The organism is Riemerella columbina (genome assembly GCF_030517065.1).
In the GTDB taxonomy this organism is placed as follows: Bacteria; Bacteroidota; Bacteroidia; order Flavobacteriales; family Weeksellaceae; genus Riemerella; species Riemerella columbina_A.
The window spans coordinates 922,745-1,038,087 of record NZ_CP103950.1 but is presented as its reverse complement, the minus strand read 5'-3'; the positions used below and the strand labels follow the sequence as shown (position 1 = coordinate 1,038,087).

Here is a 115,343-nt window from a genome sequence, read left to right as displayed (position 1 = left end):
CACCGACATCTTCCCCCAAAGTCTTTGGATATCAGGCTTTAACCGCTCTATACAAGCAAGGGTTTTCTCCAACTCTTCCGCATTAAATAAATTCGCGATATGCATTTTCTCTATCTTTAAATGATGATTAAAGCACAAAGATACGATATTATCTTGTTTTTGGTGCGTAGGCTCAACAATCTATGGCAATCAACGATAATTTTTTTTTGATAAGTATAATTTTCAGAGTGAAAAACAGAGCTATTTTTCCATGTTTTTGTAAATTTATCAAAACCTATTTTAATTATAGCTCTTATTTAAAATTTAGCATTTTTCAACAAAATTAAATCCCCCCTAAAACCTACGCCTCTTTCCACCAAGGATTAAAAGTTTGAGGCTCATCATTTAACGGAACCAATTGCCCAATCATAGGCGTGATCAGCGGTATTTCCGCCGAAGTGGCTAAGGTGGAAAGGGCTTCCAAAGGCTCGTTCCAAGCGTGGCGAGCGAGAACAAATTTTGAGGAATGCACAGGGAATAATCGTTTGGTTTTTAAATCTTTAGCAGCTTGAAAAGTCTGTGGCGGCAGCATATGGATATAGGGCCAACTCTCGGAATATTGCCCGTTTTCCAAAATCGCCACATCAAAACCTTGAAATTTTTCGCCAATTTCGGCAAAATGTCGGTCGTAGCCGCTATCTCCACCGATAAAAATTCGCAAATGAGGCGTCTCCAATACATACGACAACCAAAGCGTATTATTGGAGCGAAAGCCTCTACCCGAGCCGTGCCTCGCTGTGGTGGTATGGAGCGTTATCTTCTCATTTACAACATATTGCTCATCCCAATCCATTTCGATAATTTGCCAAGGCTCAAAACCCCAAGCCTCCAAATGTGCCCCCACACCCAGACCGCAAATCACTTGTTTCACCTTGTTTTTCAGGGCTTTCACAGTGCGATAATCCAAGTGGTCATAATGGTCGTGGCTCAGGAGCAAGACATCAATTTCGGGAATATCGGCAGGTGTATAAACATCGGTGCCACTGAACGCCCGCACGCTCCACGGCATAGGACTGGCAGCGCCGCTCATCACAGGATCCACCAAAAATCGCTGACCTGCCACTTGCAAAAAATAGGACGAATGTCCAAACCAGATCAAAAAATCGCCCTCCGTGGGCAACTGGTGAAGGTCGGTTTTGGTGGTTGGCAATGCGTGCAACGGCGATTTATTGGGAATTCTTTTGAGGAAAGTCTTGTAAACCTCCGCGAGCATATTGGTATTTTCCGCCAAAGTCGGCGTGAGCGTTCGGTTTTGGAATTTTCCGTTTTTATAATTGGGGGATTGCTGTATACGTTTTAGGCGTTCGCCTTGGGGTGCTTTTCCAAAAATCGGGCGACGAAGATACCATAAAATCAGCACTATCAGCACTATTATAATGAGTACAATTATTTTCATTGGTTTGTTTTTTAGGCGAACAAAGGTAGGGAAAATTGCCCAAAGAGCATTTATACTCTATATTTAAAGATTCAAAAATTAAAATATTGGTGAAATTGTAAAAATATAAAGCTGTGAAATATGCATCATAAAAACTGCGAGAGCTACAAACTCCCGCAGTCATATCATGCTATTGAGACGCGATTATTTTTTGGTATAAGTACCCGCTAAGCTACCGCCGCCACCGCAGAAATACATCAAATCATAGTTGTTTTCAGCATCTGTGAAGATTTTGGCTTCGTTGCCAGAGAAGGTCACATAAAGGTTGCTCTTCATATCTTTTTGCACCTCAGCAAGGTTGATTTTGATTTTGTTGCCATCCAAAGTTCCAGTGGCTTCAAAGTGGCATCCTTTCGGACTTCCGCCCGTTTCTACCGATACTTTATACTGGTTGTCCGCTACAGCTTCTACCGTCAGTTCATCGTACGAACCTTTGCCTTTTTCGCCGTTGAAATAGTGCCCTGACACATCGCCAACGGTCAATTTAGAAAGGATATAATTAGGGGCTAACTCGCCTTCAATTCTTTTTCCATCGGCATCCAACTGCACCAATTGGTTGTTTTCTACAAGGTATTGCGTGGTGGTGTTATCGCCTAAATCCAGTGTTATCACCTTTTTATCGGCATCCCAAGTATAAGACCCTTCATCCACAAAATTACCTATTTCGCCTTTTTTCTCATAAGTAGACACCTGCGAGAAAGTTTTGTCGCTTCTCAACACCAATTCGGTCTGGATGCCTGAGCAATCGGCACACGGCAAAGTCCCAGTGTACACCCCTGCAAAATCTACCGCCGACTGTTCTGCCACTTGTTCGGTAGTGGTTTCGTTGGTATTAATGGTTTCTTTTTTGTCTTTACAAGCCACTGTGAACGCAAGAATAGCGGCTAATGCGATGCATTTACTTTTTTTCATAAGAGTTTTATTTTTAAATTATTTTTCTTGATAACTTACAATTATCAAGCCAAAAGTAATGATTTCCGAAGGTTTTTGTGTGATTTTCCTCGTGTTTTATCCATTTTTTAACGCTCGGGACAGAGGCTAATTTTCTGGCGATGATAGAAATTGAAAGTTTTTACCGCACTTTTATATTTTTTCTTAATGCAAGGGTACTTCTACCCTATCTTACATAAACTTCACCTTAGTTGAAAGTCATCTTGAGTAGCATTTACATATTTAATATTTATCCTTCTTCAAATTTTATCGTACGCTTTCCAAGCCGTGTAGGTTTTTTCTATGGGCAACGTTTTGAGGGTTTTCCAAGCGGACATGGCTTGCTGACGCGTGCTGTTTGGCTCGTTTTTGAGGTAATCGGAAATAAAATTATTCATCAGCGTGGAGGGAATTTGAGCAAAGGGTTCGCCGCTTTGATTGAGGGAAACCAGTTGTGCCACCAAATCGCCATAGGTGATGCGACGCTCTTGGCACGCCTGTTCACGCCAGCGGTTGAGGCGATACCATACGCCAGACCTCACTTTAAAATCTGGCACTTGCGTTTGAGCTTGGGCGATGAGAAAGTTTTTGGTTGCCGCATAACTGGTGTAGCGCTCGATTGGTAGGCTTGGGGTTAAGCCTTTTTCGCTGTCTTTTGGATGAAATTGAGGCAAGTTTTTAGCTTTGGGAAGGGAGACCTCACGCACTTTTCCTGTTTTGAGTATCCAGTGGATTTCTTGTTCCAACTGGTCTTTGCGTAGGGTGTTGGCGTGCGGTATACCCAGCTGTTTTGCCAATGCTTTGAGTTCGGAGGCGTACCAATAGCGGGTTAAAAATTCTTGTTCGGTCATGATTTAATTTAAGAAATTCGTAATTGTATGTATTGTAAACGCTATTCATAATCATCAACTTCTTTTTTCTCTTTCTCATACTGACGCGAACTGCATAAGTCATCATATTTATGCTTTTGTCTCCCACATTTAGGACATTTTAATTTCCGTTCGCAAGAACTGCAATATTCATCATATGGTAATTTAGTAAAACCACATTCAGGACAGGTTTCATCTTTAGTGTCGTTTTCAATTGTATTTCTGAAATTATAAGAATCAGAATAGCAATTTCCTCCATAATCCCCTAAAGTAACAGTATATCTATAGCCTCTATCATTTATACAACCTCCATTATTCCAATGAATTACAGTCAAATCACCATCCTCTACTTCAACCTCTAATTCGTAAGAACTTCTTGTCCCTGTATTAGGATTATAATACGCTATGGTAGCACAATAATTACCATCAGGATATTCTCCTTTTATCTTCTTATAAATCCCCTTATCCGAAGTTTACCGAGCATTTTGCCGATGGCACGACCAAAGAAATCACCCAAGAAATCCCTTTTGAAATCCCTAAAAACTGGGCGTGGTGCAGGTTGGGGGAGATTGGTCATTGGGCAGCAGGGTCTACTCCGAGTAGAAAAAAAACAGAGTACTATAATAAAGGAAGTATTCCTTGGTTGAAAACAGGAGATCTAAATGATGGTTATATCAATAATACAGCAGAATTTATTACAGATTTTGCACTTCAAAAATGTTCCTTACGATTAAATCCTATAGGTAGTGTGCTAATAGCAATGTATGGTGCTACAATAGGAAAATTAGGTATTTTAAATATTGAGGCTACGACTAATCAAGCCTGTTGTGCATGCGTACCTTATTTAGGAGTTAATAATAAATTTTTGTTTTTTTATTTATATACTCAAAAACGAATACTTCAAGAAAAAGCAGAAGGAGGAGCTCAGCCTAATATATCAAAAGAAAAATTATGTAATTTTCTTTTCCCCCTCCCACCCCTCGCAGAACAGCAGCGTATTGTAGAGAAAATAGAAGAACTTTTGGTTTGGGTAGAGCAGTTGGAGCAAAACAAAACCGAGCTAAAAACCTACCTTCAACAAACCAAAGCCAAGGTATTAGACGAAGCCATACACGGCAAGTTGGTCCCTCAAAACCCTGATGATGAGCCTGCGTCGGTGCTATTGGAAAAAATCCGAAACGAGCAAAAAGCCATTGCACCTAAAAATAAAAAAACACTACATAATGAACATTATGGGGAGGAATCTTTCCCTATCCCTAAAAACTGGGCGTGGTGCCGGTTGGGGGAAGTTTGTAAATTTTTAAATGGCTATGCTTTTAATAGTAAGGATTATAATACACACGGCATTCCCTTAGTTAGAATTTCAAATATTCAAAATAATAAAATAGAACTAAAAGATGCTGTTTTTATAAATAGACCTATTGATGAAAAATTCACAATTAAAAAAGGAGATTTACTTATTGCTATGTCAGGTGCAACAACAGGAAAAATGGGGAATTATACCCTCGATGAAAATGCCTATTTAAATCAGCGAATTGGAAACATTCGGGTAAGGAATGAAAATGTATTATACCCAATATATCGCGATTATTTTATGCAGACCAAAAGCAATGAAATATTAAAAATGGCATATGGAGGTGCACAACCTAATATTAGTGGAGAAATAATCAATTCTATTTATTTCCCCCTCCCACCTCTCGAAGAACAAAAACGAATCGTTCAAAAAATTGAAAAAATATTTGCAGAATTAGAAATCATTGAAGAGCTCCTCGATGAAAATATGAATTGATGATTTTTCAGGGATCATCAATTCATATTAAAAAAATGTTACCAAGTAACCATCTCATCTACAATCTGTTGCTGTTCGCTGGCAGTTCTGCGGAGATAAATACGCGTGGTTTCTATGCTCTCGTGCCCCATAAGATCGGCAAGAAATGCAATATCATTACATTTTTCTAAGAAATTTTTAGCAAAACGATGCCGAAACGAATGCGGATAAACCACCTTGGGATTAAGTCCGTATTTATATGCAAAATGCTTGAGTTGCTGGGCAATGCCCCGCGTTGTGATGGTATTTCCAAATTTATTCAGAAAAATATATCCTGAGAAAATTCCCTTTTCTTTTAGCCATTTTTGAGCCTCATTTCGGAGTATTTTAGGAATGTATAACCTCCTAATTTTGCCTCCTTTGGTGTATAAATCCAAGTATCCTAAGGCGATATGCTCGGCTTTGATTTGGATAAGTTCGCTGATTCTCGCTCCTGTTGCCCCAAGAAACCACACGAGGAAATACCAGTCCTGATAGCCCTCTTTTTTAAGTTGTTCTTTTAGAAAAAGATAATCGGCGTGACTGATGACATTTTCTAAAAAATTCTTCTGCTGTACCTTTACGAATTTTAGTTTTAAATGGTCTTTTCGTTGAAAATCTAAAAATTTATTCAAAGCCTGTAACCGTAAATTAACAGTTTGTGGCTTAAAATGTTCCACCAAATAGCCTTTGTAGGCTTGCAGATTTTCTTTGTTGAGTTTTTGATAATTTTTTTGAAAATAATCAACGGTCCATAGATAAGAACTAATCGTGTTTTTTGAGAGTTCTTGTTTTTCCAAAAAGGTTCTAAACTGCTTGTACATATTCTATTATTTTTAAAAATGAATAGAAATATAATTAAGAACCGTCGCATTATTTTACTCTATTCCAAAATTTCTTCTATCAGCTCCAACTCCGAAAAAATACGCTCTATTTTTTCTACAATACGCCGCTGTTCTGCGAGGGGCGGCAAGAAAACAGGCAATTCTTTAAATAATTTCTTGTTTAAATGTGGAATGGCAGAGCCTGTTTTAGATTCTTTGAATAATTGTTGTTCTTTTTTTAGTATATAGAAAACATATTCTTGATTCATTTCCTTAGAAATATTTAATATTTTCAATGTACTCCCTTGATAACCATCTACTTCTGATTTAAAAATCTCTCCTGAATTTTCTCCGTCAACTAAGATAAGATGCGTATTTTTAGCAATAAATTTCCCTGAATTTTTAATTTTTCCAGCATCTTTTCCTCTTAAAAATTTCACATCCAAATAAGGCAATTCTGTATTTGATTTTTTATCACCATCGGATAACTGACAAATATTTTCCATCTGAATTTTTATCCATCCTTTTGGCAGTTCCTCCCCATAATGTTCATTATGTAGTGTTTTTTTATTTTTAGGTGCAATGGCTTTTTGCTCGTTTCGGATTTTTTCCAATAGCACCGACGCAGGCTCATCATCAGGGTTTTGAGGGACCAACTTGCCGTGTATGGCTTCGTCTAATACCTTGGCTTTGGTTTGTTGAAGGTAGGTTTTTAGCTCGGTTTTGTTTTGCTCCAACTGCTCTACCCAAACCAAAAGTTCTTCTATTTTCTCTACAATACGCTGCTGTTCTGCGAGGGGTGGGAGGGGGAAAAGAAAATTACATAATTTTTCTTTTGATATATTAGGCTGAGCTCCTCCTTCTGCTTTTTCTTGAAGTATTCGTTTTTGAGTATATAAATAAAAAAACAAAAATTTATTATTAACTCCTAAATAAGGTACGCATGCACAACAGGCTTGATTAGTCGTAGCCTCAATATTTAAAATACCTAATTTTCCTATTGTAGCACCATACATTGCTATTAGCACACTACCTATAGGATTTAATCGTAAGGAACATTTTTGAAGTGCAAAATCTGTAATAAATTCTGCTGTATTATTGATATAACCATCATTTAGATCTCCTGTTTTCAACCAAGGAATACTTCCTTTATTATAGTACTCTGTTTTTTTTCTACTCGGAGTAGACCCTGCTGCCCAATGACCAATCTCCCCCAACCTGCACCACGCCCAGTTTTTAGGGATTTCAAAAGGGATTTCTTGGGTGATTTCTTTGGTCGTGCCATCGGCAAAATGCTCGGTAAACTTCGGATAAGGGGATTTATCCGTACCCTCCTCTCGGGTAATATACGATGTTTTCTTGTCTTTCTTTATCTTTTTCTCCTTGATGAGAGTTTCCTTCTCGGCACGGATTTTTTCCAATAGCACCGATGCGGGCTCTTCATCTGGATTTTGGGGAACTAATTGCCCTCGTATGGCAAGATCTAATATCTTTTGTCTCAGTTGTTTGGTATTCATTCTACTTGGTCAATTTATCAAAATCGGCAGTGTTTTTTATGCCAAAAAAGGTGTTTTTTTACGATTTCAGGTAGGTTGTTTAGCTTTGAGGTGCCTCAAAAATGGCTTTTAACTTCTCTACCGCCTCCATAATGTTGGTGGCTTTTTCTTCTATGTTTTCCAACAACTCATCGAGGGGAATATCTTCGGTTTCTTCGCCTTGCTTTATCCAAGTAATATCAAGGCTGGTTTTGTCTCTCGCCATAATTTCGTCGATGGTGTATTTTCGCCAACGCCCTTTCGGATTTTCTTCGGAATAGGTTTCTTTCCGCTGGCTTCTATCATCCCCGCAATAGTTTTGGATAAATTCTTCAAAATGCTCGTATTTCAGCGGATTGGTTTTGCCAAAATTGGGCATATTGCTTCGCAAATCATAAAACCAAACCTCTTGGGTATTATTTTTTTCGGTTTTTCCTTTGGTGAAGAATAAAACATTGGTTTTCACACCCTGAGCATAAAAAATTCCTGTCGGCAGCCGCAAAATAGTATGCAGATTGCATTTGTTCATCAGGTCTTTGCGGATATTTTCGCCCTCGCCATCTACAAAGAGAACATTATCGGGCAATACCACGCCAGCACGCCCATTGGTGTTGAGGCTTCGGTAGATATGTTGCAAAAAATTGAGCTGCTTATTAGAGGTTGAGAAAGTCAAATCATCACGCGTTGCCCGCTCGCCGCCTTTCTTGGTACCAAAGGGTGGATTGGTTAGCACCACATCAAAGCCCATCATATTTTTTCCTTCCGAAGAGAGGGTATCGCCTAATTTTATATGACCTTTAATATCGTGGAGCATCGCATTCATCAGTGCCAAGCGGTGGGTTTCGTGCACGAGCTCTCCGCCTGTAAAGGCTTCATTGATTTGGAATTCTTGTTCTTTTTCCGAGAGGTCAAACAGGTCATCGGTTTGGTTTTTAATGTGTCGATCGGCAGCAATCATAAAGCCAAAAGTACCGCAAGCAGGGTCGTTACAGCGTTCGCCAGCCTGAGGATTGATCAGCTCCGTCATCACATCAATCAGCACCCGAGGGGTAAAATATTGCCCTGCCCCTGATTTTTTCTCACTGGCATTCTTCTCCAAAAGCCCTTCGTACAAATTGCCCAAACCTTCTTCTTTGGCAGAATACCAATCCAACTCATCGATAGTTTTGATGATTCTTTCTAAATTCCGAGGCTCCTCGATATTGGTTTGTGCCCCAGCGTAAATCTCTCGCACCCGCCCAGTACAGCGTTCGCCCAAATGCTCCAAAAGTTCTTTATAAAACTTTTTGAGGGCAATGCCGTCTTTGGTAACCAACTGATCCCAACGGTATTCTTCTGGAATTTCGGCTTCGGTGGTGGTTTCTTTTGCCATTTTTAAGAACAAAATATAGGTCAGTTCCGTTACATATTGATGGTAGGTGATGCCGTCATCTCTCAATACATTACACAATTGCCACAATTTTGATACTATTTCTTGGTTATTCATTTCCTATTTTTTTGGATATTTTATTATATATAATTGATTTTTTTATGCGGTTTCGAATAGATAAGTTTTCAACTCATCAATAATGCTATTTAACTGATTTTTAAATGCTTTATTGATTTTTTCAAAACCTCCTTTGTTTTTAAAAGCGCCTACCTCAAAACTCTCACGGTCGATAAATTGTTCTTTTCTCAAATGCTTCTCAATCAGGTCTAACCAGCGTTCTTCTATTTTGCTAAACTGATGATTTTCTTTGAGTTTGGCAAATGCATTTTCCAGCCGTGTGCTATAATCCACCAAAGTGCTGCCCAAAGCCATCGTGCGAACCAATCCAATAATATCCGTGATAATCTCCACATTTTTAACCTGATTCCACGCTTTATTGACCTCATTGATGCGATACCCTGCGTTGTCCAATTCCATATGTAGTTTTTTCAATTCGGTGCGGGTCAGGTCTTTGGGGCGCGTGCAAAGCACGGTGAGTGCCGCTATTTTATTTTGATTTTCGGTGATAAAGGTTTTAAATTCTTCGATATAATCCGCTGGGCGTTCTGCCATTTTTCCATAGCCTTCAAAGCGTTCTGACACTCGGTCGGGCTTATCGCTAATCACTTTATAATGAGAAATTCTACGCTTGGGTGAGGAATGAAATAGATGCTGAATCGGCTCGCTATGTTCTTGCACAAAGGTTTTGATATGCTCCGCTGGCAAGCTTTTCAATTCTTTGATAAACTCCTGTACATCAACTCCTTGCGTGATATTTAGAAAATATTCTTTATCTTCATCAATGATATTTTTGGCACGCCTTTGCAGCCTTCCTACCAACTGATTGACATATTTTTTGAGCGTATCCTCATCTTTGGCACGCTGTATTCCTGTTTGAAGATCTTCCAAACTCATGGTAGGATTGACCACCACAGGTTTCATATCCGTTACATCAATAATGCTTTCAAAAACGCCGACAGGGTCATAAATATCAAAGCTTTCCTTGCCTATTCTTGGGCATAAACGCGTGGCTCTCCCCAGCATTTGCATAAACAAAATCCTTGATTTTACCCGTCGTAAAAATACCAAAGTGGTGATGGTTTCTACATCAATTCCTGTGGTTAATAAATCTACGGTTACCACAATATTAGGGTATTTTTCGTTTTTAAACTCCTTGATGGCTTGTGCCACTCGGTTTTTATCGCCAATGCTACCCGTGATTTTCTTAATCGCCTCGTGGTCTACGCCTTGCTCGGCATAAATTTCTTTGAGGATTTTTACAATCAAATCAGCGTGGTTATCATCAACCGCAAAAATCAGCGTTTTACCATCTCCCTCAGGGTCAATATGTTGCGCAATATCCTCAAGCACCACTCGATTAAAACTCTCTACGATGACTTTTTTGTTAAATTGGTCTATATCAAAATCCAGTTCATCTTCAAGCTCAGAAAAATCAATAATTTCATTTTTTTCGGCATCAAAAACCTGAATGGTTTCGCCTTTTTTATAATGAATGCCCTCTTCGCTCAATTCCGTCCGGATTTGTTTAGGGATATTATAATCCACCAAATAACCGTCTAACACCGCCTCTCTGTAAGAATATTCAAACACGGCTTTCCCAAAAATTTCGGAAGTATGCAGGGCAGGCGTTGCCGTTACGGCTATTTTTACAGCGTCAAAATACTCTATCACCATTCGGTATTTACTGATGAAATCTTCTTGATTGCGAAACTCCAGCTCATCGTCATCCACCTCTCTATCAAGGGTATAGCCTCTGTGTGCTTCATCTATAATCACCAAATCATAATCCGAAACCAGCGGAGGATTGCCGTCCTCATTATACAACAAACGCTTGACCATCGCCTGCACAGTGCTCATATGGATTTTGGTTTCTCTATCGATGGTTTTGTCTTCTAACTTCTTGATATTGTAAATGTTATTAAGCGTTTGCAGCTCTTCTATTTTTACTTCTTTAAAAACATCGTGGGCTTGTGTTCCCAGTGAATTTCGATCAACCAAAAAGAGAATTCTTTTGAAGCGTTTAGTTTTCAAAAAACGATAAATCATCGCTAAAATAGTGCGGGTTTTCCCTGTTCCCGTTGCCATTGATACCAAAATGGATTGCTTGCCCTTAAAAAGGCTTTGCTCCACCGCTTCCACCGCTTTTATTTGGTACTCACGGAGGTTCAATCCGTCCTTATCTCGCAGCAAATCATAGGAAGTTTCCGAGAGTTCTCGGTTGGCTTTTTCAATGTCTTTTTCCAAATCTTCTAACAACCCTTGCGGACTTTTCCAATGCTGCAACGCCTTCGGAATATTATCGCTCTGGCGGGTATCCAAAAACCAAATGCCAGACTTGGTTTCCAATTGTTTGAGGTATTTTCGTCCATTGGTAGCAAAAACAAAAGGCACCTGATAGGCTCCCCAATTTTGGATCACATAGTCGGAATGCTCTGGTTTTATGCTGGTTGCATAGTCTTTACACTGATTTACGATAATGCCAGAAACATCTTTGCTCTCGGATTTGGCTTCCACAATGCCCACCAATTTTAACCCTGCAAAAAGGGCATAATCGGCTCTTCCCTTCTCGGTAGGAAACTCTGCAATGGCTAAATTTCTTCCTTTCTGTGGGCGAGTGCCTTTGGAATATTTCAAAAGTTCGGAGTCGGCTTCCCAACCTGCTTCCTGCAACTGACTATCAATAATTTTTCGGGTTTCGGCTTCGGAGAGGGTTAGTTCCCCAGCATAGCGCCGAGATTGGCTCACGCGTTCTTTCTGCTTGGAAATAAATGCTTTAGACTGACTTTCCTCTATATAATCTTTCTGTTTTTGAAGCTGAAGTACGGCTTTTTGCAAGGCTTTAATTTCCTGCTCTTGGGCTTCCTTTTCCTGCTTCAGCACATCGATAGAAAGGGTATTTTTCTCAGGCAACACAAATGCCGAATGCCCCTGCGTGCCCTCTCCATACGACAGTGCAAACCAGCGTGCCAACTTATAAGCCATTCGGAGCAGTGTTTCTGCCGTTTCCGCCGAAGCATACACCGAATGCACAGCATCATTCCCTTTGAGGCGTAACTGATGCAACATATCAGCAATGATGGGCTCTATCATCCCTTCCCTTCTCAGCGTATTGATTTTATTGGCTTGGTGCGACTCCATAGGCAACGGAATATGTTCTATTTGGTAAATCTCATTGACCATCATCTCACTGAACTGTCGCAATTTGAACATACAAGTATTCGGATCTGAATACAAATATTTCTCCGATAAATTTGCTATTTGATAAAGAAGAGCATAGTCTTTTTCCAAAAAGATAAAATTAGAAGCCATAATCGTCATTTTTTATTTCTTCATCTTCTATATTATGAGAAGTATATGCGAAAATACTGTTTTTTTTAATTTCTATAGCAGGAATTTTGGAGTTTTTTTGAGTGAGCAGCGATATTTTAGATCGTTTATTTCTAATTTTTTTATTCCTCATAACCTCCCCTCAAAAAAATCACTTCCCGATGCAGAAATTCGAAAAGATATTGCCCAAAAGTTCGTCGTTGGTGATTTCGCCAGTGATTTCGCCGAAATGGTAGAGAGCTTCGCGAATGTCTATCGCCAGTAAATCGCCAGTGATGCCCAAGTTAAGCCCCTCTTGAACTTGCTGCATCGCTTGTTGGGCTTTCAGGAGAGCGTCGTAGTGGCGGGCGTTGGTTACGATGGCATCATTGCTTTTGAGAACACCCGTGTTGACGAACTTTAAGAGCTGATTTTTAAGCACTTCCACGCCTTGTTTTTCTTTGGCTGAGAGCAAAATCAAGTCTGAAATGTGGCTTTGAAGTTCGTGCTGTTCTTCCGTCGAAAGCAAATCCATTTTGTTGGCGATGACCACCAGAGGTTTATGCGGAAACTGCTCTCGGATTTTAGCGATTTCCAACTGTATTCCCGCTACCGAAAGTTGCTGATTTTGAACCCGTTTCACATCAAAAAGATAGACCACAATCTGTGCCTGCTGCATCTTCTCAAAGGTCTTTTTGATGCCCAGTTCCTCGATGGTGTCGGTGGTCTCACGAATGCCCGCCGTATCGATAAAACGGAAGCCCACGCCGCCGATGGCAATCTCGTCCTCGATGGTGTCTCGCGTGGTGCCCGCAATGTCGCTCACAATGGCTCGCTCCTCGTTCAGCAGGGCGTTCAGAAGGGTCGATTTGCCCACATTGGGCTCGCCGACAATAGCCACGGGAATGCCGTTTTTCAGCACATTGCCCACCGCAAAAGAGTCGATGAGGCGGTTGAGCGCCTTCTGAATCCGTGCCACCAATGCCAAAAACTGCGAGCGGTCGGCAAACTCCACATCTTCCTCCGCAAAATCCAGTTCCAGCTCGATGAGGGAGGCAAAATTGAGCAATTCCGTCCGCAGCTCCTGAATTTCGTTGGTAAAACCGCCTCGCATCTGTTGCATCGCCAGTTGGTGGCTCGCTTCGTTGTCGCTGGCAATGAGGTCGGCAACGGCTTCGGCTTGGCTCAAATCCATTTTTCCGTTGATGAACGCCCGCAGCGTAAACTCCCCAGCCTGTGCCATTCGGCAGCCTTGGCGAAGCAATAAATTGATGATTTCCTGCTGAATATACGGGCTTCCGTGGCACGAAATTTCCACCGTAGGTTCGCCCGTGTACGAACGATTGCCGTGGAACACACTCACCAAAGCCTCATCAATCAGGCGATTTTGGTCTTTGATCCACCCCAACTGCACCGAATGCGATGCCTGCCGACTGAGTTTCACTCGGTTTTTTGCCTCAAAAATAGGTTCCACAAGGGCAACCGCCTCCTTCCCCGAAACGCGAATAACGGCAATCGCCCCCGCTCCTGGCGCCGTAGCAAGGGCTACTATGGTGTCGTGAGTTTTCATTTTAATCTCGTTATAAAGTGTAGCCAAAGCCAAGGCGACAGAAGTCATCTTGGCTTTGATAAAATATTAAAAATCAGTTATTTAAATTGGTTTCACGATTTGTAAAAACCATTCTTTTACCTCGCCTGATAGATGTGGCGCTAATGAAGTTTCGCACCAACGGTGGTAATCATTTAGCCACTCGCGCTCTACATCGGTCAGTAAATTCGGGTTGAGGGCTGCCGTATCAAATGGGCATATGGTCAAGGTTTCAAAATCGTAAAAAGTTCCGAATGGCGTTCGCTCTACTTCCTTCACGGCAATAAGATTTTCGTGGCGGATACCATACGCATTTTCAAGGTAAAACCCTGGTTCATTGGAACATACCATCCCTGGCAATAATTCCTGAGGGTTCATATCTTTGCGGATATTCTGAGGACCTTCGTGAACATTCATAAAACTACCCACGCCGTGTCCCGTACCATGGGCATAATCTTTACCTTTTTGCCAAAGTGGAAGCCGTGCGATGGCATCTAAATGAACCCCGCGCGTTCCCTTCGGAAATTTAACCATAGAAAGTTGTATCATCCCCTTTAAAACCAGCGTACAATCATCTTTAAACTCCTGAGAAACCTCGCCCAGCGCCACAGTACGCGTGATGTCCGTGGTTCCTTCCAAATATTGACCTCCTGAATCGATGAGGATGCTGCCTTCCGCCAAAACCTCTTTGCAAGTGTCTGCCTTAGCGGAATAATGGACAATAGCACCATTGCCTAAATAACCGATGATGCTTCCAAAGCTTTCTCCGACAAAATTTTCGCCCTCAGCACGGAAAGATTTTAATTTTTTGCCAATAGAATATTCCGTCATTGGCTCTCGCCCTACATTGTGTTTCAGCCAGTGGAGAAATTTAACCATCGCTACGCCATCTCTCACCATCACCGTGCGGAATCCTTCTAATTCTGTAGCGTTCTTTTGGGCTTTCATCAGGTTGCCAGGTGCGGCAGAAAGCTGAATTGCATTGCCTTCTAAAGCCTTGAAAATAGACTGATTAGACTGTGGCGAGATGAGGATATTTTCGTTTTTAAAATGCTGAAGATAGTGGAAAAATTCTTCGTAAGGCATCATTTTCACATTCGCTTCATCCAGTTGTTTTCTGGCTTCTACGCTGAGTTTTTCTAAGTCTACAAAGAGGACATTTTCATTTTTAGTGAGGACAATATAGCCCACAAATACAGGGTTACAATTGACATCGCTTCCTCTTAAATTGAGAGTCCACGCCACATCATCTAAACTGCTGATGATATGTACAGAGGCGCCTTTTTCCTCCATTTTTTGATGAATGGCAGCCAATTTATCCTCCACCGACTGCCCTGCCCATTTTAATGGATGGACAAAAATCTCGTTTTTAGATGGCGCTGGTCTGTCCGTCCAAATTTCTTTGAGAAGCGGTGCATCTACCAGCTGAATCTGCTTGCTCGCTAAGGCTTGTTCTAAAGCTTCCCATTGGGCGTGCGCCGTTGCCAGAGCATTAACAGCCACTTTACCTCCGTTTGGCACCTCAGATTTTATCCAATCAATATAATGAGGCGTGCCCTCTACGCCGTCTTTCATCAGCACGATGCCTGAGCCTTCCAACTCCTGTGGTGCCTGCACAAAATAACGCCCATCTGTCCACAAAGCGGCTTTATTTTCAGTAATTACCACAAAGCCCGCAGAGCCCGTAAACCCTGATAACCAAGCTCTTTCCTCCCATTCTTTGGGTAAATATTCACTCATATGAGGGTCTGCAGAAAAGACGATAAATGTAGAGATATTTTGCTCTTTCATCTTGCCACGCAATGCGGCTATTTTCTCTAAAACTGTCATTTTTTAAAATTTTAAGATGGTAAATTTAAGAAAATTTAAAATAAGGTTCAAATAATTTGAGGCAAAATTTACCTTGATTTTCTAAAAGTAGCGAACTTCATTTTTTAGAAAGGTAGTCGCTCCCAAGCCATTGTTGCCGCCCATAAGAACACAATAAGCGAAGTAGCTTTAACCCACCACGAACGCGGGATTTTCAGCCCTTTAATCATTACCACATCTATGAGAATAATGATGGCTACGGCTGCCAGCTGCCCCAATTCTAACCCAATATTAAAGCCTAAAAGTGGAATTCCTATGCTCTGTTCTTGTGCCAGCATCATCCGCACTGTGTTGGCAAAACCCATTCCGTGGATAAAGCCAAAACTTAGCGCTAATAAATAGTTGAACCACATCCGCCGTCCACCTTGATTTTTAAAAATAATATTGTCTAAAGCAGTCAGCATAATGGTGCAGGGAATCAGAAATTCCACCCACGCACTTGACAACCTCACCACATCTAAAACACTCAAAACCAGTGTTAAAGAATGTCCTATGGTAAAAGCGGTCACCAAAATCAAAAGCGACTTAAAATCCTTAATGGTATAAACGATGACCAGCGCCCAGATAAACAATTGATGGTCCAGAGCATCGGTGCTGATAATGTGCTCCCAACCTAATTGAAGGTAAAATAGAAAATCTGACATTCTTTGAATTTTTACTCTGCGATTATACAAAATTATTTTTACATTTGTATCATCGGTAAGATGGAATTTCAGTGCATTTTATTACCTTTCAAATAAAATTACAATATGTTAAAAAATCAGCTTCAATATTGCATTATTCTTATTTTTATTCTAATTCATCAATTGGCATTCGGTGCTGATAAACATCCGTACCATGTAGGGTCTATGGATATAAAATATAATGCTAAAACCGAACGATTTGAGATGATTGGTAAGTTTTTCATCGATGATTTAGAGGCAGCAGTCAATGCAGAATCTGCAAAGAGTATTCACTTTTTAGAACCTCAACAACAATCTAAAACTAAGGAGATTTTAGAGCAATATTTTAGAAATCATTTCAAAATAAAAGTCAATCAAAAGGTGATTTCGTACAGTTTTCTCGGCTATGAGGAGAAAAGCGAAGCCGTGCTCATTTATATGGAAACCGAGCCTATAAAAACGCCCCAGAAAGTGGAAATTGCTCTAAGTGCTATCTACAACCTCTACGATGACCAAAGCCATATTGTCCATATTACGGTCAACGGAAAAAGGCAGAGCAAAAAAATAGATTATCCGCAACGGTATCTTTATCAAATATTTTAAATAAAAAAGCATTCTCATTCAATTTTTGAGAATGCTTTTTTTGTATTTTATTTTTTCTGTCTTAGGTGACTCCAAGTGTTCATCACAAAAGTGAACAAAATCCCTAATATAGCGGCGGAAATAGAGAATATAAATTTGGTATTTTCATCATCCATAATACCTAAACTCCAATCTATAGCATAGAGATTAAGCCCTATAAACAAGATGAAAAGAATTAAAAATATTTTATATATTGTCTTCATTTTTTATTAAATATTAAAGTTAATATAACTGGTTATCAATTGCGCAAAATTAGCGGTAAATAGTTTAATAGAAATAGCCAATAGAATAATTCCGAAGACTTTTTGAAAAATCATCAATGTAGCATCTCCTAATTTTCGTTCTAACCAATTTGCCGATTTTAGCACGACATAAATCACCAAAATATTAAATAAAATCCCCACTATAATATTGATTGGGTGGTACTCTGCACGCAAAGACAGCGTAGTGGTCAGCGTTCCTGCTCCTGCCACCAAAGGAAAGGCAATCGGTACGATGGAAGCGGCATTAACCTCTCCAGATTTGTGAATTTCTATGCCTAAAATCATCTCCAAAGCAATCACAAAAATCACCAATGCCCCTGCAATAGCAAAGGAATTGACATCCACTCCAATGAATTGCAACAACTTATCCCCAATAAAAAGAAACGAGATCATCAAAACGCCAGAAACAATAGCAGCTTTTTCTGATTCTATATGCCCAAAACGCTTTCTCAGCGAGACAATAATAGGGATAGAACCGATAATATCAATCACGGCAAATAGCACCATAAAACTGGTCATAGACTCCTTTAGAGAAAAATCTTCGATAAAATTCATTTTAATTTTTTTGCAAAAATAAGAATAAAAAATGATTATTCTATAATACGATTATGCAAGTTTATAATTTCGTAATACAACTGGTTTAGGCGCTCTTCATCTTTTACAGGTGCATATTTTTCCATTTCTATTTTAGACCACAGCGTGCGGTATTCATCTGCCAAAATATAGCCATAGCGCTTTTCTATCTCCGAAGCCAAATTAAAAGCCGTAGTATTCAGATAAGCTCTGGTTTTGGCTTGAATTTGATCAACTCCATCAAAAAATGCTGTATAATTTTGAGTCTCAAGCACTTCTTTTAATTGATGGTATTCCACTTCTAAATTTAAAGATGATGATGCCTCTGAAACTGGTGTCAAATTGGTTTTTAAGGCTTTCTTATTTTTTGATTTTCGCCACAAGATATAAGCCACAATGCACACCATCATTGATAAAAACAAGGCACCGAGCCAATAAGGCAGCCGACTTTTGACGGGTTGTTTTGGCGCTTTTGTGGTTGGTGTTTGCACCATATCCAACATTCTACTTGCGGTATTGTCAATCATTTTATCTATCGTATTATCAGGCTCATTTCCATTACTTTGAGGTTCGTTAGACACCTGAAAACTCAACGATTTTGTTGGCAATTCTTCATAAATTTCTTTCTTAGGATTGAAGAACGAAAAAGGCTCTAAATCCACTTGAATATCGCCTGTTTTTTTCGGAATGATGATATAATCTGCGGTTACCTCTCCCCTTAACCCATCGTGAGAAGGTCTAAAATCCTTGGTAATTTTAGGCGGAAACACCTTATAATTCGGGGTTTCTTTAATCTGCGGAAGTTGGATTTCACTCAAATTCCCTACGCCACGCAAGCGAACCGAAATATGCACAGGCTGGTTGAGCTGAAACAATCGATGCTCATCTAAAACTTTGGTTCTGAGCTTAAAATCGCCCACCGCATTTTTAAAGGATGACGGAGCTGGCGGTAGATTTTCTATCTTTAAATTGAGTTTTTTTGTGTTGAGGGTTTCCGTTTTTCCTGCATTAGAGACCTTTGCCGAGATTTCTGGAATTTCCACATTGCCTCCTTTTGAAGAAAACACCAAATAAACGCCCAAAACCTGAGATAGCGTCAGTTTGCCATCGTTTTGTTCTATCTCGTTTGAGGTTTTAGAAATTGGATAAAACTTAACGCCTTCCTCTTGCGGCAGCTTAACATCGGTCAATTTTTGAAAGTAATCTATATTTTTAGCATACGCCCGAAGCACCACCACCGTCGGTTGATTTTGGTAGACTTTTTTGAGTTTAGGCTGCAGCCGAAGCTGCACCTCATCTGTGATTTTGGCTTGCGCCTGCGGTTCTTTTCTCCCTTCTACAAAAATATCAAAAGGCTCGGTTTTATAGATTTTGCCATTGATGGTCACCAAGGCGCTCCCCATTTTGATTTTGCCCGCTTTTTTAGGGTAAAGCAAAACTTGGTACATCACTTGAGTCACGGCAATGTTTTTTGCAGGATCTATGAAAGTATTCCGTGTAGAACCATCATCAATAATATCAAATTTAGAAAAATCTGGCAGCTGCAATAAAGATTCTTGCACATATTCATTCCCGTTGATTTGGAGAAAAATGGTGAATTTAACCGCTTCGTTGGGCTTTATTTCTTTCGCATCGGTATCTGCATAAAAGGAGATTTGCCCATAAATGTTCATCGAGCAAAACCATAATAATATATGCCACCAATGTTTAATCATTACCAATCTTTGTCATTACTTTTGGGGCTAATATAACCATTTTTATTGAGAATGCGACGGGCAGTTTCTCGCTCCTTACTCTCCAAGCGTTGCAAAATGCGCTGTTCCTGCTCTTTGGAAATGCCTCTGTTGGGTGTAGGTTGCTTAGGGTCGTTATTTTGCGTGTCCTCACCCTCGCCTTTGCCTTGTTTTTGTTGATTTTCGCCTTGTGCCTGTTGGCTTTGCTTTTCGTTAGGCTCAGACTGATTTTGAGGATTGCCTTGTTGTGGTTGCTCCTTCTGATTTTGAGGATCTTGGCTCTGTTCTGAGTCTTGTTTTTGGTTTTTATTTTGAGAATTCTTCTCTTTTTGCTTCATTTTAGAAAGGGCATAATTCTTCCTAATATCCTCATTATAAGCATCTTGCTTAAGGGCTTTTTTGTAGAATTCTGCGGCTTGCTCGTAGTTTTTATTTTGCATTGCCACATTTCCTAAATTATAATACGCTGCCGCTTGATCTTGTGGATTTTTGCTTTTTGTTAAGGCTTTTTCATATTCCGCTTTGGCTTCGGGGTACATTTTTTTCTTATAAAAAGAATTGCCTAAATTATAATGTCCACCAAAATCATCTTTATTTTTTAAGGATTCTAAAAAATAATTGGCAGATTGGTCATAATCTTTTTTATCAAAAGACTGATTGCCCTTGTACATAAGCGTATTATAGTTGCTCTGCGCCGATGCAACAAAACACCCCAATACCAAATAAACACTAATGATAAGACTTCTAAACATTTACAGCTGCAAAAATAAAGATTTTAAATGTTAAAATCACGCTTAGGATTTGTTAAATAAATGATAAAAAATAAAACGAACGCCACCATTAAAAAATATTGATAATAATGCACCGCCGTTTGGGATTGTACCAGCGTGGTGCTCCCTTTCGCATTCTGATTAAGGGCTTTAATAATTTGATCTACAGCCTTTTCTGGTTCATTACCATCAATATAAATGCCGCCAGTACTGTTAGAAAGTTGGAGCAAAGCTTGGGTCTCTCGCTTAGAAATTACCGTTTCGCCCATTAAATCCATTTTGTAGCCCATCAACTGCCCATATACATATTCTGGAATGGGCGCTCCTTGTGCCGTGCCCACCCCTACGCTAATAATCTGAACGCCTTTCTTTTCGGCTTCTTTAATGGCGGAACCTTCGTTGCCCTCGTGGTCTTCCCCATCGCTGATGAGGACGATTTTCCCTGAGCTTGGCGCAAGGTTTTTAAACTTTTCCACCGCAACCTGCACACCCTTCTGAAAATCAGTACCTTGGTGTAGCATCACCGAAGTTTCTAAACCTGCCACAAAGCCCTCTGCTGCCGTATAATCTGTAGTTAGCGGCATTACCGATTGTGCATCTCCAGCAAAAACCACCAAGCCTACCCTATCATTTTTCATTCTTTGCATCGTAGAAATAACGATGTTTTTAGCTACCGAAAGCCTGTCGTTCCCCACATCTTGCGCATTCATAGAAGTGGATAAATCCACTAAAAACACCACATTGTTCATTTTTTGCTGAACTTTAACTTCTTCCTTGCCTCCCAGCACATCTACCATAGCTAAAATCAGAAATAATACCGCCAACAGATACATCACCGAAAATAGTTGGGTGTATCTTGGTTTGAGCGGGCTCAACAGCATTTCTTGAAACCTTTCCTCTGCGAAACGGCGGCGTGCTCGTATTTTCCACCGCACATAGCTAAACAGCCCATACCCCAGCGGCAACAAGAGTAACAGCAACAACAAATACCAGTAATTATCTAAATACCAACCCATTACTTCTTTTTAATTTTTAATTTAGAATCCTAAATAGCCGCCAACGTAACAGGGCATCAATTAAAATGAATACCAATGCCACCCAAAGCCATGGGCGAAAATGCTCTTCATAATTATAAATTTTGGATACCTTAATATTTGATTTTTCCAATTGATCTATTTCCTTATACACCGCCTCTAAACTTTGGTTAGAAGTTGCACGGAAGTACTTGCCACCCGTAATTTGCGCTATATCTTGCAGGGTGTATTCATCAATTTTGACAGGCTCTTCCGTGAAGACCAAATCGCCGAAAATATCTTGCCGTGTAGGCATCAGCGCAAACCCATTGCTCCCAATGCCAATGGTGTAGACTTTAATGCCATTATTTTTGGCTAATTCTGCGGCAACCTGCGGTGGCATCGCGTTTTCTATGGTATTCACGCCATCGGTCATCAAGATGATAATTTTACTTTTGGCTTTAGAATTTTTAAGGTGATTGACCGCCACAGCTAAGCCCTCGCCGATGTTGGTTCCGCCCTCTAAATCCATAGGGCTAAAATTTGCCAACTCCTCCACCGCTACGCGATGGTCGGAAGTTAAAGGCACCTTCATAAACGCCTCGCCAGAATACTCCACCAACCCTATTCTATCATTTTCTCTTTGCTCTATAAAAGTTTTGGCGATTTTCTTGAGCGCCGTCAATCGGTCGGGGCCCAAATCCTTCGCTAACATACTGAGCGACACATCAATAGATAGCACAATATCCACTCCCTTGGTTTCATCTCTATCCTGAGAAACGCTGTAAGTGCGTGGGCGTGCCATCGCGATAATCAGCGCCGAAAGGATGATATATTTAGAAATCTTCAGAAAAACCAACGCCATATTAAGGCGATTATTGGGTTTCATATGCTCGGTTGTGGGCACCAGCACAGTGTTTTTATTCTTTGCGCCTTTTTCCCTCAACAACAATGGAATAAAGCCCAAGAACAACAGAAAAAACCACGGGTTATGAAACTCAAAATTAAACATCTTTCCTTAGGTTTTCAAATTCTAAATCTTGATAAGAGCGCTTCACAAAATCGACAATGTCTTGGTAATCGGTTTCCATTAAATCTTGGTCTGGAATGGTTTTCGCAAACTTCACCAAATCACCGCGCAGAAACACCGCTTCCACGATTTGTTCATTTTCTTTTGCTATTTTGTTGTCTTTTTTCATTAGTGCAATTAAATCATCTGTGAGCAAAACTTCCGCAGGAATATGGTACTGCGCCTCTAAAAACGCTCTGGTAATGTCAATCAGCTCCACATAGAAGCTTCTATAATTGCCGTTTTGGATGTATTTTTTCTTTTTCAGTTGCTCCAAAGCCTTCAAGGTTTGGTTGGTTGGCGTTTTGGACTCCGCTATTTTTTTTCTTCCATATTTAATGAAAAAGTAAATCAGATAAGCCAATGCCAACGCTGCCAACACGCCTAAAACATAGATTTTATACAAATCCCAATAGTCTCGCCAGCCTAAATCTACCCTTTTATTATCCATAATATCAAGGAGTTGGTCATCTTTTTGAGCGGTATTAACCACCTCCACTTCATAAGGAATCGTAGTGTGGATTTTTCCGCCAATCTTAAACTCCAACGGCGGAATTTTAAAGTGTCCTTCTTCAAAAATGGCAAATTCTATCACCCGAGAATATTCATCAGAGTCTTGGCTGATTTCATCTTTAATCTCCTCAAAATGAAATGGTAACAACTCGTTTTTGGGTGCCGCTATCACATCTTTCCCTTCTAAATTACTGATTTTAATTTTGAGAACGGCGGGCTCTCCCAACGCTACTTTGGTTTTATTTAGCATAGAAGCCAAGGTCTGAGCTTGTCCCCAAATGCCAATCATCATCAAAAAGAAACTAATATAAATTTTTAACTTCATCTTACTTTTTCTGAAAATAATGGTACAGCACCGTGGCATAATCTGCCCCTGTAGGCAATGCAATAAAATGAGCCGAATTCCGCTGAAAACGCTCCTTTACGCTCTGTTGATGTTGCTTTTGTTCCTCCGTATATTGGTATCTAAAACGGGCATTAGAGGTATTGACCCAAATGGTTTGCCCAGTTTCCGCATCTTTAAAGTGTACATAGCCCACTTCTGGAATTTGCATATCTTTCTCATCAGCGATGCTAATACCCAACAATTGATGCTTTCTCGCCACTATGCTTAGCGTTTTCTCATTGATTTTATCATTAAAATCAGATAATAGAAATAAAAACGATTTCTTTTTAAAAACATTCATCACATATTCTAATGCAGCGCCCACATTGGTTTTGGCAGGTACATCGTCTGCGGACAAAATATGGCTGAGCAAAGTTAAAATATGCTTGCGCCCCTTTTGTGGCGGTATGGCGTGGTAAACCTGATCAGCAAATAAAATCAAACCGACTTTATCGTTATTTCCTGCCGCTGAAAACCCCAAACTTGCGCATATTTCTGCGGCGTATTCCTTTTTTAATGCGGTGTGTGTGCCATAATTCATCGAGGCGGAAATATCCACCAACAGAAGAATGGTCAGCTCCCGCTCCTCCTCCATTACCTTGATAAAAGGCTCTCGGAAACGCGCGGTTTTATTCCAATCTATACGCCGCACATCATCTCCAAACTGATACTGCCGCACCTCCGAAAATGCCATACCTTGCCCTTTTAAGGAACTATGATATTGCCCCATCAGAGCGGCTTCCGTCCTTTTCTTAGTGCGGATTTCTATCTGCCTTACTTTTTTGATAATGTCTTTAACTTCCATTGTTATTGAAAAACGAATTGAGTTTTAAGGCGCCTGCACACGCGCTAAAATGCGGTCTATCAGCTGGTCGGAAGTTACATTTTCTGCCTCTGCCTCAAAGCTTAAGCCTATTCTATGGCGGAGCACATCTGGCGCAATTTCCTTAACATCTTCAGGAATCACAAATGCCCTACCTTTAATAAACGCCAACGCCCGCGAGGCAATCGCCATACTGATAGAAGCCCGCGGCGATGCCCCAAAGCTGATATAATTTTTCAGTTCTGATAGCCCATACCGCTCTGGATAACGCGTAGCAAAAACCATATCCAAAATATATTTTTCTATTTTTTCATCAAGATAAATTTGATGGATCAGTGCCTTGCCCTCCATTACTTGCGCTAAGGAAACCACAGGCTTAACCTTCGGAATTTCGGAAGTGGAAACCATCCGCATCACCTTTCTTTCTTCCTCAAAATCAGGGTAATCAATGGTACATTTGAGCATAAAACGGTCGGTCTGTGCCTCTGGGAGTAGATAAGTCCCCTCTTGGTCTATGGGGTTTTGCGTTGCCATAACCAAAAAAGGACGCGGCATCTGCATGGTTTCATCACCTATGGTGACTTGCTTTTCTTGCATCACCTCTAACAATGCCGACTGCACTTTGGCTGGCGCACGGTTGATCTCATCTGCCAAGACAAAATTTGCAAATACAGGACCTTTTTTAATGCTAAAATCGTTGTCTTTAACATTATAAATCATCGTCCCAACCACATCGGCAGGTAGTAAATCAGGCGTAAACTGGATTCTGGAAAACTGCCCTTGTAGCGCTTCTGACAAGGTTTTTATCGCTAAAGTTTTTGCCAATCCTGGTACGCCTTCTAAAAGGATATGCCCATTCCCTAAAAGCCCGATGAGTAGGCGATCTATCATATAAGATTGCCCAATAATCACTTGGTTAATTTCCTCTTTTAAAAGTTTAAAATAGTGATTTTGAACTTGTACTTTTTCGTTTAGAATTCTTATTTCTTCCGCTTGATGTAATTCTGCCATTGTTCCTAAAAATATGGGGTAAAATTGCAATAAATCTCTGGGATTTTCAAAATAATTTTCGCTAAAATTCTGTTAAAGTTTGTTAAAGACATCTCCGATTAAAACATTCATTAGAGAATAAAGCTCTTTTTATGATAATCTGAAATTTTTTACACCATTATCCCCTTCACTTCGCTACTATATTTTCCATTCGGTATTCCTACGATAAAAAATTATAATTTATTTCAGATAAAATTGTCCGAAATAAAATTATGTTGTACCTTTGCCGTATCAATTCAGTGGATTTATGTTCTCCAAGGCGTGTAAATATGGGATTAAGGCAGCGGTGTTCATCGCAATAGAGTCGATGCAAAATCGGCGGGTAAAACTCCCTGATGTGGTAGAAAATATCGGTAGCCCCGAGGCATTTACCGCTAAAATTTTGAGCCAACTGACCAAAGCCAACATCATCCGCTCTGTCAAGGGGCCATATGGCGGTTTTGAGATTGAAAAAGAACGCCTTAACCAAATCAAAGTGAAAGCCATTGTAGAAGCCATTGATGGCAATATGCTGTTTTCGGCGTGCGGTATGGGCTTCCTCTCTTGCGGCGATGAGAACCCTTGTCCACTCCATTTTAAATATACCCAAGTGCGAAACGAAATCAATAAAATGCTGGATTCCACCACGCTTTTGGAAATGGCAACCGATGTTAAAAACCAGAAAACCAAACTCTTAATCTCATAGTTTTTTTTATTTTAATTTAAGATAAAATTATCCGAAATAAAATTTAAATCATTATCAAAAAAATAACTAATACAATGGACTTACAAAATCAACTCATTGGAGAGATTGTAGCAGAGGATTTCAGAACTGCTGCGGTCTTCAAAAAACACAAAATAGACTTCTGCTGTCGTGGTAGACGCACCATAGAAGCCGCTTGCAAAGACAAAAATATCTCGCCACAGCAGATTTATCACGAGCTGGAAAACCTCCCCTCTACCTCGGGTGGAGAGATCGATTTTAAGCATTTTCCGCTGGATTTATTGGTGGATTATATTGAAAAAATGCACCACCGCTATGTGGAAGAAAAAACGCCCATCATCCAAGCTTTTTTGGATAAACTTTGTAAAGTGCACGGCGAACGCCACCCTGAACTTTTTGAAGTCAAAGCTCAATTTGACCAATCGGCAAAGGATCTGGCAGCCCATCTGAAAAAAGAAGAATTGATCCTCTTCCCTTTCATTAAAAATTTGGTAAAAGCCAAATATATACATCAACCCGTGCCTACTGCCCAATTTGGAACGGTAGAAAATCCTGTTGATATGATGAAAGAAGAACACGATGTGGAGGGCGAACGCTTCCGAACCATTGCCCAACTCACCCACGATTATACTCCGCCAGCAGATGCGTGCAACACCTACCAAGTTACTTATGCAATGTTGCAAGAGTTTGAAAATGACCTACATAAGCATATCCACATCGAGAATAATATTTTGTTCCCGCAAGCCATCGCATTGGAAAAAGAACTCCGTCAATCCAGTTAAAAAGTTTAAAATTTTAATGACTTAAAAAAATACTTTATATGCAGAATTGGCTTTTTCATCTAAAATAACAGTGACAATTCCTATTATTAAAAAAAATTAAAAAACACTTAAAAATCAGATCATTATGACACCACGAAAACTTTGGCAATGGCTCGCCGCCGTGATTATCGGCTCCTTTGCCGTACTTATTTTCTTCGGAATAGAAATTTATAGAAATGTACCACCCATCCCAGACAAAATCATCTCTGAAGATGGCACTGTATTGGCGACTGGACAAGATATTAAAGACGGACAGAATGTTTGGCAATCCATTGGTGGTCAGACTGTTGGGAGTATTTGGGGACATGGTGCTTACATCGCTCCCGACTGGACGGCGGACTATCTCCACAGAGAAGCCACTTTGCTACTGAACGCTTTGGCGAAAAAAGATGGCAAGACCTATGCTCAACTCCCTGATGATGAGCAAGCCAGATACCAAGCTCTTCTGAAAAAAGAGATCAGAAAAAATACTTTTGATGAGGCTAAAAACGAAATTGTACTCAGCAAAGAACGAGCAATGGTACAGGAGGAATTGGCTCAATATTATCAAAAATTATTTATGAATGATGCCTCTCTGAACAAGCTTCGGGACAGCTATGCCATTCCTAAAAATACGATAAAAGACCCTGAGCGAATGCGGAAAATGAACGCTTTCTTTGCGTGGAGCACTTGGGTATGCAGCACCAATAGACCCAACGACGAGGTAACTTATACCAACAACTGGCCTCACGAACCGCTGATTGGCAACACACCACCGACTTCGTTGCACTTGTGGTCAGGATTTAGTGTGCTGTTGTTATTGGTCGGTGTGGCATTATTGGTTTTCTACCACGCCAAAAATAAAGAAGAAGAGCTGAACGAAAAATTACCGCTGGAAGATCCGCTTAGAAATATGAAACCAACGCCCTCTATGCGTGCCACCCTCAAATATGTGTGGGTCGTAGCATTACTGATTTTGGTGCAAATGTTGGCAGGCGTAATTACCGCTCACTATGGCGTGGAAGGTAGCGCGTTCTATGGCTTCCCGTTAGATGAATACTTGCCTCAATCGGTATCGAGAAGTTGGCATGTGCAGTTGGCTATTTTCTGGATTGCTACCTCTTGGCTCGCCACAGGACTGTATATCGCTCCTGCTGTTTCTGGACACGAACCTAAATATCAAGTTCTCGGTGTAAATGTGCTGTTTGGTGCTTTACTCATCGTAGTTTTGGGCTCCTTGGCAGGACAATGGTTTGGGGTGATGCAAAAATTAGGTTTGGTGGATAATTTCCTCTGGGGGCACCAAGGTTATGAATATGTGGAACTCGGTAGAATCTGGCAAATCTTACTCCTCGTGGGGCTTTTCTTATGGTTATTCCTAATGGTAAGAGCCTTGCTCCCAGCCCTTAAGAAAAAAGATGGCGATAGACATTTGTTGATTTTATTCACCCTTTCTGCAGTAGCCATCGCAATGTTTTATGGCGCTGGATTGATGTACGGCAGACAAACCCATATGGCTATCGCCGAATATTGGAGATGGTGGGTGGTACACCTTTGGGTAGAAGGCTTCTTTGAAGTATTTGCAACAGTCGTGGCAGCCTTTTTATTTACTCGATTGGGATTACTTCGCTTAAAATCAGCAACTACCGCCGTGCTTTTCTCCACAATAGTCTTCTTGGCAGGTGGTATTTTAGGAACTTTCCACCACTTGTATTTCAGTGCTACGCCTACTTCGGTATTGGCATTAGGTGCGACATTTAGTGCCTTGGAAATTGTTCCTTTGGTGCTCATCGGTATAGAGGCATATCAAAACTATCAAGTGAGCAAATCTACCCGATGGATACAAGCTTATAAATGGCCAATCTACTGTTTTATTGCGATGTGTTTTTGGAATTTCTTAGGTGCGGGTATCTTTGGGTTCGCCATCAATCCTCCTATTGCATTGTATTACCTCCAAGGGCTTAATACCACGGCGGTTCACGGTCACGCGGCTTTATTTGGGGTGTACGGAATTTTAGGTATCGGGCTGATGCTCTTTGTGTTGCGCGGGCTCTACCCTGACAGAAACTGGAACGATAAATTGATAGGCTGGGCTTTCTGGCTGACCAACATCGGTTTATTTGTGATGGTTACCGTGAGCATCTTACCTATCGGCATTATGCAATCTGCCGCCTCGATAAAAGAAGGCTATTGGTATGCCCGTTCGGCTGAGTTTATGCAAACCGATATTATGAATTTCTTACGCTGGATGCGTGTGCCTGGCGATATTTTATTGGCCTTAGGCGAAGTGCTTTTGGTAGCCTTCATCATCGGATTAAAAACCGGTTGGTCACTCAAAGACAAACGATAATCTGAATTTAAACAGATACAAAACAGCTTTATACTTTATTGTATAGGGCTGTTTTTTTTTGAAATAAAAGAGAAAATTAGAAAAAATATTAAGTACGAGAAATCAATTGAAGTAATTTCCTCCATCAACCCACTCTTTTTTCATAAAAAATCATTAAATTTGTGCCTATTTTTTCAGATGGAAAATTATATTTCTTATTTGCCGTATGCCTTTGTGCTGATTGTAGCGCTGCCTTTTTTAGTTTTATTGAGGCAGTGGGTGTATTTTTATATGCAGAGTAAGAATAAAGAGCTGAAACTCCTAAGTTTACAGAAAACACCAACCATTCCCACCCAAGCGTATGAGCGGATGGCCATCTTTTTGGAGCGTATAAAGCCAGCGTATTTAATTCAAAATTTTAATGATCATTTAGCGCCACACGAGTTTTTATACCTCACAGAAAAGAGCATCAACCAAGAGTTTGAATACAATATCTCTCAACAAATTTACATCAAAAAAGACCTCTGGGAAGCAATTGTAGAAGCTAAAAATAGCATTTTAAGTCAATTGAAAACCAGCTATGAACAGCTTCAAGACAAAGCGACATTAGAAGAATATAAAACGGTATTTCTGCTACAATATATAGAAAAACAAGACCTTATCACAGAAACTATTGATTTATTAAGAAAAGAAGTAACAAAAAATTAAAAATATAAAAACAATGATTCCAAAATTCAAAGCACACCCTTGGCACGGCATCTCGGCAGGCGAAAAAGCACCAGATGTGGTGACCGTTTATGTGGAAATTGTTCCATCTGACACCATTAAATACGAAGTGGACAAAGAAAGTGGTTACCTAAAAGTAGATAGACCGCAGAAGTTTTCTAACATTATCCCTGCGCTTTATGGCTTTGTGCCGCAAACTTATTGCGATGAAGAAGTGAAAAAACTCGCGATAGAAAGCGGCGCTACCGATGTTACTATGGGCGATCACGACCCGTTGGACATCTGCGTGCTCAGCTCTCACAACATCCACGCGGGTAATCTTTTGATGGATGCCATCCCTATCGGTGGGTTTAAAATGATTGACAAAGGCGAAGCTGATGATAAAATTATTGCAGTGATGGTGGGCGACCAAGCTTATGGGCATATGAAAGACATCTCTGACCTTCCAGAAGCTGAAGTACAAAGGCTAAAACACTACTTCCTCACTTATAAAAATCTACCTTACGAGCAAGCCTCTTGCAGAATTGATGAAACTTATGGTGCAGAACACGCCAAACAAGTGATTGAAGCTTCTCTAAAAGATTATAAAACCAACTACGGAGAAGAAAAATAAAAAAGAAACTGCCCAAAGAGGCAGTTTTTTTATGGATATTTTATAGCTATTAAAGAATTAATGCTGTTCGCTCAAGCGCTGCCTAACCGCTTCATAAAGGATAGCACCACACGCCACGGAAACATTGAGCGATTGCGTTTTTCCCAAAATAGGCAACTTAATTTTCTCATCCGAATGATGAAGCACTTCCTTAGAAATCCCTTTTTCCTCATTACCCATCACCAATGCCATTGGCACTTTAAAATCAACATCATAAATAAGTTTTTCGGCTTTCTCTGTAGCGCTAAATACCAGAACTCCAGACTGTTGTAAAAAACCTACGGTATGTGCCAAATTTTTCTCCTTACAGATTTTAACATTATATAATGCCCCTGCCGAAGTCTTAATAGCATCAGAATTGATAGGCGCCGCACCTTTTTCAGGGATGATAATCGCATCAACGCCAATGCACTCCGCCGTTCTCGCAATAGCACCGAAATTCCGCACATCGGTCAGTCTATCCAAAATGATTAAAAACGGAATCCTGCCCGCCTCAAAGACTTCTGGCAACACTGTTTCTATCTGATAAAACGGAATATCCGAGATAAAAGCCACCACACCTTGGTGATTTTTTCGGGTAAAGCGGTTGAGCTTTTCAATCGGTACATAATTAGGGCGAAGCTGATGTTTAGCAATCAGCACCTTTAATTCTGCATAGATAGGACCTTGCAAGCCATTTTGAAGGAAAATTTTATCGATGGTTTTTCCAGCCTCTAAGGCTTCTATCACTGGACGAAGTCCAAAAATAAAGTCTTCTTTTTTATCTTTTTTCTCGTAGCGAGGTTTTTGGGAATATGGTTTCATTCTGAGGTTTTAATCAATCATTAACGCGCGTTTTTGGGCTAAAATATAGCCATAATGCATACTTTCGTGGGCATTATTAAAGATAATGGCTTCTTTAATATTTTTTAAATCTAAACCAAAACTGGTGCTGTATGGCGTATAGTCTGAGAATAGCCCATCATCATAATCCTTCATCAGCACTTTGGAAGTTTCTGTCAGTAGAAAACTCAAATCTTCAATTTCGGACTCGGCAATATCAAAATTAGGCAGCGTTCCTTTCTTGTATTTTTCAATCCAGTAAGTATCTATTCTAAATGAATTTTTGCTAAGATAATAATGCAAAAGTTGCTGAGTAGCCACACAATGGGCTATATTCCAATAAATATTATTATTAAAACCATCTGGTATGGTCAGTAGATTTTCATAAGAGACTTCTCTTAGGACTTCTTGCAAATTTTTTCTAATCTGCAGATGTGCCACAAAATGATAATTCATATCCGAAAGGTCGTTTGGTTCAAAAAATCAAAATTAGTCTAATTCAGTGAGACTACCAAAGGTTTTAGCCTAAACTTCCCAAATTTCCCTTGCTCAATCCAGTAACAGCGCAGTCAACGCATCGCTGAGGAACGCGCCATCTTTGTGTTAAGATTTATATGCATACGGCGGTCATTTATATTTTTCTATTAACCTAAATTTCATTAAATTTGTACCTTAATTTTAAATAAAGCAATATCAATGGATATATTTGATAGAATAAAGCAAAATCCTGGGCCATTAGGGCAGTTTGCAGACTATGGCGAGGGCTATTTTGTATTTCCTAAATTGGAAGGTCCCATCGGTCCGAGAATGAAATTCCAAGGTAAAGAAGTGATTTTCTGGAGTGCCAATGATTATCTGGGGCTCTGCAACCACCCAGAAGTTAAAGAAACCGATGCCAAAGCTGCCGCAGAGTACGGAATGTTCTACCCTATGGGCGCTCGCGCGATGTCTGGAGAAACACCTTACCACCAACAATTAGAGCAAGAATTAGCCGATTTCGTTAGTAAAGAAGCCGCTTATTTGCTCAACTTTGGTTACCAAGGTATGGTGTCTATTATCGACGCTTTGGTTTCTAAAAATGATGTTATCGTTTATGATGTAGATTCTCACGCTTGTATTGTAGATGGTGTTCGCCTGCATATGGGCAAGAGATTTACTTTCCGCCATAACGATTTAGAAAGCGTGGAGAAAAACCTCCAAAGAGCCACCAAAGTTGCAGAAGAAACTGGTGGCGGTATCCTCCTCATTACAGAGGGCGTTTTCGGGATGCGTGGGCAACAAGGAAAACTCAAAGAAATTGCTGCGCTCAAGAAAAAATACAACTTCCGAATGCTTGTAGATGATGCCCACGGCTTCGGTACACTGGGAGCTACTGGCGCGGGTGCTGGCGAGGAACAAGGTTGCCAAGATGATATTGATGTTTATTTTTCTACCTTTGCGAAATCTATGGCAGGCTTTGGGGCTTTTGTGGCTGGGAACAAGGACATCATCCGTTATCTTAAATACAATATGCGTTCTCAAATCTTCGCTAAATCTCTCACAATGCCGATGGTTATTGGTGGTTTAAAGCGTTTAGAATTATTGAGAACCCGCCCTGAGATTAAAGCCAAGCTTTGGGAAAATGTCAATAAACTCCAAGGCGGACTTAAAGCCAAAGGCTTCAATTTAGGCGATACGAACACTTGTGTAACGCCAGTTTTCATTGAAGGAACGCCTGTGGAAGCCACATTATTAGTAAAAGACCTTCGTGAAAATTATGGTATCTTCACTTCGGTGGTGGTTTATCCTGTTATTCCTAAGGGAATGATTTTGTTGAGGCTTATCCCAACCGCTTCTCATACCGATGCTGAAATCAACGAGACCATTGCCGCATTTGAGGCGATTCACGATAAATTAGTGAAAGGTTATTACAAAGAACAAGAGCAAAAACTCTTAGCCGAGCAAGGTCTCTCTTTCAAACCGATTTAAAGTATCCTTCACTTTTAATATTATAAAAGACTATCCTAGAGCGTGGATGGTCTTTTTTTGTTTAAATTATTGATAACAAAGTCTCTCAATAAAAAAGCAATCCTAACCGAAAAGATTAGGATTGCTGGATATGATGATAAAAATAACTCTAAAAATATAGGTTTTATTCGCAGAGAATAATTCCTTTATCGTTATTGAATTCTATAACACCGCTTTTGATAGGCAATGCAAAAACAGAGCTTTTTTGTTCTGTCTCCTTAGAGAAATGCTTAGTGTACGGCTCTCCTATTTGGTTGGTGTATAGTTTCACCTTTCCGCCAGAGAGAGAAGATACAATAGCCGCGTGGTTTTTCATAATATGAAACTCCCCATTTTTCCCTGGTAGAAGCACAGACTCTACTTCTCCATCAAAAGCGACATATTCAGGTGTTAATATTTTTATTTTCATTTGGTTAGCTTTAGAAACTTAGACAAGCTAAGCGTTGATTATTTTATTTATTATCCGCAAGCATTTTTTCTCCAGCTTCTATGGCTTCCTCAATGGTACCTTTCAAGTTGAAAGCGGCTTCTGGCAAGTGGTCTAACTCACCATCAATAATCATATTAAATCCTTTTATGGTATCTTTAATATCTACTAAAGCCCCTGGAATACCTGTAAACTGTTCTGCCACATGGAACGGCTGAGACAAGAATCTCTGTACCTTTCTGGCACGGTAAACCACCAATTTATCTTCTTCAGAAAGTTCTTCCATACCAAGAATAGCGATGATGTCTTGGAGCGCTTTATATCTTTGTAAGATTTCCTTAACGCGCTGCGCACAGTTATAGTGCTCTTCGCCAATGATTTCTGGAGCCAAAATTCTCGATGTAGAATCTAATGGGTCTACCGCTGGATAAATCCCCAAAGAAGCAATTTTACGAGACAATACCGTTGTAGCATCTAAGTGGGCAAATGTTGTCGCTGGCGCTGGGTCGGTCAAGTCATCGGCAGGTACATATACCGCTTGTACAGAGGTAATGGAACCGTTTTTAGTAGAGGTAATACGCTCTTGCATCGCTCCCATCTCTGATGCCAAAGTAGGCTGATAACCTACCGCAGATGGCATACGCCCAAGAAGTGCAGACACCTCTGAACCCGCCTGTGTAAAACGGAAAATGTTATCTACGAAGAAAAGTACATCTCTACCTTGTCCGCTCTCACCACCATCACGGTAATATTCCGCTAAAGTTAATCCAGAAAGGGCAACTCTTGCTCTTGCACCTGGTGGCTCATTCATCTGTCCGAAAACGAAAGCCGCTTTAGACTCTTTCATCAGCTCTGTATCTACTTTAGAAAGATCCCAACCGCCTTCTTCCATAGAGTGCATAAACTCATCACCATATTTGATAATGCCAGACTCTAACATCTCTCTTAGAAGGTCGTTCCCCTCACGGGTTCTCTCTCCTACTCCTGCGAATACCGAAAGACCACCGTGGCCTTTGGCGATGTTGTTAATCAATTCCTGAATCAATACTGTTTTTCCTACACCAGCACCACCGAAGAGACCGATTTTCCCCCCTTTTGCATAAGGCTCAATGAGGTCAATTACTTTAATCCCTGTGTAGAGTACTTCTGCAGAGGTAGAAAGTTGGTCAAATTTAGGCGCTTCTCTGTGGATTGGCAAACCGCCTTCCTTAGATAATTCTGCAAGTCCATCAATAGCATCTCCTACCACATTGAAAAGTCTGCCATTAACCCCATCACCGATAGGCATTGTAATCTGGCGACCTTGACCTACTACTTCCTGCCCTCTCTGAAGCCCATCTGTAGCATCCATAGCGATACATCTTACCATATCTTCGCCAATATGCTGCTCTACCTCTAATACGAGTTTTTCACCGTTTTGTTTTGTAATTTCCAGTGCATCATAGATTTTTGGAAGGTCTTCCACTTCGCTGAAAACCACATCTATTACTGGACCAATAATCTGAGAAATTTTTCCTTTAATTTGGTTTGCCATTTCTATTTTTTTTCTTGTGTGCAAATATAATCATTATAAATTAAATTGCAATTGGTAAAGAAAAAGATTTTTATCATATTTGCAATATTATTAAAAACCGCAGGCGGCTACCCAGAAAAAAGCCTTATGTAGCACGACTTTTACGATAGATTATGAAGACAATAAATCCGCTTTCTGAATACCAACCCAGCACCCCTTTAGCCCTCTCCATCGGAATGTTTGATGGCGTGCACTTAGGACACCAAAGCCTTATTAAACGACTGAATACCATTGCTAAAGAAAAAAATCTAAAGTCTGCTATTCTCTCTTTTTGGCCACATCCTAAGTTGGTTTTTCAGCCTCAATCTGACCTACAACTGCTCAATACTTTAGATGAAAAAAAGGCGCTTTTGGAAAGTTTTGGTATGGATTATTTTCTGCTTCAAGATTTTACCGAAGCGTTTAGAAATCTATCTGCGGAAGATTTTATTGAGCAAATTTTGGTACGCCAACTGCAAGTTAAACACCTTATTGTAGGGTACGACCACCGTTTTGGGAAAAATCAAACTGGAAATTTTGAGCTATTGAAGGCTCTGGCGCCTCGGTTAGGTTTTGAAGTGGAGCAACAGGAAGCCATTGCTTTAGAAAATCAGAATATCAGCTCCACAAAAATCCGAAATGCGCTACTGGCAGGCGATATCCTGCAAGCCAATGCGATGTTGGGCTATCCTTATTCCATCAGCGGTGCTGTGATCCACGGGAAGAAAATCGGGCGCACCATAGGCTATCCTACTGCTAATATTGAGGTGCCTCCACATCAATTATTGCCTAAAAAAGGGGCTTATATTGTGGAAGTTCTGGTGCAGGGACAACTTTATAAAGGAATGCTCAGCGTGGGTACCAATCCTACTGTCAATGGTACTCAAATGAGTGTAGAGGTTTATATTTTAGATTTTGATGCTTCTATTTATGGCGAAACCATCACGGTGAAATTTAGAGATTTCCTACACGAAGAGATTAAATTTGACGGTCTGGAAAACCTCATCAAAAAATTAGATGATGATAAAATCCGAACGCAAAATTTTAAATTCTAAATAGATTTCAGCCTCTAAAAAACTTTCTTCTCATCAAAAATAAAGGCGATTTCTTTATTCTCCATTCTGAGAATGCAAATGTTGCTGTTGCTTTTTCGTGAGTTTTTTAACCACCTCTTGATAAGAATGATCTATCAATTCTCGGACTAAGGCGTTCGGAAGATCCTCTGCCTCCACAGTGTTCCAATGTTTTTTATTCATATGGTAGGCTGGATAAATTGCGGAATACTCAGCTCTTAATTCCTCACTCCATTCGGGGTTTGTTTTCAGGTTAATTTTCAGTGGATAAGTAGAGAGAAATGCCAATAGGAATACTTTCCCTTGTACCTTAAACACCAAAATATCATCACCGAAAGGGAAGCCTTCCGTTACGCCAGCTTTGGCAAGAGCATAGGTTCTGATGTCTTCTATATTCATCGTTTTTTTATTAAAACAATCCCGAAAAGTGGTAGCACATTTCAGGATTGTGGGTGTGGTTTATCCTTGGCTTTGATGATAATAAGCCAACATTTTATAATAGAGTTTTGCGGCTAAAAAGGCGGTTGGTTTTGCCATTGGAGAGTCCATCAGCTCCACGATATCAAACGCCACCACATTGCATTTTTCAAATACCCTTTTTAGAAGTTCCAAAGTAGGATACCACTGCAATCCGCCTGGCTCTGGCGTACCCGTAGAAGGCGCTATGGCAGGGTCAAACGCATCTAAATCTATGGTGATGTACACATTGCCCGAAACTTTTTCTAAAACATCATCTATCCAGTCTTCTTTCTTCGCGATTTGGTGTGCCCAAAAGCATTGCCCTTCGGGTACATACTGCATTTCTTCAATATCACAAGAGCGGATGCCCACTTGCACCAAATTGTGCTTCTGGCGGGCTTCAAAAACGGCGCACGCGTGGTTAGAGGTAGAGCCGTGGAACTCTGGTCTTAGGTCTGTATGGGCGTCTAACTGGAGTACCGTTAGGTTTTCAAACTTCTCGCCCACCGCACGGATAGAGCCGATAGAAACGGAATGCTCGCCACCGAAAAGCGTGAATAATTTACCCTCGTTGTTTAGGAGTTCTTTGGTTTTTTGATACACGGCTTCCGTCATCGCCTCTGGGGAAGCATCTTCCGTAACTGCACCAGCGAGGTAAACGCCTTGTTTATAAGGCTCCGAAGCGGTTTCTATATCATAAAGTTCCATATTTTCTGAGGCATCTAAAAAAAGTTCAGGACCTTTGTCCGCGCCTTTGCCCCAAGTGGAAGTGCCATCATAAGGCACCGTTAAAAGCATCACCTTAGAATGGTCTAATGTGGCATTTTCTTCTGGAATTCCTGCGTATGTTTTCATTATTTTAATTGATTTATATTGTTATATTTTATTTCTACCGACTACAATTAGGTTTTTACCCATTACAATTGGATTTTCACCCGTTACAATTGGATTTTCACCCGTTACAATTGGATTTTCACCCGTTACAATTGGGTTTTTACCCATTACAATTGGATTTTCACCCGTTACAATTGAGTTTTCACCCATTACAGTTGTTTTTTTACCGACTACATTTGAATTTATTTTAAACAAAATTTAATTTTAAGGCAAAAATATAATATATTAATTTAAAATTTATCATTTTAAACGCCAAATACTGACCATTCCATTATCAGCAATTTTGGTATGATGGGCTTTAAACTTCTGAACCTCATCAGGGCTACTTTCTTTAAAACAAAAACGATGCACCACTAACACCTTCGGCTGATGGTAAGCCACTTCCTTTGGAATGGTGTAATTGAGGTTGTCATGTTGGAGCCTATAAGCATACTGTTTAGTCCCTATCAATGGGGTGTTGTAGCCATAATGAGAGAGCACCATATAGCGCTGCCCCGCATATTGGTCAATCATTTTTTTACTCTTACGGAAGTCGGAAATGACCCAATCCGTTTCTCGCATTTGGCTATAATTAGAATACTGCAAATAGCCCGTATATGCCATCGCCCCCAACATCAGCGCCAATAGCGTTCTTTTATGGTTTTGCTTTTTAAAAACGAAATCTGGGAGGGAAAAGACCATCAGCACCACGACCATCGTCAGGAACGGTAGCCAAGTGTCCAAAGCATAATAATTGTGCACGCTAAGACTCCAAGACATCAGCAAAGTGTAACCCAAAACGCCTAAGAAATAAATACCCACCAATATCAACAAATGGTTATGTTGCGGATTTCGTCCGTATTTAAAGTAGAAATAAATCAGTACCAAGCCCACTAAACAATGGAAAATCGGCATAAAACGGATGCCGTAATGTATCGCAATAACCCTCAAATTCGCCCAAAGTTCTGCCCAAGTTTCTGCCACAATGGGATGATTTAAAAACACCGAGCCGTAGTGGATTTGTAAATATTGATTGTATATAAAGTAAGCCAGCACCACCCCCAAAGAGGCGCAAACCACCAATAAATTGATGCGGTATTTTTTACTCATCAGCGCTAAATACGCCATATAAACCAACAACGCCAAAATGATAATGGTATGGGTAAACCTCATCAGCGCTGCCAAAGTGAGGAAAAACATCCCTATAATAAAGAATTTGAGTTTCCTTCCTTTAAAGTAATAGATGAAAAAACTGAGCGCCATCAGCACCGTGCTAAACGCCGCCATAGACACATGGAACCCCGATTGGTAATACACAAAAATAGGCTGCGAGACGATCAACACCCCCACGAAAATAGCGGCATAGTTGTTCTTCAAAACCGCAATAGCACGGTAAAGAAAAAACAACCCTACCCAACTCCACACCAAAGAAACACTACGGAATACCACGGGCGCATCGGTGTGGAATAACTTCATCATCAGTGCCACGAGGTAATGCAAAATAGGGAAATCCACCGCAGTAATGCCTTGCGGATTTTCTACGACAGCCTTAGGCGGAAATTGATGGTTCAAGGTAAATGATCTCGGGTGAAAAAAATCAAAACTATTGTCTAAAAACCCCAAAGCAACGGCATAGTGATCACTCTGCGCCCAAGCGTGCTCCCCAAAAGGATATTGGGTAATATCATAACCGTGGAACAACAGACCAGGCAAAATAATAAATAATAAAAAGTAATAATATTTAATATTTTCGGAGGCTTGGGTGGTTTTCATAAGTTTATTTTTTTAGTATCCTACTAATTTCAGCACCTCTTCTGGGTTTTGTTTATCTCGGAAAATCTCGTATTGGAAATTCCCCTCTTCATCTTTGGTGATGAGAATATGCCTTGGCTGCGGTATCAAACAATGGTGCGCACCGCCATAACCGCTGATGCTCTCTTGATAAGCACCTGTATTAAAAAAGCCGATGTAGAGCGGTTTGGTATCACTAAACACGGGGAGATAAATGGCATTAGTATGCTGTTCTGAGTTATAATAATCATCAGAATCACAGGTCAAGCCACCCAAGAACACGCGCTCATAGCTGTCTTCCCATCGGTTGAGTGGGAGCATAATAAAGTGCCGAGAAATCGCCCAAGTATCGGGTAAAGTCGTCATAAAACTACTGTCTATCATATCCCATTTTTCACGGTCGTTCTGGCGCTTTTGGCTGATGATTTGGTAAAGATTAGCCCCGCTCTCGCCCACCGTAAAGGAGCCAAATTCTGTGTAAATATTAGGTTCTTCCACGCCTTCTTCCTCACAGAATTTTTTGATTTGTGAAACAATTTCGTTCACCATATACTCATAATCGTAATCAAAATTAAGGGAAGTTTTAATCGGAAAACCACCGCCAATATTGAGGGAATCCACCTCTGGTGCGATCTTTTTTAGCCTTGCATAAACGCGGAGACACTTAAATAATTCGTTCCAATAATAGGCGGTATCCTTAATCCCTGTGTTGATGAAAAAGTGAAGCATTTTCAGTCTGGCATTCGGGTGTTCTGCAATTTTCTGGCTGTAATAAGGGATAATATCCTTGTAGCCAATCCCCAACCGAGAGGTATAAAATTCAAACTTTGGCTCCTCCTCAGAGGCAATTCTAATCCCGATATTAAAAGTAGAATCTATGCTCTCCGTGAGTTTATCCAATTCTCTATAATTATCTAATATCGGCGTGATATTCTCAAAACCATCATTGATTAAATCTGAAATCTTTTCAAGATAATCATCAGTTTTAAAGCCATTGCAAATTACCTCTATATTTTTATCTACTTTTCCTTTTTCGTAGAGGCGTTTTACGATATCCATATCAAAAGCCGAAGAAGTTTCTAAACTAATATCATTTTTAAGCGCTTCTTCTAACACAAATGAAAAATGACTGGACTTAGTACAATAGCAATAGCGGTAAGTATTTTTGTATTCGTTTTTTTGGATGGCTTCTGCAAACCATTTTTTAGCACGCTGGATATTTTGGGAAATTTTGGGGAGATAACTGACCTTTAAAGGCGTTCCAAATTTCTCCACCACCTCCATCAAGTTGATGCCGTGAAAATGAAGGCTCTCTGCTTCGTACGAAAATTCTTCTTGTGGAAAATATAAAGTCTGGTCTATCAGCTCAGCGTATTTAATCTTCATAGTATTGCATAAATTTTAGATATGCAAAAATGCTAAAAAAAGTTGATTTAATACGCTACAAATGATTTTTTTTCGGTATAAAAACAATGCTTTTTATGAAATGAGAAAATAGCGCGCCTCGGCGGTGCAAAATCAGGTTTTTCCTATAAAAATAAGCAATGCTCCACAGCGGTATTCAATCGTGATTTTGTTTTCTATCGCCCTATTTCTGGTGCCTATGCGCTCGGTGATATCCAAAACACCATCATTGAGCTGCCACTGGAGCCCTTGCGTGGTAATACCCTCCGCCTTCGGAAAAGGATACAAAGAAATCATCTTCCCTTTAACGCCTTGGATTTCAAAAAATGGAGGAATGAAAAAATACTGCGCATATTCATCTTCAAAGACAATATCCATCACCGCTCTAAAACGATACGCCACGCTTAAATTACCTAAAAAATGGTCTTGCTCTCCCCCACTGCCGCCATACACCACAACTTCGCGAATGCCTTTGGCTTTCAGAATATCCAAAGCTTTATAAAAATCGGTGAAATCTTGGTCTGGTGTATATATCATCTTCCGCCGAACTTCTTCGGGAATATCTTGCACTCCTGCATAAGAATCCCAATCGCCAGAAATAAAATCTATCCGCTCTATATCCAGCATTTTTTTGAGATAATGGTAAGCGCCATCGGTGCAGGCGACCATCGTTTCAGGCGAAATATCGGGCAATTGCTTCGGCGGCGTACCATTGATGAATAGGAGAGCTTTGGTCTTCATCGTTGTTTATTTCAGGCGTTCGCTGGGGTTCCAAAATTCTTCTGGTTCGCCTTGCACTTTGGAAATATACCGTGCCAAAACAAATAAATAATCCGACAAACGGTTGAGGTATTTGATCAATATCGCTCGAACTTCCTCTTCTTGGGACAAAGCCACCAATGCGCGCTCGGCTCTTCGGCAGATGGTTCTTGCGGCGTGCAAATGCGTGGCAGCCTTTCCACCTCCAGGCAAAATAAAAAATTGTAACGGTTCCAATTGCTCATCCCAAGCATCCATCCACTGTTCCAATTGCTCTACTTCTGCCTCATCAATAGTTAGCGGCAAGCGCCATTTGCCATTGGCTAACTTCATTTTATCAATAGGGGTTGCTGCTTCGGAGCCTACTGTAAATAAATCAAATTGTATAATTTTCAGTTGGTGCAGCACCGCCTCATCGTGGATATAAGATTTTGCAATGCCTATAAAAGCGTTGAGCTCATCAATCGTGCCGTAAGATTCTACCCGCAGCGAAGCCTTAGACACTCTACGACCGCCATAGAGCGCCGTTTCGCCTTTATCTCCTGTTTTGGTGTATATTTTCATTGTGATGGTTAAGGGTTAAATTTTTTCAAATCTAAAGTTTTCACCTAAGTACGCCTGTCTCACTTCTGGATCGTTGGCTAAATCCTCTGGAAGACCTTCTTTGAGAATCCGCCCTTCAAACATAATATAGGTTTTATTGGTAATGGCGAGGGTTTGCTGCACATTGTGATCAGTAATCAAAATGCCGATGTTCTTTTTAACCAAAGAGCGTACTATTTTCTGAATATCTTCCACCGCAATAGGGTCTACGCCCGCAAATGGCTCATCTAAAAGGATGAAATTTGGGCTGGTCGCAAGGCATCTCGCTATTTCGGTACGGCGCCTTTCGCCTCCAGAGAGGAGGTCGCCACGGTTTTTGCGAACATGCTCTAATGAAAATTCCTCAATCAGCTCATCGCACTTTTTGCGTTGTTCTTTTTTGGACAATTTGGTCAGCTCTAAAACACCCATAATATTGTCCTCCACCGATAATTTCCTAAACACCGATGCCTCTTGTGCCAAATAACCTATGCCTTTCTGCGCTCTGCGGTACATCGCGTCTTGGGTAATATCGTGCTCATCTAAAAAAACATGACCTTTGGTGGGTTTCACTAAGCCCACAATCATATAAAAAGTCGTGGTTTTCCCTGCGCCATTAGGACCTAAGAGCCCCACAATTTCGCCTTGTTTTACCTCTATGGAAACACCTTTGACTACTTTTTTAGGACCGTATTCTTTGATTAAATTTTCGCCTCTTAAAATCATAGGGACAAATATAACGATATTTATTGAAAGAAAAGCTTGCCCACGATGAGAGTTCGGGCATAAAAACAAAAAAATCCATCTCTCAAAAGAAATGGATTTTAAGCGATCCGGACGGGGCTCGAACCCGCGACCACCTGCGTGACAGGCAGGTATTCTAACCAGCTGAACTACCGGATCTAAAAATGTATTAACCTAAAAACGCGATCCGGACGGGGCTCGAACCCGCGACCACCTGCGTGACAGGCAGGTATTCTAACCAGCTGAACTACCGGATCTTTGATGATTGCATTATTCTAAATATTGTATCTGTACGCTTATCTGAATAATGTGGTTGCAAAAGTAATACTTTTTATAATACCAACCAAGTTTTTTGCTAAAAAAAACACCTTTATTTCTAAAGGCGTTGTAAATCAGAAGATTTATTTTTTATAAGTGGGCAGATAACTTCTCTGCAATCACCTCTTTTGGCGATACACCAACCAATTTATCCACGACTTCTCCATTTTTAAAAATCAATACTGTAGGGATATTTCTGATGCCGTACTCCATAGCTACTTGTTGGTTATTGTCTACATCTACCTTACCCACAACCGCTTTTCCTTCAAAATCGTTAGAAAGCTCATCTACGATAGGCGCTAACATTCTGCACGGTCCGCACCATACTGCCCAAAAGTCTACCAATACTGGCTTTTCTGATGCTAATACTACTTCTTTAAAATTATTGTCTGTAATTTCTAATGCCATAATAATCTCAATTTTTATGTTTTTATTTAATGTTTTTTAATACGCAAATATAAGGTATTATTCTTAAAATTTCATCAATAGTGATGATTGTTATCTTCTATAATTCGGCTTGTATTTCTTGCAAAGCCTTGACCAGAGCGTCTATTTCGGCACGCGTGGTCTGGTGGCTAAAGGAAACTCTCAGCGGCGTGGTTTGCTCCATTTCCTTTTCATCTAAAACCATCATCATCACCATAGAAGGCTTGCTGGCGCCTGAACTACAGGCACTTCCTTGAGAAATCGCAATCCCCTTCATATCCAACTGCAAGCTGAGCAACGGATTTTTAAACGGCAACAATACACTCAAAACTGTGTAAAGACTTTGGTCTGCCTCGGCGCTTCTTCCGTTGAATTTAACCCCTGGAATATGGGCTGATAATTGCTCTATTGCATAATCTTTTATCGCTTGAATTTGCTTTTGGTAGTCTTCCAGATGATTTAAGGAAATTTCTAATGCCTTCCCTAATCCTACAATACCGCACACATTTTCGGTACCTGCACGGAGGTTTCGCTCCTGAGGGCCGCCAGTAATCAAGGCTTTTAAACCTGATGATTTTCTTACAAATGCAAAGCCAGCCCCCTTAGGTCCGTGGAATTTATGAGCACTACACGATGCAAAATCCACTGGAATTTCGGTAAAATCTAAATCCAAATGGGCAACGGTTTGCACGGTATCAGAATGGAATAAAGCGCCATTTTCTCTGCAAATTTCAGCAATTTTCTTTATATTGGTCAGGTTGCCAATCTCGTTATTGGCGTGCATTAGGGAAACCAAAGTTTTCTTATCCGATTGTTTTAACGCTTTCTCCACTTGCTCTGGTTCTATGTCGCCGTGGGCATTGGGACGGATATAAACCAAATCTACGCCCTTGCGTTTTTTCATTTCTAAGCAAGTTTCTGCCACGCATTTATGCTCCAATGGCGAAGAGATAATCCGCTCCACCCCCAAGTGCTCTACGCAAGATTTGATAATCATATTATTAGACTCTGTGCCACAAGAGGTAAAGATAATCTCGCCTGGCTGTACCTTTAGGGCCTCTGCCACTTGGCGCCTTACGGCTTCTATCTTGGTTTTCGCCTCTTGCCCGATGCTATGCGTAGAAGAAGGATTGCCATACTGGGCGCGCATAGATTCCACCATTTCCTGTATAACCTCCTCTAATAGAGGCGTGGTAGCCGCATTATCTAAATATATTTTTTCCATTATTTTAAAATAACATTTTTAAATTCATAATTTTCAGGGACAGAAAATATCATATATGGCGTAGAAATCACTTGTATTGCCATTTCTCTATCTGGAGATTGAGATGGTGGTGATTTTTTAATTTTAACCTCTAAAACGCCATCTACCACCTGCGTACTTTCTATTCCCTTAGGCTGATGATCACCAGAACGGAACTCCCCTAAGTTGAACAAAATGACTTTCTGATGCTCTGGAAATTTTAATTGAGGTTCCGCTGATGACAGCCCATCTTGCAGCACCATCTGATTGCCTTGTATGGCTTGATTGAGTTCGGTTTGATTATTCAATATTTTAAATCCGCGCTGTTGGCTCCCGCCAGTAAACGCCGAATAGAATAAAAACTCTTGCTCGGAAAAAGCTGTGGTTGTTGCGTTATTTTCTACCATTGCCATTGTTTTTTGCTTTTGGGGCGTGCACATCATAAAGAGGCTTAAACTCCCGATTAAAAATAAACTTTTCATAATTGTAGTGATTTTGGTGCTAATATACAAAAAAATAATCTACTCGTGAAAAAACTGGTAGAAGCCTTCGTTTGCCCATTGGAGCATCGGTTGATCGCCCTGAGTATCACCAAAAGCAATGCTTTTATCGTATTTTAAATGAGCTACTTGCTGTTTGATCCGCACTACTTTTTCTTCGCCATTACAGTTTTTGGTTTTAAATTTTCCTGTAAAAACATCATTTTCAAAGGCGGCTTCCGTGGCGATAAGTTGCATCTTTAATGCTTCGGCAAAGGGCTTGACCCAAATATCTAACGATGCCGTAACTATATAAGCATAAGTCTGCGCTCTATCCATATTCGCGATGAAATCTAAGGCGTTGGCTCTAAAAATTTGAGGATAATATTTCTCAAAAAAAGCTTGAGATTTCGCTTCTAATTGTGATTTTGTCTCACCTTTGAGAACGGCACCTATAAAACTTTCCTTAACGCTCTGAGCGCTGAGCAACTTCATTTTCAGCAATATAAACAACGGCAAATGCAGAACAAAACACCGCCAATATTTCCTCGGATTGTAGAATTTTAGATAGAGAAACATCGTGTCTTTGGTGGTGAGGGTGCCATCAAAATCAAAGAGGTAAAGTTTTTTCATAGGGCACTTTTGGGCTACTTAGAGTTTTAGCTTTTTGAAGATAAATTCTGGTATATTCTTAATAATTTGCATAATCACCCACCAAATTGGTAATACATAGATGATATTTTTTTGCTTTTTGTAGGCTTTATAAATACAATCTGCGGCTTGTTTAGGCGTAGCGGTTAGTTTAGGATTAAGAGGCATTCCTTCCGTCATTTTGGTTGCCATAAAACCTGGTTTTACCGTCATCACATGCACTTTATGAGGGTACAAATAATTCCGAAGCCCACTGAGATAAGCCGTAAGCCCTGCCTTTGCACTACCATAGATAAAATTACTCTGCCTGCCTCGGTCACCCGCCACAGAAGAAAGCACAATCATCTGCCCTGTTCTTTTAGACGCCATTTTTTCAGCAAAATAGTTAAGCACTGGTACCAACTTCGCATAATTGATATTGATGATGGCTTCGGTGTTTTTGTGTTTTAAAAGTCCTTCATCTGTCCCTTGTCCCAAGTAGCCCGAGGCACAAAATAACAAGTCCGAATCCACATTTTCTAATGCTGACCAATCCAAAGGCTGCATTAAATCTAATGCTATCACTTGGCTATTTTGTAAATATTTGGCTTCTATATGGCGAGCCAATTTTTCCGTTGTTTCCACATTGGAAGTCAGCAAATATAAGTTTTCAAACCGCTGTCCTTCGGATAAAACTTTCTCTACAAAGGCTTGTGCTACCTCAGAATTACTGCCTAATACAATCATAAATTTGGTTTTAAGATTCTCTTTTTAATAAGTAGTTTGCCAGTTCTACAAATGGGCGTTTTTTGTCCTCTGGGAGGTTGATTTCTTTAAGGTAATCTTGCCCTATTTGGTTGTGTTTTTGTATCAAGCGGAGGACTTTCTCATCTACGCGGGTTCTTCTGAAAATCTTCTCTACGCCGTAGACTTTGTCTATATTATCTGTTTTTTTGGAGTACCAATAATTGAGCTCTCGGCGCTCCTCATCGTTGGCATGCTCCATTGCGAGGAGGTAAAGGGCGGTTTTCTTATTTTCAAAAATATCGCCAGCGTGCTTCTTCCCAAATTGCTCTTGGTTGCCGAAGACATCTAAATAATCATCCATAATCTGGAAGGCGATCCCGATATGTTTCCCAAATTGATAGAGTGCCTCTGCTTCTTTTTCTGTTGCTCCCGCAATCATCGCACCTATTTTAAACGATGCCGCGCTCAGCACGCCTGTTTTATAGGTAATCATCTGGATATAATCTTCGTAAGTTACATTTTTATCGGTTTCAAAATTGACATCCATCTGTTGACCTTCGCATAGCACAGCGCCTGTTTCCGAAAACAAAGACACGCATTTTTTAAATAATTCCGGTTCTAAATCTTCAAAAAATTGATAAGCTTTGATGAGCAAGGCATCGCCAGAGAGAATGCCGACATTTATACCGTGCAGCGTGTGGATGGTCGGTTTACCTCTTCGGAGGGGGGCTTCATCCATAATATCATCGTGAATTAGGGTGAAGTTATGGAACAGCTCTATGGCTAAAGCAGGTTTCATCGCTAAGTCTAAATCGCCGCCGAAAAGCTCGCAACCCATAAGCACCATAATTGGTCTAAGGCGCTTGCCACCGTGCGACATAATATAGTTAATAGGGGCATAGAGCTCCTTTGGGGTTTCCGTAAACTCATATTGCGCCACCGCCTTGGCTACCAAATCTTGATACTGGTCTAAAATCTTCATAGGATATAAAATATAAGGCACAAAAATAATGAAAATACTTAGAAATTAAGTTTTGTTTCTGATTAAAATTAACATCATCAAGAATCAACTTCGTATTTTTCAACTTTGGTGAAATACAAAAATACCTCCCAATATTGAGAGGTATTTTCTTAATTTATTCTAAAAAACGGTGTCTCCCTACCCTTTTCTTTCCAAAACTTCATCTACCATACCATATTCTTTGGCTTCGGTGGAGGTCATCCAATAATCTCTGTCGGAGGATTTTTCTACCCATTCATAGGACTGCCCAGAGTGGTGAGAGATGATGTCGTAAAGTTCTTTTTTCAACTTGAGCATCTCGCGTAGGTTGATTTCCATATCGCTGGCAACGCCCTGTGCACCGCCACTTGGCTGGTGTATCATCACTCTGGAATGTTTAAGCGCCGAGCGTTTCCCTTTTTCCCCTGCCACTAATAGCACGGCTCCCATAGAGGCTGCCATACCTGTACAAATGGTGGCTACATCGGGTTTGATGATTTGCATAGTGTCATAGATTCCTAAGCCTGCATACACGCTTCCGCCTGGGGAATTGATGTAAATCTGAATATCTTTATTAGGATCTGCACTTTCTAAAAACAGTAACTGTGCCGTCACAATATTCGCCACTTGGTCATCTATCCCTGTGCCTAAAAAGATGATTCTATCCATCATCAAACGGGAGAATACATCCATCTGTGCCACATTGAGACGGCGCTCTTCCATAATATAAGGTGTAAGGTTGGTAGGGTTAAACATCCCCATATATTGGTCGGTTGCTAAGCCATTATTTCCTAAATGCTTAACTGAGAAGTCTCTAAATTCTTTTTTAATATCCATAATTGTTGAGTATTTTTATTGTGGTCTATCTTGTCAAATTTTATTCCTTATTATAAAAACAGACATTCTGTCATATCACGCGGTATAAATCTTGGTCTAATTGGTTTTTAAGTTGGGTCAATTTAATAATTTTCTGATATATCTCGGTTTTATCTTCGGCATCTGTGGCTTTTAGAGTGCTAATCATTTTCATCACATACTCTCTTTTATAGCGATAGATGGTATCTCGCACCAGTTTAGAAACGCTAAATTCCTTAGGTTTCATATGGATGTTATGCTTAGACCAATCGCTGAGTTGGTAAGGCTCTATTAAGACCGACGCTACCCTTTCGGTAATCTCTTCATCCATCAAAGTTCTGAAAAAATAATCCGTTCTCAGCTCACCCTGGGTTATGCCCTGCTCTATTTCTTCAATGATTTTTTGGTTCGTTGGCGACTGCACCTCACAATCATCTTCCTTTATCGTGCGGATAATTTCCTCAATTACCGTGGTTTGATAAGGCTCATTTTCAGAGGTTTTAAGGTCAATAATCTGCGTGCCATATTTAAGCATCATCTCCACCAGTTGTTCCTCCAAATACAAAAGTGCGGTCTGCGCTTTCTCTTCGGCAGGTGCCAAAATTTCCAGCTTGGGCGGCAAGGATTGTGGAGAAGTTGGCATTTTTTTATGTCCGTGCTCTTTGTCTTTAATCTGTTTCTGGATGCCCAATTCATTGAACAGAGACTGTTCCGAAAGTCCAAATTTATTGGAAATCTCTTTAAGGTAAATTTCTTGTTTGAGGACATTATCCACAAACGCCACCGATTTCACAATATCTCGTATGGCTTCCGCTTTTCGGATGGGGTCGTTTTCGGTATCTTTGAGGAGAATTTCGGCTTTAAAATCGATAAAATCTTGAGCATTCTCTCTGATAAATTGCTCCACCACCTCTCGTGGATGCTTGCGTGAGAAAGAATCGGGGTCGTCACCATCTGGGAAGAGCAGCACCCTAATATTCATCCCCTCCGCTAAGAGTAAATCAATGCTTCGGAAGCTGGCTTTGATCCCTGCAGCATCGCCATCAAAAAGGATGGTCACATTCTCTGTAAGCCTTTTAATCAGTTTGATTTGCTCCACCGTGAGCGCCGTTCCAGAGCTTGCCACCACATGCTCTATACCCGCTTGGTGGAGAGCAATCACATCCATATAGCCTTCCACCAAAAGGCAAAGGTTATTTTTAGAAATGGCTTGCTTGCTTTGGCTAAGCCCGTAGAGCACATTAGACTTGTGATAGATATCCGTTTCTGGGGAATTGAGGTACTTGGCAGCCTTAACATTAGATTTCAAAATCCGAGCGCCAAAGCCCAGCACACGCCCAGAGAAACTATGGATAGGGAACATCACACGCTCACGAAATCTGTCCACGCCCTCTGGCGAATATTCCGAGAATAACGACAAGCCTGATTTTTCTAAAATCTCCTTCGTATAGCCTTTGGATAGGACATATTCTGTGAAGGCATTTTTCTGCATCGGTGAATAACCGAGTTGGAATTTTCGGATAATCGCCTCTCTGAGTTCTCGCTCTTTGAAATAGGAAAGCCCAATGGCACGCCCTTCCTCGGTATCCCACATTTGCTCTTGAAAGTAGTGATTCGCTACCTCGTGGATTTTGTAGAGCAAATCTTTCTCGTTTTGGAGGTTTTTCTCCTCCTCGCTGAGTTCCCTGTGGTGTTCCTCTATCTCTATACCGTATTTTTTGGCGGCATATCTAAGGGCTTCTGGATAAGAGAAATTCTCAATTTCCATTAAAAAAGAAATGGCTGTACCGCCCTTCCCCGAAGAAAAATCTTTCCAAATCTGTTTAGATGGCGACACCACAAAGCTCGGCGTTTTCTCATCTACAAAAGGACTGAGCCCCTTATAGTTAGAGCCCGCCCTTTTGAGTTGCACATATTCGCCGATGATTTCTTCAACCCTAACGGCAGCAAAAATCTTGTCTATGGTCTCTTTGGTAATCAATAGAAATACAGATTTTTATCAATAAATCAAGTTGATGTTTTTATTTATCTGAAGCTTTGGTGTCTTTGCCAAAAAACATTTTGATAATCACTGGTGCGGTGGTAATGACCACGATAAAGAGGATGATGAGCTCTAAATGTTTCTTCAAATCAATATTAAACTGGTCAAGGAACAATTTATCCAAATAATGCCCCGCAAAAATAAGCGAAAACGCCCAAGCCACAGCCCCAATGATGTTGTAAAGCATAAATTTACCTTTCTCCATTCCTACAATCCCTGCAACAATAGGCGCAAAAGTCCTTACAATCGGTAAAAACCGTGCTGCGATGATGGCAATTCTACCGTGTTCTTCGTAAAAATCGTGGGCTTTAAAAAGGTATTTCTTTTTGAAAAGGAAAGAATCTGGTCTTTCGTAGAGGGCAGGACCGCTCTTTTTACCAAACCAATAGCCCACCATATTGCCCAAAATGGCTGCCAAGGCAATGGCACTGGCTAAAATCACGGTGCATAGGAAATCGTTTTCTACAATGCCAAAGGTTTCTTTAACCATAGGCACGGCGTAAATTCCTGAGATGAACAGCAAACTATCACCAGGTAAGAAAAACCCTACAAAAAGTCCCGTTTCCGCAAAAATAATGAATAAAACCAACCATAAACCACCTATTTTGATATAAAATTCTGGGTTTAGTAAATCTTTCCAACTTTCAAAATGTTCCATAAATATTTGTTATGCTACAAAAGTAATTATTTTAATTAGGATTTAAGAAATGTCTCGTTTTTTTAACACATTTTATAATTCTAAATCGTCATCAGAAACCGCTGTGCCATCAGCCATTAAAAAGGCTTTTAGGAAAGGTGTAATCTCGCCATTCATCACGGCATCTACATCCGAGGTTTCATAGCCAGAGCGGACATCTTTCACCAGTTTATAAGGGTGCATCACATAGTTTCTAATCTGGCTGCCCCATTCTATTTTCATTTTATTGGCTTCTATCTCGTTGCGGGCTTTCATCCGCTCCTCTAACTCTATTTCGTAGAGCCTTGATTTAAGGAGTTGCAGGGCTTTTTCCTTATTCTGAAGCTGCGAACGGCTTTCGGAGTTTTCAATGATAATGCCCGTAGGCGCGTGCCTTAGCCGAACTGCCGTTTCCACCTTGTTCACATTCTGCCCACCAGCGCCAGAGGCTCGCATCGTTTCAAAGCTGATGTCGGCAGGGTTAATGTGGATTTCAATAGAATCATCCACCAAAGGGTAAACATACACGGAGGCAAAGCTGGTATGGCGCTTGGCATTGCTATCAAACGGCGAGATGCGCACCAAACGATGCACACCGTTTTCCCCTTTCAGGTAGCCAAAAGCATAGTCGCCATCTATCTCCAGAGTTACGGTTTTGATGCCCGCTACATCGCCTTCTTGGAAGTTGAGCTCCTTGATTTTGTATCCGTTTTTCTCTGCCCACATCAGGTACATTCGCATCAGCATAGATGCCCAGTCGCAACTTTCGGTGCCGCCTGCGCCTGCAGTAATCTGGAGCACGGCAGAGAGTTCATCGCCCTCGTTAGAAAGCATATTTCTGAACTCCAAATCTTCCACTTTTTCTAATAAAATAGGGTAAGCGGTTTCCAACTCTTGCGCGCTCTCGGGGTCTTCTTTGGCGAATTCCATTAAAACCTGCAAATCTTCTAACCGAGTGTGGATTTCTTCATAATCTTCCACCCATTTTTTTTTGTTTCTCAGCTGTTTTAGGAAGGTTTCGGCTTCTTTGGGCTGGTTCCAAAATTCTGGAGCAGCGGTTTTCTCATCATCATTGATGATTTCTATTTTCTTCTTATCAACTTGGAGGTATTTATATAAATCAGCTATTCTGTTCTGAATTGATTTAAACTGGTCAGATGTAATCACGGATGGTAAAATTTCCGCAAAAATAGGGATTTTTTTAATAGTTAAAAAGTTTCTGATGTACCCCGCGTTCATCTTGTCACTGTGGGCAAGATAGGATCAGACTTCTGCGCAGCGCTATAAAAAATCATCGCTTTTCATTTTTTTACCCCACAATAAAAAGTTATATTTGCGATGTTTTTAAAAATAGACTTACCAATTATGTCACCAATACTTTTATTAGGGATTATTTTAGCCTATTTTGCTATTCTTCTTTGGGTAGCGTTCCGCACGGGGAAAGGAAGTAACAATGATAGTTTTTTTATCGGTAACCGAAATAGCAACTGGATGTTGGTGGCTTTTGGGATGATAGGCACCTCGCTTTCTGGGGTGACTTTTGTGAGTGTTCCTGGGCAGGTGGGCAAAGATAGTTTCCATTATCTGCAAATTACTTTGGGCTATCTTATCGGTTATATTGTGATTGCCTATGTGCTCTTGCCGCTCTATTATCGGCTGAAACTGACTTCTATCTATGGGTATCTGCAACAGCGGCTGGGGCATTTTTCGTATAAATCAGGGGCTTCTATATTTATTGTTTCGCGTTTGGTGGGTGCTACGGCAAGGCTTTATTTGGTGGTGAATATCCTCCAAATTGCTATTCTTGATAATTTAGGCGTGCCTTTTATTTTGACTACGCTCATTATTTTAAGTATGATCATCCTCTACACCTACGAGGGCGGCGTAAAAACCATTGTGTGGACCGATACGCTGCAAACTTCTTGTATGCTTTTAGGCTTGGTGATCTGCACTTTTTATATGCTCAACCATATGGATTTAGGCATTGCTGAAAGTTTTAACGCAATGAGCGCCAAAGGCTATACCCAAATTTTTAATTTCAATGTGAATGAGAAAGGCTTCTTCCTTAAACAAGTTTTGGCAGGCGCATTCATCACCATTACGATGACAGGGATAGACCAAGAGATGATGCAAAAGTCCATCTCTGTGACCAACCTTAAAGATTCTCAAAAAAATATGGTCACCCTTGGGTTTATCCTTTTGGGGGTTATTGGGCTTTTCCTCTATATGGGGGGCTTGCTCCACCTCTATGGCGCACAGGAGGACGTAGCCAGTAGCGGCGATCAGCTTTTCCCAGATATTGCCCTACACCATATGCCGCCATTTATTTCCATTATTTTTATCATTGCCCTTATTTCGGCATTGTTCCCGAGTGCAGATGGGGCGATGACGGCGCTCACCTCTTCGATCTGCATCGATATTTTTGATTTAAAAGATAAAAAAGCCTCTAACGAACATAAAGAAAAGTTTAGAAAACGGGTACACCTCTGGGTGGCATTTTCCTTCTTGGTGATGGTTTTGGTTTTTAAATGGATAGATGACAACTCTATGATTGGGCTCATCTTGAAATTGGCAGGCTTCACTTATGGACCGCTTTTAGGACTGTTCGCTTTTGGTATCTTCACGAAGAGAACCGTAAAAGATGCTTGGGTGCCGTACATTTGTATTGCAGCGCCGCTCTTGTCTTATCTTTTAGACCATTATCAAAGTCTTATTTTTGGAGAATTCCAAATCGGTTTGGAGTTGCTCATCATCAACGGATTGCTGACTTTCTTAGGGCTTTGGCTCATCAGTCAGCCACGCCAGCATTCTTCTCAACTTGATCAATAACAAAAAAATATATCAATACAATGGATACTTCAACAGAAAACCTCAAACAACTTACCACACAAATCAGAAGAGACATTTTACGAATGGTACACGCCGTGAACTCGGGGCACCCTGGCGGCAGCTTAGGCTGTGTGGAATTCTTCACCGCACTCTACGGAAAAGTGATGAACTACAAACTGCCCTTCACTATGGAAGGCAAGGATGAAGACCTATTCTTCCTCTCCAACGGGCATATTTCCCCCGTGTTTTACAGCACTTTGGCACGCTTCGGCTTCTTCCCCGTGGAGGAACTCGCCACCTTCCGAAAACTCAACTCGCGCCTGCAAGGGCACCCTACCACGCACGAAGGACTGCCGGGGGTGCGCATCGCCTCAGGTTCGCTCGGGCAAGGGCTTTCGGTAGCCATCGGGGCGGCGCTGGGCAAGAAACTCAACCACGATAAAGGCATTGTTTTTTCCCTTCACGGCGATGGCGAACTCCAAGAGGGTCAAATCTGGGAAGCCCTGATGTATGCCAGCCACAACAAGGTGGACAACCTGATTGCCACCATCGATTACAACAACCGACAAATCGACGGCGATGTAGACCAAGTGCTTTCCTTGGGCAACCTCCGCGCCAAACTCGAAGCCTTTGATTGGAAGGTTTTAGAGCTGAAAGAAGGCAACAACCTCTCGGCGGTAATCCACACCTTAGAGCAAGCCAAAGCCGAAACGGGCAAAGGCAAGCCCATCGCCATCATTATGCACACCGAAATGGGTAACGGCGTTGATTTTATGATGGGAACCAACGCTTGGCACGGAAAAACCCCGAACGATGAGCAATTAGAAAAAGCCCTCGCCCAGCTTGAAATGGACGAAAAAGCCGACTACTAAGTGGACCCGTAGCACGGGCAGGCTATTAATGTCTAACCTTAATAATTATAAAAATGAATTGCTATAATCACCCAGAAACCATAAGCGTAGCCACTTGCGTGGATTGTGGCAGGGGGCTTTGCACGGACTGCTCCCAGCTGTACACCATTCCCATTTGCACGCATTGCAACGCCAAACGCATTTCCCAAGAAAAGCGGGATATTCTGAAAGATTTTGCGTGGATGATTGCAGTGGCACTTATGCTGGCATTTATTTTCAGAGCAATAACAGAACGCCCCTCCCCAGAGGGCCCCGTGTCGAGCATAAATCCGTTTTTTGCATTCTATATGGGCTTATCCTATTATAACGGTTGGAAATTCCTCACTCGCTTCACTTCTAAGTACTTTCTCTCAATGTCTATATTCGGCTGGTTGATGTACTTTGTTTTAAAATTTACATTGGGAGGAATCGTAGGGCTTTTTGTAACGCCTTTTGTGATTATCAGAAAGATTATCCGCTGGGTAACGCTAAGTAGAATTGCAACATAGTATAAGTGTAGGGAACACTCCTACAGGTGTAGGAAAGTCTCCTACTAGTGTAGGAAAGTCTCCTACTAGTGTAGGATTGAAAATATGATAAGTAGGAACAGTTCCTACTGATAGAATATTAAATATTTTAAGTAAAAACATAAAAAACAATATTAAAATGGCAAAATCGAAAATATCTTACTCCGAAAGTATCACCCAAGCCAAAGTAATGGCAGACGGGTTAAACCGACACAAAAGCAACCTCCCCGCAGGGGTGAATGAAAGCCACATCACTGAGTTGGAAAACCTCCGCACCGCTATTGAAACCCTCAACAGTGAGCAGGAAAAACTCAAAGCCGACCTCAAAACCAAAACCCAAGCCCTCGAAGGCAAACTGGGCGAAATGCAGACCCTTTACAACAACCTGAAAAAGCGCATCAAGCTCGACATTGAACAAAGCCAATGGAAAGAATTCGGAATTGAAGATAAGAGGTAGATGCAGTACTTATATCTCCTTTTGGCCATTGTGCTGGAAGCGGTGGGCTCCACCAGTTTGAAACTCTCCGAGGGCTTCTCCAAGCCGTTGCCTACGGCCATTGTCGTGGTGGCGTATGTGGCAAGTTTCTATTGCTTTTCGCTCTCGATTAAAAGCATTCCGCTGGGTACGGCCTACGCCATTTGGGCGGGTATGGGCGTGGCACTCACCGCTATCATTTCGATGGCCGTTTTTAAGCAACCTGCCGACTGGGCTACGCTCTTGGGCATCGGACTGATTATCGCTGGAGTTTTGATGATGAATCTATTTTCTAAAAACGTAGCGCATTAACAAATTATCATTATTTAAAACTATTACATATGAAAAAAGCAATCTTTTTATTCAGCTTAATGTTGGCGAGCTTCGGTTTTGCGCAACAAAAAAATCCATCGGCTCATGTTTCATTAGCACCGAGTTTAAATCAGGCAGGCGCATTAAAACTAGCCGAACAAGCCAATCTTGAAGCCAGCAAACTCAATAAAAAAGTTTCCATTGCCGTATTAAACAATTCGGGGGTAACCATCTTACTTTTAAAAGGAGATGATGTAGGACCTCACAACACGGAGGCTTCTCGGAGAAAGGCCTATACAGCGCTTTCCACAAAAACGCCGAGTTTCGTTTTGATGAAAAATGCACAAAATAGCGAAACGGCAAAAAATTTAAACACATTACCAGAACTATTATTGCTAGGCGGAGGCGCGCCTGTTTGGCTTAATGGCGAGCTGATTGGCAGCATCGGAATTTCTGGTGGAGGTAGTGGCGAGAATGACCACTCAATAGCTCAAAAAGCCATTCAAAATATGGGATATTCTATCAATAAAAATTAACAAATAAAAAATTCATTATTATGAAAAAAGCAATCTTTTTATTCGCATTAATGTTAGCAAGTTTCAGCTTTGCACAACAAACACAACAGGCAAAATACCAACTATCTAGCCACATTCTAGACATCACGCAAGGCAAACCCGCACCAGGGGTAAAAATCCAGCTCTCCAAAAAAGACGCTCACGATGCTTGGAAAATCGTCGATCAAAAAACCACCGACTCAAACGGCAGGGTGAAGGATTTTCTCAAAGAAGGACAAAATGTAGACCACAGAGGCGTGTACAAACTCACCTTCTTCACCCTTCCCTACTTCCGCTCATTGGGGCAAGATTCTTTCTACCCTTTTGTAGAAGTCGTTTTTGAAATTAAGGACCACAGCCACTACCATGTGCCTATCACCCTGTCCCCTTACGGATATTCTACTTACAGAGGAAACTAAACAAAAAACAATATCAAAATGAAATACACCTACACAGAAAAGAAAGACACCCGCAGTGGTTTTGGGGCTGGCTTAGCCGAGTTGGCAGATAAAAACCCCAATGTGGTAGCCCTTTGTGCCGACCTGATCGGCTCGCTTAAAATGGAAAAATTCATCGAAAAAGCCCCTGAGCGCTTCTTCCAAGTGGGCATTGCCGAGGCCAATATGATGGGCATCGCCGCAGGGCTGACCATCGGTGGGAAGATCCCTTTCACCGGTACTTTTGCCAACTTTTCCACTTCCAGAGTTTATGACCAAATCCGCCAGAGCATCGCCTATTCAGGGAAAAATGTGAAAATTTGTGCCTCGCACGCAGGGCTTACTCTGGGCGAAGATGGGGCTACACACCAAGTCTTGGAAGACATCGGAATGATGAAAATGCTCCCAGGAATGGTGGTCATCAACCCGTGCGATTACAACCAAACCAAAGCCGCCACCCTCGCCATCGCCGACTATGAGGGGCCTGTTTATCTGCGTTTTGGGCGTCCTGCCGTACCCGTTTTTATCCCTGAGGATATGCCGTTTGAAATCGGCAAGGGCATCTTGCTCCAAGAAGGTTCCGATGTTACCATCGTCGCCACGGGGCACCTCGTTTGGGAATCGCTGGTGGCCGCCGAAGAATTGGCGAAAGAAGGCATCTCTTGCGAAGTGATCAACATCCACACCATCAAACCATTAGATGAAGAAATCATCTTGAAATCGGTGCAGAAAACAGGAAAAATCGTAACGGCAGAAGAGCACAACATCATCGGCGGTTTAGGCGAAAGCGTCGCGGCATTGCTCGCCAGAAAGCACCCTACTCGCCAAGAATTTGTCGCCGTTAATGACACCTTTGGAGAGTCTGCCACCCCTGCAGAGCTTATGCGAAAATACAACATCGACGCCCAAGCGGTGGTAGAAGCTGTAAAACGATTGGGGTAAAGCTTGAGCGTTTTAGCTCTTCATTTAATATCAAAACCACAGACTGAGATTATCCAGTCTGTGGTTTATTTTTTTAACGCTATCACTCTGCACGGTGCAAGCGGCTGTGCCAGTAGCCATAACCAAAGTAAACCAAAAGCCCAATAGCGAACCAAAGCCCAAACCAGAACCAGTTTTCGTGGCTCATTCCTGTGAGTAAATACAGGCAAGAACTCAGCCCTATCAGCGGAATTAAGGATAATTTCTTCACAAAAGCTAAAACACACAGCACTATATTCACCAAAATATACACCAATATCGCCAAGCGGAATTCTCCTTCATTGGGGTCTGACCAATCCATCAATTGATGAAAAAATGAAGGCTGCCAAAAGTAGAAAAATACCAATCCTCCTATAAATAATATCGGGAACAGCCACTGTCCATTGATGTAAGGCATCTGGAAACGCCCTGCCACTTTCTGTTTCTGCGGTAATAACAACACGCCGCCACAAACCAACACAAAGGCGAAAATGGTCCCAATACTCGTAAAGTCTAAAATGAATGATTTATCGGTAAAGATAATCGGAATGCCGACCACAAAACCCGTGACAATCGTTGCGAATGAAGGCACTTTCCGTTTAGGGTCTATCTCTTGAAATTTCTTCGGCAATAAGCCATCTCTACTCATAGAGTACCAAATGCGCGGCTGCCCCATCTGGAAAACCAACAGCACCGTGGTAATTGCAATAATCGCCGTAATGGAAACCACCAGCTCCATCCACGCCACATTCGCATTAGATGGTTCAAAAATGAAGGATAGCGGATCGCCCACACCATCAAATTTTCGGTAATCTACCATCCCTGTAAGCACCAGAGTGAGCACGATATAAATAACCGTACAAAGCCCCAAGGAAATAATCATCCCTCGTGGTAGAGTGCGCTGCGGGTCTTTGGTCTCCTCGGATAAAACACTCAATGCATCAAAACCGATATAAGCGAAAAACACACCAGAAACGGCACTCATCACCCCAGCAAAGCCATTCGGCATCAGCGAAGGCTCGTTGGTTATCGGGCTCACAGGCGTCCAATTGTCCGTATTCACATAATAAATGCCCACCACAATCACCAAAACAATCACCGCCAACTTAGCAATCACCAAAATATTATTGAAATTCTTGCTTTCTTTAATTCCTACATAGCACAACCAAGTAATCAGCCCATTGATGACCAACGCAGGCACATCGACAATCAGCCTAAGCCCTGCCACTATAGGAGCATTGTTCCAAGCGGAAAATAGTTCGGGGTGGGTAGAACCGTTGAGTATAGCTTTGTGCGCTTCGGAATAGCTGCAAGTGAGGTAATCTGGAATATGGATGCCAATGCGAGAGAGGAAAGAGGTAAAATAATCCGACCAAGAAAAAGCCACATAGATATTTCCAAAAGAGTATTCCATAATGAGCGCCCAACCGATAATCCACGCCACCAACTCGCCAAAACTGGCATAGGCATAGGTATAAGCCGAGCCTGCGGTGGGGATCCTACTGGCAAATTCCGCATAGCATAGCGCCGTGAAACCGCAAGCAAAACCACAAATGATATATAAAACGATAACGCCAGGGCCACCACGAAACACCGCCTCGCCCAAGCTACTAAAACTGCCAGCGCCGATAATAGCGGCAATGCCGAAAAAGACGATATCCCAGACCCCAAGGGTTCGGATAAAAGAGCTACTCAAATTATTGGAATCGTATGTTTTTTTTCTAAAAAGTTGGCTACCCATCATAAGTTTCATATTGTTCAGAAACAAAAATAAAAGATTTTTTGAGAAAACCTCATACTTTTATAAAAAAATATCTTGAAATAGTGTTTTTATATTTTATCGCCGATAGTAAATAGGGAGATTTTATAAAAAAGTCTGCCTTATCTTTTCGTAAAATAAAGCCATTACTGCTTCAAAAGAAAAAATAAAATCCTAAAAAATATCTCTAAAAATATCCAAAGATTTGGGCAGTGTAAAATCAGGAATGTGGATTTGGCAATAATTCATCAGAATATCAATCAAAACCCTACGCTCCGAAGAATTGAGTGCCAACGATAGAAAATGAGGCGTTTCAATTGCTCTCAACTGCGCCGAATGATGCTGGTCAATGCTCAAACTATGCTGAACATCATCAAATTGACCATTTTTAACATCAAAATATAAACCTTCGGTAAAGGAAAAACCGTAGCCCATCGCTTTTATGATGTGGTAGAAGTAATAAATCAGGGCGTTTTTAGATTCTATATTGAGGCAAAAAGCGGATAGGTAATGGTACAGATTAGTATCGCTATCTTCGTAGGGCATTATTTTGAGCAAAAGTTCTGCCAACAGCGCCATCTGAGCTTGGTTGATAAAATTCAATTCTATAGGCTTGGCAAAATCGGACAGCGCCATAGAAGAAATACTGGCAAGCCCTGCATTTTTAGGCTTTGAGGTGCTAAACTCTACCCCCATGAGTGGGCTTAGGTAAACCTTTTTTTTTCTCTTTGCGAGGTAAATATTTTTAATGAAATAAGACTGCAAGCCCGTGTCTTTCTCCAAAATTTTAACCACCGCGCCCGTATCGTTGTACTTAATATAAGATAAAATAAAGCCTTGTTTGGTTTCCATATTAGTTGACTACCGCTATTTTTGCCGTTGCCGTATCGGTGCCATCTTTGTTGGTCATCAGCACAAAATAAATCCCCGAAGCGACCCTTCTCCCCTTTTCATTGTTTAAGTTCCACTCGTAATAGCCATTTCTTGAAACTGCTTGGTGGATCAGATTTCCTGCGGCATCCGTAATCCGAATGTTGGTTTTCTGCGCTAAACCTTTAATCTTCACCGAGCCTTTGTACTGGCTATAAACCACAGGATTAGGGTAAACCAACACCTGCCCAAACTTCTCGGTCACTTGGCTTACATCACTCCTATACGCCACGATGCCCTTGCTGGTAGCGAAGAAAACTTGTCCTGTTTTATCATTGATTTTAATATCCGTAACCTCATCGGTAGGCAGCGGCGAGTTCGATTTCGTAAAATGCTGATACACTTTTTGCCCATCAGCACTGATGAAATAAACGCCACCTCCCGCAAGCGACACCCACTTATTATTCCCAGAATCTACGGCAATGCTAAGGATTTCAGCGTCTTTAAACAACTCCTCTGGAATGCCATTTTGGGTAATCACGATAGCGTTGGCCTTGGCGTTGGTCAGGTCGCCCAGCGGATTGGTGAGGATTCTCAAGCCTCGTTTGTTGCCAATCCATAAATCGCCATATTGGTCTAATGCCAATGCCGTAACGCCCAGCGGCGTAGGCAGTCCCTCCTCTTCTCTAAGGACTTTATAAGTATCATCATCAAAGACATCGGTGGTTTTGTGCGTATCATAAACAATTAACCCACCTTGGCTGCCCCCATCACGAGGCGCCCCGATGAAAATTCTGCCCTCTTCATAAAGGATGCACGAGCTATTTTGATGCGCTGCCACCAAATTCATCACTTTGGGTTGGTTGGCATTAGGCTCTATAAAATAAATTCCGACATTTTCTACATCCGATTGTTCAAAACCGAAAGTTGCCAAAAGATTATTTTGAGAATCAAAACTAAGATATTCTGGAACATTATGGTACACATCTCCTGTATTAAAAACCTTCTGTAACTCATCATTCACCATTTTAAAAACGCCTTTATTGACATTTTGAACATAGTTGGAGAAATAAAGTTCGGTAGGTTGAGAGGGATTAACCGCCACATCTAAAATGTTAAAACCGATAGGGTTCCCTATAAAATAATTGGGGTAATGCCATTGCTGACCATCAAAATAATAGTAGCCTAAGCTGTGTTTTTTATCGTAGGCATTGTAGGCAATTTTCCGCCCTGTAGCCACCCAAATTTTATCATCTAACAAAGTCAGTTTGGTAGCAAGGTTGGCATAAGGACCATCAGGTTTTATTAAAAAAGCCTGCCGCACTATATCACTGGGGTTGTTGGCATTCCACCGCCCCAACTTCACGATGCCGTTATTCATCGTACCGATATAAACTTCGCCATCAAGGAGTAGCCCTGTGTTGAGAGTTTCTGGGTTAATTTCGTAAGATTTGACCAATGCGCCAGCCTCCGAAAATTGATACACCTGATGAACATCAAAAACCAAAAAACCGCCCTCTGTGAGCACCACATCTTTCACTTCCGAAAAAGATTGCGCCAAAGGCTGGTAATTACTACCCATATAAACCTTTGTTTTTGAGGCTATTAAAATATTTTGCGCATTAGCATTGGCGTGGGTAAGTTCGCCTAAATTCTGTGTTTGCCAATCGCTATAAATAGGGAATTTAATATCCATCAAATGGGTTTTCAGCCCTTTGGCTGTGGCAGCGTACACGGTATTATCCTTTATAAAAGCCTCTGCCACTGGGGTAAACACGCCCGCCGATTGAAAAAAAGCACTGTCTTTGAACTCTCGTTTGGTTAAATCAAAAATTGAGACACCATAATTGGTAGAAATAACCGCCAAATCGCCCTGTATATAGATATGGTTGATCTTTTTATCGCCTTGGAAACTCCCTGCAATAGGAATGTCCACCGTTAGAAAAACGCCTTCTGGCGAGAGCAAATCCATTGCACCAGTTTCGTAGCCTATGAGCCCTATTTGCGTTTCTGGATTATAGTCAAATGCGGTAATGCCCACCTCGTGGAGCCCATCTACTTTGGATTGTTTTTTGATTTCCCCAGAAATGGTATCGTAATAGAACAGCCCGCTTTTAGTGGCTACAATCAGCTGATTTTCATTATTTTTAACCTTGATTATCTGATGATAAGAAAACCAATCTGACCACTTCCCCGATTTCTGTGCGTGATAAAAAACTGAAATCAATAAAATTAAAATCCGAAGTAAATGCTTCATAAATTTATGATTATCCTAAAATAATGGAGATTATACTAATATTTTATCATCAATCACTTGATTGTTCCAAGCGATATTTTTAATGTTCTTCTGTTGGTCAAAATAGAAATCTATTCGCCCTAATAACAGCCCAGCCCAACCCACTTGGTTCACCAACACGGTTTTGCCTTTTCTATTGATCAGCTGTTGTGGTTCAGGTAAAAAAGTATGGGTATGTCCGCCTAAAATCAAATCAATACCATCGGTGGCTTTGGCTAAATCTATATCGCAGATTTTGTCCGTATTTTCGCCTTGATAGCTGTATCCGATGTGCGAAAGACAAATAACCAAATCGCATTTTTTATCATTTCTCAACATTTCGGCATATTGCTGAGCGACTTCCACAGGGTGGTGCCAAACGGTTTCTTGGTATTGTTTTTTGCCCACCAAGCCATCTAATTCTATCCCCACGCCAAAAATTCCAATGCGAATGCCCTCTTTATTGAAGATTTTATAAGGAATGGTTTTGCCGTCTAAAATGGTGTTTTTAAAATCGTAGTTAGAGCAAATGAATGGAAATTTAGCATTCGGCAGAACTTTGAGGAAGCCCTCTAAACCGTTGTCAAAATCGTGGTTACCCATTGTGGAGGCGTCATAGCCCATCATAGACATCAGCTTAAACTCCAGCTCACCGCCAAACATATTAAAATAAGGCGTGCCTTGGAAAATATCGCCACTATCCAAAAGGAGCACATTTTTCTCTTGTTTTCTAATTTCTGACACCAAGTGCGCCCTTCTGGCAAAGCCACCTTGATTCGGATTTTTGCTATAACTGGCATCAAAAGGCTCTATGCGGCTGTGCTGATCATTGGTGTGTAAAATGGTGATTTTCTTATCTGTAGCCTGTAACAATCCTGAATTTGCCCACAACATCTGCGGCGCCAAAGACATCGCCAAAGTACCTCCACCTATGGTTTTTATAAATTCTTTACGATTCATTTTTTCTTATTTTTTAAAAATCAACCTCACATCATTAGGTGCGGAGATTTCTGGATTTTGCTTAAATTTTTCTATAAATAAATCTCTGAGTTTTATGCCCGTAGAGATGATTTGCCCTTGGCTAAAAAACTTCATATTATCCCCGCCCAAAGCCAAATAATCCGAAGTGGCGATGTAATATTCTCGATGAACATCCGCAGGCAAACCGTTAATCAGCGCCTTAGAAATTTGCCCTTGCTCCGTTTCTATTAAAAGATGAGACACGGGGTTATTCTTCTGTGTATGAGCGTAATAACTAAACAACTGATGAATATCTTGCCCCTTCATTTTGACGATAACCACCTCGTTTTCAAAAGGCATTACCTCAAAAATATGTTTCAGCAAAATATCGCCTTTTCCAATAGTGGAGCGGATACCGCCAATGTTAATCACCGCAGCATCTATCGGCGGGAGGTGGTTGACTTTCGCCCATTCATCAGCCCCTTCAAAGGTATAATCTGCCAGCAAAGCGCCTAAATTACTATTATCGCCAGCCTTGTTCAGCTCCACCGAGGTATGGGAAATTTTGGTGTTCATCTGGCGCTCCATCTCCGTTTTATACGGTTGGATGATGCCCACCATCGCTTGATCATCAGGGATTTCAGCATTGATGCTTTGATTTTTCTGAGGCTGCACATCGGCTACGGCAAAAGGCGTTTTACAACCGACCAAAGTCAGCACCATTATTGCCAAGCCCCAAGGGTATGTTCTCAAATTCATAGGAATCTCTCTCGTTTTTATTCCTTGCAAATATAGCAAAAAGGTAGATTATCTTTTGGAGATCTAAAAAATATCATAAAAATTTTCCTTCAAAATACGGAAAAACCTTTATCTTTGAAACATCAATTTTTATACATTATGAGAACATTACAGGGCTTAGGCGTGGCATTGGTAACGCCTTTTAACGAAGATTTATCCATAGATTTTGATGGGCTGACCCAATTGGTTCAATACAACATAGACCACGGCACCGATTTTTTTGTGGTTTTAGGCACCACCGCCGAAGCTGCCACCCTCTCTAAAGAGGAAAAAGAAGCTGTTATTCAACACATTATAAAAGTCAACGCAGGACAATTACCCCTCGTTTTAGGGATTGGCGGCAACGATACTTTAGCGGTAAAAAAACAAATAGAAACCACGGATTTAAGCGCCTTTGAAGCCATTTTATCCGTGTCGCCTTACTACAACAAACCCAACCAAGAGGGGCTTTATCAGCATTATAAAACTTTAGCGGAAACGGGCAAAAACATCATCATTTATAATGTGCCAAGTAGAACGGGGCAAAATATAGAAGCGCAGACCACACTCCGTTTAGCCAAGGAGTTTCCTAACCTTTTTATGATCAAAGAAGCCTCGCCTCAGATTTTACAATATTTTGATATTTTAAGACAAAAACCAGAGGCTTTTTCGCTGATGTCTGGCGATGATGAGTTCACGCTCCCTGTTACTTTGGCGGGCGGCGATGGCGTCATTTCCGTGATTGGACAAGCCTACCCCAAAGCCTTCTCCACAATGCTTAAGCTCGCGAAGGAGCACCGCGTGAAAGAGGCTTACGACATTCATAATGCCTTGGTAGAAATCACGAGGTTGATTTTTGCAGAGGGCAATCCTGCAGGCATCAAAGCGGTTTTAGCGGAAAAAGGCTTGATTAAAAACCATCTAAGGTTGCCACTGGTAAAGGCTTCCGAAGCACTCCAACAAAAAATAAAAACCGAAATGCAAAGCCTTAAATTTTCAGTTTAATGCCACTAAAAAAAGTTGATCATCAGGATATTGCGTTAATCCAAACTTTGGCAGAACAATCTTGGCGTATTCATTATGCCAAGATTTTGTCCAAAGCGCAAATAGATTATATGCTCGGTAAAATGTATGCCACAGATGAGCTTTTAAAGCATTTTGAAAATCCCAATTATCACTATTATCTCATTCAAAATCAAGAAAATCAATCGTTAGGATTTATGGGATTTGAAGTGGACTATCAACCTCAAACCACTATGCTACATCGGCTTTATTTATTGGAAGAAGCCACAGGCAAAAAATTAGGTCAGCTCGCGATTGATTTCTTAAAATCCGAGGCTCAACAACAACATAACCAACGCATTATCCTCTATGTTAATAAAGAGAATTCGGCGCGCTACTTTTATGAAAAACAAGGCTTTAGCATCTATGACGAGGGGATTTTTGACATCGGCAATGGCTTTGTAATGGATGATTTTCTGATGGAATATCGGTTTTAATTTTGTAACGCTACGCCATCGTATACGCTGAAAATGCCTCCTCCAAACTTTGGAATTTATTTTTAAAATCTTCAATCGGTGCGTCTTGCAAAATTCGCCCTTGATGGATCAAAATAACACGCGTGCAAAGCGCCTCCACCTCCTGCATAATGTGGGTAGAAAGCAACACCGTTTTGTTCTCTCCAATGGTTTTAATGAGGTTTCTAATTTCTAAAATTTGGTTGGGGTCCAAACCGTTGGTGGGTTCATCTAAAATCAGTAATTCTGGTTGATGAATGATGGCTTGAGCAATACCCACCCGCTGTTTATATCCCTTGGATAGTTGGTGTATTTTTTTTGATTTTTCAGGTGTAATTCCCACCAAATCAATAACACGCTCTACTTCTTTATGAGAAATATGATGTAAATCTGCTACAAAACCGAGATACTCCTTAACATACATCTCCATATATAATGGATTGTTTTCTGGCAAAAATCCAATGTGTCGCTTTGACCAAATCTCATCCGAATGAAGCGATTTTCCGTTTAAAATGACTTCGCCAGATTCAATATCCAACACGCCAGCTATGGTTTTCATCAAAGTGGATTTTCCTGCGCCATTGGGACCTAAGAGCCCTATAATTTCATTCTTCTCAATATGGATATTGATCTGATTAAGAGCCACTTGCTCGCCATATCTCTTGGTTAAATTGATGATATCTAATGCCATAAGCGTTCTACTAAGAAACTACAAATGTAAGGAAATTTTAATCATATTTGAAAAAGATAAAGGTTTTATCATCTTCTGTAAAAACTCTGCTTATCCTATAATGCCACCATTAAAACGCTTCTATTTTTCCATCTTTATAGAAGTCTAACATTTTGAGGCTGAAAATAAAGTTGTACTTGGTTTGGGCAGTGGTGCCTTGTGCCGTGGCGTAATTGTTTCTGGCAGTATTGAGGTCATAAATGGTGGCACGCCCTGCAGCGTAGCTTTTCTCTGCGAAATCTAAGGCTAACTTTGAGCTCTTCTCCGCCTCCAATGCCGACAAATGGTTTTCGTAATTGGCTTCTAAATCAAAAATGGCTTTTTGGATATTCTGGAGAAGCTCCTGTTTCTGTATAGCGAGGTTATTTTTCGCCACCTCCTCATTGACTTTGGCTTGCTCCACTTGGAGTTTTGTATTGCCTTTATTGAAAATAGGAATATTGACCGAAACGCCCAACTGTTGGGAAAAATTCGTTTTGTATTGCTCAAAAAAGCCCTTTTCGTTGATGGAATTTCCCGAGGCATCTACCCCTGTAACATCCGTTGCCAACGAGTTAAAATAGAAAGAACTCAAACTTGCGCTGGCAGTCACGGAGGGCAAAAATGCCGTTTTGGCGACTTCCGTTTGGGCTTCGGCGGCTTTTAACCTGTTTTCATAGGCTTTAATCTGAGGTTGCTGAGCGTAACTGCGTGCCACAATGCTTTCTATTTGAGGCGTTTCATTGGATTGTATTTGGTCTTGCAATAAAATCATTTCTACATCAAAATTTTGATAATCTTTCAATTGTAGCGTTTGTGCCAGCGCAAAAAGGTTTCTTTTGATGTTGATTTCTGCGTTTTTATAATTTTGTTTTTCTCGGGCTAAAGCGGCTTCTGCTTCGGCTAAAACGGTTTGTGCGGTGGTGCCTACTTCGGTGGTAATTTTGGCTCTTTCGTAGAGCTTTTGGGCGTTTTCTAATGCACTTTGGTTGATTTTCAGCACCTCTTTACTCAACAGCACCGAGAGGTATTGCTGCAAGATTTGAAGCGAAATATTATTCTTCACCGTTTCTAAATCATAGATAGAAGCCTCCACATCATATTGGCTTTTTCTAACCATTTTGCTCAAACGACCGCCGTTATAGAGCACTACATTGGCGGCAACACTGGCGCTGTTATTAAAATTATCATTTCGCCCAATGCTGCCTTGGAACCCTTGGGTTTGCCCAAAATTGAGCGTATTGCCCATATTAGCGCTCACCGAAGGGAGGTGTTCATTTTTAGCCGCTTGCCAATTGTACTCTTGCAATTTCTTATTATACTGATTGGCAATGACTTGTAAATTATTTTGATTCGCATGGTCTATGCATTCTTGCAGGCTCCATTTTTTCTGTGAAAAACCTAAAATAAAAGCCGATGCGAATAATAGGGTTAAGTTTTTTTTCATTTTTAAATAATATTGATGATGATGGGCAACTTCATTGCTTTTTGTATAAAATCTATATTAAGATTTATTTTTCTCTTTCAATTCTTCCTTATCTTTCTCGCTTGGATTCCAGACTTTTACCTCAGAATCTTTGGTCAATCCTGAGAGAACTTGCACATTCACCCCATCACTGCCGCCTAATTTTACATAGACTTTTTTATACTTGCCATTCGGTTGCTTGACCTCCACAAAAGGAATGTCTTTACCATCTTTATTTTCATACTGCACCAAACTTTCATCTAAAAGCAAAGCGTTTTTATGAGTGTTCAGCACCACCTCGCCGTTGGCAGAAAATCCAGCTCTGATATACTCATTATTAGGGTTAAAAACATCGCCTTCCACAGGGAATTTTATGGTACCGCCCTCCTCTTTGCCTTTCGGAGCAATCATCGTGAGTCTGCCTGGGAATTTTTTATTTTGTAAAGCCCCAATGATGATGTTCATCTCCATTCCTTCTTTGAGTTTTCCAGCTTGTGCCTCATCAATGCTGCCTTCAAAAATAAGAGAATTAAGGTTGGCGATGGAGGCTATGGTGGTTCCTGCGTTGAAGGAATTGGCTTCTATCACTTGCGTACCAGCTTTTACAGGTACTTCTAAAACCGTTCCTGCCGCCTTAGAGCGGATTTGCGTTGTGGCGAGGCTCTGGAGCTCTGGCGTAACGCCTGTTCTTGCAATTTGTAAACTCTTTTGCGCGGTAGAAAGCTGTTGCTGAGCATTTTTAAGTTGTATCTGCGCCGACTGCAATTGCTGCTGTGCCGTTAGGAATTCTTGCTTAGAAACCACCCCTTGGTTGTACAGATTTTGTTGCATTTCAAACTGTTTTTTCTGATTGCTCAGGTTCAGATTAGCATTGCTGATTTGCAAATTGGCGTTATTAACCTCCTGTTGGGCTGCGTTTACATTCTGCACATTAGGGACAATCCTTAGCGTGGCAATCAGCTGCCCCACGGAAACAATGTCGCCTTCTTTGACCAAAACCCGCTCTATGATGCCTGGCATATTGGGCTTAATTTCAATCTCTTCTCTTGGCACTATTTTCCCTGTCGCCATCACCTTGTCTTCCAAATTTTGGACGATTGGTTTTTTGGTTAAAAATTCTTCTTTATCCTGTGCATTAGAACTGATAAAATACTTTAAAACAGCGCCAACAATAGCAATGCCCACAAGAGCCAGCACAATATATAATGCTTTTTTAAATTTAGATTTTTTATTCATAGTTTTTGGTATTTTTTAAATTTTATTATCGTTTTCATCTTTATTTATTCCGAGCGAAGCGCCTCTATGGGTCTTATTTTAATCGCTCTTTGTGCTGGGATAATGCCAATCATCAGTCCCAAAGTGAGCATCACCGCCATCGCTGAAAATACATTGAGATAATCCACCGTTGGGTTATAGAACGGAAAACTGGACTGTCCTTGGGTCATCGTATCCAAAAGCATCAGCAAGAGCATCCCCATCACAAAACCAATCAGCCCCGAGCTGAGGGTTATCACCACGCTTTCTAATAAAATCTGATTTCTGACCTCGGCGGGTTTGGCGCCTAACGCCCTCCTGATACCGATTTCCTTAGTCCTCTCTTTTACGGTGATGAGCAAAATATTAGAAATAGCGATAACGCCTGCCAAAATTGTAAGTACGCCCACAATAATGGTGAGAAACTGCATCCCTGTGAGGAAGCCCGTCAGTTTCGCGAACTCTTTTCCTAAGTTAAAACTTCCAAATGCGTTAGAATCTTCTGGCGATGCTTGGTATTTCTTTTTGAGGATATCTTTAGCTCTTTCTTCTATGACATTGAGGTCGGCATTAGGCTTTCCTACAATGGACAAAACGCCCACTTTGTCTCCCTCGTTAAACAATTGTAAAAAGGTAGAAAGCGGAATATAGACCGTTTCATCGTTTTCCATCACTCCCATACCTTTGGCTCTAAAAACCCCAATGATATTAAAATAAGTGCCCTTAATGCTAATAGACTGTCCAATGGGATTTTCATTTTGTTTATGATTGAAAAAGTGATGATACACCTCCTCCCCTATCACGGCTACATTTTTTCGCTCCGAAACATCGGCATCATTGAGATAGCGCCCAAAGATGAGCTTTTTTTCGGAAATTTTATTACCGATGGCGTAATCGCCCACCAGTCTATAAGTTTCTTTTTTCTCGTTCCTGTGCATCGCCACGCCCGCACTACCAAAATTCCCTCTGGAAGCCTGTGGAGAGATGTAATCTATCTCTTTTATCTTGTTTTTAAGATAGTCTATATCATCTACATGAATTTCCATTTTCCGTCCTTTGGGGAAGCCAGCATACGGGATATTGGTGTTCTGCGCCCACATAAATATGCTATTGGTCGCAAAGCCAGAAAACAGTTTATTGAAGCCGTTTTCCATCCCCTTAGCTGCGCCCAAAAGAGCCACATAGAGGAACATCCCCCACGCCACACCAATCATCGTGAGGAAGGTCCGCAGTTTATTATTCTGTAGGGAGTAATAAATTTCTTGCCAAGTATCATATTTAAAAATAATCTTCATAGATACGCTATTTATTCTGTTCTTAGGGCTTCTATCGGTTTTATCTTACTGGCTCTATATGCTGGAACAAAGCCTGCCAAAAACCCCGACAACACAAGGCAGAAAAAGGCTGCCACCACCAACCCAAAACTAATATGAGGGTCTTTGATAAAGTATTTTTCTAAGCTATTGTTCAGCAATTTTAAAGTCAGCCAACCGAAAGCCACGCCTACCACCCCAGAGATTACCGTGATGAAAACGCTCTCCTGTAATATCAATGCCACAATGCTCTTCGGTTTGGCGCCTATCGCTTTTCTGATGCCGATTTCCTGCGTTCTTTCCTTCACGATATAAACCATAATATTACTGATGCCAATGATGCCCGCCAAGAGCGTCCCCAAGCCAATAAAACCCACAATAAAAGTCAGGGTGAGCATAAACAAAAAGGTGTCCTCTAAATTTTTAGCCCTATTCCTCACGATGATGGCATTATCATCATCCGGCGACACTTGGTGCTTGCTCTTGAGGGATTTTTCTATCCTATCGCTATATTCCAAGGCTTCCGCTGGCGACAATGCTGGGTTGTAAGTCAGTGTAATGTTATTCAGCGTATCGGCATTTTTTTTCATCATTTGTAGCGTGGTAATTGGCACGGTGATGCTCCTTTCCTCAAAATCGCCGCCATCATCAGAGAATACGCCTATCACTTTAAACATCGTTCCATTGATGTTGAGATCCTTGCCGATAGGGTTGCCATTTCTAATCAAATCCCGCTGTACCATACGCCCAATAACAGCTACATATTGGTGGTTAGAAACATCGGCAGGGCTAATATAACGCCCCTCTAAAATATGCCTATTTTCTATTTTTTCTTGGTCAGATTGGCTGCCAGATATGGAATAGTTACCGCTTTCTTTGCCGTATTTTACTAAAAAATTAGCATCGTAATTGGGGGTAGAATATTCTATATTTTCGGGCTCTTGGCTGATGAGGTCCTGATAATCTTGATTCTTCAGCACAATCTCTCTATCCGACTGCAAGCCTGCATATGCCACAGAGGTTTTATTGGTAAAAATGGAAATCAGATTTTGGGCATCTCCTGTAAAATTTTCGCTAAAAGCATTCTGCAGCCCTGTGCCTATCCCAAAAAGCACGATGAAAATAAACAAGCCCAAAGCCACCGTAAAGCCAGACAACACCGTCCGCAACATATTATTACGGATAGAACTAAAAATTTCTTGCCAGCGGTCTATTTCAAACATAAGCGGATTTTTTTAAATTCAATAATGCAAGCCTTAGGTTTAATAAAGAATTTCTTGGGTAATGAACTCATCGGTTTCTATAATACCATCTTTTAAAACCACATTTCTTTTGGTTTGGGCGGCGACATCGTTTTCATGGGTGACGACAATGATGGTTTTTCCCTCGTTATTGATGTCTTGCAAAAGCTTCATAATATCGTGTGTGGTTTTACTATCCAAAGCCCCTGTTGGCTCATCAGCGAGGATCACTTTCGGATTGGTGATGAGCGCTCTGGCAATCGCTACCCGCTGTTTTTGTCCTCCCGAAAGCTCATTAGGATAATGGTTTGCCCACTGTGCCAAGCCTACTTTTTCTAAATATTCTAAGGCTTTTTCCTTCCGCTCTTTGCGTGGCACATCTTGATAATAAAGCGGCAGCGCCACATTTTCTAATGCCGTTTTGTAGCCTATCAAATTAAACGACTGAAACACAAACCCTAAAAAACGGCTTCTGTATTCTGCGGCTTTCGTTTCTGTGAGATGCTCTATGGGAAAACCATCTAATTCATAAATGCCGCTGTCTTTTTCATCTAAAATACCGATGATATTCAGCAAGGTGGATTTTCCAGAGCCAGAGCTCCCCATAATAGACACAAACTCGCCCTCAGAAATGCTGAGGTTGATGCCCTTGAGTACATGGATTTTACTCTGCCCTATATCATAAGATTTGTGGAGATTTTCTATTTTTATCATCGTTTTTAGTTTTTTTGAGTGATGAAAGCAAGCATTACCCTTGATTTTTTATGCTAATTTCATCCTTTCGCAAATATATACTATTTTTTTCATTGTATCAACTTTCATTATGGCTTTCTCTTTTTCATTAGCAATGCTAAATCAACAAACCACTATAAATCAATTTATTAAATATAAAACAACCCTATTTTCTTGTAATTATATAGATTCATTTTAAACAACTGTGCTTAGAAAGTGAGAAAAACAATATCTTTGCAGATTCAAAAAATTTAACCAAACGATTTTAGTTATCACAAACCATAAAAATCAAGCTTATGAAATTAAGAATAACCCAAAGAAATATGTGGACTACAGCGGTGGTTTTATTCCTTTCCGCTAACGAAGTCTATGGTCAGCAAACTCCTAAAAAGGATTCGCTGAAAACCAAAACTGTGGAAGAAGTGGTCCTCCTCGGCTCCCGTGGTACTGGGCGTTCCAAAACCGATAGCCCTGTGCCTGTTGATGTGTTTGATGTGCAAAAAATGGCGATCAGCCTGCCTCAAACCAACCTCAACCAAATGCTCAATACCATTGCGCCTTCCTTCACCTCTACCGTGCAAACCAATGCTGATGGCACCGACCATTTAGACCCTGCCCAACTCCGAGGTTTGGGACCTAACCAAGTTTTAGTGCTCATCAATGGTAAACGCCGACACACCTCGGCATTGGTCAATGTGAATGGCACCCCTGGGCGAGGCACCGTGGGCACAGATCTCAACGCCATTCCGTCTTTTGCGATAAGCAAAATAGAGGTGCTTAGAGATGGCGCCGCAGCACAATACGGCTCTGATGCTATTGCAGGGGTGATGAACCTCAACCTCAAAAGAAATACAGGAAAACTGGCAGGGCAAGTGTCGTATGGACTGAACCCCAGCCAAGCCTCTAACGACCACACCGGCGGCACCGATGGACAAAGCGTACAAGTGGATTTGAACTACGGCAACAAAATCGGGGCGAGAGGTGGTTTTTATAACTTCACTTGGTCTTCACAGTTTAGAAACCCAACCTTCCGTGCCAGTGAGGAGGGTGGAAAAATTTTTAATGCCTATAATGCGATAGAAAAGCGAGCCTTAGAAAATGGCGTTAATCTATCCGAGCTTTTTAGCAATATCAATACCACCACGCACGGACAAGAGTTGGTTGATTATATCCATCAGTACGCCAATCAGGTGGGGTATTTTTCGGCGGATTTTAAAAATCAAATCCAATCTGCCAATAGCATTGCAGCGCTACAAGGTCTCCTCAATGCCGATTATACCGACCAAGAGCTGGCGTATAGAGGTTTAACTCGTAGAGATTTTAATATGCAAGTGGGGCAATCTAAACTGAGTAGCCACCAATTTTTCGCTAATATAGAAGTGCCCATTAGCGACCAATGGAAAGTCTATACTTTCGGGGGATATAGCTATAGAGATGGGACTTCGGCAGGGTTTTACAGACGCCCTAACCAAGCAAGAACCTTCACTGGATTGCACATTAACGGATTTTTACCGAACATCAATACCCATATTACCGACCTCTCGCTTTCTGCGGGTACCAAAGGAAACATTGGCGATTGGCATATTGATTTAAGCAACACTTTTGGGCGCAACAGCTTTGATTATATCATAAAAAACACTGGCAATACCTCGCTGAGATTTCAATCGCCGAACGAGTTTAATGCTGGAGGCTTGCAGTTTTCTCAAAACACACTCAATTTAGATATTTCTAAAGCTTATGATGTTTGGGGTGGGCTTAACCTCGCCTTTGGTGCAGAACAGAGAACTGAAAATTTCAAAATCTCCGCTGGAGAGCCTGCCTCTTACCTCGCTTATGATGTTTTTGGTCAGGTACAAACGGCTACTTCTACCAACCCTACCGACTTTTTCGGGGCTTCGCTCCCTGGTGGCTCACAGGTGTTTGCAGGCTATAGACCCTCTAACACGGTGGACAAAAATCGTTATTCCTACGCCGCCTATGCCGATGTAGAAGCCAACCTAAGCCCTCGGGTTTTAGTAGATGCTGCCGCGCGCTTTGAGCATTATTCAGATTTTGGCTCTACCTTTACTTATAAATTGGCTTCCAGAATTAAAGCCACAGAACACCTCAACTTCCGTGTGGCAGGATCTACAGGATTTAGAGCGCCATCGATCCATCAGATTTATTATAATGCCACCTCTACCCTTTATAGCAACGGCGAACTTTTTGAGGTGGGCACCTTCAGCAATGATTCTAAAATTGCAGAACTATTGGGTATCCCTAAGCTAAAACAAGAAACCTCCCAATCGGTGAGTGCTGGATTTACATTCAAAATTCCAACTTGGCGCCTAACGCTGACAGGAGATGCTTATTTCACAAAAATCAAGAATAGGATTGTGCTAACGGACACCTTTAAACCTGGGAACAATGCCACGCTGATCCAACTTTTCCGAGAAGCCAATGTGAACCAAGCGCAGTTTTTTGCCAATGCCATAGACACCGAAACCAAAGGTTTAGACATCGTGATTACCCACGATTATAAATCTGGCGACTGGCGTTTGAGCAATAGTTTTGCTTTAAACCTTAACCAAACGCGCCGTGTGGGCGATATCCACAGTTCCGAAATTTTGAAAAATGCAGGACAGGAAAGCAATTATTTCTCTGAGCGCTCCAGAGTTTACACCGAAGAAGCCATTCCAAGAATCAAAGCCGGATTGTCCCACAACCTCAGTTGGAAACAGTTTTCGCTATACCTTAGAAACAGCTATTTCGGCAAGGTGACAGGCGCGGATAACATTGATGTGAACAATGATGGCATTAAGGAATACAACGAGCACCAAATTATGGCGGACAAAATCGTGACGGATTTGTCTATCGGCTACCAGTTTACGCCAGCCATCACGCTCACCGTGGGAGCTAACAACCTTTTTGACATCTACCCAAGTAAGAACTTGCCTGCCTCTGCCAACAACGGTCAGTTTGTGTACACGCGTTCTACATCTCAGTTTGGGCTGAACGGAAGGTATCTTTTCTCAAGGCTTAATTTTAGTTTTTAGAAAATGGTCACCCTTATATCAAAAAACAGTTCTTATGAATAATAAGAACTGTTTTTTATTGGAATTTGAAAAAAATGATCTTGGGTAACCTTTGCTTCATCTTAGGTAACTTTTACTCCAACTTGGGTAACTCTTACTTCATCTTGGGTAACCTTTACTCTAACTAAGGTAATCTTTACTCCAACTTAGGTAACCTTTACTCTAACTAAGGTAATCTTTACCCCAACTAAGGTAACTTCTACTCCAACTAAGGTAACTTTTACCTCACTTAAATCGGTCGTTTTCTCTATAAAGGTCATGCAAGGTGCAATTGAATTTCAAAGCAAATTCCACAAAAAACCTCTGCCTCAATGTTGAGACAGAGATTTTTTAATATCCTTAAACAAAGATGTTTGTATTCCTTATTTCCCTGTGATTTTGGATTTAATTTCGGATTGGAGTTGTTCCCATTTGGCTTTTAGGTCGGCTGGGATTTTCTCGGCGTAGTCTTTTAGTTTTTTGAGTTTAAAAGCTAACATTACGCTGTAAATTCCTGATATTAAGAAGGCTAAACCTGTCCAAATCACAATGTTGAGTCCGCCAAAAATCGGGTTGAAAATCATCATAAACGCGAATAAAATCCCTAAAACGCTCCAGAGCATCAGCGTGCCCCAGTCGGAAACGCCGTGGTCTTTCAGTTCTAAACTCATCGATACGCCCGAAATGGAGCGGAACAAAATGGTAAAGCCAACATACAACGGCAAAACTTCCATCGACAATGCCGTGTTAGACAGCAACAAAAAGCCCACAAATACATTGACCAAGCCGAAGACCAAAGTCCAGCCCCAACCCTCTAACTGGCGGCGGCTACTGAGGGCGAAAAAGACTTCCGAAAATCCTGAAATCAAGAATGAGAAGGCAAAAACCCACGACAGCGCCGCATAAGATGCCAGCGGTTGCACAAAAGTATAAACGCCCGTAGCGATGAAAATCAGCCCCACAATTAGGGGAATGTACCAGTTGGTCACCGTATTTTTAATAAATTTAAATGTACCCATAATCTTATAATTTTAAAAGTGATACAACAAAGGTAAATTTATTTTTCTAAATAAAACGCTATTTGCTCCGATTTTTTCGCACGGTTTTTAAGATTTTTTAAAATTTCGTTTTTTTTACTCAAATTCCAATTTCTTCAAGGTAGAATTTTTGTAGAGATAGAACTCAAAACTCGGTTCCTCGCCCAAGCGGTACACCTTTTCCAGCTCTATGCGGTCGTACTGTGGGCGTAGGATTTCGTATTTTATATAGAGATTTTCGGGCAGTTCCTCCGCCGAAATCGGTCGCTCCACCTCCAAGCCATCATCAAGGGCAAATTCCAGCACAAAATTACTCTTTCGCCATTGGATACTTATTTCGCTCTCGCCTGCTATGCCCGAATTATGAACTTTGATTTGGTCTTGTTCGATGATTTTTTGCGAAGTGCTCACCAAGAGCATCACCCCAGAAAGCACCATCGCGCCGTAGCCAATTTTTCGGAACAAAAACTCGCTCAAATGGGGCAAAATAAACTTGACGGTATACGAGGAAATCACGGCTCCGAGGGCAATGATGAGCCCCAAGAGAATCGCCATTTTGGAGAACAAACCTAAGGCGATGTAAATCACCAATTTGATGAGGTGCAGGCAGATTTCGTTCGCTGCACGCGTCGCCACAATTTGCTCTTTGCTGAGCCCATATTTAAGGTAAAACCGATTGAATAACAGCCCAATAGCCCCCGTAATCCCCGACACAAAGCCCGCCATAAAACCCACCAAACCCAGCACCCACTGCGGATACGGGCGTTCTTCCTTCTTCTGTTCCTTGCGAGAGATGAACAGTTGTGGCACATTGGCAATGAGAAAAATCGCCACGATGAGCTGCAAATACACGGGGTTCACAAATTTGATGAAATATGCCCCCAAAAGCACGGCAGGAATGGAAAACGGCACGAACCAGAAGAAAATTTTCCAACTGATATGCTTCTTAAACACCGCAATCCGCGAGGCAGAACTGGTAAAAGTCCCTATCGTGAGGGAAAACGGCACCACCGAGCTGGGTAACAGCCAATTGAGCACGGGAATGAGAATCAAACTCGCGCCGCCGCCGCAAATGGCACTCAGCCAAAACGCCACCACCGTACTCGCCAACAGCACTATTATTTTAATCACCATCTTTTGTTTTTTTGAGAGGCAAAAGTACGAGAATAAACGGAATTTTTATACTATAACTCTGATGTTTTAAATCATCATTGAAATTCTAAGACATTTTTCTTGCTTCTGATTATCATTTTAAAATTATAATACTTATATTTGCAGACTTAAAAAACATCAGTCTATTATTATGAGTACAGTTTTTACTTTATTTATGGTTCTTATCATTATCGCTTGTGTGCTTTTAATCATCATTATTATGGCACAAAATCCGAAAGGAGGCGGTCTTTCTGGGACTTTTGGTGGGACTTCTTCTGCATCTTTTGGGGTACAGAGAACCAATGATTTTATGGAAAAAGCCACTTGGACTTTAGGAATTACCGTGGTGGTTTTGATTGTCCTCAGTGTGGCACTTACCGCAAAACCTACAGTTAGCGTAGCCCCTGCAGCGCCTAAAAAAGAGTTGCCTAATGCACCGCAAGCGCCTAATCAGAAAGTGGATATCAACACGACAACAGCGCCACAACAGCCAGCAAACAGCACAGAAAATGCTCCTGCAACATCAAAATAAGTCGTAAGGATTTTTTCTCAATTTTATAAAAAACCAGCAAAGTCTAAGTTGATTTTGCTGGTTTTGTTTTTCTATATTCTATAAAAGTTTTAAGCCGAAGCCCTTGTTTGAGCATAAAATATTTAAGAGGTTGATCTTTATAATATTTGTCTAAAAATAAATGCATTGCCCCATAAAATCGTTGAATGTAGCGCTCATCTTTTACTGTACTTTGTCCCTTGTGATGCAGGATCGCATAGGTGCCGTAATAATAATTTTGGTATCCCTTTTTCAGTAGTGTGTAACAGAGGTCTATATCTTCGCCATACATAAAATAGCGCTCATCTAAACCGCCCACTTGATTGTACAGTGCTCTTTTCATCAAAAGAAAAGCGCCTGTAATTACCTCTACGGGGGCTATTTCCAACTCATCAACATCGTTTCTGTAATAGTTTTTTCTGGAAGTTTTGGTTACAAAAAATGGGAGGAATAATTTTTCAAAAGCATTGGCAAAATCTGGAACGGAGCGCTTGCTTTCAGGTAGAAAATGACCTTCAGCATTGTACATTCTTGCCCCAAGGCAACCCATATTAGGCTGAGATTCTGCAAATTCTAAGACTTTGGAAAGTCCCTCTTGCACCAATTCTGTATCAGGGTTGAGCAATAGGATATACTCGCCAGTGGCGCGCTGGACAGCTTTGTTATTCGCGATGGAAAAGCCATAATTGTGCTCTAAGCCTAAAAACAAAACCTCAGGAAACTCCGATTCTAAAGCCTTCCAAGAGGTATCGGTAGAATGGTTATCCGCCACGATGATTTCATAATCTATGCCGTCTGCATATTTTTGAATAGAGCGCAAACAACTCCTCAGCAATGCTGTGACATTATAATTAAGGATGATGATGCTTAACTTTTTCATTTTTACATTTCGTTTTTTTAAGCCGTTTCATCGTACGGCACTCTATTGATGATGGACTTGCCCAGCGAGATTTCATCAGCGTATTCTAACTCATCACCCACGGCAATGCCTCGGGCTATATTGGAAAACTGGACTTCAAATTTTTTCAGTTTTTTGTAGATATAATACACCGTGGTATCGCCTTCCATCGTGGCAGAAAGGGCGAAAATCACCTCTTTGATGGGCTCTTCTCTTAGTTTTTGTTCTAAGCCTTCTATATTCAATTGGTGTGGTCCCACGCCTTCCATCGGCGATATTTTACCACCGAGCACCCAATATTTACCTTTGAATTTGTTGGTGTTTTCAATCGCCATAACATCTCTTACATCCTCCACAATGCAGAGTAACTCGCCCTGCCGATACTCGTTAGAGCAAATGTCGCAAACCTCATCATCAGAGAAATTATGGCATTTTTTGCAATATTGAATATCCGAAACCAAGTGCCTTATCGCCTCGCTTAGGGCTAAGCCTTGGGTTTTAGGTTGCTTAAGGAGGTGCAATGCCAACCTCAGCGCAGATTTCCTCCCGATACCTGGCAACTCCGATATTTCTTCTACCGCTCTTTCTAAAACTTTGCTGGGAAAATTCATAAAAACAAAGATAGTTTTAATTTGTTAGGTTTACAAAAAAAGCCAGTGAAATTTATCACTGGCTTTGCTTAAAAATAGGCTGAAGAGCGTGCTACTACTTCACCATAAGTTTCACATTGTGTTTCACGCCTTGGTTGTCTACAAGGTTGAGGATGTAAATGCCTTTAGGATACTGCGTCAAGTTCAACTCAAATCGGTGACCTTTAAAGGTATTATTCAAAATTTGTTTGCCTGACATATCATAAACGCTGGCTTTGAGTGTGCTTACGCTTGCGTCTGCCTCCACTACAAACTGCCCTGTAGATAGGTTTGGATACACTTTTAAGCCTGCATTGGCAGTCGCTTCGTTGGTGCCGAGAGTGGTGATTTCTACCACGACGGTTTCTTTCTGAGACTTAACGCCATCTGAGTATAGTGCAACTACATCATAGGTATAAGTGCCGTTTGTGTCTATTGTTTCGCCGTAAGTGGTTTTATTGAAATCATCTATATTCTCTACCACCACACCATCTTTAATCACCTCATAACCTGTAAGGTAAGCTTGATTAACGAAACCGAATTGTTTTTTCTCAAACCTTTGAGGGCTCGTTGGCGTTTCTGAAGTTTCAAAATCGCTGGCTTTTATCAATTCTACTCCTTGGGCTAAAGCTGCTTTGATGTCTTTTTCATCAGTTAATTTTGGTGAAGTTTTAACCGCTGCAGCAGTATCTTTATTATCATAGCCTACTTCTATATTGTCTAAGCCTAAATAAAGTCCGTTATCCTCCTTGGTGGTTCTGTGGTGGAATACCACCTATCCACTTTTCCAGGATTTGCAAAATACCCTTTTTCGCCAACCACAATAAAAAATTGGCCGGAAAAAGGGCATTTCTAAAACAACTTGCTTATCACTTGAAAATATAACGACTTATTCTACTAACTTCAATATCCTATATGCCCCTCTTGCCACAATTACAAATACAATTGCTCCGATAATCAAATCGGGGTAGCTTGAATTAAGCCAATGAACCAAGAGACCTGCAACGATAACGCCCGAATTGATAATGACATCGTTCGATGTGAAAATCATACTTGCCTGCATGTGGGCTTCCTTACTTTTGTTCTTTTGTAACAGGTAAAGACAAAGCACATTTGCCATTAGTGCCAAAACTGAAACGATAATCATCGTTTGAAAATCGGGCATCTTTTCAAAACCTAAAAAACGTCTTATTACTTCCACAAAACCGATAACAGCCAACAAGATTTGGAAGTACCCTGCAAATTTGGCTATGTTGTTTTTTCTTGCGACCGTACCCCCTACAGCAAACAGAGCCAAAGCGTAGACGATACTATCGGCAAGCATATCCAAGCTATCCGCTACCAATCCCATTGAGTTGGAAAAAATACCGAACAACATTTCCACTCCAAAGAAAACGAAGTTGATAACCAGTACCGTCCAAAGTAGCCTCCGTTGTCTATTGCTTGTATCCGTTTCAATAACTCCGTCAGTTTCTTCGGTTGAAATCAACGTTGTATTTAGGTTCAAAGTTTCCAAAGCCGATAAAATCGGCTCGGGGTTTCCACTATGATAAACATTCAATTCCCTATTGGGAATATCAAATTCCAATGACTTTACCGTATCAAAATCCTGCAATTTCATACGGATTAATTGCTCCTCACTGGGGCAATCCATTTTGGTAATATTGAATATGGTTTTGTTCATATTTTAAAGTTTAAATTTTATTCCACCATTAATTACAAATCCGTCCAACGGTGCATAGATGTCTCTAAAAACAGGGTTGGTTATTGTGCCTGTATAGATGTTGTCAAAACGTGTCTGCCTTGTATCAAGGAAGTTTTCTGTAAATCGTCAGCAAAAAGTTTACCAGTTTAGGTTAAAAATAGTATAGTTAAAAAAATAAAAAAACTAACTTTACAAAAACCACTTAGAACATGGTAAAAAAACAAACAAAAAGCGAAAAGCTTATCAAGGAAGTTCGCCGTAACACACGCCAAGTGTACAATGCAGAACAAAAGATTTTAATCGTCATGGAAGGCTTACGTGCAGAGCTCAGTGTAGCAGAGCTGTGCAGAAAATATGGCATCAGCGAAGCCACTTATTACAAATGGAGCAAAGAGTTCATTGAAGCAGGAAAGAAGTTGTAGATACCCAAGTAGCACAAATACAGCAAGTAGAAACCCTACGCGCCAAGTACGAAAAAGAAAAAGGCGAAAACCAAAACGCCACCCAACAGAAAAACAAAGCCTTTGCCAACCTATCCGATTGGGTACGAGAATTCTACACCGTAGCCCAAATCGCCTTAGATGACCGCCCTCAGCTCATGGAAAGCATCGGTAAATTCGTAAGAAGCTAAAACCTTTTGCAATTTTATAAACCTAAGCGCGTTTAGAAAACAACTATTTTCAGTCTCTATACGCGCTTATTTCAAATAAAACCAAGCCCTAATTAATTATCTCACACATAAAAACCATCATAAAAACATACAAAACCATTTATAATTTATAAAAAAGCCGCCCCATTCAGAGCAGCCTTAGTTAAATAAACAAAAAAACAATATTTTATTTTTTGTTTTCGTCTTTTGATTTTTTACCTTTTAGGAAATCATACGCGATAGCTGATGCGATAAATATAGATGAATAAGTACCAAAACCTATCCCTAATAATAGCGCAAACATAAAGCCTCGTAAGCTCTCGCCGCCGAAAATGAAAATCGCTAAGATCACCATAAGCACCGTAAACGAGGTGTTGAAAGTTCTTCCTAAAGTACTACTGATAGAGTCATCAAAGAGTTTGGCAAGCGTGGTGGCTTTGCGCTCTCTAAGGTACTCACGGATACGGTCAAAGACAATCACGGTATCGTTAATAGAGTAACCTAAAACGGTTAGTATCGCGGCGATGAAGTCTTGGTTAATCTCCATATTAAACGGTGCTACTTTATAGAATAAAGAGTACGCTCCTAAGATAATCACAGAGTCGTGGAAGAGTGCTGCCACGGCGCCCAAAGAGAACTGCCACCTTCTAAATCTCACTAAAATATAGATGAAAATGCCAATTAACGAAACGAGCACCGCCAAAGTTCCACCTGTTTTAATATCATCAGCCACGGTAGGTCCCACCTTGGTAGAAGACACGATTCCTAAATCATCGCCTTCGGAGGTTTTAAACTGATTTAAAGTATAACCCGCTGGGAAATCAGACTTTAAGCCTTCATATAATTTGGCTTCAATCTCTTGGTCTGCTGCTAAAGATTCATCATCAATTTTGTAATCTGTAGTGATTTTCAGCTGATTATCATTACCAAAAGTTTTTACATCTACAGAATTATTTTTACCACTTTCGGTTTGGAATAATTTAGATAAATTGGCTTCGGCTTTGGTGGCATCTACAGGCTTGTTGAATTTAACCACATAGTTTCTACCCCCCTCAAAATCAACGCCTAACTTAAAGCCATTGATTGCAATAGAGGCGATACTCACCACCATTAGGATCGTGGAAATAACATACGCAATTTTTCTCTTTCCGATGAAATCTATCCATACATTTCTAAACATATTTTTGGTCATAGGCGTCCATACAGACAACCCTTTCCCTTTATTCAATCGGCTGAAAATCATCACTCTGGATAATAATACCGAAGTAAATAAAGTCATCAATAGACCGATAATAAGCGTTACGGCGAAACCTTGGATAGGTCCTGTACCAAAAATATAAAGTATAACGGCGGTCAATAATGTAGTCAGCTGACCATCTATAATCGCAGAAAGGGCGTGTTTAAATCCGTCTCTATAAGCTTCTTTAATGCTTTTTCCTGCAAATAACTCTTCCTTGGTTCTTTCGTAAATAATCACATTGGTATCCACCGCCATCGCCATGGTGAGCACAATACCCGCAATCCCTGGCAAAGTCAGCGTGGCATCCATAGAATCCATAATTCCGAAGATGTAAAATAGGTTGATAATCATTGCGATTACCGCATAAACCCCAGCGCCACCGTAGTAGAAAATAATATAGATAACGATGAAAATAAAGGCGATGATGAACGACCACATCCCAGCTTCAATAGATGCTTGTCCCAATGAAGGTCCTACCACTTCGGATTGTACCAACTTAGCGCTGGCAGGGAGTTTCCCTGTATTAAGCACATTCACAAGGTCTTGGGCTTCATCTTGTGTAAAGTTCCCTGAAATCTGCGTGCGCCCATTCGGAATGGCATTCACCACATTTGGCGCGGTATAAACTCTGTTATCCAAAGTTACTGCCACAGGCTTGCCTACATTTTTCTCAGTTAAGATTTTCCAATCTTTCGTTCCCTCGCTGTCCATCTGCATATCTACCACCACGCGACCGATTTGATCATAACTGATGTTAGCTTTTTCCACCGCTCCATCCACTGGCGCTTTCCCTGTAATGTTAGAACGGATGGCATAAAGCACCAAATGGTCAGGGTCGTTAGACTCTGGCTTGTAGCCCCACATAAACTGCGTGTATTTGATGTTGGCAGGTCGAGCATCTATTGCGATTTTACTATTTAAAATTTTGTTGACCGCAGCGGTGTCGCTTAGTTTTACATTGGCTACGCCATTGCTTCTCAAGGTGTTGATGTTGATTAAACTCACCCAATTGCTATTTTTAGCCACGCCCATAGAGTCGGCTTTGGCGGTCACCAATTTAGAAAGTTGCTCAAAGTAAGGCGCCACTTCTGGCAATTGCTGTACTTCCCAAAACTGAAGTTTCGCCGAAGTTTGGAGCATTTTTTTAACGCGGTCTATGTCTTTAATCCCTGGCATTTCCACCAAGATTCTTCCTGTTCCTGGCACGCGCTGCACATTAGGCTGAGTAACCCCCATTTTATCAATACGGGTTCTAATCACCTCATACGCAGAGCCTACGGCATCATCTATTTTTTTAGTGATGATTCTTTTAACCTCCTCGTCTGAGGTGTTGAATTTAATTTCGTTACTCAACTTTTGAGTTCCAAATATCTCTGGGTTGGCAAGTTTAAGGTTAGCCCCTTTGGCTTTATTTACCAAATCAAACTGCGTGAAGAAATCATCAATATAAGATCGGGTTGAGTTCTTCTGCGCTTGGTCTGTTTTGTCCAACGCTTCCAACAAAATAGGGTTAGAAGAATAGTTGGTTAAATCCATCACCAAATCTCTCTGGTTGATTTCTAACAATACATTGATACCGCCTCTTAGGTCTAACCCGAGTTTCATCTCGCGTTCTTTGGCATCTGTGTAATAGAGTTTGGTAAAGCCTAAATCTAAGGTGTCTTTGGAGAGCCTTGCAATTTCTTTTTGGTATTTGGCTTGGTCATTCCCCGCAATGGCTTTTGCCTCGTTTTCTATTCTACTTGCATAGAAAGTAGGTAGCATTTCATTAAGGCAGATGAGCCCTAAAATAATCGCTACAATGGTAATAAGTCCTTTTCCTTGCATTTTGAGTAATTTACAACATTAAAAATTATAGTCGGCAAATATAGTGTTTTTAAGTCTAAAAAAGGGTATCATCTGTTATGAATTTCAATGCTTGGTTTTAAGTTCGTTTAGCATTATTTAAAATTATCCCTTTCCTTTTTTTCATTCCCTTCAATGGAAATAATATTTAAAACATTGATTATCAAAACAATAAATCTAAAATTAAATCTTAAGCCACGCCAAGCCTTGTTCGGTTTTTACGGCTAAATCATATAAGGAATATTGCTGTGTGAGGTGTTTGAGTTTGTTTTTAAGTGCCTTAAAATCATTATGAACGGGACAAGGGTTGGCTGAGGAGCACCTTTTTAGCCCCAAACCGCATTGGGTAAAGAGTGTATCGCCATCTATCGCGATGATGATGTGATAGATGCTAATATGCTGCAGCTGGTCTATTTGCACCATAAAACCGCCCTGTTGCCCACGCACAGAGTCTAACAATTGGGCTTTGCAAAGTTGCTGGAGGATTTTTGCTGTAAACGCTTCGGGTGCATCCACTTCCTTAGCCACTTCTTTTACATTCACTCTCTCGCCACCGAGGCTTTTTTGTGCCACATAGATGGCGGACCGTATGGCATATTCGCACGCTTTAGAGAACATTCTTTTATTATTTAAAGTGAGCCCATTTGGGGATAATCATTAACAAACCTAAGCCTACATACAAAAATAAAGTGGTGATATCTGTATATAAAAAGGTAGATAGGTAAAATTGATGAAAAATAAAGTGCAAAAACACCGCCAGCGGAAAGAGGTAAACGCCTATTTTCCGAAAATTGACTATCGCCAACAGCCCCAATAGCGCCAAGGCATCTATGGCAAAAATGAGGTAGAAATACGCCGTAGGAATTTGGATGCTCTCGTGCTGGAGGTATTCATCTATATCTATCCCTAAGCCCATAAGGGTAAAGAAACCTAAAACCGCCATACTCACATAAAAGCTACTAGATTTTTTAGGTTCTTGGCTAAAATCGTTTTTATTTTCCATAGGGTAAAAATAAAAAAAGCCTTTGATATAACAAAGGCTTTCTTCTTTTATTTACTAAAATTAAACTTCTAATGCAGAGATGAGTCTGTTTCTGTCGCTTAAGTACTCTTCCATAGAAATCATACTTTCCGTTCTCATCACATCTTCTATATCATCTATTTTATAGATTACATTTTTAGCATCTTCTGTATTTTTAGCTTTCATTTTGCAGAAAATGTTGTATTTACCAGATACCACGCTCGTTTCCACGATGTTAGGGATTTCTGATAATTTCTTAAGCACCTCTTGAGTCTTGTTAGACTTGGTAAGAAGAATACCGATGAATGCCGTGAATGTGTAGTTGAGTTTTTCGTAATCAATATTAAGAGAAGAGCCTAAAATAATCCCTGCATCTTCCATTTTTTTAACTCTTACGTGGATGGTTCCCGCTGAAACGCTTAGGTTTTTTGCAATTTCAGTAAAAGGCATTCTTGTATTTTTCACTAAGTAATCAAGAATCTTTTTGTCTATTTCATCTAAACGGTAGTTCATAATGTGTTGTTTTTTTATTTTATTACTAATTTAATTTTTTATACCTTGCAAAATTACAAAAAAACATTCAATATTACACAATAAAAATATTAATATTTTTTCTATAATTTTATTAGATTTTATGTATTACCTTGCAACTGCCGTGGTATCCTTAGGTTGGCGCATGCTGTCTTTTTTCTTTTTTGGGAAAAATCTATTAAAACTTTTGCTATAAACCACACCGCCACCCCAAGTTTGGTTAGCGCCAGCCTGTCCAGAAATATTGGTCACATTAGATGGCTTAGAATACACTCTAAATAAGCGACTGCCATCATTTTTCTTAGACCAATCGTACTCCAAAATCCCTTCTCCAGAAAGGAAATTGGCATCGGTATACTCGGTTTTAGAAAGCGGTACCCCCAAACCTGTTTTTATGTTTACCCTTGGTGATAGTGCTATATTCACGCCAGCATTGGCACGGTCGCCTGTGTTAGAGGCTTGGTCACCTTTGATATAGTTTAAATCCACTTGAAACTGGTTGCTAATAGTATTCAGCACAGAACCCAACTGCTTGAATAACAAGTTATAACCCTGCGATACCAGTGTATTCCCCACATTAAAATCTACCCCCCCTGTATCCGCGACATTAAAGTTATTTAATGCCAATATCGCTCCAAATTGCACAATTTTCTCATCAGAATTGCTCATCTTAAACGCCAAAGCTTCCTTAATTTGGCTGGATACATCTGGTGCCGAAACATTAAAATCAATTTTCGGATTTTGTAGAGATTGTGTGATATGCGTGGTGAGCATCACATTGATTGGCGGCAATTTTCCTATATTAAGGTACTCGCCAGCGTTGGTCACCGTACGGAAATAATCGGCAGAAATGTTAAGCGACGGATTCATCACATTTCCGTCCCAACCCATACTACTGCCCTTCGCGATTTGGAAAGTCCGCTCCAGAATGGCTTTTGAAACGAAGGTTCCGTTATCCACCACGAAAGTACCGCTCATTGACATTTGTCCGTTTCTTCTCAAATTAAACTTCAAATGCTCTGCCATACCGCGCACGCTGATATCGCCCACATCATCGCCCACCAAAACATTAACCGTAGAGCCTTTATCTATGCTAATATCAAATTTAATGTTCATATTAGCGCCAGATTTTTTCTTTTCTGCCACCGTGAGGAGCCCATCTTTGCCTTTCTCTACAAAACGAAGCATCTTAAACTCATCTACTGCCGATGCCGAATTGCTATTCAGCGTAAAGGTACTATTATTAAGGACATCCATATTAGCATCAATGTTGAGCGCCGTTACAGGACCTTCCACGAAGATATCGCCCCTGCCATACACACGCCCCCAGAAGGTATCAAAATCTTTTTGAGTGGTATTGAGCAACAACAAGTTATCTGCCCGCATAATGAGGTTGAGCCCCATAGACGCAGCATCCGCAAACTGTATAGCTCCAGAAATCGTCCCCTGAGAATTGCCTCTGCCATCTTTCACTCCAATGTTATTGAGTACCGCATAGCCTTTGGTCAACGGAATGACCGTATCATCAAAAGCGTAGTCTACCCCCGAAAAGTTGAGTTTTAACCCAAAGTCTTTTAGTGCAATATCCCCTTGATAATCCACATCTTTAATCGTACCACCTATTTTGAGCTGACCACTGGCTTTGCCTCGGAAGTTGCTGAATACAGACTTCACAAACTCTTGTGCAAAAGCCAAATCAAACTCGTTCATATCTGCCAATAAATCCAGCGTTGGTGATGCGGTATTGTTGTTAATAGTCCCTGTGAGTTTCAGTTTATCCGCGCCTAACAATTCTGGCGATAGCACGCGCGCTTCCATCGCAAAAATATTCCTTTTTTCGGTTTTTTGGGCATTGATGATGATATCCCCCATCGCTTGGCGGTTCATACTCAGTTGCTCTACTTTTAAATCTACCAGCGGCTCCAAGATGCTTTTATTCATCTTGATGTCAATCGTTCCGTTAATGGTGCCGCCCATTTCCATTTGGGTATCGCCGCCGCCTTTCAGCGCCATCAACTTGCTGACTTCCACATTTTTAACCTCAGCATTGATGTCAAAATCTTTACCATTATTAAAAATACCATTCACCAAAATCTCACTATTATCAGAGTAAAATTTAAGGTTATGGAGGTCTATAGCACCTGTTTTTCTCTTATAAGTAATGGAGTGGTTAAGCTCTGGCGAAGTATCCACACGCCAAACAAAATTGTTAAATCTAACCTCCGTAGGTTCAAAGCGAATTACATAATCCCCTTGTGCATCTGTGGTTTGGCTAAGATTAACGGCATATTCTTTAAGCCTATTGTGCTCATCATCATCTGGATTACCATGCTTTAGCGAGGCTGCCAAATGTAGAATTTCGCCGTTTTCATTGCTTCCTTTTAGGCTTAAATCTCGCACAATGTGATCGCTAAACGCCAATTTATCCACACTCAATACCACTTGCTCGGTGCTACTCGCTGTGTTGATGTTTAGCGCCAATTGGTTTACCGTAACACTCTCATTAGCAACAGATGAAGTTTCTATTTGATAATCAATATCTGATTGTGCCAGCACCTCGTTGGCGGCTTTGGCATCTTCTTTCGTGATCATATATTTAAGGTGTGGCGCTTCAGCACTCAGCACGAGATTATTGGCATTGCCATCATAATTCCCTGAAACTTTAACGCCATCTCTTATTTTAAGGCGAGGTTCAAAAAAGTTGACCAAACCTTGAGCTATATCAAAATCAAAATTGAAATATTGTCCACGGTAATATTGGCGAGGCGCGGTGCCTGCTAAAATTTTATCCATACTGTTCTGCACCATTCCAGCCACATCTTTAATATTGAAATGCCCTGAAACTTTACCCTTAACCGCCTGCGGTGCATCAATATCCACGATTCTGTTGTTGCCATCTAAATAGGCTTTCACATCTGCCTCTGGAAGGTTCACGGTTTGGTTGGCAGAGATCAGCTGCACCGATTTCATTTTAGCATCTAAGTTCAAATCGTTGAGATCTTTCATCGCCATTTTAACATCAAAAAGACCACTCACCACTTGGCGTTCCGCTTTCCCTGTGAAATAAGCGATATCCAAATGGGCTACATCAGCTAAAACATCGGCAACCAATCTCGGATTGCTGAAATCAAACCTACCCTTTACATTCGCTTGGGCGTGAGGATCTTTGATGCTCACCAAGCCGTTGTATTGTTTCTGCGCCAAAGTCCCATCTAACAACACATTGGTCAGCGTTTTATCCAAAATTTCTATGCTGGTAATCTGCGATTGGGTGTTGAGGTGCATTGTATTAAGATTGAAACCTTCGCCCTTGGCATTAAAATGCCCAGAAACTAACCCCACTTGGTTGTTCTTCGTGATGGCAGCTACATTCAGTTGACTAAGGCTGAGTTCTCCCGTATATTTAGGCTGAGGCGTGCTGTATTCTAATAAAGTCAAATGCTTAATTGCCGCCTGCCCCACGCCAGAAATCAGGGTTCCCTTAGTGGTGATAGCATTCGGATTGGCTGTGAGCGCCCCGTTGAATTTCATTCTACCGAAATCATCTGCGACATTTCCCATTTTATTGGCGATAAAACTTGGGAACATCTGTTTAAGCCCTTGGTAGGTAAAATCTGTGGCTAAATTCTGCGTTTCTATAGCGAAACTCTTCTCTAAAATTTTAGCTACTCTTATTTTTTGTGTCGCTATGTGGGTATCGTGGTTGCCCAACTGGAACTGCGTAAGGTAGAAATCATTGAGCACGCCATCCATTTTTCCAGAGACATTGATGGGTTTATAATTGTCCCAATCCTTCACGAAATAACTCAAATCATAACCGTTCATTTGGCTGCCTCGGTCCAACTGCATATCCCAGCGTACTTTGTGGGCAAAATCTTCAAACTTACCTTCGTTGAGGAGAAGCTTTAAATCCCCTTGCAAAAGGCTATGGTCGGTATTTAGCACCAAATTTTCTAACCATAAATATTCCTTATTAAGGGTAAAATTAGTGGAAAAAGTTTCTATCAAGTGTTTTTTGCCCCAGCGCTCTGTGACCAAGCTAAAATTATTCACCTGCGCAGAAACATCGGAACCTTTGACCTTCAAGCGTGGAATTTGGACATTCAAACGCTGAGCATCCAGCCATCTGCCCTCATCGCCAGCGTGGTTTTGATTCACAATGGAGAGTTGGGAATTCAGAATGCTAATGCGGGCATCCAACTCAAAAGGCGGTTTATTGGGATCACGCTTTTTGCCATTATCAAACAATGCGATAAATCGATTAAAATTAGCAATGCTATCGCCTTTATAAGTAATCACTTTCATCTCCATATCACTCACCTTCAACGATTGGAAATCAAGATGATCGGTATTGGTGATGAGTGAAAACCAGTCAGAATCGGCATAAACTTCTTTGGCTTTAATGAAATCTAAACCTTTATAATCCTTGATTTTAAGCCCATATATGGTGATGTTTCCAAAAATGCTAAGGTCTATTTTGTCAAAGCTTATTTGGGTTTTCAGATCTTTGTTGAGAATATTAACCACCCGCTGTGCCGCCCAATTTCGGGTAGAAGATAAGCTCAGAATAATCCACAGCGCTACCAACAAACCTAAAAAAGAAAGGAATGCGATTTTAAAAAAACGGTACCAGCGGTTTTGCTTTCTCTCGGGTGTTTTAGGCGGATGTGCGTCCAATTGTTCTGTAGATTTTTTCTTGTCGTTATTATTCTCTAAATTTGCCATAATTATGAAACCATCTATTATTTTAGGCATAGAATCCTCTTGTGATGATACCTCTTCTGCCATTATTAGCGGAAGGAAAATCCTTTCCAATGTTGCGGCAACCCAAGCCATACATAATGAATATGGTGGTGTAGTGCCAGAGCTTGCCTCGCGGGCGCATCAGCAAAATATCATCCCCGTAGTAGAGCACGCCATTCGCACGGCAAATATACAACAAAAAGACATTTGCGCCATAGGTTTTACCAGAGGTCCTGGGCTTTTGGGTTCTTTATTGGTGGGAACTTCATTTGCTAAGTCTTTAGCGATGAGCTTAGCGGTGCCTCTTATTGAGGTTAACCACCTGCAAGCCCATATTTTAGCTCATTTTATTGAAGATGCAAATCCTGTGCCGCCGCAGTTTCCTTTCTTATGCCTTACCGTGAGTGGTGGGCATACGATGATTGTCTTGGTGAAGGATTATTTTGATATGGAAATCATCGGGAAAACCATAGATGATGCCGCAGGCGAAGCGTTTGATAAAATTGGAAAAATCTTTAATTTAGATTATCCCGCAGGCCCCATCATCGACCAAAAAGCCCAAACTGGAAACCCCGAAGCGTTCCAATTTAGCCAACCTAAAATTAGCGGCTACGATTATTCTTTTAGTGGTATTAAAACCTCTGTGCTGTACTTTATCCAAAAGGAAATTCGGAAAAACCCTAACTTTATTGCGGAACACCTCAACGATCTATGTGCCTCGGTGCAAAGTTGCATAGTAACCGTGCTGATGCAGAAACTCAAAAAAGCGGCACAAGATTTAAACATCAAAGAAGTGGCGATTGCAGGCGGCGTTTCTGCCAACTCTGCGCTGAGAACCGCGATGCAAGAGGCTGCCCAAAAATACGGTTGGAACATCTACATTCCTAAATTTGAATACACCACGGACAACGCCGCCATGATTGCCTTGGTTGCCCAACTAAAATACGAAAAAGGACAATTTACCGACCTAAAAACCACGGCAACAGCGCGCTATTCTTTAGACGACAGTCTTCATTTTTAATCTTTTTTAATCCTATGAAACTTTTCCACGGCGATATTACCCCAACGCAAGTCAGCATCTACGAAGATGAGCAACACCACATCCTAAAAGTCCTCCGTATGCGCGAGGGCTCCACGCTCCACATTACCGATGGTAAGGGACAATTGGCGACTGGGAAACTCTATATAGAAGGCAAAAAAGCAATGATAGAAGTAGAGGAATTACAAACCGACCTGCCATCGTTTTCACCAAAATTACACATTGGCATTGCGCCCACCAAAAACATCGATAGAACGGAATTTTTTGTTGAAAAAGCTACGGAAATGGGCGTTTCGGAAATTTCATTCCTCCTGACGGAACAATCTGAACGAAAGCACCTCAACATCGATAAAATAAGGAAAAAAGCCATCGCTGCCTCTAAGCAAAGTTTGAGGTTCCACTTCCCTATTATCAACGAAATGCAAAAATTAACGGATTTTATCAAAAATATCACGCCTGAAAATACCTACATCGCCCATTGTGATACACATTTTGAGCGGGTGTCCATTCATCAAATTCCGCCGCAAGAGCATTGCACTTTCCTTATCGGTCCCGAAGGCGATTTTAGTCCTAATGAGATCCAACTCCTCTCTGAGATGAACATCAAAGCGGTACAATTGGGCAACCAGCGGCTGAGAACGGAAACTGCGGGCATCTTTGTCGCGGCGTGGAACTACCTTCGCTTATAATTCTTTTACAAAATTATCCGTTCTAAAACACGCCCAGTGCTGGAATTGGCGGTAAAAAATATGGTATGGGAAGAACAAAAATACAAGCCCCAACTTCATTGATTTTAAATCTGCGATGATAAAATATTTCGTGTAAAAATGAAACGAAAGCAAAAATATCAATGTAAAAGTAAGATACTTCCTACTGAACGCCCCTAAAAAACATAACGATTGCAATATAATCCCGACCACAGTTAATAGAATCCAAAATCCCTCGTAGCTGTAGAGCGTGAGCATCCATTCTGGCAAAGGCTGGTCTATCATATAATAGTTGTACCAAGAATTCACTTTGGCGGCGTTGGTGTCTATCCAAGAGAGTTCTGGCGTATTGAGCACCTCGTGTTTCACTACCGAAAGTAATTTCCACATCCCCGCCAAACTATAAGTGGTCAACAAGCCCAAATTGAGATATTGCACATTCCGATAATCCCGAGGCGATAAGCGGTTGGGCAACAAAAATAAAGAGAGGAAATAATACAATATCAAAAGATGATTGGTGTGCCGCATCCCATTATAACCTGCATTCACCACGCCCACAAGGGAAACCAACACCAAAACTAAAATATTAAGATACATCCGCTGTCTAAAAAAACTGACCACCAAACACCCCAAAAGCGCCAAACACAACGCGTAATAATAAGAATATGAAGGCATTGTAGGCACGGCTAAATGTTGCAGCCACACGCTCGGTGTGTAGAATTCTGCAGGTCTCTGTGCATTAATGTTGAAAATCTGTATCTGTTCCCACAGCCAATACAGCGTGAAAATCCTCATCATAAAATAGGAAACCTGATAATTAAAAACCGTTTGATATTTATAATCTTTCATTTTTCAGCGTGATGATGATTCGTTTTTTAATTTCCGTAGGCGTTTGGTCAGCCTTCAAGTGGTGTGGATTAAAAGTTTCTTCCACCAAAAGATAGCGCTCATACTGAGGCGCCGTTGCCTTCAAAAGTTTTTTAAGTTTTTCCTCGTTAGCGGTGGGGTTAATACCTGCATCTATTTGGCTGCCCCAGCGGTTGATAAAGGAAAATTGGTCGTTGCCATCATACAGCGGCGTATCTTGATATTGAAGTCGGAGGGTGTCTGTGCCACGGATGCCGTAGATTTTATAAAAACGCTCTTCCATAGCGGCGCCAGAAGGCTTAGTAAACAACTTCCAAAAGTAAAATGGATAAATCTCCGAGCCGCCATTAGAAGCCAAAACATAGGAAAACGCCGACAGCGTGAGGCTGACCCAAAATAAAATCGGAGTATATTTTTTCATCATTCGGTGCTGAGTTTTTGTTTTAAAATCGCTGCGCCACTTCTAGCAGAATTGGTCGCCCACCTGATTTTAAGCGCCCATTTCTTCTCTTCTGATAGGCGGTAGTTGAGGGTTGATTTTAAGAGTTTCTGTTTCAGCTCATACATACAAATGGCTGCCGCCACGGAAACATTAAAACTGTTGGTAAAACCATACATCGGAATGGCTAAAGTCTCGTCTGCCATCTCCAAAAGTTCATCAGAAGCGCCCTCCCACTCCGTGCCGAATACCAATGCAATAGGTTCTTTCAGTTCATAATCTGGCAACATAATGGCATCGCGCTCTGGGGATACTGCTACAATTTTATATCCGCGCTGCCGAATTTGCTCCAACGAGGTTTTATTCCGTGGCATTTTCTCCACTTCCACCCAAGTATCGGCGCCTTTGGTTACGCTAAGGTTGGGTTCAAAAAGATTTTCTTGCTCCAGTGCCACTACTTTATGAAAGCCGCACGCCTCCACACTTCGGATGATGGCAGCCGCATTTCGGTATTGGTACACATCTTCCAAAACAGGTAATATAAAGTCTGAACTTCCCTCTGCATAGTGGTTGATTTTCTCCAAACGCTCTGGAGTGATAAATGCCGACATATACTCAAAAATGTGGGCTAAATCTTTTTCGGTTTTCATATTTGCAAAGGTAAATAAATCCTACAAAAAAGCCTAAACGCGTGGTTTAGGCTTTCAAGTTTAGAGGACATCTCTAATTTCTTCAGTTTTTTGGAAGGTAGCCTTGGCAAAAGGACACAGCGGAATGATTTTAACGCCTTCTTTCCTTGCGAAATCTACGGCTTGCAGCACCAATTCTTTACCGAAACCCTTGCCATTATAGGCTTCCGAAATTTCGGTGTGGTCTATGATGAATTTATCCGCTCCTGCCCAAGTGTAGGTCATCAGTCCTGCGGGATGGCCATCAAAGAAAATTTCAAACTGTCCGTTTTTTTCGTTGTTGGTTTGTTTAAATGAAATCATTGTTTTTAAATTTAGAGGTTACACCAATTCTGCTTCTACAGCAATCTCGCTTGTTAAAATTTTCTGCACAGGGCAAGCGTGTGCCGCCTTCATGAGTGTGGCTTTTTGGTCTTCATCTAAGTTACCGTGGAGGGTAATGTATTTTTTAAATAACGCGTGACCTTCGGCGGTTTTGTCTTCAAAGACTACTTTTACCTCTACCTCATCTAATGCCCACTCTCTGCGGTCTGCAAAGATTTTAACCGTGGCAGCCGTGCAAGCCGATAGCGAGGAAGCCAAGAGTTCATAAGGGTTAAAACCTTTTTCTTGCCCACCTTTTGCGATAGGCTCATCTGCGATAATTTGATTTTTACCCGCTGAAATATTCATCAGGTATTTTTCTGTTCCTAACTGGGTTTTTACTTCTGTACTCATTTTAAGTAGTTTATAAGCCATTATTTTTTATTCATTTCATAGCTGAGTGCCCCTGATGGACATTGGGCTATTTGGTTTTTAAGTTCCTCCGTGGTGGCGTTTTCTATTGTAATCCAAGGCTTTTCTTTCGGGTGATACACCTTAGGCAGTGTGCGCACACAAACGCCAGAATGGGTACATTTAGCAGGCTCCCAAATGATGGTAAGCTCGCCGTTGGTATAAGTTTTAGTTGTTGACATTTTACTTTGTTTTTAATGGTTTTTCTATGCAAAGATACGGTAGAAAAATCCAAAACGCCTTATCCTAAGATAAGAACTCAAGGCTCTCCCATCTTCAGCGGTGGTTTTATCAAGATTAATGCCCACTCTTGCCACTATGGTGTGGCGCTAACTACTTCGTACAAGTGTTTTTAAGTTCTATAGGGTTTTCAAAATGTGCCAAGCGCGCTTTCTCTTTTTTATCGTAGTTTTCTTTAACCTCTCGGTCGGCTACACTTTTGCCCTCAATCACATAAGTCAGGTTTTCGGAATTGAGATTTTCTAAAATCATAGAGGGTTGCTGATGGTATTTTTTCCAAAAAGCTTCCCATTGTTTTGGGGTAAGTTCATCTTTTTTGCGCATAAAATTCCGTTGGCTGATGTCGGTTGATTCTTTGGTGATGGCTTTGATCTCAAAAGCATAATCTCCTGTGGCATCTTCTATTTTTAAAATAAGACCTGGCAGCCCATAAAATTTGTATGACCCATCATAAATCGGGATTTCTGGCGTATAGAAGGCTGTCCAATCTCTACCGCCAAACTGTGTCGTAGCTTTCTGAACGCTATAGCCCATGATGTTCTCTGGCGTGGCTTCCTTCTCCAAATTCCAATGTATGGCACACGGATAAGTGGTTTCAAAAACGCTCGCAAACGCCTTGTCTTCCACTTTTATTTTCTTGTTGGCAATATCTTTCGTAATAATAGCGCTGAAAATGGGTTCACGACCACCATTAGGAATCATCAAATCGCCACCTGTATTCTTTTTAAAATATTCGGTGATGACTTTGGTAGCTGTGGAATCTTGGTGAAATCTATTGTATTGCAAAAAATCAGAAGGTGCGTTCTCGTGGGTCAGAAGGACAAACAACTCTTTTTGATATTCACTGGCAGTTTTGGTGGGCTTCCACTTCATTTCATAAGTGATTTTGTAGTCTTGTGCGAAAGACATTCCAAAACTAAGGCATAACGCTACAACGGCGAGGACTAATTTTGCTTTCATAATACTATGGTTTTTATTGATGATTGATTAAGATTTCACTCTAAGCGATAACGCTCATCATTTTCTTTTTTAACTGAAAATCAGCATTATCTCTACAAATATAAACATTTTTTTGATCTGCCTTATTTTTTTCAAATTCATTTTTCAATTCAAAATAAGTCCATAAAAAAAGCCACCGCAAAAATTACGATGGCTTAGATGATTTTACTTCATCATGTTTTACTTATTATAAAGTTCTAAAACTTGGTTAAGGCGTTCCACTTGTCCATTGAGCGAAGCGCTATTAGGGTTCTTTTTGAGTGCCTCCATCTTTTTAGCGATGCCATCTTTCAGCATTTGGACAATCATCATTTTCACTTGCGGATTGTCTGGCATCTGGGATTTCGCTTGGGTGAGCACCTTAGCAATGCGCTCCGTAGCCTTGGCATCATCGGAAGTCATAATCCAATTGAAGCCCTCCTCCGCTACCGTGCCCAACTCTGGATTTTGGAACTTCAAAAATGGGTAAAATGCCACAATAGAACCGATGTAAGGGCGTTGTTTCTCCACCTTGTTTTTAACAATAACGGGCAGCAACTCCATCACAAGATCTTCCGAAGCCCCCGATAAATCCACTTGGTCAGCCAAAGTTTTGATGCGCTCTGGGTCGGTCTGCGCAATCGCTGCCAGCGTACTGGCTTTTACAGCGTTAGACGGCGAATTGATGCTCTTCTCATAAATCGGAAGGTATTTTTTGTTTTTCGTTTTAGATAATGCGATAATAGCGGCGGCTTTCACCAGCGTTTTATCATCGTTTTGGGCAAGTCTCTCCACCTCGCTGGCGTAGAGTTTAGCCTCTGCAGCATTGGCGAGGTCTAACGCATTGAGCGCCTGAATACGAATGCGGAAAAATGGATCTTTAAGAGCTGCCAATAACAATTTCTGCGCTGTAACATTGTCTTTGTGTTTCTCGGCGTCTTCTACCGCTAAAGCTCGGCTTTTGTAGGCGGCACCAGCTTTGGTGTATTGGAGGTAATATTGCTCTGGTGTTTTGCTGTCCGTTACTTGTGCCAATAGCACGCCATCTGGGTCTATGTTAATCAAGTCTGGGTTTTTACCGACATTAAAGCTGAAGTTATTTTTGGCTTTGGCATCTACCCAAACCGTTTTGCGGGTTACATTCTTGCCCTCGTGGAGGTCTATAGCCAATGGAAATTGGAAATATTTAGACTGCGTTTGCGCAATACTCACGGTCACTTGCTTCTTCACAGGCTCATAGCTGTAAGAGATGTTGAGCTGCGGGTTGCCATTATCAAAATACCATTGATTGAAGAACCAATTGAGATCTTTGCCCGATACTTTTTCAAAAGAAAGTCGGAGTTGGTGGGCTTCCCCAGTGCCATACGCATTGGTTTTTAAATAATCCTGAATCCCCGCGAAAAAGGCATCATCGCCTAAATAATTTCTCAACATATGGAGGATGCTGCCGCCTTTATTATAAGACACCAAATCAAACATATCCTCTCGGCTGGCGTAGTCAAAGCGCACCAAATCTTTATTAAAATCAAACGAACTATGGATATAATGCCCTCTGTTGTTCGCCATATGGTAGTCGGCGGCATCTTTGCCATATTTATATTCCTCCCAAAGGTACTCGGAGTAGTTGGCAAAACTTTCATTAACGGTAAGGTTGCTCCAGCTTTCGGCGGTCACTAAATCTCCAAACCAATGGTGGAACAGTTCGTGAGCGATGGTAGACTCCCAGCGGTTTTCATCAATGAGGTCGCCCGCTTTCTGTTGTGCGCCTTCGCCATGGATAACGGCAGTTGTGTTCTCCATCGCACCGCTCACATAATCTCTACCCACCAACTGAGAATATTTAACCCAAGGATAGTCTACACCCACTTTCTTAGAGAAAAACTCCATCATCTCTGGGGTATTGCCGAAAATTTGTTGTGCCACATCTGCATAATCTTTTTCCACATAATAATCTACGGGAATGTTGCGCCAATGGTCTTTAATCACGGCATAGTCCCCCACGCCCATAAAGAAAAGGTAAGGCGCATGCTTTTGCTCCATCACCCAATGGTCTGTGCGGAGGTTGCCTTGCTTCGTTGAGTTTTTAAGCACGCCGTTAGAAAGCGTTACAAACCGATCTGGCACCGTCATCTCAATTTCTTGCGTGGTCTTTTGGTTGGGTTTGTCGATGGTTGGGAACCACACAGAGTTAGACTCGGTTTCGCCTTGGGTCCATATTTGGGTGGGTTTATCAGGGTCTTTACCTTGAGCATTGATGAAATACAAGCCCTTGGCATCGGTAATGGCAGCGCTGCCCTTCGCCTTCACCTCGTTGGGGCGAGCGGTGTATTTGATGTAAACCGTATAATCTTGGTTCTTTTGATAGGTTTTGCCTAAATTGATGTTCAACAAATCATCTTGATAGGTATATTTTAATGGGGCGCGCTTGCCTTGAATATCCATTGCCACTTCGTGGATGAGCATTGCTTTGGCATTCAGCACGAGGGAATCCGTAGGGTAAAAATAAGGGTTGGCGGTAAGCCATTCTTCGCCGTTCATTTGCTCTTTGTCAAAATCAAAACTTACGCGGAGCTTGGTGTGTTTGAGCTCCGTAGTTTTGGTGTGTGCAGCACGGTAAAGGGGTACTCTTCCCGAAGTTTCGGTCTGCGCCAATGCCTGTTGGCTGGTCAGTAAAACGCCTAATGCCAAGGCGGAAATTAAAAGTTTCTTCATAATCTATGGTTTGTTATTTTAAGATTTAACGGTAATGACCTCTTGGGCAATGCCGTTCATTTGCTCTAATTGTTCTATTTTTTAATGTTTTTGTTCTTATTTTAACCCTATTAGACTGTTATCTTAGACCTCTGGGCTATAAATTTTACCCCTATCCCGCTTGTTCTATACCGCAACAGGCGCTTTGATGCCTGGATAAGGATCATAATTCTCTAATTTAAAGTCTTCAAAAGTGAAGTCAAAGAGGTCTTTAACCTCTGGGTTGAGGCTCATTTTCGGCAACGGTTTCGGGGTTCTGGCGAGTTGCTTTTGAACTTGTTCAAAGTGGTTGTTGTAAATATGGACATCGCCAAAGGAATGGACATAATCCCCCACCTGCAAGCCACAAACCTGTGCCACCATCATAGTGAGAAGAGCATAACTGGCAATGTTGAACGGCACGCCTAAAAAGACATCAGCGCTGCGCTGGTAGAGCTGTAGCGAGAGTTTGCCATCGGCAACATAGAACTGGAACATAGCGTGGCACGGCGCTAATGCCATATTGGGAATCTCGGCGGCATTCCACGCTGAAACGATGAGGCGGCGGCTGTCTGGGTTGGTTTTAATCTGCTGTACCACTTCCGAAATTTGGTCTATTACTTGGTTATCTGCGCCTTTCCAACTGCGCCACTGTGCGCCATACACGGGACCGAGGTCGCCATTTTCATCTGCCCATTCATCCCAAATGCTCACGCCATTTTCCTTAAGATAACGGATGTTGGTATCGCCCCTGAGGAACCAAAGCAATTCATAAATAATGGATTTTAGGTGCACCTTTTTTGTGGTTACCAACGGGAAGCCCTCGGCAAGGTTATAGCGGAGTTGGTAGCCAAAAATGCTGCGCGTGCCCGTACCTGTGCGGTCGGTTTTATCCGTGCCATGGTCTAAAATATGCTGGAGGAGGTCTAAATAATTCTGCATAGGATCTGTCTTTTTTAACGCTCAAACTTACAATTTTTTTCTCAAACAAAGCTTCTTCAAATCAAAAAAAGCCCCACATCCGAAGATGCGAGGCTCATCAAAAAACTATGATTATGAAAACTTATTTTTTGATAATTTTCTGAGAAACAGCTTGTCCGTTGACTTCTGCGGCTACCACATAGAAACCTTTTGGTAATGCAGAAACATTAAGCGCTTCTCCATCGTTTACGCTGGCAGTTTTTACCACTTGCCCATTAGCGTTGTAGATTTTCACATTAGCCTTAGCACCAAAAAGAATTTGGTTTTCTACTACGGTGTTTTTAACGATATTATTGATTTTAGCATCTGTTTCAATAACAGCTAAATCTGATTTTTTTACTAAAGAAAAGTTGTCATAACTTACAGTTCCCCCTTTATAAGCTCTTACAGCTAAATCTAGAGATGCCACTTCTGCAGGTGCTGTAAACTCAACTTCATGCTTAGTCCAATTTTCAACCACAGGTAAATAATCATTTTTGGTTCTTAATGGATCTTCTGTTGCATTGTTTTTATCTCCAGCTAAATAAATAACTTCTCCGTCTTTATCTCTAAAAACAGACCATAACCGTACAAGTCTAGTTTTGCCTGATTCCGTTGATTTTGCCTTATAATAGAATGTAAGAACATATTTTTCACCTGCATTTACTGGTATATTCTGATAAAAACCTGTTGTTTTTGTTAGATTCTCATACTTCACATACTTATTACCATCTTGGGCTCCTCCTTCTACTACTACTGGCTCTGTATAATTAGTAGAGGTTTTTGCCCATCCTCCTGTAAAACCACTTTCAAAAGATGGATTTTGAACTAAGTTTTGCGCACTTACTGTTGCAACCATCGCTGTGGCGGCTAATAAAGAATAAAATTTTTTCATAAGATTTTCATTTTAAAATTTAACTTAATTTTGCTGCGCCAAAGTTATAAAGTTTTTAGTAATGCACAAAATTTTAATTCTATGATTTATATTAAGTTTTGTTAATTCTGCGTTATATAAGATTGGTCAAGTGTTATGAAGCGTTTTAAACTCGTTTTTATGTGGTGTTTGCTGTGTTCTGTACTTTCTCAAGGGCAGATTTTTGTGTGGCAGAACCCCAATCTAAAAGACAGCCTAAAACGCGATAGCCTCTTGGCAGCCAAACTGGAACGCGAAGTCTTTCAGCGGGATACCCTCAACTTCATCAAAAACCAACACCGTTACACCGAGGAAGTCAAAATCAGCGCGCCTACACGACATTTTTTAGAGAATATAGACACCCAAGGCTCCATTATTAGGGGGATAAGCTTTGGCAACGCCCAAGGTTCCGCCGTGCAGAGTTCTATGGATTTGCAAATTTCAGGACGGCTAAGTCCCGATATTTCTATTTTAGCCAGCATCTCTGACCACAACCTCCCCATACAAGCCGATGGCTACACGCAGACTTTGGAGGAGTTTGATAAGGTCTATATTCAGTTAGGCATTAAACAACACACCACAATAAAAGCAGGACATCTGGATCTTAACGATGATCAAACTTACTTCGGGAAATACCAACGCCGCAGCCTCGGTTTAGCGCTCAATACGCAATGGGGCAACGAGAACAAAACCACGCTCCACCTATCGGGCGGCGTGGCACGGAGTGAATTCCACAGAATGAGGTTCCAAGGGCGAGAAGGCAACCAAGGCCCCTACCGACTGTTGGGTAAAAATGGCGAGGTTTTTATTACCATTATCTCTGGTTCTGAGCAAGTTTTCATCGATGGTGTTCTCCTTAAACGAGGCGAAAATTTAGACTACACCATCAATTATAATACAGGGGAGATCACTTTTACCTCGTTTAGACCCATTTACAGCCAGAATTTCATTACCGTATCTTACAACTACACCAACCGAAACTACACACGATTTTTAGCCACTGGTGGTATAGAGCACCAGCGCGAACGCCTAAAATTAGGCTTAGATTGGTTTTTAGAAAGCGATAATAAAAATGCGCCCCTCGCCTTAGATTTAAGCGATGCCGACCGAAAAATTTTAGCCCAAGCGGGCGGGCGACAAGACCTAATGTTTGCTCCTTCTGGCGTGGTTACCTCTTATGATGTGAACAAAATTCTCTATCGGAAAATCAGCACGGCTTCTGGCGATTATTATGAATTTTCTACCGATGAAACCGAAACGCTCTACACCGTAACTTTCACTTATTCAGGCACTGGTAAAGGCGATTATGAACTCAAACAAACCACCAATAATGGGCGTGTGTTTCAGTATGTGGGCGCCCACCGCGGCGATTATTCAGCGCTGCGAAAACTGCCTGCACCGCAGAAAACGCAAGTTCTCTCCACCCACGCAGAATACGCACTCCCAGAGGGCAAAATAGCCGCCGATGTTTCAATGAGTTGGTACAATGCCAACCTCTTTTCTCCCACCGTAGGGCAGCGCGGTTATGCCACTCGCATTATGGCGGAAAAGACTTTTAGAAAGGGCAACTGGAGCGGTAAGCCTTCGTTAGAATTTCAGCATATCAACGCTAATTTTCATATTTTAGATAGAATCAATAATGTGGAATTTGCACGAGATTTTAACCTCAGCCAAGAGTTCAACCAAAGAACACAAAACCGACTGATTTTCAGTTTTGATAATGATTGGGCGCAGGGTTCGTTTCTACATTATCAACTCAACCTCCTTAACGAGCAAGGCACCTACCAAGGTCTTAAAAATGATTTGGATTTTAAATGGCTTAAAAATCAATGGAAAGCCCAGGGGCATTTGTCGTTACTCCGCTCGCAGTCGCCAGTAGAGAACACACGATTTCTAAAAAGCGGCGTGGAGCTCATCTATAAAGGTAAAAAAGGATTTTGGTCCGCTGGCGCCGAAACGGAACATAATGAAAAACACCTGAACGCCCAAAATCTCTTAGATACCAGTAGTTTTTCTTGGCGAGAAGTGTTCATCAAAAAAGAGCTAAAAACCGATAAAAAAGCGTGGCTCTCCGCAAAAGTTTATTGGCGAGAAAACGATTCTGTACAAGTAAACCAACTGACCCATAAAAATCAGATTTTAGGCATCGTTTCGGAGAATGAATGGATAAAAACGGAGCGCACTACGCTCAACACGCAGTTCCATTACCGCAAAATTTTCCCGAAAGATGGAGCGCAGGGCAATCAAGATTTTTTGGTGGGGAATGTTGTTTATCATCAACAATGGTTTCAAAATGGAATGCGCCTGCAAGCCTTCTATGAATTGGGCAACGGGCAAGAGGCGCAGCGTGAATTTCAGTACCTAAAAGTGAACGATGGGCAAGGCATCTACAAATGGACGGATTACAACGGCGATGGCATCCAACAAATCGACGAATTTGAAATTGCTGAATATGCCGATTTAGCCCAATACATCAGGGTTTATACCAACACGATTAAATACCTGCCCTCCAACAAAAATAAATTGCAATTGGCAGTTTTCCTCAACCCTTCCGTGATGTTTAATTCCGAAAATCCATTCTTAAAACGCTGGAATTTCAACCTTTCATTCCTCTCAGAAAATGCCTATTACAAACAAGATAAAGCCTTGGTTTGGAATCCTTTTGAGCGCCAACTTAACCAGATTTTAAAACAGCAAAACCTCTTAGCCACCGCCCAGTTTTTACCGAACGCCACTTCGGGGTGGAATACCTCGTATCGGTTGATTTTAAACCATCATATTCTGAAAGCCAATTTTAGCCAAGAAGAAAAACAGCAACACACCCATTTTATCAATTTAGGGTATAAAATTTCGCCAGCGCTAAGGGCAGATTGGGAAAATCAATGGCAACAAATCCAAAACCACTCAGAGTTATTTTCATCAAGAGATTATCAACTGAATGAATGGTCTACGCGCCCCAAACTGACCTACCAACTCACCGATGCTCTACAAGCTGAAGCCTCTTCTGCCCTCACCCATAAGCAAAGAACCGATGGCATAGAGCGGCTGAAAGCCTTAGAATGGACAGGGAGCCTGCAATGGGAACACCGTAACACCGCACTAAGAGGTAGTTTTTCCTTTATCAACAATGATTTTTCGGGGCAGAGTTTCAGCATCGTGGGCAACCAAATGCTCAATGGGCTAAAAGCTGGAAAAAACCAAGTATGGAGCGTTTTTTGGCAACAAGCCATCAATTCTTTCCTCCGCCTCAACCTCAGTTACGAAGGGCGAAATTCTGGGCAACGCACCATCCACACAGGGAGCGTGCAAGTAAAAGCGAGTTTTTAAACTTATAAAAACCAGACTTAAAACTGAGCCATTTTCAATTGAAAATCAATGAGATAAAACCCTATTTAGGAGAATAAATTTTCCGAACGCTGCCGCTTTTATTATTGCTACAAATTTTGTATTTTTGCATATTTAAAATTTGAGTATGGTAAAAATTACTCTTCCTGACGGAAGCATCAAAGCGTTTGAGCAAGCGGTGACGCCCATAGAAGTGGCGAAATCTATTAGCGAAGGATTGGCAAGAAACACCATTTCTGCCGTTGTGAATGGGAAACAAGTGGAAGTCACCACGCCCATTACCACAGATGCCACGCTGCAGTTGCTCACTTGGAATGATGAACTTGGTAAAAAAGCATTCTGGCACTCCTCGGCTCACCTATTGGCGCAGGCGATTTTATTCTATTATCCTAACGCCAAACTGACCATAGGACCTGCCATTGAGCACGGCTTCTATTATGATGTTGACTTTGGTGATGAGAGTCTATCCGAAAAAGATTTTGAAAAGATAGAGAAAAAAATGTTGGAAAACGCGAAGAAAAACGCCACTTTCAACCTTTATCCAGTTTCCAAAGCTGATGCTCTAAAAGAATACGCCGACAATCCTTATAAAACAGAACTGATTGAAAACCTGAACGATGGCGAAATCACTTTCTGTACCCACGATGATTTTACAGACCTTTGTAGAGGAGGGCACATTCCATCTACAGGGCTCGTTAAAGCGGTAAAAATCCTCAACGCTGCAGGTGCCTATTGGCGTGGCGATGAGAAAAATCCGCAGCTGACCAGAGTGTATGGCATCTCTTTCCCTAAACAAAAGGAGCTCACCGAATATTTAGAGCGGTTAGAAGAGGCTAAACGCCGCGACCACAGAAAGTTAGGTAAAGAATTAGGGCTCTTCACTTTCTCTGAAAAAGTAGGTGCTGGCTTGCCATTATGGCTACCTAAAGGAACGGCTTTAAGAAAAAAATTAGAAAACTTCTTGACCGATGCACAGAAAAAAGGCGGCTACGAATTTGTGATGACGCCACACATCGGGAATATAGAACTTTATAAAACTTCGGGGCATTACGAAAAATATGGCGCCGATAGCTTCCAACCGATAAAAACCCCTCACGAGGGCGAAGAGTTTTTATTAAAACCAATGAACTGCCCTCACCATTGCGAAATATACAAATCTCATCAATGGTCTTATAAAGATTTACCAAAGCGTTATGCAGAATTTGGCACCGTTTATCGCTATGAGCAAAGTGGCGAGCTCCACGGGCTGACCCGCGTGCGTGGCTTTACCCAAGATGATGCCCACTTATTCTGTACACCAGACCAGCTTTTAGAAGAGTTTGAAAAGGTGATAGACTTGGTGCTTTATGTATTCCAATCTTTAGGATTTGAAGATTTTGTAGCGCAGATTTCCCTAAGAGACAAGGAAAACCAAGCCAAGTACATCGGTACTGAAGAGAATTGGGAAAAGGCGGAAAATGCCATCATCACCGCTGCCAAAAACAAAGGGCTAAATACGGTCATTGAGTATGGAGAAGCCGCTTTCTACGGTCCTAAATTGGATTTTATGGTGAAAGATGCCTTGGGCAGAAGTTGGCAATTGGGAACCATACAAGTGGATTACAACTTGCCAGAGCGTTTTGACCTTACTTATATAGGTAGTGATAATGAGAAGCATAGACCTATTATGATCCACCGTGCGCCATTCGGTTCTATGGAGCGTTTCATCGCGATTTTAATAGAAAATACCGCTGGCGACTTCCCACTTTGGCTCAGTCCAGACCAATATATCTTATTGCCAATTAGTGAAAAATATACAAATTATGCCAAAAAAGTTTCACAATTGTTAGAAAATCACGATATTTGCGGACTGATAGATGAGCGTAACGAGAAAACAGGTAAAAAAATCCGTGATGCGGAAATCAATAAAATACCGTTTATGCTCATTGTAGGCGAGAATGAAGAAGGTCATGGCACCGTTTCTGTAAGAAGACGCGGCGAGGGTGATTTAGGAGAAATGAGTATAGAAGCCTTTGTAGAGCTTTTTAAGAAGGAAGCTCAGGTCATAAAAAAATAAAAGTTTAATTTTAAAAACATACAGCCATAGCAATTAGAAAGAAAAATAACAGGAGTGTACCGCGTCGTCAGCAAGAAGACGCGCATATGATTAACGATAAAATCCGTGCTAAAGAGTTACGCCTTGTAGGAGAGAACATAGAACAGGGGGTTTATCCTTTGGCTAAAGCTAAGGAACTTGCCGCTGAGCAAGAGTTAGACCTCGTGGTTATTTCTGACAAAGCAGAGCCTTATGTGGCTCGTATTATGGATTATAAAAAATTCCTCTACGAGCAGAAAAAGAAACAAAAAGAACTGAAAGCCAAGCAAGTAAAAGTGGTGGTAAAAGAGATCCGCTTTGGACCTCAAACCGATGACCACGACTACGAGTTCAAGAAAAAACACGCTGAAAAATTCTTGGAAGAAGGTTCTAAACTTAAAACTTATGTGTTCTTTAAAGGGCGCTCTATTGTCTTCAAAGACCAAGGCGAAATTCTCCTCTTAAAGTTAGCACAAGATTTAGAGCATGTGGGCAAAGTAGACCAACTGCCTAAATTAGAAGGCAAGCGGATGATCATGATGATGAGTCCAAAGAAAACTAAATAAATTGATGATGAAATGTAGATTACTTTTTTTACTCTGTTTAGGATTTTATAGTGTGGTTTTTTCCCAGTATATGAGTGGGGTAATTACCTATAATAATGGGAGTAAAAAGAAAGGTTACTTGCAACACCCTCAAGAGATTTCAAGAAAAAACACCATTATGTTTAAGGCTGATCTTGAGAAATCTACTAAAAAAGAAAAAATAAATTTAGACGATGTAAAAAAACTCACCTATTTAATGGATGATGGGGAGTCTATGGACTTTGTATCCATTCCTTATAAAAAGAGGAATATTGAGGCTTATAAACATTATCTTGGTAAGAGCAAGGTTAAGGTTTACGCCCAATTGGAAGAGACTGATGTCAACTCTTTTGCAACGGGTTCTGGTATGTCACGAATGACCATAACAAACCCAGCTACCTCTTCTACAATTTATTACTTTTAATGGAATAATGAAGCCTGCAACTTTAGTAGCAGTCAAGAACAAAATCCATGCGGGATTGGTCATAGATTTAAGCAAAAAAGCCAATGGGAAAAGGATTGTTAAGTTTTTCGTTGAGCGCTGCCCACAGATGAAGGATGCTTTTGAAAAGGGCGAATTAAAATTTGTAGATACTCCTACCCCTTTTATTGAGTTTTTTAACAAACATTGTAAATAAAAATATTGATAACAAAATATAAAAAGCAAAAAAATGCCAAAATTAAAAACGAAATCAGGTGCTAAGAAGCGTTTTGCTCTTACCGGAACAGGTAAAATCAAAAGAAAAAATGCTTACAAAAGCCACATCTTAACAAAGAAGGAAACTAAGCAAAAGAGAAATCTTACGCAAACTTCTTATGTTACTAATGTGGATGAAAAAAGCGTTCTTAAGCAATTAGCCATTAAGTAGTTTTTATAAATCTATATTCGGTTTATAAGAATTCAACAATTCATTAACAAAAAGTTTAACCCTGAAACGGTGCCCCTAAGAGAGGCTAAAACCTCCGCCCTTTTCAAAAAAAACAAATTATTAAATTATGCCAAGATCAGTTAATTCTGTAGCGTCTCGTGCACGCAGAAAAAAAGTAATGAAGCAAGCCAAAGGTTTCTTCGGTAGAAGAAAAAATGTTTGGACTGTTGCTAAAAACGCCGTGGAAAAAGCAATGCAATATGCTTACCGCGGTAGAAAAGAGAAGAAAAGGAATTTCAGAAGCCTCTGGATTACGCGTATTAACGCTGGATGCAGAACCCACGGAATGTCTTACTCTCAGTTTATGGGAGCTCTTAAAAAGAACAACATTGAACTCAACAGAAAAGTTTTAGCAGACCTTGCGATGAACCACCCTGAAGCGTTCAAAGCTGTTATCGATCAAGTAAAATAAATGTATAATTTTTTTGTTATCAATAGAAAAAGCTGCTTTTTTAAAGTGGCTTTTTTATTTGCTCCAATGTTTTTTTTATAGTAATTTTAGATTTTTAAAACTTAAATATCTTATGAATATGAAAAATATCGTAGTTATTGGCGCTGGCACAATGGGGAACGGCATTGCCCATACCTTTGCACAAAGCGGTTTTGATGTAAAATTGGTAGATATTTCCAACGAAGCCTTAGACAGAGGGCTGGCTACCATTGAGAAAAATTTAGATCGTATGCTCGCCAAAGAGCGCATCACTGCCGAGCAGAAAGCAGAAACGCTCAACCACATTAGCCCAACCACCCAACTGGAAGAAGCCGTAAAAACTGCCGACCTTGTGGTGGAAGCAGCCACCGAAAATAAAGACCTTAAACTCAATATTTTCAAACAAATCGATGCGCACGCACCTAAGCATTGCATCTTAGCCACCAATACCTCCTCTATTTCTATCACGCAGATTGCTGCGGTAACGCAACGCCCAGAGCAGGTGATTGGTATGCACTTTATGAATCCTGTGCCGATTATGAAACTGGTGGAAATCATCAAAGGTTATTCCACCTCTGCAGCCACTTTTGAGACCATCTATCAGCTTTCCAAAATTCTCGGCAAAGTGCCTGTGGAAGTGAACGACTACCCTGGCTTTGTAGCCAACCGTATCCTAATGCCGATGATTAACGAAGCCATAGAAACCCTCTACAACCAAGTAGCAGGCGTGGAGGAAATAGATACCGTGATGAAATTGGGAATGGCACACCCTATGGGGCCTTTACAGTTGGCAGATTTCATCGGTTTAGATGTTTGCTTGGCGATACTCCATGTGATGTATGACGGCTTCAAAAACCCGAAATATGCCCCTTGCCCACTCTTAGTAAATATGGTAACCGCAGGGAAATTAGGCGTAAAATCTGGCGAAGGTTTCTACGACTATACCGAAACAAAGAAAGCAGAAAAAGTAGCAGCAATGTTTTCTAAAAAATAAATCCACGGATAGAAAATAATTTCTTACCTTTGTCGGTAGAACGGCATAATTAAAAATCAAACAAAATGAAATTACCAAAATTTTTATTAGCAGACAATACGGATTTTCCAGAAGATTTATTCGTAGTGCACACCGAGTACCCGAGATTTATCCTCAATGTAGAAGAGGAAGAAGTAGAATGGTTAGATGATTTAGAAGGTGATAATGAGGAAACCATCGCTGATGAGGCTACTAAAGCTGTAGAGGCTGCCTTTAAATGGTGTGATGAAGAATTAGAAAAATACGATGACGAAGATTTAGACTAAATCTCAGCCCATCTTAATTCAAAAAAAACCGCTATCATTAATGATAGCGGTTTTTCTATTCAACTTTTTTCTCTTATTTTCTCGTGAATTTCATCAACAGAAGCTGATTTTTATACAACTCCAAAGTTTTGCCATCACTCACATATTGGTTGGCTTCTTCTAACATTTTTAAGAAATTTTGCTCCACCTGCATTTCCTTACACGCCATCCGTGTTACTCCGATGTTCTTTGCAGAAAATGCCCCAGATTGTTCATCTAAAGTTACCTGAGAGAAGTAATTATTGCAGCCTGCATTACCAGAAATTCTGCCTTCCTCTATCTTTAAAATCGGTGTACGGCTACTGCCCACCTTTTCGCCAGAAAGCTCCCACTCTGTATTATTAAGCATTGTTTGAGATTTTCCTAATTTAGAATTAACACCAGAAATCGCCCCACAAGACACCAAAACAATGCCTAAAATGAGCCCTAAAAGTATTTTTTTCATTTGATTTAATTTTTAAAAGTTATCCTCTTTTGGTATTTTAAGAACGCAACTCTGCGCCAAATTCTTTTTCAAAAATACCAATAATTTTATTCATCACAGCGGTAATTTCTTGCTCCTCCAAAGTTTTCTCTTCGCTGAGAAGTTCAAACCTTAGCGCATACGATTTTTTACCCGCTGGGAGATTTTTACCTTGATACACATCAAACAACTCAACACCTTGTAAATAAGGCAATTGCTTACTATTTACCGCTTCATAAAGCTCGGCATAAGTGGTATTTTGGTCTATCAAAAGGGCTAAATCTCGCTTAATTTTATTGAATTTAGGAATATCATTAAACTTAAATTCTCCTTTTTGTCTCAGCTCTTGAGCCGTTTCCAACTCTATTTCAGCATAAAAAGCCTCTTGCTGCATATCTACATCTTTAAGCAATTCCGGTGCCACTTTTCCTAATCTGGCAATGGTCTTGCCTTTTGAAACGATTTCTATCGCATCAGAAAAACGGTGGTCTTCCAACGGTTTCTCTTTGAGTTTGATGTTTAATTTTGACAATAAAAGCGATACAAAAGCCTTCAAATGATAAAAATCTGAACTTGATTTTTGAACCAACCAATTCTCACCCTCGTGTCTTCCTGAAATCAATAACGCCAATTGCTTGCGCTCTTGGTATTGCTCAAAATGGTGGTATATTTTCCCAAATTCAAAGAATTTGATGTCGGCATTTTTTCTATTGATATTGTAAACAGCATTCTGCAAAAGCCCTTCCAATAGGGATTTTCTCATAAACGCTAAATCACCACTAAGCGGATTAAGGAGCTTAACGGCATTAGTTTCATCTTTCACCAAAGTGAGGGAATTATTCATCACCTCGTGGAAGCCTTGTCCTTGCAAAAGCCCTGCCCAAGCACTTTCCAAAGCATCTTGATGGTCTACATCCAAATGCACGGGCGTAAACGATATTTTAGTCGGGCTTTCCACTTTATTATAGCCATAGATGCGGAGAATTTCCTCTATCACATCTATTTCTCGGGTCACATCTGCTCGGTAAGTAGGCACCGAAAGCTCCAAACCATCTGGAATTTCATTTAAAATCTCTATTTCCAAAGATTTAAGGATTTTCTTAATGGTTTCTCTATGGATTTTAATGCCTAAAATTTGGTCTAATTTAGAGTATCTAAACACCACATAATGCGGATTGATTTTTTCAGGATAGACCTCTATCAAATCTCCCACCAACTGGGCTTCCGCTAAATCTTGAAGCAAGACAATCGCTTTGGTAATCGCGGTTCTCACCATATTGACATCTACACCTCTTTCAAAGCGGAACGAGGCATCGGTATTCAGTCCGTGGGCTTTTGCAGCCTTCCGAACCGCCACTGGATCAAAGTAGGCGCTTTCCAAAAATACCGTGGTGGTTTGTTCGGTTACGCCAGAATCTGCGCCTCCCAGCACCCCAGCGATGCACATTGGATTTTGGTTGCCATCTTTGATGATCGTTTCCGTGCCGTTGAGTTTGCGCTCTACCCCATCTAAAGTGGTAAACGGCGTGCCCTCTGGACAAGTCCCCACGATAACCTTGCGCCCTGAGATTTTATCCGCATCAAAGGCGTGAAGCGGCTGCCCCAAGCCGTGCAAAATATAGTTGGTAATATCCACCACATTGTTGATCGGGTTAAGTCCAATGGCTTTTAAACGCTCTTGCAACCATTTAGGCGAAGGCTTTACTTTTACATTTTCCAAAATGGCACCAATATACCTTGGGCAACGCTCGGCATCTTCTACTTCTACCGAAAAATGCGCCTCGCCTTCGGGTTGGAAGATCTCTGAGTTGACTTTTTCAAACTCCACCGAAGTCAGGTTGGCTACGGATAAAAAGGCACTTAAATCCCGAGCCACGCCATAGTGAGACATCGCATCGGTACGGTTGGGGGTTAATCCGATTTCGTAAACCTCATCTTGGGTCAAGTCAAAATAATTTGCAAAAGGCTGCCCAATTTCGTAGGTTTCATCTAAAACCATAATGCCCTCGTGGCTATTGCCCAGCCCCAATTCGTCTTCGGCACAAATCATCCCTTCGGAGACTTCGCCACGGATTTTGGCTTTCTTGATTTCAAAAAAACCGCCATCTTTATCATAAATTTTGGTTCCTACTACCGCCACAGGCACGCGCTGACCTTCTGCCACATTGGGTGCGCCGCAAACGATATTCAGTAGTTGCTCACCACCGACATCTACGGTTGTTTTTTTGAGTTTATCCGCATTGGGGTGCTTTTCGCAAGATATGACTTTCCCTACCACGATGCCTTCTAAGCTGCCTTTTACGCTTTCAAAAGTCTCTACGCCCTCTACTTCTAAACCGATATCGGTCAGGTAAGTGCTTATTTTTTCGGTATTTAGGTCTGTTTTTATAAAATCTTTTAACCAATTATTGGAAATTTTCATCTATCGTTTATTTTCTTATCGTAGATTAGAATGCTACCGTTTTTTTGATAGCGTATTTGTTATTTTTTCTATGTAAAACAAAATTTGAGATTTGCTTGGATATCAAACCTCAAATTTTATATTTCAATCGTATTACTCATTAAATACCAATGACAGGCATAGACAGCATTAGGATATGCTCGCTTTCGTCTAAGCCATCGGCAGGTTCTAATATCCCTGGTCTGTTGGCTTGTGAGAGCCTCATCACCACATCATCAGACACCAACACGGCTAACATTTCCGTAAGGAATTTTGAGCTAAAACCGATGTTGATATCTTCGCCTTTGTAGTCGCAAGGAATCTGCATATCGGCTTTGTTGGCATACTCTGTGTCTTCGGCGTGAAGGTGAAGAATATTTCCTGACAGCTTGAAGCGCACTTGGTTGGTGGATTTATTAGATAAAATGGAAGCCCTTCTAATGGAACTCAACAATAAGTTTCGGTTCACGGTAAGAATGTTAGGGCTTTCTTGAGGGATTACCGCATTATAATTCGGGTATTTGCCATCAATCAATCTACAAATCCAAGTGTGTTTACCGAAAGTGAACTTCGCCATATTTTCGCTGAAATCAATGGTTACCTCCTCCTCGCTATTGGATAAGATATTTTTAAAGATGGCGAGTGGTTTTTTAGGCATAATGAATTCAATCGGCTCATCGTGCTTGATGTCTTTTCTATTGTAAACCACGAGTCTATGCGAATCTGTCGCTACAAAGTTGGCTTCATTTTCTTTAAATTGGAAGAGCACCCCCGTCATCACTGGGCGTAGGGTATCACTACTTGTGGCAAAAAGAGTGTTCACCAAGGCTTCGGCTAAAACCCCAGAAGGCATTTTAACGCTCTGCGAGGCATCAAATTCTGGCATTTCTGGATAGTCCTCAGCGTTGTCTAACGCCACTTCATAGTTATCTTTATCATCTAAAATTTCTAAAAGCCTGCCAGCCTCATTGCTGGATTCTTTAACCACAAAGGTCAGCGGTTGCTCTCCAAAGGTTTTGATTAAATCTTGGAAAGTCTTCGCGGGAACGGCTATTTTACCGTGGTCTTCAGACATCACTTCTACGGAAGTAATCAGTGTGGTTTCTCCATCTGAAGAGGTTATTTTAAGCTCTGGTCCATTCAATTCAAACAAATAGTTCTCTAAAATAGGACGCGACTGCGAGTTGGAA

At 41.0% G+C, this 115,343-nt stretch carries 109 protein-coding genes, 2 tRNA genes and 2 pseudogenes (2 of these 113 running past the window's edge); 34 read left to right on the top strand and 79 right to left on the bottom strand.

Annotated features, from left to right (window positions below; genetic code table 11):
* From NYR17_RS04990 to NYR17_RS04975, 4 genes are all read right to left on the bottom strand, one after another.
* A protein-coding gene (locus NYR17_RS04990; protein WP_302504641.1) for a DUF1569 domain-containing protein crosses the window boundary here: on the bottom strand, window positions 1-19 show its 5' end (the start). It extends 359 nt beyond the left edge of the window; the window shows 19 of its 378 coding nt (coding positions 1-19); the start codon lies at window positions 17-19; its stop codon lies off the left edge, out of view.
* Between the two features lie 321 nt (window positions 20-340).
* On the bottom strand, window positions 341-1,435 hold the full coding sequence (locus NYR17_RS04985; protein WP_302504640.1) for an MBL fold metallo-hydrolase: 1,095 nt from the start codon (window positions 1,433-1,435) through the stop codon (window positions 341-343).
* 183 nt (window positions 1,436-1,618) lie between these two features.
* Window positions 1,619-2,386: a copper resistance protein NlpE gene (locus tag NYR17_RS04980; RefSeq protein WP_302504639.1), complete on the bottom strand. Its 768-nt coding sequence runs from the start codon at window positions 2,384-2,386 to the stop codon at window positions 1,619-1,621.
* Window positions 2,387-2,664: 278 nt separating this feature from the next.
* Window positions 2,665-3,255, bottom strand: a complete 591-nt coding sequence (locus NYR17_RS04975) for a hypothetical protein (RefSeq protein ID WP_302504638.1) — start codon at window positions 3,253-3,255, stop codon at window positions 2,665-2,667.
* A 451-nt stretch (window positions 3,256-3,706) separates the two neighbouring features.
* Between NYR17_RS04975 and NYR17_RS04970 the strand changes: the two genes are divergently transcribed.
* Entirely contained in the window at window positions 3,707-5,062 is a 1,356-nt protein-coding gene (locus tag NYR17_RS04970) for a restriction endonuclease subunit S (RefSeq protein ID WP_367997965.1), read from the top strand.
* Window positions 5,063-5,100: 38 nt separating this feature from the next.
* Here the strand turns inward: NYR17_RS04970 and NYR17_RS04965 are convergent, their stop codons facing one another.
* The 7 genes from NYR17_RS04965 to NYR17_RS04935 all read right to left on the bottom strand — a co-directional run bounded on the left by NYR17_RS04965 (window position 5,101) and on the right by NYR17_RS04935 (window position 16,335).
* Window positions 5,101-5,904, bottom strand: coding sequence for a tyrosine-type recombinase/integrase (locus NYR17_RS04965; protein WP_302504637.1), 804 nt, complete (start codon window positions 5,902-5,904; stop codon window positions 5,101-5,103).
* Between the two features lie 59 nt (window positions 5,905-5,963).
* Window positions 5,964-7,421 carry a restriction endonuclease subunit S gene (locus tag NYR17_RS04960; RefSeq protein WP_302504636.1) on the bottom strand — a complete coding sequence of 486 codons (1,458 nt, stop codon included), beginning with the start codon at window positions 7,419-7,421 and terminating at the stop codon, window positions 5,964-5,966.
* 79 nt (window positions 7,422-7,500) lie between these two features.
* Entirely contained in the window at window positions 7,501-8,925 is a 1,425-nt protein-coding gene (locus NYR17_RS04955) for an N-6 DNA methylase (protein WP_302504635.1), read from the bottom strand.
* Window positions 8,926-8,967: 42 nt separating this feature from the next.
* Window positions 8,968-12,237 carry a type I restriction-modification system endonuclease gene (hsdR, locus tag NYR17_RS04950; protein ID WP_302504634.1) on the bottom strand — a complete coding sequence of 1,090 codons (3,270 nt, stop codon included), beginning with the start codon at window positions 12,235-12,237 and terminating at the stop codon, window positions 8,968-8,970.
* 169 nt (window positions 12,238-12,406) lie between these two features.
* Window positions 12,407-13,804, bottom strand: a complete 1,398-nt coding sequence (mnmE, locus tag NYR17_RS04945) for a tRNA uridine-5-carboxymethylaminomethyl(34) synthesis GTPase MnmE (protein WP_302504633.1) — start codon at window positions 13,802-13,804, stop codon at window positions 12,407-12,409.
* Window positions 13,805-13,885: 81 nt separating this feature from the next.
* Window positions 13,886-15,652: an aminopeptidase P family protein gene (locus tag NYR17_RS04940; RefSeq protein WP_302504632.1), complete on the bottom strand. Its 1,767-nt coding sequence runs from the start codon at window positions 15,650-15,652 to the stop codon at window positions 13,886-13,888.
* Between the two features lie 104 nt (window positions 15,653-15,756).
* Window positions 15,757-16,335, bottom strand: coding sequence for a HupE/UreJ family protein (locus NYR17_RS04935; protein ID WP_302506954.1), 579 nt, complete (start codon window positions 16,333-16,335; stop codon window positions 15,757-15,759).
* Window positions 16,336-16,440: 105 nt separating this feature from the next.
* Between NYR17_RS04935 and NYR17_RS04930 the strand changes: the two genes are divergently transcribed.
* A complete protein-coding gene (locus NYR17_RS04930) occupies window positions 16,441-16,956 on the top strand; it encodes a DUF6702 family protein (protein ID WP_302506952.1) in 516 nt (171 codons plus the stop codon).
* A 47-nt stretch (window positions 16,957-17,003) separates the two neighbouring features.
* On the opposite strand, the gene NYR17_RS04925 is transcribed toward NYR17_RS04930, so the two are convergent.
* Genes NYR17_RS04925 through NYR17_RS04885 form a run of 9 tightly spaced genes read right to left on the bottom strand, consistent with a single transcriptional unit; the run spans window position 17,004 to window position 25,148 of the window.
* Window positions 17,004-17,198: a hypothetical protein gene (locus tag NYR17_RS04925; RefSeq protein WP_302506951.1), complete on the bottom strand. Its 195-nt coding sequence runs from the start codon at window positions 17,196-17,198 to the stop codon at window positions 17,004-17,006.
* A gap of 6 nt (window positions 17,199-17,204) precedes the next feature.
* On the bottom strand, window positions 17,205-17,813 hold the full coding sequence (locus NYR17_RS04920) for a MarC family protein (protein ID WP_302506949.1): 609 nt from the start codon (window positions 17,811-17,813) through the stop codon (window positions 17,205-17,207).
* Between the two features lie 35 nt (window positions 17,814-17,848).
* Window positions 17,849-19,546 carry a BatD family protein gene (locus NYR17_RS04915; protein WP_302506947.1) on the bottom strand — a complete coding sequence of 566 codons (1,698 nt, stop codon included), beginning with the start codon at window positions 19,544-19,546 and terminating at the stop codon, window positions 17,849-17,851.
* A complete protein-coding gene (locus NYR17_RS04910) occupies window positions 19,546-20,316 on the bottom strand; it encodes a tetratricopeptide repeat protein (RefSeq protein WP_302506946.1) in 771 nt (256 codons plus the stop codon). Before NYR17_RS04910 ends, NYR17_RS04915 begins: the two co-directional genes overlap by 1 nt.
* 23 nt (window positions 20,317-20,339) lie before the next feature.
* Window positions 20,340-21,350 carry a vWA domain-containing protein gene (locus NYR17_RS04905; RefSeq protein ID WP_302506945.1) on the bottom strand — a complete coding sequence of 337 codons (1,011 nt, stop codon included), beginning with the start codon at window positions 21,348-21,350 and terminating at the stop codon, window positions 20,340-20,342.
* Between the two features lie 16 nt (window positions 21,351-21,366).
* On the bottom strand, window positions 21,367-22,359 hold the full coding sequence (locus NYR17_RS04900; protein WP_302506943.1) for a VWA domain-containing protein: 993 nt from the start codon (window positions 22,357-22,359) through the stop codon (window positions 21,367-21,369).
* A complete protein-coding gene (locus tag NYR17_RS04895; protein ID WP_302506942.1) occupies window positions 22,352-23,254 on the bottom strand; it encodes a BatD family protein in 903 nt (300 codons plus the stop codon). The genes NYR17_RS04900 and NYR17_RS04895 overlap by 8 nt, the downstream gene beginning before the upstream one ends.
* A 1-nt stretch (window position 23,255) precedes the next feature.
* Window positions 23,256-24,119, bottom strand: a complete 864-nt coding sequence (locus tag NYR17_RS04890) for a DUF58 domain-containing protein (protein WP_302506941.1) — start codon at window positions 24,117-24,119, stop codon at window positions 23,256-23,258.
* Between the two features lie 24 nt (window positions 24,120-24,143).
* Complete coding sequence (locus NYR17_RS04885; protein WP_302506939.1) at window positions 24,144-25,148, bottom strand: AAA family ATPase; 1,005 nt, start codon at window positions 25,146-25,148, stop codon at window positions 24,144-24,146.
* 286 nt (window positions 25,149-25,434) lie between these two features.
* Here NYR17_RS04885 and NYR17_RS04880 point away from each other — a divergent pair, with 286 nt between their 5' ends.
* The 5 genes from NYR17_RS04880 (at window position 25,435) to NYR17_RS04860 (ending at window position 30,358) form a co-directional block, all read left to right on the top strand.
* Window positions 25,435-25,872 carry an RrF2 family transcriptional regulator gene (locus NYR17_RS04880; RefSeq protein ID WP_018676395.1) on the top strand — a complete coding sequence of 146 codons (438 nt, stop codon included), beginning with the start codon at window positions 25,435-25,437 and terminating at the stop codon, window positions 25,870-25,872.
* 74 nt (window positions 25,873-25,946) lie between these two features.
* Window positions 25,947-26,672: an iron-sulfur cluster repair di-iron protein gene (gene ric, locus NYR17_RS04875; RefSeq protein ID WP_302506937.1), complete on the top strand. Its 726-nt coding sequence runs from the start codon at window positions 25,947-25,949 to the stop codon at window positions 26,670-26,672.
* Between the two features lie 124 nt (window positions 26,673-26,796).
* Window positions 26,797-29,040 (top strand): nitric-oxide reductase large subunit, encoded by a 2,244-nt coding sequence (locus NYR17_RS04870; RefSeq protein WP_302506935.1) that lies wholly within the window; start codon window positions 26,797-26,799, stop codon window positions 29,038-29,040.
* Between the two features lie 177 nt (window positions 29,041-29,217).
* On the top strand, window positions 29,218-29,727 hold the full coding sequence (locus NYR17_RS04865; protein ID WP_302506934.1) for a hypothetical protein: 510 nt from the start codon (window positions 29,218-29,220) through the stop codon (window positions 29,725-29,727).
* Between the two features lie 13 nt (window positions 29,728-29,740).
* Entirely contained in the window at window positions 29,741-30,358 is a 618-nt protein-coding gene (locus NYR17_RS04860) for an inorganic pyrophosphatase (RefSeq protein ID WP_302506932.1), read from the top strand.
* 57 nt (window positions 30,359-30,415) lie between these two features.
* Here NYR17_RS04860 and rlmB read toward each other — a convergent pair whose 3' ends face one another.
* Together rlmB and NYR17_RS04850 are read right to left on the bottom strand one after the other, a co-directional pair.
* Window positions 30,416-31,201, bottom strand: a complete 786-nt coding sequence (gene rlmB / locus NYR17_RS04855) for a 23S rRNA (guanosine(2251)-2'-O)-methyltransferase RlmB (RefSeq protein WP_302506931.1) — start codon at window positions 31,199-31,201, stop codon at window positions 30,416-30,418.
* A 9-nt stretch (window positions 31,202-31,210) separates the two neighbouring features.
* On the bottom strand, window positions 31,211-31,675 hold the full coding sequence (locus tag NYR17_RS04850; RefSeq protein ID WP_302506930.1) for a DinB family protein: 465 nt from the start codon (window positions 31,673-31,675) through the stop codon (window positions 31,211-31,213).
* A gap of 240 nt (window positions 31,676-31,915) precedes the next feature.
* On the opposite strand from NYR17_RS04850, the gene NYR17_RS04845 reads away from it, so the two are divergent.
* Complete coding sequence (locus tag NYR17_RS04845) at window positions 31,916-33,187, top strand: aminotransferase class I/II-fold pyridoxal phosphate-dependent enzyme (protein ID WP_302506928.1); 1,272 nt, start codon at window positions 31,916-31,918, stop codon at window positions 33,185-33,187.
* 163 nt (window positions 33,188-33,350) lie between these two features.
* Here the strand turns inward: NYR17_RS04845 and NYR17_RS04840 are convergent, their stop codons facing one another.
* Together NYR17_RS04840 and atpD are read right to left on the bottom strand one after the other, a co-directional pair.
* Window positions 33,351-33,635 (bottom strand): FoF1 ATP synthase subunit delta/epsilon, encoded by a 285-nt coding sequence (locus NYR17_RS04840; RefSeq protein ID WP_302506927.1) that lies wholly within the window; start codon window positions 33,633-33,635, stop codon window positions 33,351-33,353.
* 43 nt (window positions 33,636-33,678) lie between these two features.
* Window positions 33,679-35,187, bottom strand: a complete 1,509-nt coding sequence (gene atpD, locus NYR17_RS04835) for a F0F1 ATP synthase subunit beta (RefSeq protein ID WP_302506926.1) — start codon at window positions 35,185-35,187, stop codon at window positions 33,679-33,681.
* A 152-nt stretch (window positions 35,188-35,339) separates the two neighbouring features.
* Here atpD and NYR17_RS04830 point away from each other — a divergent pair, with 152 nt between their 5' ends.
* The gene (locus tag NYR17_RS04830) at window positions 35,340-36,260 is read left to right on the top strand and encodes a bifunctional riboflavin kinase/FAD synthetase (RefSeq protein WP_302506924.1); all 921 of its coding nucleotides are present in this window, start codon (window positions 35,340-35,342) and stop codon (window positions 36,258-36,260) included.
* Between the two features lie 54 nt (window positions 36,261-36,314).
* On the opposite strand, the gene NYR17_RS04825 is transcribed toward NYR17_RS04830, so the two are convergent.
* From NYR17_RS04825 to prfB, 20 genes are all read right to left on the bottom strand, one after another.
* Window positions 36,315-36,677, bottom strand: coding sequence for an MmcQ/YjbR family DNA-binding protein (locus tag NYR17_RS04825; protein WP_302506923.1), 363 nt, complete (start codon window positions 36,675-36,677; stop codon window positions 36,315-36,317).
* A gap of 60 nt (window positions 36,678-36,737) precedes the next feature.
* Window positions 36,738-37,592: an agmatinase gene (gene speB, locus NYR17_RS04820; RefSeq protein WP_302506922.1), complete on the bottom strand. Its 855-nt coding sequence runs from the start codon at window positions 37,590-37,592 to the stop codon at window positions 36,738-36,740.
* Between the two features lie 21 nt (window positions 37,593-37,613).
* Window positions 37,614-37,826: a hypothetical protein gene (locus NYR17_RS04815; protein ID WP_302506921.1), complete on the bottom strand. Its 213-nt coding sequence runs from the start codon at window positions 37,824-37,826 to the stop codon at window positions 37,614-37,616.
* Between the two features lie 45 nt (window positions 37,827-37,871).
* Window positions 37,872-39,383 (bottom strand): ArnT family glycosyltransferase, encoded by a 1,512-nt coding sequence (locus NYR17_RS04810; protein WP_302506920.1) that lies wholly within the window; start codon window positions 39,381-39,383, stop codon window positions 37,872-37,874.
* A 12-nt stretch (window positions 39,384-39,395) separates the two neighbouring features.
* Complete coding sequence (locus tag NYR17_RS04805) at window positions 39,396-40,787, bottom strand: arginine decarboxylase (RefSeq protein ID WP_302506919.1); 1,392 nt, start codon at window positions 40,785-40,787, stop codon at window positions 39,396-39,398.
* 132 nt (window positions 40,788-40,919) lie between these two features.
* The gene (locus tag NYR17_RS04800) at window positions 40,920-41,546 is read right to left on the bottom strand and encodes a thiamine diphosphokinase (protein WP_302506918.1); all 627 of its coding nucleotides are present in this window, start codon (window positions 41,544-41,546) and stop codon (window positions 40,920-40,922) included.
* Window positions 41,547-41,552: 6 nt separating this feature from the next.
* Window positions 41,553-42,128, bottom strand: a complete 576-nt coding sequence (locus NYR17_RS04795) for a cob(I)yrinic acid a,c-diamide adenosyltransferase (RefSeq protein ID WP_302506917.1) — start codon at window positions 42,126-42,128, stop codon at window positions 41,553-41,555.
* Between the two features lie 15 nt (window positions 42,129-42,143).
* Window positions 42,144-42,872, bottom strand: a complete 729-nt coding sequence (lptB, locus tag NYR17_RS04790) for an LPS export ABC transporter ATP-binding protein (protein WP_302506916.1) — start codon at window positions 42,870-42,872, stop codon at window positions 42,144-42,146.
* Window positions 42,873-42,975: 103 nt separating this feature from the next.
* Window positions 42,976-43,049, bottom strand: a tRNA-Asp gene (locus tag NYR17_RS04785).
* A 24-nt stretch (window positions 43,050-43,073) separates the two neighbouring features.
* A tRNA-Asp gene (locus NYR17_RS04780) sits at window positions 43,074-43,147 on the bottom strand.
* Between the two features lie 151 nt (window positions 43,148-43,298).
* Window positions 43,299-43,616: a thioredoxin gene (gene trxA / locus NYR17_RS04775; RefSeq protein ID WP_302506915.1), complete on the bottom strand. Its 318-nt coding sequence runs from the start codon at window positions 43,614-43,616 to the stop codon at window positions 43,299-43,301.
* A 97-nt stretch (window positions 43,617-43,713) separates the two neighbouring features.
* Window positions 43,714-44,859 carry a cysteine desulfurase family protein gene (locus NYR17_RS04770; RefSeq protein WP_302506914.1) on the bottom strand — a complete coding sequence of 382 codons (1,146 nt, stop codon included), beginning with the start codon at window positions 44,857-44,859 and terminating at the stop codon, window positions 43,714-43,716.
* Entirely contained in the window at window positions 44,859-45,359 is a 501-nt protein-coding gene (locus NYR17_RS04765) for a hypothetical protein (protein ID WP_302506913.1), read from the bottom strand. The genes NYR17_RS04770 and NYR17_RS04765 overlap by 1 nt, the downstream gene beginning before the upstream one ends.
* A gap of 39 nt (window positions 45,360-45,398) precedes the next feature.
* Window positions 45,399-45,989: an HAD family hydrolase gene (locus NYR17_RS04760; protein WP_302506912.1), complete on the bottom strand. Its 591-nt coding sequence runs from the start codon at window positions 45,987-45,989 to the stop codon at window positions 45,399-45,401.
* A gap of 18 nt (window positions 45,990-46,007) precedes the next feature.
* Complete coding sequence (locus tag NYR17_RS04755) at window positions 46,008-46,733, bottom strand: SDR family NAD(P)-dependent oxidoreductase (protein WP_302506911.1); 726 nt, start codon at window positions 46,731-46,733, stop codon at window positions 46,008-46,010.
* Between the two features lie 10 nt (window positions 46,734-46,743).
* Window positions 46,744-47,715, bottom strand: a complete 972-nt coding sequence (locus tag NYR17_RS04750) for a polyprenyl synthetase family protein (protein ID WP_302506910.1) — start codon at window positions 47,713-47,715, stop codon at window positions 46,744-46,746.
* Between the two features lie 177 nt (window positions 47,716-47,892).
* Entirely contained in the window at window positions 47,893-48,570 is a 678-nt protein-coding gene (clpP, locus tag NYR17_RS04745) for an ATP-dependent Clp endopeptidase proteolytic subunit ClpP (RefSeq protein ID WP_302506908.1), read from the bottom strand.
* 70 nt (window positions 48,571-48,640) lie between these two features.
* Entirely contained in the window at window positions 48,641-50,569 is a 1,929-nt protein-coding gene (gene dnaG, locus NYR17_RS04740; protein WP_302506907.1) for a DNA primase, read from the bottom strand.
* Between the two features lie 40 nt (window positions 50,570-50,609).
* Window positions 50,610-51,287, bottom strand: a complete 678-nt coding sequence (locus tag NYR17_RS04735; protein ID WP_302506906.1) for a DedA family protein — start codon at window positions 51,285-51,287, stop codon at window positions 50,610-50,612.
* A 72-nt stretch (window positions 51,288-51,359) separates the two neighbouring features.
* Window positions 51,360-52,472 carry a peptide chain release factor 2 gene (gene prfB / locus NYR17_RS04730; protein ID WP_302506992.1) on the bottom strand — a complete coding sequence of 371 codons (1,113 nt, stop codon included), beginning with the start codon at window positions 52,470-52,472 and terminating at the stop codon, window positions 51,360-51,362.
* 198 nt (window positions 52,473-52,670) lie between these two features.
* Between prfB and NYR17_RS04725 the strand changes: the two genes are divergently transcribed.
* The 8 genes from NYR17_RS04725 to NYR17_RS04690 all read left to right on the top strand — a co-directional run bounded on the left by NYR17_RS04725 (window position 52,671) and on the right by NYR17_RS04690 (window position 58,271).
* Window positions 52,671-54,134, top strand: a complete 1,464-nt coding sequence (locus NYR17_RS04725) for a sodium:solute symporter (RefSeq protein ID WP_302506905.1) — start codon at window positions 52,671-52,673, stop codon at window positions 54,132-54,134.
* Between the two features lie 20 nt (window positions 54,135-54,154).
* Window positions 54,155-55,006 carry a transketolase gene (locus tag NYR17_RS04720; protein ID WP_302506903.1) on the top strand — a complete coding sequence of 284 codons (852 nt, stop codon included), beginning with the start codon at window positions 54,155-54,157 and terminating at the stop codon, window positions 55,004-55,006.
* Between the two features lie 53 nt (window positions 55,007-55,059).
* Entirely contained in the window at window positions 55,060-55,533 is a 474-nt protein-coding gene (locus tag NYR17_RS04715) for a hypothetical protein (protein WP_302506902.1), read from the top strand.
* Between the two features lie 157 nt (window positions 55,534-55,690).
* Complete coding sequence (locus NYR17_RS04710; RefSeq protein ID WP_302506901.1) at window positions 55,691-56,008, top strand: membrane-binding protein; 318 nt, start codon at window positions 55,691-55,693, stop codon at window positions 56,006-56,008.
* A complete protein-coding gene (locus NYR17_RS04705; protein WP_302506900.1) occupies window positions 56,009-56,338 on the top strand; it encodes a DMT family transporter in 330 nt (109 codons plus the stop codon).
* A 29-nt stretch (window positions 56,339-56,367) separates the two neighbouring features.
* Window positions 56,368-56,874 (top strand): GlcG/HbpS family heme-binding protein, encoded by a 507-nt coding sequence (locus tag NYR17_RS04700; protein WP_302506898.1) that lies wholly within the window; start codon window positions 56,368-56,370, stop codon window positions 56,872-56,874.
* A gap of 20 nt (window positions 56,875-56,894) precedes the next feature.
* Window positions 56,895-57,311 (top strand): hydroxyisourate hydrolase, encoded by a 417-nt coding sequence (gene uraH, locus NYR17_RS04695; protein WP_302506897.1) that lies wholly within the window; start codon window positions 56,895-56,897, stop codon window positions 57,309-57,311.
* 18 nt (window positions 57,312-57,329) lie between these two features.
* The gene (locus NYR17_RS04690) at window positions 57,330-58,271 is read left to right on the top strand and encodes a transketolase family protein (protein WP_302506896.1); all 942 of its coding nucleotides are present in this window, start codon (window positions 57,330-57,332) and stop codon (window positions 58,269-58,271) included.
* An 82-nt stretch (window positions 58,272-58,353) separates the two neighbouring features.
* Here NYR17_RS04690 and NYR17_RS04685 read toward each other — a convergent pair whose 3' ends face one another.
* From NYR17_RS04685 to NYR17_RS04665, 5 genes are all read right to left on the bottom strand, one after another.
* Window positions 58,354-60,033, bottom strand: a complete 1,680-nt coding sequence (locus NYR17_RS04685) for an APC family permease (protein WP_302506990.1) — start codon at window positions 60,031-60,033, stop codon at window positions 58,354-58,356.
* 189 nt (window positions 60,034-60,222) lie between these two features.
* On the bottom strand, window positions 60,223-60,900 hold the full coding sequence (gene recO, locus NYR17_RS04680; protein ID WP_302506895.1) for a DNA repair protein RecO: 678 nt from the start codon (window positions 60,898-60,900) through the stop codon (window positions 60,223-60,225).
* A 1-nt stretch (window position 60,901) separates the two neighbouring features.
* Window positions 60,902-63,175, bottom strand: a complete 2,274-nt coding sequence (gene porZ, locus NYR17_RS04675; RefSeq protein WP_302506894.1) for a T9SS type A sorting domain-containing protein — start codon at window positions 63,173-63,175, stop codon at window positions 60,902-60,904.
* A 30-nt stretch (window positions 63,176-63,205) separates the two neighbouring features.
* Window positions 63,206-64,153 (bottom strand): bifunctional metallophosphatase/5'-nucleotidase, encoded by a 948-nt coding sequence (locus NYR17_RS04670; RefSeq protein ID WP_302506893.1) that lies wholly within the window; start codon window positions 64,151-64,153, stop codon window positions 63,206-63,208.
* Between the two features lie 6 nt (window positions 64,154-64,159).
* The gene (locus tag NYR17_RS04665) at window positions 64,160-64,912 is read right to left on the bottom strand and encodes a 5'-nucleotidase C-terminal domain-containing protein (RefSeq protein WP_302506892.1); all 753 of its coding nucleotides are present in this window, start codon (window positions 64,910-64,912) and stop codon (window positions 64,160-64,162) included.
* A gap of 138 nt (window positions 64,913-65,050) precedes the next feature.
* On the opposite strand from NYR17_RS04665, the gene dapA reads away from it, so the two are divergent.
* Entirely contained in the window at window positions 65,051-65,935 is an 885-nt protein-coding gene (gene dapA, locus NYR17_RS04660; RefSeq protein ID WP_302506891.1) for a 4-hydroxy-tetrahydrodipicolinate synthase, read from the top strand.
* A complete protein-coding gene (locus NYR17_RS04655; RefSeq protein WP_302506890.1) occupies window positions 65,935-66,429 on the top strand; it encodes a GNAT family N-acetyltransferase in 495 nt (164 codons plus the stop codon). The genes dapA and NYR17_RS04655 overlap by 1 nt, the downstream gene beginning before the upstream one ends.
* Before the next feature lie 10 nt (window positions 66,430-66,439).
* On the opposite strand, the gene NYR17_RS04650 is transcribed toward NYR17_RS04655, so the two are convergent.
* The 6 genes from NYR17_RS04650 to NYR17_RS04625 all read right to left on the bottom strand — a co-directional run bounded on the left by NYR17_RS04650 (window position 66,440) and on the right by NYR17_RS04625 (window position 73,143).
* The gene (locus tag NYR17_RS04650) at window positions 66,440-67,138 is read right to left on the bottom strand and encodes an ABC transporter ATP-binding protein (protein WP_302506889.1); all 699 of its coding nucleotides are present in this window, start codon (window positions 67,136-67,138) and stop codon (window positions 66,440-66,442) included.
* Window positions 67,139-67,247: 109 nt separating this feature from the next.
* Complete coding sequence (locus NYR17_RS04645; RefSeq protein ID WP_302506888.1) at window positions 67,248-68,603, bottom strand: TolC family protein; 1,356 nt, start codon at window positions 68,601-68,603, stop codon at window positions 67,248-67,250.
* Window positions 68,604-68,660: 57 nt separating this feature from the next.
* Entirely contained in the window at window positions 68,661-69,857 is a 1,197-nt protein-coding gene (locus tag NYR17_RS04640) for an efflux RND transporter periplasmic adaptor subunit (protein ID WP_302506887.1), read from the bottom strand.
* A 44-nt stretch (window positions 69,858-69,901) separates the two neighbouring features.
* Entirely contained in the window at window positions 69,902-71,170 is a 1,269-nt protein-coding gene (locus NYR17_RS04635) for an ABC transporter permease (RefSeq protein ID WP_302506886.1), read from the bottom strand.
* Between the two features lie 11 nt (window positions 71,171-71,181).
* Window positions 71,182-72,411 carry an ABC transporter permease gene (locus NYR17_RS04630; RefSeq protein ID WP_302506885.1) on the bottom strand — a complete coding sequence of 410 codons (1,230 nt, stop codon included), beginning with the start codon at window positions 72,409-72,411 and terminating at the stop codon, window positions 71,182-71,184.
* A gap of 39 nt (window positions 72,412-72,450) precedes the next feature.
* Window positions 72,451-73,143, bottom strand: coding sequence for an ABC transporter ATP-binding protein (locus tag NYR17_RS04625; RefSeq protein ID WP_302506884.1), 693 nt, complete (start codon window positions 73,141-73,143; stop codon window positions 72,451-72,453).
* Between the two features lie 341 nt (window positions 73,144-73,484).
* Here NYR17_RS04625 and NYR17_RS04620 point away from each other — a divergent pair, with 341 nt between their 5' ends.
* Window positions 73,485-76,196, top strand: coding sequence for a TonB-dependent receptor plug domain-containing protein (locus tag NYR17_RS04620; protein WP_302506989.1), 2,712 nt, complete (start codon window positions 73,485-73,487; stop codon window positions 76,194-76,196).
* Between the two features lie 401 nt (window positions 76,197-76,597).
* Here the strand turns inward: NYR17_RS04620 and NYR17_RS04615 are convergent, their stop codons facing one another.
* Together NYR17_RS04615 and NYR17_RS04610 are read right to left on the bottom strand one after the other, a co-directional pair.
* Window positions 76,598-77,233 (bottom strand): HdeD family acid-resistance protein, encoded by a 636-nt coding sequence (locus NYR17_RS04615; RefSeq protein ID WP_302506883.1) that lies wholly within the window; start codon window positions 77,231-77,233, stop codon window positions 76,598-76,600.
* Between the two features lie 114 nt (window positions 77,234-77,347).
* A complete protein-coding gene (locus NYR17_RS04610; protein WP_302506882.1) occupies window positions 77,348-78,385 on the bottom strand; it encodes a sulfite exporter TauE/SafE family protein in 1,038 nt (345 codons plus the stop codon).
* A gap of 169 nt (window positions 78,386-78,554) precedes the next feature.
* Between NYR17_RS04610 and secG the strand changes: the two genes are divergently transcribed.
* Window positions 78,555-78,935, top strand: a complete 381-nt coding sequence (gene secG, locus NYR17_RS04605; protein ID WP_302506881.1) for a preprotein translocase subunit SecG — start codon at window positions 78,555-78,557, stop codon at window positions 78,933-78,935.
* A gap of 43 nt (window positions 78,936-78,978) precedes the next feature.
* On the opposite strand, the gene NYR17_RS04600 is transcribed toward secG, so the two are convergent.
* The 4 genes from NYR17_RS04600 to NYR17_RS04585 form a co-directional block, all read right to left on the bottom strand.
* Window positions 78,979-79,833, bottom strand: a complete 855-nt coding sequence (locus NYR17_RS04600) for a glycosyltransferase family 2 protein (protein ID WP_302506880.1) — start codon at window positions 79,831-79,833, stop codon at window positions 78,979-78,981.
* 17 nt (window positions 79,834-79,850) lie between these two features.
* Window positions 79,851-80,462 carry a recombination mediator RecR gene (gene recR, locus NYR17_RS04595; protein ID WP_302506879.1) on the bottom strand — a complete coding sequence of 204 codons (612 nt, stop codon included), beginning with the start codon at window positions 80,460-80,462 and terminating at the stop codon, window positions 79,851-79,853.
* A 94-nt stretch (window positions 80,463-80,556) separates the two neighbouring features.
* A complete protein-coding gene (locus NYR17_RS04590) occupies window positions 80,557-81,255 on the bottom strand; it encodes a T9SS type A sorting domain-containing protein (protein WP_302506878.1) in 699 nt (232 codons plus the stop codon).
* A 114-nt stretch (window positions 81,256-81,369) separates the two neighbouring features.
* A complete protein-coding gene (locus NYR17_RS04585) occupies window positions 81,370-82,164 on the bottom strand; it encodes a cation transporter (protein WP_013407368.1) in 795 nt (264 codons plus the stop codon).
* Window positions 82,165-82,394: 230 nt separating this feature from the next.
* On the opposite strand from NYR17_RS04585, the pseudogene NYR17_RS04580 reads away from it, so the two are divergent.
* A pseudogene (locus NYR17_RS04580) lies at window positions 82,395-82,601 on the top strand (transposase); the annotation flags it as partial.
* A pseudogene (locus tag NYR17_RS09660) lies at window positions 82,595-82,816 on the top strand (hypothetical protein); the annotation flags it as partial. The pseudogenes NYR17_RS04580 and NYR17_RS09660, both read left to right, overlap by 7 nt.
* A gap of 205 nt (window positions 82,817-83,021) precedes the next feature.
* On the opposite strand, the gene secD reads toward NYR17_RS09660, so the two are convergent.
* The 5 genes from secD to NYR17_RS04555 all read right to left on the bottom strand — a co-directional run bounded on the left by secD (window position 83,022) and on the right by NYR17_RS04555 (window position 92,196).
* A complete protein-coding gene (gene secD / locus NYR17_RS04575) occupies window positions 83,022-85,901 on the bottom strand; it encodes a protein translocase subunit SecD (protein ID WP_302506877.1) in 2,880 nt (959 codons plus the stop codon).
* Window positions 85,902-86,102: 201 nt separating this feature from the next.
* Entirely contained in the window at window positions 86,103-86,537 is a 435-nt protein-coding gene (locus NYR17_RS04570; protein WP_302506875.1) for an RrF2 family transcriptional regulator, read from the bottom strand.
* A gap of 7 nt (window positions 86,538-86,544) precedes the next feature.
* Window positions 86,545-86,922 (bottom strand): hypothetical protein, encoded by a 378-nt coding sequence (locus NYR17_RS04565; protein ID WP_302506874.1) that lies wholly within the window; start codon window positions 86,920-86,922, stop codon window positions 86,545-86,547.
* Between the two features lie 60 nt (window positions 86,923-86,982).
* Complete coding sequence (locus NYR17_RS04560) at window positions 86,983-87,453, bottom strand: Lrp/AsnC family transcriptional regulator (RefSeq protein ID WP_302506872.1); 471 nt, start codon at window positions 87,451-87,453, stop codon at window positions 86,983-86,985.
* A gap of 126 nt (window positions 87,454-87,579) precedes the next feature.
* Window positions 87,580-92,196: a translocation/assembly module TamB domain-containing protein gene (locus NYR17_RS04555; protein ID WP_302506871.1), complete on the bottom strand. Its 4,617-nt coding sequence runs from the start codon at window positions 92,194-92,196 to the stop codon at window positions 87,580-87,582.
* 4 nt (window positions 92,197-92,200) lie between these two features.
* Here NYR17_RS04555 and tsaD point away from each other — a divergent pair, with 4 nt between their 5' ends.
* Both tsaD and NYR17_RS04545 read left to right on the top strand, forming a co-directional pair.
* Window positions 92,201-93,235, top strand: a complete 1,035-nt coding sequence (gene tsaD / locus NYR17_RS04550; RefSeq protein WP_302506870.1) for a tRNA (adenosine(37)-N6)-threonylcarbamoyltransferase complex transferase subunit TsaD — start codon at window positions 92,201-92,203, stop codon at window positions 93,233-93,235.
* Between the two features lie 14 nt (window positions 93,236-93,249).
* Window positions 93,250-93,942, top strand: coding sequence for an RsmE family RNA methyltransferase (locus NYR17_RS04545; RefSeq protein ID WP_302506869.1), 693 nt, complete (start codon window positions 93,250-93,252; stop codon window positions 93,940-93,942).
* On the opposite strand, the gene NYR17_RS04540 is transcribed toward NYR17_RS04545, so the two are convergent.
* The 10 genes from NYR17_RS04540 to NYR17_RS04495 all read right to left on the bottom strand — a co-directional run bounded on the left by NYR17_RS04540 (window position 93,937) and on the right by NYR17_RS04495 (window position 102,532).
* Window positions 93,937-94,809 (bottom strand): hypothetical protein, encoded by an 873-nt coding sequence (locus NYR17_RS04540; RefSeq protein WP_302506867.1) that lies wholly within the window; start codon window positions 94,807-94,809, stop codon window positions 93,937-93,939. The genes NYR17_RS04545 and NYR17_RS04540 overlap by 6 nt on opposite strands.
* Entirely contained in the window at window positions 94,796-95,251 is a 456-nt protein-coding gene (locus tag NYR17_RS04535; RefSeq protein ID WP_302506864.1) for a hypothetical protein, read from the bottom strand. The genes NYR17_RS04540 and NYR17_RS04535 overlap by 14 nt, the downstream gene beginning before the upstream one ends.
* A complete protein-coding gene (locus tag NYR17_RS04530) occupies window positions 95,248-95,916 on the bottom strand; it encodes a TrmH family RNA methyltransferase (RefSeq protein WP_302506862.1) in 669 nt (222 codons plus the stop codon). Before NYR17_RS04530 ends, NYR17_RS04535 begins: the two co-directional genes overlap by 4 nt.
* Window positions 95,917-95,976: 60 nt before the next feature.
* Window positions 95,977-96,258, bottom strand: coding sequence for a GNAT family N-acetyltransferase (locus NYR17_RS04525; RefSeq protein WP_302506860.1), 282 nt, complete (start codon window positions 96,256-96,258; stop codon window positions 95,977-95,979).
* Between the two features lie 18 nt (window positions 96,259-96,276).
* Window positions 96,277-96,672: an OsmC family protein gene (locus NYR17_RS04520; RefSeq protein ID WP_302506858.1), complete on the bottom strand. Its 396-nt coding sequence runs from the start codon at window positions 96,670-96,672 to the stop codon at window positions 96,277-96,279.
* 20 nt (window positions 96,673-96,692) lie between these two features.
* Window positions 96,693-96,911 carry a (4Fe-4S)-binding protein gene (locus tag NYR17_RS04515; protein WP_302506856.1) on the bottom strand — a complete coding sequence of 73 codons (219 nt, stop codon included), beginning with the start codon at window positions 96,909-96,911 and terminating at the stop codon, window positions 96,693-96,695.
* Window positions 96,912-97,062: 151 nt separating this feature from the next.
* Window positions 97,063-97,929, bottom strand: coding sequence for a GLPGLI family protein (locus tag NYR17_RS04510; protein WP_302506854.1), 867 nt, complete (start codon window positions 97,927-97,929; stop codon window positions 97,063-97,065).
* Window positions 97,930-98,148: 219 nt separating this feature from the next.
* Window positions 98,149-100,659: a M1 family metallopeptidase gene (locus NYR17_RS04505; protein WP_302506852.1), complete on the bottom strand. Its 2,511-nt coding sequence runs from the start codon at window positions 100,657-100,659 to the stop codon at window positions 98,149-98,151.
* A 165-nt stretch (window positions 100,660-100,824) separates the two neighbouring features.
* On the bottom strand, window positions 100,825-101,619 hold the full coding sequence (locus NYR17_RS04500; protein ID WP_302506850.1) for a thymidylate synthase: 795 nt from the start codon (window positions 101,617-101,619) through the stop codon (window positions 100,825-100,827).
* 121 nt (window positions 101,620-101,740) lie between these two features.
* Window positions 101,741-102,532 carry a T9SS type A sorting domain-containing protein gene (locus NYR17_RS04495; protein ID WP_302506848.1) on the bottom strand — a complete coding sequence of 264 codons (792 nt, stop codon included), beginning with the start codon at window positions 102,530-102,532 and terminating at the stop codon, window positions 101,741-101,743.
* Between the two features lie 135 nt (window positions 102,533-102,667).
* On the opposite strand from NYR17_RS04495, the gene NYR17_RS04490 reads away from it, so the two are divergent.
* The 9 genes from NYR17_RS04490 (at window position 102,668) to NYR17_RS04450 (ending at window position 111,211) form a co-directional block, all read left to right on the top strand.
* Window positions 102,668-105,877, top strand: a complete 3,210-nt coding sequence (locus tag NYR17_RS04490) for a hypothetical protein (RefSeq protein WP_302506846.1) — start codon at window positions 102,668-102,670, stop codon at window positions 105,875-105,877.
* Window positions 105,878-106,022: 145 nt separating this feature from the next.
* Window positions 106,023-107,951, top strand: coding sequence for a threonine--tRNA ligase (thrS, locus tag NYR17_RS04485; protein WP_302506844.1), 1,929 nt, complete (start codon window positions 106,023-106,025; stop codon window positions 107,949-107,951).
* An 86-nt stretch (window positions 107,952-108,037) separates the two neighbouring features.
* On the top strand, window positions 108,038-108,535 hold the full coding sequence (infC, locus tag NYR17_RS04480; protein ID WP_302506843.1) for a translation initiation factor IF-3: 498 nt from the start codon (window positions 108,038-108,040) through the stop codon (window positions 108,533-108,535).
* Window positions 108,536-108,539: 4 nt separating this feature from the next.
* Entirely contained in the window at window positions 108,540-108,977 is a 438-nt protein-coding gene (locus NYR17_RS04475; protein WP_302506841.1) for a hypothetical protein, read from the top strand.
* A 7-nt stretch (window positions 108,978-108,984) separates the two neighbouring features.
* Window positions 108,985-109,191: a hypothetical protein gene (locus tag NYR17_RS04470; RefSeq protein ID WP_302506840.1), complete on the top strand. Its 207-nt coding sequence runs from the start codon at window positions 108,985-108,987 to the stop codon at window positions 109,189-109,191.
* Between the two features lie 33 nt (window positions 109,192-109,224).
* On the top strand, window positions 109,225-109,422 hold the full coding sequence (gene rpmI / locus NYR17_RS04465) for a 50S ribosomal protein L35 (protein ID WP_302506838.1): 198 nt from the start codon (window positions 109,225-109,227) through the stop codon (window positions 109,420-109,422).
* Between the two features lie 127 nt (window positions 109,423-109,549).
* The gene (rplT, locus tag NYR17_RS04460) at window positions 109,550-109,894 is read left to right on the top strand and encodes a 50S ribosomal protein L20 (RefSeq protein ID WP_302506835.1); all 345 of its coding nucleotides are present in this window, start codon (window positions 109,550-109,552) and stop codon (window positions 109,892-109,894) included.
* A 118-nt stretch (window positions 109,895-110,012) separates the two neighbouring features.
* Window positions 110,013-110,906 (top strand): 3-hydroxyacyl-CoA dehydrogenase family protein, encoded by an 894-nt coding sequence (locus NYR17_RS04455; RefSeq protein ID WP_302506833.1) that lies wholly within the window; start codon window positions 110,013-110,015, stop codon window positions 110,904-110,906.
* A gap of 65 nt (window positions 110,907-110,971) precedes the next feature.
* The gene (locus NYR17_RS04450; protein ID WP_302506832.1) at window positions 110,972-111,211 is read left to right on the top strand and encodes a hypothetical protein; all 240 of its coding nucleotides are present in this window, start codon (window positions 110,972-110,974) and stop codon (window positions 111,209-111,211) included.
* Window positions 111,212-111,284: 73 nt separating this feature from the next.
* Here NYR17_RS04450 and NYR17_RS04445 read toward each other — a convergent pair whose 3' ends face one another.
* From NYR17_RS04445 to dnaN, 3 genes are all read right to left on the bottom strand, one after another.
* A complete protein-coding gene (locus NYR17_RS04445; RefSeq protein WP_302506830.1) occupies window positions 111,285-111,695 on the bottom strand; it encodes an META domain-containing protein in 411 nt (136 codons plus the stop codon).
* Window positions 111,696-111,732: 37 nt separating this feature from the next.
* Window positions 111,733-114,135 carry a phenylalanine--tRNA ligase subunit beta gene (gene pheT / locus NYR17_RS04440; protein WP_302506828.1) on the bottom strand — a complete coding sequence of 801 codons (2,403 nt, stop codon included), beginning with the start codon at window positions 114,133-114,135 and terminating at the stop codon, window positions 111,733-111,735.
* A 139-nt stretch (window positions 114,136-114,274) separates the two neighbouring features.
* A protein-coding gene (gene dnaN, locus NYR17_RS04435; RefSeq protein WP_302506827.1) for a DNA polymerase III subunit beta crosses the window boundary here: on the bottom strand, window positions 114,275-115,343 show its 3' portion. Its footprint extends 62 nt past the window's final position; 1,069 of the gene's 1,131 nt are visible here — the last part of the coding sequence; its start codon lies off the right edge, out of view; the stop codon is at window positions 114,275-114,277.

Coding starts and splice junctions, on each gene's coding strand:
- NYR17_RS04985 (WP_302504640.1), bottom strand. CDS start 1,435: ATGAAAATAATTGTACTCATTATAATAGTGCTGATAGTGCTGATTTTA.
- NYR17_RS04980 (WP_302504639.1), bottom strand. CDS start 2,386: ATGAAAAAAAGTAAATGCATCGCATTAGCCGCTATTCTTGCGTTCACA.
- NYR17_RS04975 (WP_302504638.1), bottom strand. CDS start 3,255: ATGACCGAACAAGAATTTTTAACCCGCTATTGGTACGCCTCCGAACTC.
- NYR17_RS04965 (WP_302504637.1), bottom strand. CDS start 5,904: ATGTACAAGCAGTTTAGAACCTTTTTGGAAAAACAAGAACTCTCAAAA.
- NYR17_RS04960 (WP_302504636.1), bottom strand. CDS start 7,421: ATGAATACCAAACAACTGAGACAAAAGATATTAGATCTTGCCATACGA.
- NYR17_RS04955 (WP_302504635.1), bottom strand. CDS start 8,925: ATGAATAACCAAGAAATAGTATCAAAATTGTGGCAATTGTGTAATGTA.
- hsdR (WP_302504634.1), bottom strand. CDS start 12,237: ATGGCTTCTAATTTTATCTTTTTGGAAAAAGACTATGCTCTTCTTTAT.
- mnmE (WP_302504633.1), bottom strand. CDS start 13,804: ATGAAAACTCACGACACCATAGTAGCCCTTGCTACGGCGCCAGGAGCG.
- NYR17_RS04940 (WP_302504632.1), bottom strand. CDS start 15,652: ATGACAGTTTTAGAGAAAATAGCCGCATTGCGTGGCAAGATGAAAGAG.
- NYR17_RS04935 (WP_302506954.1), bottom strand. CDS start 16,335: ATGTCAGATTTTCTATTTTACCTTCAATTAGGTTGGGAGCACATTATC.
- NYR17_RS04930 (WP_302506952.1), top strand. CDS start 16,441: ATGTTAAAAAATCAGCTTCAATATTGCATTATTCTTATTTTTATTCTA.
- NYR17_RS04925 (WP_302506951.1), bottom strand. CDS start 17,198: ATGAAGACAATATATAAAATATTTTTAATTCTTTTCATCTTGTTTATA.
- NYR17_RS04920 (WP_302506949.1), bottom strand. CDS start 17,813: ATGAATTTTATCGAAGATTTTTCTCTAAAGGAGTCTATGACCAGTTTT.
- NYR17_RS04915 (WP_302506947.1), bottom strand. CDS start 19,546: ATGATTAAACATTGGTGGCATATATTATTATGGTTTTGCTCGATGAAC.
- NYR17_RS04910 (WP_302506946.1), bottom strand. CDS start 20,316: ATGTTTAGAAGTCTTATCATTAGTGTTTATTTGGTATTGGGGTGTTTT.
- NYR17_RS04905 (WP_302506945.1), bottom strand. CDS start 21,350: ATGGGTTGGTATTTAGATAATTACTGGTATTTGTTGTTGCTGTTACTC.
- NYR17_RS04900 (WP_302506943.1), bottom strand. CDS start 22,359: ATGTTTAATTTTGAGTTTCATAACCCGTGGTTTTTTCTGTTGTTCTTG.
- NYR17_RS04895 (WP_302506942.1), bottom strand. CDS start 23,254: ATGAAGTTAAAAATTTATATTAGTTTCTTTTTGATGATGATTGGCATT.
- NYR17_RS04890 (WP_302506941.1), bottom strand. CDS start 24,119: ATGGAAGTTAAAGACATTATCAAAAAAGTAAGGCAGATAGAAATCCGC.
- NYR17_RS04885 (WP_302506939.1), bottom strand. CDS start 25,148: ATGGCAGAATTACATCAAGCGGAAGAAATAAGAATTCTAAACGAAAAA.
- NYR17_RS04880 (WP_018676395.1), top strand. CDS start 25,435: ATGTTCTCCAAGGCGTGTAAATATGGGATTAAGGCAGCGGTGTTCATC.
- ric (WP_302506937.1), top strand. CDS start 25,947: ATGGACTTACAAAATCAACTCATTGGAGAGATTGTAGCAGAGGATTTC.
- NYR17_RS04870 (WP_302506935.1), top strand. CDS start 26,797: ATGACACCACGAAAACTTTGGCAATGGCTCGCCGCCGTGATTATCGGC.
- NYR17_RS04865 (WP_302506934.1), top strand. CDS start 29,218: ATGGAAAATTATATTTCTTATTTGCCGTATGCCTTTGTGCTGATTGTA.
- NYR17_RS04860 (WP_302506932.1), top strand. CDS start 29,741: ATGATTCCAAAATTCAAAGCACACCCTTGGCACGGCATCTCGGCAGGC.
- rlmB (WP_302506931.1), bottom strand. CDS start 31,201: ATGAAACCATATTCCCAAAAACCTCGCTACGAGAAAAAAGATAAAAAA.
- NYR17_RS04850 (WP_302506930.1), bottom strand. CDS start 31,675: ATGAATTATCATTTTGTGGCACATCTGCAGATTAGAAAAAATTTGCAA.
- NYR17_RS04845 (WP_302506928.1), top strand. CDS start 31,916: ATGGATATATTTGATAGAATAAAGCAAAATCCTGGGCCATTAGGGCAG.
- NYR17_RS04840 (WP_302506927.1), bottom strand. CDS start 33,635: ATGAAAATAAAAATATTAACACCTGAATATGTCGCTTTTGATGGAGAA.
- atpD (WP_302506926.1), bottom strand. CDS start 35,187: ATGGCAAACCAAATTAAAGGAAAAATTTCTCAGATTATTGGTCCAGTA.
- NYR17_RS04830 (WP_302506924.1), top strand. CDS start 35,340: ATGAAGACAATAAATCCGCTTTCTGAATACCAACCCAGCACCCCTTTA.
- NYR17_RS04825 (WP_302506923.1), bottom strand. CDS start 36,677: ATGAATATAGAAGACATCAGAACCTATGCTCTTGCCAAAGCTGGCGTA.
- speB (WP_302506922.1), bottom strand. CDS start 37,592: ATGAAAACATACGCAGGAATTCCAGAAGAAAATGCCACATTAGACCAT.
- NYR17_RS04810 (WP_302506920.1), bottom strand. CDS start 39,383: ATGAAAACCACCCAAGCCTCCGAAAATATTAAATATTATTACTTTTTA.
- NYR17_RS04805 (WP_302506919.1), bottom strand. CDS start 40,787: ATGAAGATTAAATACGCTGAGCTGATAGACCAGACTTTATATTTTCCA.
- NYR17_RS04800 (WP_302506918.1), bottom strand. CDS start 41,546: ATGAAGACCAAAGCTCTCCTATTCATCAATGGTACGCCGCCGAAGCAA.
- NYR17_RS04795 (WP_302506917.1), bottom strand. CDS start 42,128: ATGAAAATATACACCAAAACAGGAGATAAAGGCGAAACGGCGCTCTAT.
- lptB (WP_302506916.1), bottom strand. CDS start 42,872: ATGATTTTAAGAGGCGAAAATTTAATCAAAGAATACGGTCCTAAAAAA.
- trxA (WP_302506915.1), bottom strand. CDS start 43,616: ATGGCATTAGAAATTACAGACAATAATTTTAAAGAAGTAGTATTAGCA.
- NYR17_RS04770 (WP_302506914.1), bottom strand. CDS start 44,859: ATGGAAAAAATATATTTAGATAATGCGGCTACCACGCCTCTATTAGAG.
- NYR17_RS04765 (WP_302506913.1), bottom strand. CDS start 45,359: ATGAAAAGTTTATTTTTAATCGGGAGTTTAAGCCTCTTTATGATGTGC.
- NYR17_RS04760 (WP_302506912.1), bottom strand. CDS start 45,989: ATGAAAAAACTTTACCTCTTTGATTTTGATGGCACCCTCACCACCAAA.
- NYR17_RS04755 (WP_302506911.1), bottom strand. CDS start 46,733: ATGATTGTATTAGGCAGTAATTCTGAGGTAGCACAAGCCTTTGTAGAG.
- NYR17_RS04750 (WP_302506910.1), bottom strand. CDS start 47,715: ATGAAGATTTTAGACCAGTATCAAGATTTGGTAGCCAAGGCGGTGGCG.
- clpP (WP_302506908.1), bottom strand. CDS start 48,570: ATGGATATTAAAAAAGAATTTAGAGACTTCTCAGTTAAGCATTTAGGA.
- NYR17_RS04735 (WP_302506906.1), bottom strand. CDS start 51,287: ATGGAACATTTTGAAAGTTGGAAAGATTTACTAAACCCAGAATTTTAT.
- NYR17_RS04725 (WP_302506905.1), top strand. CDS start 52,671: ATGTCACCAATACTTTTATTAGGGATTATTTTAGCCTATTTTGCTATT.
- NYR17_RS04720 (WP_302506903.1), top strand. CDS start 54,155: ATGGATACTTCAACAGAAAACCTCAAACAACTTACCACACAAATCAGA.
- NYR17_RS04715 (WP_302506902.1), top strand. CDS start 55,060: ATGAATTGCTATAATCACCCAGAAACCATAAGCGTAGCCACTTGCGTG.
- NYR17_RS04710 (WP_302506901.1), top strand. CDS start 55,691: ATGGCAAAATCGAAAATATCTTACTCCGAAAGTATCACCCAAGCCAAA.
- NYR17_RS04705 (WP_302506900.1), top strand. CDS start 56,009: ATGCAGTACTTATATCTCCTTTTGGCCATTGTGCTGGAAGCGGTGGGC.
- NYR17_RS04700 (WP_302506898.1), top strand. CDS start 56,368: ATGAAAAAAGCAATCTTTTTATTCAGCTTAATGTTGGCGAGCTTCGGT.
- uraH (WP_302506897.1), top strand. CDS start 56,895: ATGAAAAAAGCAATCTTTTTATTCGCATTAATGTTAGCAAGTTTCAGC.
- NYR17_RS04690 (WP_302506896.1), top strand. CDS start 57,330: ATGAAATACACCTACACAGAAAAGAAAGACACCCGCAGTGGTTTTGGG.
- NYR17_RS04685 (WP_302506990.1), bottom strand. CDS start 60,033: ATGATGGGTAGCCAACTTTTTAGAAAAAAAACATACGATTCCAATAAT.
- recO (WP_302506895.1), bottom strand. CDS start 60,900: ATGGAAACCAAACAAGGCTTTATTTTATCTTATATTAAGTACAACGAT.
- porZ (WP_302506894.1), bottom strand. CDS start 63,175: ATGAAGCATTTACTTCGGATTTTAATTTTATTGATTTCAGTTTTTTAT.
- NYR17_RS04670 (WP_302506893.1), bottom strand. CDS start 64,153: ATGAATCGTAAAGAATTTATAAAAACCATAGGTGGAGGTACTTTGGCG.
- NYR17_RS04665 (WP_302506892.1), bottom strand. CDS start 64,912: ATGAATTTGAGAACATACCCTTGGGGCTTGGCAATAATGGTGCTGACT.
- dapA (WP_302506891.1), top strand. CDS start 65,051: ATGAGAACATTACAGGGCTTAGGCGTGGCATTGGTAACGCCTTTTAAC.
- NYR17_RS04655 (WP_302506890.1), top strand. CDS start 65,935: ATGCCACTAAAAAAAGTTGATCATCAGGATATTGCGTTAATCCAAACT.
- NYR17_RS04650 (WP_302506889.1), bottom strand. CDS start 67,138: ATGGCATTAGATATCATCAATTTAACCAAGAGATATGGCGAGCAAGTG.
- NYR17_RS04645 (WP_302506888.1), bottom strand. CDS start 68,603: ATGAAAAAAAACTTAACCCTATTATTCGCATCGGCTTTTATTTTAGGT.
- NYR17_RS04640 (WP_302506887.1), bottom strand. CDS start 69,857: ATGAATAAAAAATCTAAATTTAAAAAAGCATTATATATTGTGCTGGCT.
- NYR17_RS04635 (WP_302506886.1), bottom strand. CDS start 71,170: ATGAAGATTATTTTTAAATATGATACTTGGCAAGAAATTTATTACTCC.
- NYR17_RS04630 (WP_302506885.1), bottom strand. CDS start 72,411: ATGTTTGAAATAGACCGCTGGCAAGAAATTTTTAGTTCTATCCGTAAT.
- NYR17_RS04625 (WP_302506884.1), bottom strand. CDS start 73,143: ATGATAAAAATAGAAAATCTCCACAAATCTTATGATATAGGGCAGAGT.
- NYR17_RS04620 (WP_302506989.1), top strand. CDS start 73,485: ATGTGGACTACAGCGGTGGTTTTATTCCTTTCCGCTAACGAAGTCTAT.
- NYR17_RS04615 (WP_302506883.1), bottom strand. CDS start 77,233: ATGGGTACATTTAAATTTATTAAAAATACGGTGACCAACTGGTACATT.
- NYR17_RS04610 (WP_302506882.1), bottom strand. CDS start 78,385: ATGGTGATTAAAATAATAGTGCTGTTGGCGAGTACGGTGGTGGCGTTT.
- secG (WP_302506881.1), top strand. CDS start 78,555: ATGAGTACAGTTTTTACTTTATTTATGGTTCTTATCATTATCGCTTGT.
- NYR17_RS04600 (WP_302506880.1), bottom strand. CDS start 79,833: ATGAAAAAGTTAAGCATCATCATCCTTAATTATAATGTCACAGCATTG.
- recR (WP_302506879.1), bottom strand. CDS start 80,462: ATGAATTTTCCCAGCAAAGTTTTAGAAAGAGCGGTAGAAGAAATATCG.
- NYR17_RS04585 (WP_013407368.1), bottom strand. CDS start 82,164: ATGAACAAAACCATATTCAATATTACCAAAATGGATTGCCCCAGTGAG.
- secD (WP_302506877.1), bottom strand. CDS start 85,901: ATGCAAGGAAAAGGACTTATTACCATTGTAGCGATTATTTTAGGGCTC.
- NYR17_RS04570 (WP_302506875.1), bottom strand. CDS start 86,537: ATGTTCTCTAAAGCGTGCGAATATGCCATACGGTCCGCCATCTATGTG.
- NYR17_RS04565 (WP_302506874.1), bottom strand. CDS start 86,922: ATGGAAAATAAAAACGATTTTAGCCAAGAACCTAAAAAATCTAGTAGC.
- NYR17_RS04560 (WP_302506872.1), bottom strand. CDS start 87,453: ATGAACTACCGTTTAGATGAAATAGACAAAAAGATTCTTGATTACTTA.
- NYR17_RS04555 (WP_302506871.1), bottom strand. CDS start 92,196: ATGGCAAATTTAGAGAATAATAACGACAAGAAAAAATCTACAGAACAA.
- tsaD (WP_302506870.1), top strand. CDS start 92,201: ATGAAACCATCTATTATTTTAGGCATAGAATCCTCTTGTGATGATACC.
- NYR17_RS04545 (WP_302506869.1), top strand. CDS start 93,250: ATGAAACTTTTCCACGGCGATATTACCCCAACGCAAGTCAGCATCTAC.
- NYR17_RS04540 (WP_302506867.1), bottom strand. CDS start 94,809: ATGAAAGATTATAAATATCAAACGGTTTTTAATTATCAGGTTTCCTAT.
- NYR17_RS04535 (WP_302506864.1), bottom strand. CDS start 95,251: ATGATGAAAAAATATACTCCGATTTTATTTTGGGTCAGCCTCACGCTG.
- NYR17_RS04530 (WP_302506862.1), bottom strand. CDS start 95,916: ATGAAAACCGAAAAAGATTTAGCCCACATTTTTGAGTATATGTCGGCA.
- NYR17_RS04525 (WP_302506860.1), bottom strand. CDS start 96,258: ATGATTTCATTTAAACAAACCAACAACGAAAAAAACGGACAGTTTGAA.
- NYR17_RS04520 (WP_302506858.1), bottom strand. CDS start 96,672: ATGAGTACAGAAGTAAAAACCCAGTTAGGAACAGAAAAATACCTGATG.
- NYR17_RS04515 (WP_302506856.1), bottom strand. CDS start 96,911: ATGTCAACAACTAAAACTTATACCAACGGCGAGCTTACCATCATTTGG.
- NYR17_RS04510 (WP_302506854.1), bottom strand. CDS start 97,929: ATGAAAGCAAAATTAGTCCTCGCCGTTGTAGCGTTATGCCTTAGTTTT.
- NYR17_RS04505 (WP_302506852.1), bottom strand. CDS start 100,659: ATGAAGAAACTTTTAATTTCCGCCTTGGCATTAGGCGTTTTACTGACC.
- NYR17_RS04500 (WP_302506850.1), bottom strand. CDS start 101,619: ATGCAGAATTATTTAGACCTCCTCCAGCATATTTTAGACCATGGCACG.
- NYR17_RS04495 (WP_302506848.1), bottom strand. CDS start 102,532: ATGAAAAAATTTTATTCTTTATTAGCCGCCACAGCGATGGTTGCAACA.
- NYR17_RS04490 (WP_302506846.1), top strand. CDS start 102,668: ATGAAGCGTTTTAAACTCGTTTTTATGTGGTGTTTGCTGTGTTCTGTA.
- thrS (WP_302506844.1), top strand. CDS start 106,023: ATGGTAAAAATTACTCTTCCTGACGGAAGCATCAAAGCGTTTGAGCAA.
- infC (WP_302506843.1), top strand. CDS start 108,038: ATGATTAACGATAAAATCCGTGCTAAAGAGTTACGCCTTGTAGGAGAG.
- NYR17_RS04475 (WP_302506841.1), top strand. CDS start 108,540: ATGATGAAATGTAGATTACTTTTTTTACTCTGTTTAGGATTTTATAGT.
- NYR17_RS04470 (WP_302506840.1), top strand. CDS start 108,985: ATGAAGCCTGCAACTTTAGTAGCAGTCAAGAACAAAATCCATGCGGGA.
- rpmI (WP_302506838.1), top strand. CDS start 109,225: ATGCCAAAATTAAAAACGAAATCAGGTGCTAAGAAGCGTTTTGCTCTT.
- rplT (WP_302506835.1), top strand. CDS start 109,550: ATGCCAAGATCAGTTAATTCTGTAGCGTCTCGTGCACGCAGAAAAAAA.
- NYR17_RS04455 (WP_302506833.1), top strand. CDS start 110,013: ATGAAAAATATCGTAGTTATTGGCGCTGGCACAATGGGGAACGGCATT.
- NYR17_RS04450 (WP_302506832.1), top strand. CDS start 110,972: ATGAAATTACCAAAATTTTTATTAGCAGACAATACGGATTTTCCAGAA.
- NYR17_RS04445 (WP_302506830.1), bottom strand. CDS start 111,695: ATGAAAAAAATACTTTTAGGGCTCATTTTAGGCATTGTTTTGGTGTCT.
- pheT (WP_302506828.1), bottom strand. CDS start 114,135: ATGAAAATTTCCAATAATTGGTTAAAAGATTTTATAAAAACAGACCTA.